The 103,584-nt window shown below is 71.8% G+C and carries 163 protein-coding genes and 3 pseudogenes (1 of these 166 only partly in view); 41 read left to right on the top strand and 125 right to left on the bottom strand.

All coding sequences use genetic code 11. The features are described 5' to 3' along the window. Positions 1-113: the final stretch of a hypothetical protein gene (locus tag WBK50_RS33550; RefSeq protein ID WP_341339772.1), read on the top strand. The gene continues 190 nt to the left of window position 1, outside the view; the window shows 113 of its 303 coding nt (coding positions 191-303); the start codon falls outside the window, past its left edge; its stop codon occupies positions 111-113. 158 nt (positions 114-271) lie between these two features. Here the strand turns inward: WBK50_RS33550 and WBK50_RS33545 are convergent, their stop codons facing one another. The 16 genes from WBK50_RS33545 to WBK50_RS33470 all read right to left on the bottom strand — a co-directional run bounded on the left by WBK50_RS33545 (position 272) and on the right by WBK50_RS33470 (position 9,733). Next, entirely contained in the window at positions 272-862 is a 591-nt protein-coding gene (locus WBK50_RS33545) for a hypothetical protein (RefSeq protein WP_341339771.1), read from the bottom strand. An 8-nt stretch (positions 863-870) separates the two neighbouring features. After that, positions 871-1,257 carry a hypothetical protein gene (locus tag WBK50_RS33540; RefSeq protein ID WP_341339770.1) on the bottom strand — a complete coding sequence of 129 codons (387 nt, stop codon included), beginning with the start codon at positions 1,255-1,257 and terminating at the stop codon, positions 871-873. Between the two features lie 8 nt (positions 1,258-1,265). Further along, positions 1,266-1,487, bottom strand: a complete 222-nt coding sequence (locus WBK50_RS33535) for a hypothetical protein (RefSeq protein WP_341339769.1) — start codon at positions 1,485-1,487, stop codon at positions 1,266-1,268. Continuing rightward, on the bottom strand, positions 1,484-1,774 hold the full coding sequence (locus WBK50_RS33530) for a hypothetical protein (protein WP_341339768.1): 291 nt from the start codon (positions 1,772-1,774) through the stop codon (positions 1,484-1,486). Before WBK50_RS33530 ends, WBK50_RS33535 begins: the two co-directional genes overlap by 4 nt. Next, positions 1,771-1,980, bottom strand: a complete 210-nt coding sequence (locus WBK50_RS33525; protein ID WP_341339767.1) for a hypothetical protein — start codon at positions 1,978-1,980, stop codon at positions 1,771-1,773. Before WBK50_RS33525 ends, WBK50_RS33530 begins: the two co-directional genes overlap by 4 nt. Then, on the bottom strand, positions 1,977-2,486 hold the full coding sequence (locus tag WBK50_RS33520; protein WP_341339766.1) for a hypothetical protein: 510 nt from the start codon (positions 2,484-2,486) through the stop codon (positions 1,977-1,979). The genes WBK50_RS33525 and WBK50_RS33520 overlap by 4 nt, the downstream gene beginning before the upstream one ends. Beyond that, positions 2,483-3,220: a hypothetical protein gene (locus tag WBK50_RS33515; RefSeq protein WP_341339765.1), complete on the bottom strand. Its 738-nt coding sequence runs from the start codon at positions 3,218-3,220 to the stop codon at positions 2,483-2,485. Before WBK50_RS33515 ends, WBK50_RS33520 begins: the two co-directional genes overlap by 4 nt. Then, the gene (locus tag WBK50_RS33510; RefSeq protein WP_341339764.1) at positions 3,217-4,044 is read right to left on the bottom strand and encodes a hypothetical protein; all 828 of its coding nucleotides are present in this window, start codon (positions 4,042-4,044) and stop codon (positions 3,217-3,219) included. Before WBK50_RS33510 ends, WBK50_RS33515 begins: the two co-directional genes overlap by 4 nt. Then, positions 4,041-4,538 (bottom strand): hypothetical protein, encoded by a 498-nt coding sequence (locus tag WBK50_RS33505; RefSeq protein ID WP_341339763.1) that lies wholly within the window; start codon positions 4,536-4,538, stop codon positions 4,041-4,043. Before WBK50_RS33505 ends, WBK50_RS33510 begins: the two co-directional genes overlap by 4 nt. Then, positions 4,531-4,794, bottom strand: a complete 264-nt coding sequence (locus WBK50_RS33500) for a hypothetical protein (RefSeq protein ID WP_341339762.1) — start codon at positions 4,792-4,794, stop codon at positions 4,531-4,533. The genes WBK50_RS33505 and WBK50_RS33500 overlap by 8 nt, the downstream gene beginning before the upstream one ends. Positions 4,795-4,870: 76 nt before the next feature. Further along, positions 4,871-5,758, bottom strand: coding sequence for a helix-turn-helix domain-containing protein (locus tag WBK50_RS33495; RefSeq protein WP_341339761.1), 888 nt, complete (start codon positions 5,756-5,758; stop codon positions 4,871-4,873). A 133-nt stretch (positions 5,759-5,891) separates the two neighbouring features. Continuing rightward, positions 5,892-6,185: a response regulator transcription factor gene (locus WBK50_RS33490; RefSeq protein WP_341339760.1), complete on the bottom strand. Its 294-nt coding sequence runs from the start codon at positions 6,183-6,185 to the stop codon at positions 5,892-5,894. Between the two features lie 93 nt (positions 6,186-6,278). Further along, positions 6,279-6,602 (bottom strand): hypothetical protein, encoded by a 324-nt coding sequence (locus tag WBK50_RS33485; protein ID WP_341339759.1) that lies wholly within the window; start codon positions 6,600-6,602, stop codon positions 6,279-6,281. A gap of 54 nt (positions 6,603-6,656) precedes the next feature. After that, complete coding sequence (locus WBK50_RS33480) at positions 6,657-7,073, bottom strand: hypothetical protein (protein WP_341339758.1); 417 nt, start codon at positions 7,071-7,073, stop codon at positions 6,657-6,659. Between the two features lie 420 nt (positions 7,074-7,493). Then, positions 7,494-8,618 (bottom strand): hypothetical protein, encoded by a 1,125-nt coding sequence (locus WBK50_RS33475; protein ID WP_341339757.1) that lies wholly within the window; start codon positions 8,616-8,618, stop codon positions 7,494-7,496. A gap of 824 nt (positions 8,619-9,442) precedes the next feature. Further along, on the bottom strand, positions 9,443-9,733 hold the full coding sequence (locus WBK50_RS33470; RefSeq protein WP_341339756.1) for a winged helix-turn-helix transcriptional regulator: 291 nt from the start codon (positions 9,731-9,733) through the stop codon (positions 9,443-9,445). Positions 9,734-9,961: 228 nt separating this feature from the next. Between WBK50_RS33470 and WBK50_RS33465 the strand changes: the two genes are divergently transcribed. The 24 genes and pseudogenes from WBK50_RS33465 to WBK50_RS33350 all read left to right on the top strand — a co-directional run bounded on the left by WBK50_RS33465 (position 9,962) and on the right by WBK50_RS33350 (position 24,883). Continuing rightward, positions 9,962-10,387 (top strand): hypothetical protein, encoded by a 426-nt coding sequence (locus WBK50_RS33465; protein ID WP_341339755.1) that lies wholly within the window; start codon positions 9,962-9,964, stop codon positions 10,385-10,387. A 208-nt stretch (positions 10,388-10,595) separates the two neighbouring features. Beyond that, positions 10,596-10,931 (top strand): hypothetical protein, encoded by a 336-nt coding sequence (locus tag WBK50_RS33460; RefSeq protein ID WP_341339754.1) that lies wholly within the window; start codon positions 10,596-10,598, stop codon positions 10,929-10,931. Positions 10,932-10,942: 11 nt separating this feature from the next. Then, positions 10,943-11,962 (top strand): hypothetical protein, encoded by a 1,020-nt coding sequence (locus WBK50_RS33455; RefSeq protein WP_341339753.1) that lies wholly within the window; start codon positions 10,943-10,945, stop codon positions 11,960-11,962. After that, the gene (locus tag WBK50_RS33450) at positions 11,959-12,225 is read left to right on the top strand and encodes a hypothetical protein (RefSeq protein WP_341339752.1); all 267 of its coding nucleotides are present in this window, start codon (positions 11,959-11,961) and stop codon (positions 12,223-12,225) included. Before WBK50_RS33455 ends, WBK50_RS33450 begins: the two co-directional genes overlap by 4 nt. 86 nt (positions 12,226-12,311) lie before the next feature. Continuing rightward, positions 12,312-12,557, top strand: a pseudogene (locus tag WBK50_RS33445) (WhiB family transcriptional regulator); the annotation flags it as partial. 185 nt (positions 12,558-12,742) lie between these two features. Further along, on the top strand, positions 12,743-13,129 hold the full coding sequence (locus WBK50_RS33440) for a hypothetical protein (RefSeq protein WP_341339751.1): 387 nt from the start codon (positions 12,743-12,745) through the stop codon (positions 13,127-13,129). Continuing rightward, positions 13,129-14,859 carry a DEAD/DEAH box helicase gene (locus WBK50_RS33435; protein WP_341339750.1) on the top strand — a complete coding sequence of 577 codons (1,731 nt, stop codon included), beginning with the start codon at positions 13,129-13,131 and terminating at the stop codon, positions 14,857-14,859. Before WBK50_RS33440 ends, WBK50_RS33435 begins: the two co-directional genes overlap by 1 nt. Positions 14,860-15,009: 150 nt before the next feature. Continuing rightward, positions 15,010-15,411, top strand: coding sequence for a hypothetical protein (locus WBK50_RS33430; protein WP_341339749.1), 402 nt, complete (start codon positions 15,010-15,012; stop codon positions 15,409-15,411). A 68-nt stretch (positions 15,412-15,479) separates the two neighbouring features. After that, positions 15,480-15,779, top strand: coding sequence for a hypothetical protein (locus tag WBK50_RS33425; RefSeq protein ID WP_341339748.1), 300 nt, complete (start codon positions 15,480-15,482; stop codon positions 15,777-15,779). Positions 15,780-15,858: 79 nt separating this feature from the next. Continuing rightward, positions 15,859-16,176 (top strand): hypothetical protein, encoded by a 318-nt coding sequence (locus WBK50_RS33420; RefSeq protein ID WP_341339747.1) that lies wholly within the window; start codon positions 15,859-15,861, stop codon positions 16,174-16,176. Positions 16,177-16,179: 3 nt separating this feature from the next. Beyond that, on the top strand, positions 16,180-17,919 hold the full coding sequence (locus WBK50_RS33415; protein ID WP_341339746.1) for a UvrD-helicase domain-containing protein: 1,740 nt from the start codon (positions 16,180-16,182) through the stop codon (positions 17,917-17,919). A gap of 117 nt (positions 17,920-18,036) precedes the next feature. Further along, on the top strand, positions 18,037-18,255 hold the full coding sequence (locus WBK50_RS33410) for a hypothetical protein (RefSeq protein ID WP_341339745.1): 219 nt from the start codon (positions 18,037-18,039) through the stop codon (positions 18,253-18,255). Between the two features lie 5 nt (positions 18,256-18,260). Next, positions 18,261-19,121 (top strand): deazapurine DNA modification protein DpdA family protein, encoded by an 861-nt coding sequence (locus WBK50_RS33405; protein WP_341339744.1) that lies wholly within the window; start codon positions 18,261-18,263, stop codon positions 19,119-19,121. A 53-nt stretch (positions 19,122-19,174) separates the two neighbouring features. Continuing rightward, positions 19,175-19,477, top strand: coding sequence for a hypothetical protein (locus WBK50_RS33400; protein WP_341339743.1), 303 nt, complete (start codon positions 19,175-19,177; stop codon positions 19,475-19,477). A gap of 68 nt (positions 19,478-19,545) precedes the next feature. Further along, complete coding sequence (locus tag WBK50_RS33395; protein WP_341339742.1) at positions 19,546-20,031, top strand: hypothetical protein; 486 nt, start codon at positions 19,546-19,548, stop codon at positions 20,029-20,031. Between the two features lie 61 nt (positions 20,032-20,092). Beyond that, complete coding sequence (locus tag WBK50_RS33390; RefSeq protein WP_341339741.1) at positions 20,093-21,304, top strand: DUF3560 domain-containing protein; 1,212 nt, start codon at positions 20,093-20,095, stop codon at positions 21,302-21,304. Between the two features lie 97 nt (positions 21,305-21,401). After that, entirely contained in the window at positions 21,402-21,767 is a 366-nt protein-coding gene (locus WBK50_RS33385; protein WP_341339740.1) for a hypothetical protein, read from the top strand. A gap of 97 nt (positions 21,768-21,864) precedes the next feature. Then, positions 21,865-22,530 carry a hypothetical protein gene (locus WBK50_RS33380; protein WP_341339739.1) on the top strand — a complete coding sequence of 222 codons (666 nt, stop codon included), beginning with the start codon at positions 21,865-21,867 and terminating at the stop codon, positions 22,528-22,530. Between the two features lie 20 nt (positions 22,531-22,550). Beyond that, positions 22,551-22,970, top strand: a complete 420-nt coding sequence (locus WBK50_RS33375; RefSeq protein ID WP_341339738.1) for a hypothetical protein — start codon at positions 22,551-22,553, stop codon at positions 22,968-22,970. A gap of 95 nt (positions 22,971-23,065) precedes the next feature. Further along, positions 23,066-23,392 (top strand): hypothetical protein, encoded by a 327-nt coding sequence (locus WBK50_RS33370; RefSeq protein ID WP_341339737.1) that lies wholly within the window; start codon positions 23,066-23,068, stop codon positions 23,390-23,392. A gap of 58 nt (positions 23,393-23,450) precedes the next feature. Continuing rightward, entirely contained in the window at positions 23,451-23,888 is a 438-nt protein-coding gene (locus WBK50_RS33365; protein ID WP_341339736.1) for a hypothetical protein, read from the top strand. 94 nt (positions 23,889-23,982) lie between these two features. Continuing rightward, positions 23,983-24,366: a hypothetical protein gene (locus WBK50_RS33360; RefSeq protein WP_341339735.1), complete on the top strand. Its 384-nt coding sequence runs from the start codon at positions 23,983-23,985 to the stop codon at positions 24,364-24,366. Beyond that, positions 24,363-24,596: a hypothetical protein gene (locus WBK50_RS33355; RefSeq protein WP_341339734.1), complete on the top strand. Its 234-nt coding sequence runs from the start codon at positions 24,363-24,365 to the stop codon at positions 24,594-24,596. Before WBK50_RS33360 ends, WBK50_RS33355 begins: the two co-directional genes overlap by 4 nt. 2 nt (positions 24,597-24,598) lie before the next feature. Then, positions 24,599-24,883 carry a hypothetical protein gene (locus tag WBK50_RS33350; RefSeq protein ID WP_341339733.1) on the top strand — a complete coding sequence of 95 codons (285 nt, stop codon included), beginning with the start codon at positions 24,599-24,601 and terminating at the stop codon, positions 24,881-24,883. Between the two features lie 65 nt (positions 24,884-24,948). Here WBK50_RS33350 and WBK50_RS33345 read toward each other — a convergent pair whose 3' ends face one another. The 9 genes and pseudogenes from WBK50_RS33345 to WBK50_RS33305 form a co-directional block, all read right to left on the bottom strand. After that, positions 24,949-25,569: a hypothetical protein gene (locus tag WBK50_RS33345; protein WP_341339732.1), complete on the bottom strand. Its 621-nt coding sequence runs from the start codon at positions 25,567-25,569 to the stop codon at positions 24,949-24,951. 94 nt (positions 25,570-25,663) lie between these two features. Continuing rightward, a pseudogene (locus WBK50_RS35545) lies at positions 25,664-26,047 on the bottom strand (hypothetical protein); the annotation flags it as partial. Positions 26,048-26,645: 598 nt separating this feature from the next. Continuing rightward, complete coding sequence (locus WBK50_RS33335) at positions 26,646-27,041, bottom strand: hypothetical protein (protein WP_341339730.1); 396 nt, start codon at positions 27,039-27,041, stop codon at positions 26,646-26,648. A gap of 93 nt (positions 27,042-27,134) precedes the next feature. Then, on the bottom strand, positions 27,135-27,848 hold the full coding sequence (locus WBK50_RS33330; RefSeq protein WP_341339729.1) for a hypothetical protein: 714 nt from the start codon (positions 27,846-27,848) through the stop codon (positions 27,135-27,137). 383 nt (positions 27,849-28,231) lie between these two features. Continuing rightward, positions 28,232-28,633: a hypothetical protein gene (locus WBK50_RS33325; RefSeq protein ID WP_341339728.1), complete on the bottom strand. Its 402-nt coding sequence runs from the start codon at positions 28,631-28,633 to the stop codon at positions 28,232-28,234. Beyond that, the gene (locus WBK50_RS33320; RefSeq protein WP_341339727.1) at positions 28,633-29,187 is read right to left on the bottom strand and encodes a hypothetical protein; all 555 of its coding nucleotides are present in this window, start codon (positions 29,185-29,187) and stop codon (positions 28,633-28,635) included. Before WBK50_RS33320 ends, WBK50_RS33325 begins: the two co-directional genes overlap by 1 nt. Further along, a complete protein-coding gene (locus tag WBK50_RS33315) occupies positions 29,184-29,435 on the bottom strand; it encodes a hypothetical protein (RefSeq protein ID WP_341339726.1) in 252 nt (83 codons plus the stop codon). The genes WBK50_RS33320 and WBK50_RS33315 overlap by 4 nt, the downstream gene beginning before the upstream one ends. Positions 29,436-29,450: 15 nt before the next feature. After that, positions 29,451-29,681, bottom strand: coding sequence for a hypothetical protein (locus WBK50_RS33310; protein WP_341339725.1), 231 nt, complete (start codon positions 29,679-29,681; stop codon positions 29,451-29,453). Further along, a complete protein-coding gene (locus WBK50_RS33305; RefSeq protein ID WP_341339724.1) occupies positions 29,678-30,646 on the bottom strand; it encodes a DUF2637 domain-containing protein in 969 nt (322 codons plus the stop codon). The genes WBK50_RS33310 and WBK50_RS33305 overlap by 4 nt, the downstream gene beginning before the upstream one ends. 280 nt (positions 30,647-30,926) lie before the next feature. Here WBK50_RS33305 and WBK50_RS33300 point away from each other — a divergent pair, with 280 nt between their 5' ends. The 5 genes from WBK50_RS33300 to WBK50_RS33280 all read left to right on the top strand — a co-directional run bounded on the left by WBK50_RS33300 (position 30,927) and on the right by WBK50_RS33280 (position 34,625). Next, a complete protein-coding gene (locus WBK50_RS33300; protein ID WP_341339723.1) occupies positions 30,927-31,649 on the top strand; it encodes a DUF6879 family protein in 723 nt (240 codons plus the stop codon). 7 nt (positions 31,650-31,656) lie between these two features. After that, a complete protein-coding gene (locus tag WBK50_RS33295; RefSeq protein WP_341339722.1) occupies positions 31,657-32,469 on the top strand; it encodes a helix-turn-helix domain-containing protein in 813 nt (270 codons plus the stop codon). A gap of 84 nt (positions 32,470-32,553) precedes the next feature. Then, on the top strand, positions 32,554-32,901 hold the full coding sequence (locus tag WBK50_RS33290) for a hypothetical protein (protein ID WP_341339721.1): 348 nt from the start codon (positions 32,554-32,556) through the stop codon (positions 32,899-32,901). A 393-nt stretch (positions 32,902-33,294) separates the two neighbouring features. Further along, positions 33,295-34,113, top strand: a complete 819-nt coding sequence (locus WBK50_RS33285) for a ParA family protein (RefSeq protein WP_341339720.1) — start codon at positions 33,295-33,297, stop codon at positions 34,111-34,113. Then, the gene (locus WBK50_RS33280) at positions 34,110-34,625 is read left to right on the top strand and encodes a hypothetical protein (RefSeq protein ID WP_341339719.1); all 516 of its coding nucleotides are present in this window, start codon (positions 34,110-34,112) and stop codon (positions 34,623-34,625) included. The genes WBK50_RS33285 and WBK50_RS33280 overlap by 4 nt, the downstream gene beginning before the upstream one ends. Positions 34,626-34,713: 88 nt before the next feature. On the opposite strand, the gene WBK50_RS33275 is transcribed toward WBK50_RS33280, so the two are convergent. The 20 genes and pseudogenes from WBK50_RS33275 to WBK50_RS33185 all read right to left on the bottom strand — a co-directional run bounded on the left by WBK50_RS33275 (position 34,714) and on the right by WBK50_RS33185 (position 52,344). Next, positions 34,714-36,186 (bottom strand): hypothetical protein, encoded by a 1,473-nt coding sequence (locus WBK50_RS33275; RefSeq protein ID WP_341339718.1) that lies wholly within the window; start codon positions 36,184-36,186, stop codon positions 34,714-34,716. Then, the gene (locus WBK50_RS33270) at positions 36,171-37,094 is read right to left on the bottom strand and encodes a hypothetical protein (protein ID WP_341339717.1); all 924 of its coding nucleotides are present in this window, start codon (positions 37,092-37,094) and stop codon (positions 36,171-36,173) included. Before WBK50_RS33270 ends, WBK50_RS33275 begins: the two co-directional genes overlap by 16 nt. Further along, positions 37,094-37,324 carry a hypothetical protein gene (locus WBK50_RS33265; RefSeq protein WP_341339716.1) on the bottom strand — a complete coding sequence of 77 codons (231 nt, stop codon included), beginning with the start codon at positions 37,322-37,324 and terminating at the stop codon, positions 37,094-37,096. The genes WBK50_RS33270 and WBK50_RS33265 overlap by 1 nt, the downstream gene beginning before the upstream one ends. A 362-nt stretch (positions 37,325-37,686) precedes the next feature. Further along, positions 37,687-38,193: pseudogene (locus tag WBK50_RS35540) on the bottom strand (glycoside hydrolase domain-containing protein); the annotation flags it as partial. Next, entirely contained in the window at positions 38,190-38,561 is a 372-nt protein-coding gene (locus tag WBK50_RS33260; RefSeq protein ID WP_341339715.1) for a hypothetical protein, read from the bottom strand. The gene WBK50_RS33260 and the pseudogene WBK50_RS35540, both read right to left, overlap by 4 nt. A 53-nt stretch (positions 38,562-38,614) precedes the next feature. Beyond that, positions 38,615-39,043 (bottom strand): hypothetical protein, encoded by a 429-nt coding sequence (locus WBK50_RS33255; protein WP_341339714.1) that lies wholly within the window; start codon positions 39,041-39,043, stop codon positions 38,615-38,617. After that, on the bottom strand, positions 39,040-39,465 hold the full coding sequence (locus WBK50_RS33250; protein ID WP_341339713.1) for a hypothetical protein: 426 nt from the start codon (positions 39,463-39,465) through the stop codon (positions 39,040-39,042). Before WBK50_RS33250 ends, WBK50_RS33255 begins: the two co-directional genes overlap by 4 nt. Then, on the bottom strand, positions 39,462-39,932 hold the full coding sequence (locus WBK50_RS33245; protein WP_341339712.1) for a hypothetical protein: 471 nt from the start codon (positions 39,930-39,932) through the stop codon (positions 39,462-39,464). Before WBK50_RS33245 ends, WBK50_RS33250 begins: the two co-directional genes overlap by 4 nt. Continuing rightward, positions 39,929-40,411: a hypothetical protein gene (locus tag WBK50_RS33240; protein WP_341339711.1), complete on the bottom strand. Its 483-nt coding sequence runs from the start codon at positions 40,409-40,411 to the stop codon at positions 39,929-39,931. Before WBK50_RS33240 ends, WBK50_RS33245 begins: the two co-directional genes overlap by 4 nt. A 19-nt stretch (positions 40,412-40,430) precedes the next feature. Then, complete coding sequence (locus WBK50_RS33235; protein WP_341339710.1) at positions 40,431-40,997, bottom strand: hypothetical protein; 567 nt, start codon at positions 40,995-40,997, stop codon at positions 40,431-40,433. 15 nt (positions 40,998-41,012) lie between these two features. Beyond that, a complete protein-coding gene (locus WBK50_RS33230; protein ID WP_341339709.1) occupies positions 41,013-41,597 on the bottom strand; it encodes a hypothetical protein in 585 nt (194 codons plus the stop codon). Positions 41,598-41,610: 13 nt separating this feature from the next. After that, complete coding sequence (locus tag WBK50_RS33225; RefSeq protein ID WP_341339708.1) at positions 41,611-42,162, bottom strand: hypothetical protein; 552 nt, start codon at positions 42,160-42,162, stop codon at positions 41,611-41,613. A gap of 30 nt (positions 42,163-42,192) precedes the next feature. Next, on the bottom strand, positions 42,193-43,236 hold the full coding sequence (locus WBK50_RS33220) for a hypothetical protein (protein WP_341339707.1): 1,044 nt from the start codon (positions 43,234-43,236) through the stop codon (positions 42,193-42,195). After that, positions 43,146-45,812 (bottom strand): hypothetical protein, encoded by a 2,667-nt coding sequence (locus WBK50_RS33215; protein ID WP_341339706.1) that lies wholly within the window; start codon positions 45,810-45,812, stop codon positions 43,146-43,148. Before WBK50_RS33215 ends, WBK50_RS33220 begins: the two co-directional genes overlap by 91 nt. Before the next feature lie 27 nt (positions 45,813-45,839). Further along, positions 45,840-46,457 (bottom strand): hypothetical protein, encoded by a 618-nt coding sequence (locus WBK50_RS33210; RefSeq protein WP_341339705.1) that lies wholly within the window; start codon positions 46,455-46,457, stop codon positions 45,840-45,842. Between the two features lie 4 nt (positions 46,458-46,461). Next, the gene (locus tag WBK50_RS33205; RefSeq protein WP_341339704.1) at positions 46,462-46,755 is read right to left on the bottom strand and encodes a hypothetical protein; all 294 of its coding nucleotides are present in this window, start codon (positions 46,753-46,755) and stop codon (positions 46,462-46,464) included. Between the two features lie 75 nt (positions 46,756-46,830). Then, complete coding sequence (locus WBK50_RS33200) at positions 46,831-47,298, bottom strand: hypothetical protein (RefSeq protein WP_341339703.1); 468 nt, start codon at positions 47,296-47,298, stop codon at positions 46,831-46,833. 16 nt (positions 47,299-47,314) lie between these two features. After that, complete coding sequence (locus WBK50_RS33195; RefSeq protein WP_341339702.1) at positions 47,315-48,019, bottom strand: hypothetical protein; 705 nt, start codon at positions 48,017-48,019, stop codon at positions 47,315-47,317. 15 nt (positions 48,020-48,034) lie between these two features. After that, positions 48,035-48,742, bottom strand: coding sequence for a hypothetical protein (locus WBK50_RS33190; RefSeq protein ID WP_341339701.1), 708 nt, complete (start codon positions 48,740-48,742; stop codon positions 48,035-48,037). 38 nt (positions 48,743-48,780) lie between these two features. Beyond that, positions 48,781-52,344, bottom strand: a complete 3,564-nt coding sequence (locus WBK50_RS33185; RefSeq protein ID WP_341339700.1) for a phage tail tape measure protein — start codon at positions 52,342-52,344, stop codon at positions 48,781-48,783. 40 nt (positions 52,345-52,384) lie between these two features. Here WBK50_RS33185 and WBK50_RS33180 point away from each other — a divergent pair, with 40 nt between their 5' ends. Next, positions 52,385-52,813 carry a hypothetical protein gene (locus tag WBK50_RS33180; protein WP_341339699.1) on the top strand — a complete coding sequence of 143 codons (429 nt, stop codon included), beginning with the start codon at positions 52,385-52,387 and terminating at the stop codon, positions 52,811-52,813. A gap of 106 nt (positions 52,814-52,919) precedes the next feature. Then, a complete protein-coding gene (locus WBK50_RS33175; RefSeq protein ID WP_341339698.1) occupies positions 52,920-53,393 on the top strand; it encodes a DUF4429 domain-containing protein in 474 nt (157 codons plus the stop codon). On the opposite strand, the gene WBK50_RS33170 is transcribed toward WBK50_RS33175, so the two are convergent. From WBK50_RS33170 to WBK50_RS33085, 18 genes are all read right to left on the bottom strand, one after another. Then, a complete protein-coding gene (locus WBK50_RS33170) occupies positions 53,390-53,860 on the bottom strand; it encodes a hypothetical protein (RefSeq protein ID WP_341339697.1) in 471 nt (156 codons plus the stop codon). The genes WBK50_RS33175 and WBK50_RS33170 overlap by 4 nt on opposite strands. Beyond that, complete coding sequence (locus WBK50_RS33165; protein ID WP_341339696.1) at positions 53,853-53,999, bottom strand: hypothetical protein; 147 nt, start codon at positions 53,997-53,999, stop codon at positions 53,853-53,855. The genes WBK50_RS33170 and WBK50_RS33165 overlap by 8 nt, the downstream gene beginning before the upstream one ends. 107 nt (positions 54,000-54,106) lie before the next feature. After that, entirely contained in the window at positions 54,107-54,502 is a 396-nt protein-coding gene (locus WBK50_RS33160; RefSeq protein WP_341339695.1) for a hypothetical protein, read from the bottom strand. A gap of 177 nt (positions 54,503-54,679) precedes the next feature. Further along, positions 54,680-55,837 carry a hypothetical protein gene (locus tag WBK50_RS33155; protein ID WP_341339694.1) on the bottom strand — a complete coding sequence of 386 codons (1,158 nt, stop codon included), beginning with the start codon at positions 55,835-55,837 and terminating at the stop codon, positions 54,680-54,682. After that, entirely contained in the window at positions 55,834-56,145 is a 312-nt protein-coding gene (locus WBK50_RS33150; protein WP_341339693.1) for a hypothetical protein, read from the bottom strand. Before WBK50_RS33150 ends, WBK50_RS33155 begins: the two co-directional genes overlap by 4 nt. 25 nt (positions 56,146-56,170) lie before the next feature. Beyond that, complete coding sequence (locus WBK50_RS33145) at positions 56,171-56,668, bottom strand: hypothetical protein (RefSeq protein ID WP_341339692.1); 498 nt, start codon at positions 56,666-56,668, stop codon at positions 56,171-56,173. 3 nt (positions 56,669-56,671) lie between these two features. Further along, complete coding sequence (locus tag WBK50_RS33140) at positions 56,672-57,223, bottom strand: NUMOD3 domain-containing DNA-binding protein (protein ID WP_341339691.1); 552 nt, start codon at positions 57,221-57,223, stop codon at positions 56,672-56,674. Between the two features lie 3 nt (positions 57,224-57,226). Further along, positions 57,227-57,892, bottom strand: coding sequence for a hypothetical protein (locus tag WBK50_RS33135; RefSeq protein ID WP_341339690.1), 666 nt, complete (start codon positions 57,890-57,892; stop codon positions 57,227-57,229). 6 nt (positions 57,893-57,898) lie between these two features. Continuing rightward, a complete protein-coding gene (locus WBK50_RS33130) occupies positions 57,899-58,255 on the bottom strand; it encodes a hypothetical protein (protein WP_341339689.1) in 357 nt (118 codons plus the stop codon). An 89-nt stretch (positions 58,256-58,344) separates the two neighbouring features. Then, positions 58,345-59,727, bottom strand: coding sequence for an SU10 major capsid protein (locus WBK50_RS33125; RefSeq protein WP_341339688.1), 1,383 nt, complete (start codon positions 59,725-59,727; stop codon positions 58,345-58,347). Between the two features lie 173 nt (positions 59,728-59,900). Then, the gene (locus WBK50_RS33120) at positions 59,901-61,694 is read right to left on the bottom strand and encodes a hypothetical protein (protein WP_341339687.1); all 1,794 of its coding nucleotides are present in this window, start codon (positions 61,692-61,694) and stop codon (positions 59,901-59,903) included. Between the two features lie 19 nt (positions 61,695-61,713). Next, on the bottom strand, positions 61,714-61,947 hold the full coding sequence (locus WBK50_RS33115) for a hypothetical protein (protein ID WP_341339686.1): 234 nt from the start codon (positions 61,945-61,947) through the stop codon (positions 61,714-61,716). Next, positions 61,944-63,518 (bottom strand): hypothetical protein, encoded by a 1,575-nt coding sequence (locus WBK50_RS33110; protein ID WP_341339685.1) that lies wholly within the window; start codon positions 63,516-63,518, stop codon positions 61,944-61,946. Before WBK50_RS33110 ends, WBK50_RS33115 begins: the two co-directional genes overlap by 4 nt. 191 nt (positions 63,519-63,709) lie before the next feature. After that, the gene (locus WBK50_RS33105; protein WP_341339684.1) at positions 63,710-63,901 is read right to left on the bottom strand and encodes a hypothetical protein; all 192 of its coding nucleotides are present in this window, start codon (positions 63,899-63,901) and stop codon (positions 63,710-63,712) included. 92 nt (positions 63,902-63,993) lie between these two features. Beyond that, positions 63,994-65,661 carry a phage portal protein gene (locus WBK50_RS33100; RefSeq protein WP_341339683.1) on the bottom strand — a complete coding sequence of 556 codons (1,668 nt, stop codon included), beginning with the start codon at positions 65,659-65,661 and terminating at the stop codon, positions 63,994-63,996. After that, positions 65,645-67,234, bottom strand: coding sequence for a terminase large subunit domain-containing protein (locus tag WBK50_RS33095; RefSeq protein ID WP_341339682.1), 1,590 nt, complete (start codon positions 67,232-67,234; stop codon positions 65,645-65,647). The genes WBK50_RS33100 and WBK50_RS33095 overlap by 17 nt, the downstream gene beginning before the upstream one ends. 18 nt (positions 67,235-67,252) lie before the next feature. After that, the gene (locus WBK50_RS33090) at positions 67,253-67,669 is read right to left on the bottom strand and encodes a hypothetical protein (protein ID WP_341339681.1); all 417 of its coding nucleotides are present in this window, start codon (positions 67,667-67,669) and stop codon (positions 67,253-67,255) included. A 40-nt stretch (positions 67,670-67,709) separates the two neighbouring features. Further along, entirely contained in the window at positions 67,710-68,138 is a 429-nt protein-coding gene (locus WBK50_RS33085; protein WP_341339680.1) for a hypothetical protein, read from the bottom strand. A gap of 155 nt (positions 68,139-68,293) precedes the next feature. On the opposite strand from WBK50_RS33085, the gene WBK50_RS33080 reads away from it, so the two are divergent. From WBK50_RS33080 to WBK50_RS33070, 3 genes are all read left to right on the top strand, one after another. Then, positions 68,294-68,527 carry a hypothetical protein gene (locus WBK50_RS33080; protein ID WP_341339679.1) on the top strand — a complete coding sequence of 78 codons (234 nt, stop codon included), beginning with the start codon at positions 68,294-68,296 and terminating at the stop codon, positions 68,525-68,527. A 170-nt stretch (positions 68,528-68,697) separates the two neighbouring features. Beyond that, positions 68,698-68,919: a hypothetical protein gene (locus WBK50_RS33075; protein ID WP_341339678.1), complete on the top strand. Its 222-nt coding sequence runs from the start codon at positions 68,698-68,700 to the stop codon at positions 68,917-68,919. A 226-nt stretch (positions 68,920-69,145) separates the two neighbouring features. Further along, entirely contained in the window at positions 69,146-69,544 is a 399-nt protein-coding gene (locus WBK50_RS33070) for a hypothetical protein (protein ID WP_341339677.1), read from the top strand. 51 nt (positions 69,545-69,595) lie between these two features. Here WBK50_RS33070 and WBK50_RS33065 read toward each other — a convergent pair whose 3' ends face one another. The 6 genes from WBK50_RS33065 to WBK50_RS33040 all read right to left on the bottom strand — a co-directional run bounded on the left by WBK50_RS33065 (position 69,596) and on the right by WBK50_RS33040 (position 73,532). Further along, a complete protein-coding gene (locus WBK50_RS33065) occupies positions 69,596-70,201 on the bottom strand; it encodes a hypothetical protein (protein ID WP_341339676.1) in 606 nt (201 codons plus the stop codon). Then, positions 70,198-70,749, bottom strand: a complete 552-nt coding sequence (locus WBK50_RS33060; RefSeq protein WP_341339675.1) for a ParB N-terminal domain-containing protein — start codon at positions 70,747-70,749, stop codon at positions 70,198-70,200. Before WBK50_RS33060 ends, WBK50_RS33065 begins: the two co-directional genes overlap by 4 nt. Then, a complete protein-coding gene (locus WBK50_RS33055) occupies positions 70,721-71,836 on the bottom strand; it encodes a phosphoadenosine phosphosulfate reductase domain-containing protein (protein WP_341339674.1) in 1,116 nt (371 codons plus the stop codon). Before WBK50_RS33055 ends, WBK50_RS33060 begins: the two co-directional genes overlap by 29 nt. Then, complete coding sequence (locus tag WBK50_RS33050; protein ID WP_341339673.1) at positions 71,833-72,456, bottom strand: ParB/RepB/Spo0J family partition protein; 624 nt, start codon at positions 72,454-72,456, stop codon at positions 71,833-71,835. The genes WBK50_RS33055 and WBK50_RS33050 overlap by 4 nt, the downstream gene beginning before the upstream one ends. 57 nt (positions 72,457-72,513) lie before the next feature. Next, complete coding sequence (locus WBK50_RS33045; RefSeq protein WP_341339672.1) at positions 72,514-72,735, bottom strand: DUF3310 domain-containing protein; 222 nt, start codon at positions 72,733-72,735, stop codon at positions 72,514-72,516. Between the two features lie 116 nt (positions 72,736-72,851). Beyond that, entirely contained in the window at positions 72,852-73,532 is a 681-nt protein-coding gene (locus WBK50_RS33040) for a hypothetical protein (RefSeq protein ID WP_341339671.1), read from the bottom strand. A 291-nt stretch (positions 73,533-73,823) separates the two neighbouring features. On the opposite strand from WBK50_RS33040, the gene WBK50_RS33035 reads away from it, so the two are divergent. Then, complete coding sequence (locus tag WBK50_RS33035; protein ID WP_341339670.1) at positions 73,824-74,099, top strand: hypothetical protein; 276 nt, start codon at positions 73,824-73,826, stop codon at positions 74,097-74,099. 96 nt (positions 74,100-74,195) lie between these two features. On the opposite strand, the gene WBK50_RS33030 is transcribed toward WBK50_RS33035, so the two are convergent. From WBK50_RS33030 to WBK50_RS33000, 7 genes are all read right to left on the bottom strand, one after another. Continuing rightward, positions 74,196-75,257, bottom strand: coding sequence for a matrixin family metalloprotease (locus WBK50_RS33030; protein ID WP_341339669.1), 1,062 nt, complete (start codon positions 75,255-75,257; stop codon positions 74,196-74,198). 325 nt (positions 75,258-75,582) lie between these two features. After that, the gene (locus WBK50_RS33025) at positions 75,583-75,843 is read right to left on the bottom strand and encodes a hypothetical protein (protein ID WP_341339668.1); all 261 of its coding nucleotides are present in this window, start codon (positions 75,841-75,843) and stop codon (positions 75,583-75,585) included. Continuing rightward, positions 75,840-76,028, bottom strand: a complete 189-nt coding sequence (locus WBK50_RS33020; RefSeq protein ID WP_341339667.1) for a hypothetical protein — start codon at positions 76,026-76,028, stop codon at positions 75,840-75,842. Before WBK50_RS33020 ends, WBK50_RS33025 begins: the two co-directional genes overlap by 4 nt. Next, the gene (locus tag WBK50_RS33015; protein WP_341339666.1) at positions 76,025-76,201 is read right to left on the bottom strand and encodes a hypothetical protein; all 177 of its coding nucleotides are present in this window, start codon (positions 76,199-76,201) and stop codon (positions 76,025-76,027) included. Before WBK50_RS33015 ends, WBK50_RS33020 begins: the two co-directional genes overlap by 4 nt. Further along, the gene (locus tag WBK50_RS33010; protein WP_341339665.1) at positions 76,198-76,509 is read right to left on the bottom strand and encodes a hypothetical protein; all 312 of its coding nucleotides are present in this window, start codon (positions 76,507-76,509) and stop codon (positions 76,198-76,200) included. The genes WBK50_RS33015 and WBK50_RS33010 overlap by 4 nt, the downstream gene beginning before the upstream one ends. Positions 76,510-76,535: 26 nt before the next feature. Further along, positions 76,536-77,606, bottom strand: coding sequence for a tyrosine-type recombinase/integrase (locus WBK50_RS33005; RefSeq protein ID WP_341339664.1), 1,071 nt, complete (start codon positions 77,604-77,606; stop codon positions 76,536-76,538). A 356-nt stretch (positions 77,607-77,962) separates the two neighbouring features. Further along, on the bottom strand, positions 77,963-78,358 hold the full coding sequence (locus WBK50_RS33000) for a thermonuclease family protein (protein WP_341339663.1): 396 nt from the start codon (positions 78,356-78,358) through the stop codon (positions 77,963-77,965). Between the two features lie 127 nt (positions 78,359-78,485). Here WBK50_RS33000 and WBK50_RS32995 point away from each other — a divergent pair, with 127 nt between their 5' ends. Next, entirely contained in the window at positions 78,486-78,869 is a 384-nt protein-coding gene (locus WBK50_RS32995; protein ID WP_341339662.1) for a hypothetical protein, read from the top strand. On the opposite strand, the gene WBK50_RS32990 is transcribed toward WBK50_RS32995, so the two are convergent. The 41 genes from WBK50_RS32990 to WBK50_RS32790 all read right to left on the bottom strand — a co-directional run bounded on the left by WBK50_RS32990 (position 78,862) and on the right by WBK50_RS32790 (position 98,577). Further along, positions 78,862-79,101: a hypothetical protein gene (locus tag WBK50_RS32990; protein ID WP_341339661.1), complete on the bottom strand. Its 240-nt coding sequence runs from the start codon at positions 79,099-79,101 to the stop codon at positions 78,862-78,864. The genes WBK50_RS32995 and WBK50_RS32990 overlap by 8 nt on opposite strands. After that, positions 79,098-79,655 (bottom strand): dCTP deaminase, encoded by a 558-nt coding sequence (gene dcd, locus WBK50_RS32985; RefSeq protein ID WP_341339660.1) that lies wholly within the window; start codon positions 79,653-79,655, stop codon positions 79,098-79,100. The genes WBK50_RS32990 and dcd overlap by 4 nt, the downstream gene beginning before the upstream one ends. 108 nt (positions 79,656-79,763) lie before the next feature. Further along, positions 79,764-79,985: a hypothetical protein gene (locus WBK50_RS32980; protein WP_341339659.1), complete on the bottom strand. Its 222-nt coding sequence runs from the start codon at positions 79,983-79,985 to the stop codon at positions 79,764-79,766. Next, a complete protein-coding gene (locus WBK50_RS32975; protein ID WP_341339658.1) occupies positions 79,982-80,491 on the bottom strand; it encodes a DUF1353 domain-containing protein in 510 nt (169 codons plus the stop codon). The genes WBK50_RS32980 and WBK50_RS32975 overlap by 4 nt, the downstream gene beginning before the upstream one ends. Before the next feature lie 555 nt (positions 80,492-81,046). Beyond that, positions 81,047-81,289 carry a hypothetical protein gene (locus WBK50_RS32970; protein ID WP_341339657.1) on the bottom strand — a complete coding sequence of 81 codons (243 nt, stop codon included), beginning with the start codon at positions 81,287-81,289 and terminating at the stop codon, positions 81,047-81,049. A gap of 287 nt (positions 81,290-81,576) precedes the next feature. Continuing rightward, positions 81,577-81,765 (bottom strand): hypothetical protein, encoded by a 189-nt coding sequence (locus tag WBK50_RS32965; protein WP_341339656.1) that lies wholly within the window; start codon positions 81,763-81,765, stop codon positions 81,577-81,579. 29 nt (positions 81,766-81,794) lie between these two features. Next, the gene (locus WBK50_RS32960; protein ID WP_341339655.1) at positions 81,795-81,932 is read right to left on the bottom strand and encodes a hypothetical protein; all 138 of its coding nucleotides are present in this window, start codon (positions 81,930-81,932) and stop codon (positions 81,795-81,797) included. Continuing rightward, positions 81,933-82,166 (bottom strand): hypothetical protein, encoded by a 234-nt coding sequence (locus tag WBK50_RS32955; RefSeq protein WP_341339654.1) that lies wholly within the window; start codon positions 82,164-82,166, stop codon positions 81,933-81,935. A 141-nt stretch (positions 82,167-82,307) separates the two neighbouring features. Beyond that, on the bottom strand, positions 82,308-82,631 hold the full coding sequence (locus WBK50_RS32950) for a hypothetical protein (RefSeq protein WP_341339653.1): 324 nt from the start codon (positions 82,629-82,631) through the stop codon (positions 82,308-82,310). Then, entirely contained in the window at positions 82,628-82,816 is a 189-nt protein-coding gene (locus WBK50_RS32945) for a hypothetical protein (protein ID WP_341339652.1), read from the bottom strand. Before WBK50_RS32945 ends, WBK50_RS32950 begins: the two co-directional genes overlap by 4 nt. Next, the gene (locus tag WBK50_RS32940) at positions 82,813-83,223 is read right to left on the bottom strand and encodes a hypothetical protein (protein ID WP_341339651.1); all 411 of its coding nucleotides are present in this window, start codon (positions 83,221-83,223) and stop codon (positions 82,813-82,815) included. Before WBK50_RS32940 ends, WBK50_RS32945 begins: the two co-directional genes overlap by 4 nt. Next, positions 83,217-83,999, bottom strand: a complete 783-nt coding sequence (locus tag WBK50_RS32935; RefSeq protein ID WP_341339650.1) for a hypothetical protein — start codon at positions 83,997-83,999, stop codon at positions 83,217-83,219. Before WBK50_RS32935 ends, WBK50_RS32940 begins: the two co-directional genes overlap by 7 nt. Then, positions 83,999-84,196 carry a hypothetical protein gene (locus WBK50_RS32930; protein WP_341339649.1) on the bottom strand — a complete coding sequence of 66 codons (198 nt, stop codon included), beginning with the start codon at positions 84,194-84,196 and terminating at the stop codon, positions 83,999-84,001. The genes WBK50_RS32935 and WBK50_RS32930 overlap by 1 nt, the downstream gene beginning before the upstream one ends. Before the next feature lie 188 nt (positions 84,197-84,384). Further along, positions 84,385-84,750: a hypothetical protein gene (locus WBK50_RS32925; protein ID WP_341339648.1), complete on the bottom strand. Its 366-nt coding sequence runs from the start codon at positions 84,748-84,750 to the stop codon at positions 84,385-84,387. Continuing rightward, positions 84,747-84,959 carry a hypothetical protein gene (locus tag WBK50_RS32920; RefSeq protein ID WP_341339647.1) on the bottom strand — a complete coding sequence of 71 codons (213 nt, stop codon included), beginning with the start codon at positions 84,957-84,959 and terminating at the stop codon, positions 84,747-84,749. The genes WBK50_RS32925 and WBK50_RS32920 overlap by 4 nt, the downstream gene beginning before the upstream one ends. Positions 84,960-85,146: 187 nt before the next feature. Next, the gene (locus WBK50_RS32915) at positions 85,147-85,944 is read right to left on the bottom strand and encodes a class I SAM-dependent methyltransferase (RefSeq protein ID WP_341339646.1); all 798 of its coding nucleotides are present in this window, start codon (positions 85,942-85,944) and stop codon (positions 85,147-85,149) included. Positions 85,945-86,044: 100 nt separating this feature from the next. Next, the gene (locus WBK50_RS32910; RefSeq protein WP_341339645.1) at positions 86,045-87,832 is read right to left on the bottom strand and encodes a ParB/RepB/Spo0J family partition protein; all 1,788 of its coding nucleotides are present in this window, start codon (positions 87,830-87,832) and stop codon (positions 86,045-86,047) included. A 313-nt stretch (positions 87,833-88,145) separates the two neighbouring features. Continuing rightward, positions 88,146-88,310, bottom strand: a complete 165-nt coding sequence (locus WBK50_RS32905) for a hypothetical protein (RefSeq protein WP_341339644.1) — start codon at positions 88,308-88,310, stop codon at positions 88,146-88,148. After that, complete coding sequence (locus WBK50_RS32900; protein ID WP_341339643.1) at positions 88,307-88,543, bottom strand: hypothetical protein; 237 nt, start codon at positions 88,541-88,543, stop codon at positions 88,307-88,309. Before WBK50_RS32900 ends, WBK50_RS32905 begins: the two co-directional genes overlap by 4 nt. Positions 88,544-88,546: 3 nt before the next feature. Then, positions 88,547-88,930, bottom strand: coding sequence for a hypothetical protein (locus WBK50_RS32895; RefSeq protein WP_341339642.1), 384 nt, complete (start codon positions 88,928-88,930; stop codon positions 88,547-88,549). Positions 88,931-88,966: 36 nt separating this feature from the next. After that, on the bottom strand, positions 88,967-89,395 hold the full coding sequence (locus WBK50_RS32890) for a hypothetical protein (protein ID WP_341339641.1): 429 nt from the start codon (positions 89,393-89,395) through the stop codon (positions 88,967-88,969). Positions 89,396-89,426: 31 nt separating this feature from the next. Continuing rightward, positions 89,427-89,651, bottom strand: coding sequence for a hypothetical protein (locus tag WBK50_RS32885; protein WP_341339640.1), 225 nt, complete (start codon positions 89,649-89,651; stop codon positions 89,427-89,429). A gap of 14 nt (positions 89,652-89,665) precedes the next feature. Continuing rightward, entirely contained in the window at positions 89,666-89,932 is a 267-nt protein-coding gene (locus WBK50_RS32880; protein WP_341339639.1) for a hypothetical protein, read from the bottom strand. A 118-nt stretch (positions 89,933-90,050) separates the two neighbouring features. Next, positions 90,051-90,239 carry a hypothetical protein gene (locus WBK50_RS32875; RefSeq protein WP_341339638.1) on the bottom strand — a complete coding sequence of 63 codons (189 nt, stop codon included), beginning with the start codon at positions 90,237-90,239 and terminating at the stop codon, positions 90,051-90,053. A gap of 72 nt (positions 90,240-90,311) precedes the next feature. Continuing rightward, complete coding sequence (locus tag WBK50_RS32870) at positions 90,312-90,707, bottom strand: DUF3761 domain-containing protein (protein ID WP_341339637.1); 396 nt, start codon at positions 90,705-90,707, stop codon at positions 90,312-90,314. 60 nt (positions 90,708-90,767) lie between these two features. After that, entirely contained in the window at positions 90,768-91,202 is a 435-nt protein-coding gene (locus WBK50_RS32865) for a hypothetical protein (protein ID WP_341339636.1), read from the bottom strand. 150 nt (positions 91,203-91,352) lie between these two features. Next, a complete protein-coding gene (locus tag WBK50_RS32860) occupies positions 91,353-91,991 on the bottom strand; it encodes a hypothetical protein (RefSeq protein ID WP_341339635.1) in 639 nt (212 codons plus the stop codon). After that, positions 91,988-92,302: a hypothetical protein gene (locus WBK50_RS32855; protein ID WP_341339634.1), complete on the bottom strand. Its 315-nt coding sequence runs from the start codon at positions 92,300-92,302 to the stop codon at positions 91,988-91,990. Before WBK50_RS32855 ends, WBK50_RS32860 begins: the two co-directional genes overlap by 4 nt. Then, positions 92,299-92,430, bottom strand: a complete 132-nt coding sequence (locus WBK50_RS32850; protein ID WP_341339633.1) for a hypothetical protein — start codon at positions 92,428-92,430, stop codon at positions 92,299-92,301. The genes WBK50_RS32855 and WBK50_RS32850 overlap by 4 nt, the downstream gene beginning before the upstream one ends. Next, positions 92,423-92,707, bottom strand: coding sequence for a hypothetical protein (locus tag WBK50_RS32845; RefSeq protein WP_341339632.1), 285 nt, complete (start codon positions 92,705-92,707; stop codon positions 92,423-92,425). Before WBK50_RS32845 ends, WBK50_RS32850 begins: the two co-directional genes overlap by 8 nt. 478 nt (positions 92,708-93,185) lie before the next feature. Continuing rightward, positions 93,186-93,497 (bottom strand): hypothetical protein, encoded by a 312-nt coding sequence (locus WBK50_RS32840; protein ID WP_341339631.1) that lies wholly within the window; start codon positions 93,495-93,497, stop codon positions 93,186-93,188. Beyond that, the gene (locus tag WBK50_RS32835) at positions 93,494-93,763 is read right to left on the bottom strand and encodes a hypothetical protein (protein WP_341339630.1); all 270 of its coding nucleotides are present in this window, start codon (positions 93,761-93,763) and stop codon (positions 93,494-93,496) included. Before WBK50_RS32835 ends, WBK50_RS32840 begins: the two co-directional genes overlap by 4 nt. Before the next feature lie 55 nt (positions 93,764-93,818). Then, positions 93,819-94,523, bottom strand: coding sequence for a hypothetical protein (locus WBK50_RS32830; RefSeq protein ID WP_341339629.1), 705 nt, complete (start codon positions 94,521-94,523; stop codon positions 93,819-93,821). Between the two features lie 108 nt (positions 94,524-94,631). Continuing rightward, on the bottom strand, positions 94,632-95,192 hold the full coding sequence (locus WBK50_RS32825) for a hypothetical protein (protein WP_341339628.1): 561 nt from the start codon (positions 95,190-95,192) through the stop codon (positions 94,632-94,634). 112 nt (positions 95,193-95,304) lie between these two features. After that, positions 95,305-95,748 carry a hypothetical protein gene (locus WBK50_RS32820; RefSeq protein WP_341339627.1) on the bottom strand — a complete coding sequence of 148 codons (444 nt, stop codon included), beginning with the start codon at positions 95,746-95,748 and terminating at the stop codon, positions 95,305-95,307. 154 nt (positions 95,749-95,902) lie between these two features. Next, positions 95,903-96,040, bottom strand: a complete 138-nt coding sequence (locus tag WBK50_RS32815; protein ID WP_341339626.1) for a hypothetical protein — start codon at positions 96,038-96,040, stop codon at positions 95,903-95,905. Between the two features lie 147 nt (positions 96,041-96,187). Then, positions 96,188-96,472 carry a hypothetical protein gene (locus WBK50_RS32810; protein ID WP_341339625.1) on the bottom strand — a complete coding sequence of 95 codons (285 nt, stop codon included), beginning with the start codon at positions 96,470-96,472 and terminating at the stop codon, positions 96,188-96,190. A gap of 268 nt (positions 96,473-96,740) precedes the next feature. Then, the gene (locus WBK50_RS32805; RefSeq protein ID WP_341339624.1) at positions 96,741-97,007 is read right to left on the bottom strand and encodes a hypothetical protein; all 267 of its coding nucleotides are present in this window, start codon (positions 97,005-97,007) and stop codon (positions 96,741-96,743) included. Between the two features lie 160 nt (positions 97,008-97,167). Then, the gene (locus WBK50_RS32800) at positions 97,168-97,404 is read right to left on the bottom strand and encodes a hypothetical protein (protein WP_341339623.1); all 237 of its coding nucleotides are present in this window, start codon (positions 97,402-97,404) and stop codon (positions 97,168-97,170) included. A 286-nt stretch (positions 97,405-97,690) separates the two neighbouring features. Beyond that, positions 97,691-98,041 (bottom strand): hypothetical protein, encoded by a 351-nt coding sequence (locus WBK50_RS32795; protein ID WP_341339622.1) that lies wholly within the window; start codon positions 98,039-98,041, stop codon positions 97,691-97,693. 167 nt (positions 98,042-98,208) lie between these two features. Next, entirely contained in the window at positions 98,209-98,577 is a 369-nt protein-coding gene (locus tag WBK50_RS32790) for a hypothetical protein (protein ID WP_341339621.1), read from the bottom strand. A gap of 240 nt (positions 98,578-98,817) precedes the next feature. On the opposite strand from WBK50_RS32790, the gene WBK50_RS32785 reads away from it, so the two are divergent. Next, positions 98,818-99,033, top strand: coding sequence for a hypothetical protein (locus WBK50_RS32785; protein WP_341339620.1), 216 nt, complete (start codon positions 98,818-98,820; stop codon positions 99,031-99,033). 164 nt (positions 99,034-99,197) lie between these two features. Here the strand turns inward: WBK50_RS32785 and WBK50_RS32780 are convergent, their stop codons facing one another. The 7 genes from WBK50_RS32780 to WBK50_RS32750 all read right to left on the bottom strand — a co-directional run bounded on the left by WBK50_RS32780 (position 99,198) and on the right by WBK50_RS32750 (position 101,905). Further along, a complete protein-coding gene (locus tag WBK50_RS32780; protein ID WP_341339619.1) occupies positions 99,198-99,677 on the bottom strand; it encodes a hypothetical protein in 480 nt (159 codons plus the stop codon). Between the two features lie 116 nt (positions 99,678-99,793). Next, entirely contained in the window at positions 99,794-100,012 is a 219-nt protein-coding gene (locus tag WBK50_RS32775) for a hypothetical protein (protein ID WP_341339618.1), read from the bottom strand. Between the two features lie 36 nt (positions 100,013-100,048). Next, positions 100,049-100,564, bottom strand: coding sequence for a hypothetical protein (locus tag WBK50_RS32770; protein ID WP_341339617.1), 516 nt, complete (start codon positions 100,562-100,564; stop codon positions 100,049-100,051). 159 nt (positions 100,565-100,723) lie between these two features. Next, entirely contained in the window at positions 100,724-101,023 is a 300-nt protein-coding gene (locus WBK50_RS32765) for a hypothetical protein (protein WP_341339616.1), read from the bottom strand. A gap of 52 nt (positions 101,024-101,075) precedes the next feature. Further along, positions 101,076-101,249 (bottom strand): hypothetical protein, encoded by a 174-nt coding sequence (locus tag WBK50_RS32760; RefSeq protein WP_341339615.1) that lies wholly within the window; start codon positions 101,247-101,249, stop codon positions 101,076-101,078. A gap of 168 nt (positions 101,250-101,417) precedes the next feature. After that, positions 101,418-101,615: a hypothetical protein gene (locus WBK50_RS32755; RefSeq protein WP_341339614.1), complete on the bottom strand. Its 198-nt coding sequence runs from the start codon at positions 101,613-101,615 to the stop codon at positions 101,418-101,420. 47 nt (positions 101,616-101,662) lie between these two features. Continuing rightward, the gene (locus WBK50_RS32750; protein WP_341339613.1) at positions 101,663-101,905 is read right to left on the bottom strand and encodes a hypothetical protein; all 243 of its coding nucleotides are present in this window, start codon (positions 101,903-101,905) and stop codon (positions 101,663-101,665) included. A gap of 417 nt (positions 101,906-102,322) precedes the next feature. On the opposite strand from WBK50_RS32750, the gene WBK50_RS32745 reads away from it, so the two are divergent. After that, entirely contained in the window at positions 102,323-102,529 is a 207-nt protein-coding gene (locus tag WBK50_RS32745; protein WP_341339612.1) for a hypothetical protein, read from the top strand. Between the two features lie 87 nt (positions 102,530-102,616). Here WBK50_RS32745 and WBK50_RS32740 read toward each other — a convergent pair whose 3' ends face one another. Next, entirely contained in the window at positions 102,617-102,970 is a 354-nt protein-coding gene (locus tag WBK50_RS32740; RefSeq protein WP_341339611.1) for a hypothetical protein, read from the bottom strand. Positions 102,971-102,979: 9 nt separating this feature from the next. On the opposite strand from WBK50_RS32740, the gene WBK50_RS32735 reads away from it, so the two are divergent. Both WBK50_RS32735 and WBK50_RS32730 read left to right on the top strand, forming a co-directional pair. Next, complete coding sequence (locus tag WBK50_RS32735; protein WP_341339610.1) at positions 102,980-103,222, top strand: hypothetical protein; 243 nt, start codon at positions 102,980-102,982, stop codon at positions 103,220-103,222. 39 nt (positions 103,223-103,261) lie between these two features. Then, a complete protein-coding gene (locus WBK50_RS32730; protein ID WP_341339609.1) occupies positions 103,262-103,567 on the top strand; it encodes a hypothetical protein in 306 nt (101 codons plus the stop codon). The last annotated feature ends 17 nt before the right edge of the window (positions 103,568-103,584 follow it).

The following is a 103,584-nucleotide window of genomic DNA, read 5'->3' as shown; positions in this document are numbered from 1 at the left end:
TCCAGGCCGTGCTGGCCGCGCTCGCCGCCCTCGGGGTGCCGGCCGAGATGCGCCACGCCGAGGTCAGCCCCGAGGAGGAGGCCCAGACCGGCACCGTCGGGGGCGGCCGCTAACCTCGCACTCGGACGTCCTGGGAGGGACGGGCAGCCCCCGCGGGCCAACGGCTGGCAGGCCGCCGCGGGGGCCGTTTCATGCCCAGACACAGGAGAGGCCCGGACACCCACCACCTGGTGTGTCCGGGCCTCTTCCGTGTCCAGCTACACGGCGACCTTCACTTCTGCGCCGCGGTGAACGCGAACGTGGCCGGCCCGGTCGCCTTGATCGAGTGCGTGGCGGTGTCCCACACGGCGGGCTCGAACTCGGTCTCGACGTAGCCCTCCCAGTAGGTGGCGACAGGCTTCCCCGAGCCGTCGACGCACATCACGTACGTCCCCGACGAGCTCTGCGGGGCGTACACGCCGTTCGGGTCCATCTGCCCCACCGTGACCGTGCCCGACGAGCCGCCGTACGGGGAGATGGCCTGCTCCGGGTTCGACAGGCTCGCCGTGTTCGGGATCGGCACCCCGATCGACGAGCACGTCCGGATCGGGTCCGGCACGCCCTGGTTGAAGAAGAACGTCGTCGTCAGCACGCCCTTCGCCTGGGCGGTCTCGATCTCGATGAGGTTCTGCCGGACCTGCGAGTAGCCGATGTTCGGGATCGGCTGGTTCGTGACGAGCTGGCCGGTGATGCCGGCCTGCTGGCCGTTCTCCGCCTTCTGCCCGGAGGACGTGCCGTCGCACGACGCCGCCCCGGTGAGCACGGACACGACGATGACGGCACCGGCGAGGAGCAGGGTGCGGGAACGCTTGGTGGTCTGCACGGGGGGCCTCAGTTCGCGTAGGAGGAAGACGGGTCGGCGGCACCGGCCGAGCAGTTCGCCTGCACGAACTGGGCCTGCTGGGCGGGGAGCGGGTCGGTGATCTCGGAGGCGGTCCGGCACACCTGGCCGAGCACGGCGAACCGTTGGGCGCGGAGCGCGCTGCCCTGCTGCCCGTCCGCGGCCGACGCGATCTGCGCGCTCGCCGTGTACACGGCGCCGATCTCGCTGGTCAGTTCGTCGCGGTGGGCCTGCTGGAAGCCGTACGACGAGCGGTTCAGCTCGCCCTGGCGCTGCGTGGAGTCCGCGCGGAGCCACCAGCCGCCCTCGTAGCCGCCGAAGATCACGGCGGCGGCGACGCCGAGGACCGCGAGGCCCGCGCCGGCCAGGCGGAGCATCGAGCCGATCATCGGGACATCACCCGCTCGGCGCGCTCCCAGCCCCACGCGGCGGGCCACAGGACCGCCTGCAGGACGAGCACGAAGATGGCGGGCGCGGCGCCGCGGCGGATCGGCCGGTGCTGCTGCAGCGTCGACACGACGAGCACCAGGCCGCCGGCGAGACCACCCGCGTACACCAGGGCGAGCAGCCCGAGGATGACGTCGGCGAGGACGTCGACGGTGCTCACGACGCCACCGCGCGGACGTTGGCGCGGAGCACGTTCATCGCGACCAGCAGCTCCAGGGTGTGCGGCATGACGTCCAGGCGGACGTCCAGCCACCGCGCCACCGACGGCGAGTGCAGGCAGAAGCCGCACAGCGCGAACGGTGCCGGGGCCTCCCCGTCGCGATCCCAGGTCGGCAGGTCGTGGGCGGCGACCCAGCCGTCCGAGGCAGTCCAGGAGCAGACGGCGCACGTCAGGCTTCCCGGGTCGTCGTGGTCGTCGAGGGCGGGCAGAGAGGGAAGCTCGGTCATTCGTACTCCGGGGGCATGTGGAGGGTGGCGAACTTCAGCATTCGGCGGAGGTAGGCGGAGACGTCTCCGCCGGAGTGGAGGCGGGCGCGGGCGAGGACGAACCGGAACCCTGACCAGGTCAAACGCACGGTGGTGTGGCGGCGGCCGCCTCTCGACCACATGGCGTCGACGGTGGCCTCGTCGAGGTCCCGGCCGTCCGCGCTCACCGCGGCCTGCCGGAGGTGGAGCGTCGCCGGTACGTGACACGGTCTGAGCTGCGGCGTTGTGCGGGTACGTCACCGGCGGGTAAGCCGTCCTGCGCGATCTTCGCGGCGTACGCGAGCCCGGTCTCCGAGGCGGCGTCGCCGGTGGGCTGCGGGAACGGGTCGCCTTCCGGGACGACCACGGTGACCAGTACGAACGCCTCGGTGTGCCGCTCCGCTGCGTGGAGGGCGGCCAGGGCCGGCTGGTAGCGGTCCGCGAGGAACACCAGCAGCATGTCCGGCGGGTCGTCCCGCATCTGCACGATCGCCGACGGGACCCTGGTGGCCTTCCGGCCGCCCGCAGCGAGCCACTGGCGGGCGAACTCGACCTCCAGCACCCCGGCGGTGTGCAGGACCTCGGAGTCGCCCCAGCGCTTCACCAGCTCCTTCGCGGTGCGTGAGACCGCGCCAGCGTCGGTGAAGTTCTTCTTCGGCCACGTCGGGGAGCCGACGACGAGGATGCGGGTCACGCCGCGGCCGCCAGAATCGCGTAGCCGTAGCCGGGCAGCCACCGGCCCGGGGCTGCCGCCGCCCGCTCGAGGAGGTCGGTGATCGTGTCCTGCCGGACCGCGCGCGCCGTGGCCAGGTCGGCGCCGGCCGGGGTGACGTCGTCGACCAGGTGGCCGTGCCCGTCGTACACCCGCACCCAGTACCGGCCGTCGAGGTAGTAGCCGACGACGTGGCGGTCGTGGTCGCGCCGCTCCAGCACCGTCCGGAGGCCGCCCCGGTGCCCCTCGTGTTCGGAGCCGGGGTCGTGGCGGATCGGGCCGTCCACGGTGAACGCGCGCAGCACCTGCGTGTACCGGACCTGGGTGGCGTCCCTGGGTGGTCCTCCGACGGTGATGGTCACCGGGGGCCCCTCGGGAGCCGCCGGGGGCCGCCCGCGGGGAAGCTCGGCGGGCGGGACCGGGCGCAGCGCCCGCGGCGTCTCCCCCTCGGTGAGAGCGGGGAGCAGGTTCACGTTGATCAGCGGGAACGACCCGCTGTCCGGGTTCGGCTCGTCGGGCTGCCGCTTCGGGAGCGGCGCGAACAGGGTCTTCCGGCACACCCACAGCGCGAGCGCGAGGCACACGAAGCCCAGGCTCATGCCGATCCACTGCCCGGTCAGGGGCGGGAAGTAGTGGCAGACGACGGCCATCACGACGGAGCCGGAGCCGTACGAGAGGAGGACGGCGAACACCGTGCCCTGGTGCTTACTGATCATCGTCGATCGCCTTCCAGGTCGAGGGGGGTGGCCGCGGACCGGGCCAGGCGGGTGTTCGCGTCGTCGAGCTGCTGCTGCAGGGCCCGGCACTGCTGCCCGCACTGGCGGAGCGCGGCCAGGGCGAGCCGGCGGGGCCGCTCGACCTCGTCCTGCCGGAACGCGTCCAGCTCCCGCAGCGCCTCGTCGAGGTGGAGCCGCTCCACCACCACGTCGATCAGGTAGCTGTAGAACTCGCGGGAGGGGACCGCGGCGACCTCGCCGTGCCCGAGGAGTGCCGAGCAGACCGCGGTGAGCGCGTCCCAGTGGTGCGTGGGCGGCACCAGGTCGTGCCAGGACCGGGAGGAGGGCGTGGCGGGGGACCCCGGTTTACCCGTCGGCCTCGGCACAGCCGTACTGGTCAGCCCCCGTCCCGCGGTGTCCCCGTGGCGTCCGGTCCGCTCTCCGCCCTCCCCCCGGAGCTCGAGGGCGGCCAGGCGCAGGACCTGGTCGACGATGGCGGCCGGCTCGCCGCCGGGCTGGCACGTCGGCGACCAGTCGATGCTGGCGGCGATCGTCGTCCGGTCCATGCGGTCGAGCGGGGCGCCCGGGTCGTCGATGAGGTCCGCGGCGACGGCCGGCCGGATCAGCGTCAGCTCCGCGCCGGCGTTGAGGTCGCACACCCAGCGGCCGACGAGGGGCTGCCCGTACTGGCCGGGCAGCCGGGGCGGCGAGAACCGGGTCGCGGCATCGTTCACCGGGCACTCGAACAGCTGGGGGCGGCACGCGAGCGGGTGCCGCAGCGTGTACCCGTGGGTCTGCAGGTCGATGACGTGGACGTCGCTCACCGGGTCCCGCCGATCGCGGCCGCGGAGCCCTCGACGGGGAGGTGCACGGCGGCCTCGGTCCAGCCGTCGGCGTGGACGATCTCGTCGCGGTCGCTGTGGTACTTGAAGGGGCCGCCGGTGCCGTCGACGTTCGCGGTGAAGATCCACCAGCCGCGCCGGTCCGGGAGCTGCAGCGCGAGCTTCCACCAGCCGCGGTCAGTGCCCCACAGTGGCTGCCGGTTCGTCCGCAGCCGCACCGGGCCGACCTCGGCGAGAGTGGGAGACCTGCGGGTGCGGGGCGGGCGTGCGGCGGCGCTGGGGCGCTCGAGCAGCCGGTCGACGGCGCGGACGTGCCACGGCTTCGAGCCGAGCCCGATCTCCCCGGCGAGGACCCGCAGGGCGTTCGCGATCAGCCGGTACCCGGCGGCGTCGCAGATGTTCGCGACGTCGTCGAGCTGGACGGCGGCCAGGTCCGCGCGGGACCGGGCGGCGCGCTCGGCGAGGTGCTCAGACACCGGACACCGCCAGGGCGTCGAACCGGGTGGGGTTCAGCTGCTGCCAGAACCAGCCGCGGGCGGTGGTGAGGGCGTCGAGGTGGTCGGCGACCCGGCCGCCCCAGAATGTCGATTCGAGCAGCTCCCGCAGCTCGCCGGGCAGGTCGGCCCAGCAGGTGGGGCAGCAGAACGCGGACGCCGCGACCTTGATGGTGCGGCACCCCAGGCACGGCCACAGCGGCAGCTGGGTGCGGACAGGGGTGGACGGCTTGGGCACGGGATGTGCTCCTCGGGTGCAGGCCGCGGGGGTGGTCGCGGCAGGACAGGCGGTGCAGGAGGTGAAACGGGTGGAGCTACCCGGTCGGCCGGATCCGGCCGGCCCGGATGTTGGAGACGGTGGAGCGCGGCATGCCCAGCTCGCGGGCGATCTGCTCGCTGGACTGGTCGGCGGGCCTGGACCTGATGTCGGCGAGGACCTCGGGCGGGTACTTCGCCCGTGTCTCGCTGGCGCGCCGGTTCCACTCGACGCGGCGGGCCCGGAGGATGTCGTCGGGCGTGCAGTTCAGGCGGGCGCAGATACCGGCCTCGTCGAGGCCCTGCTCGGCGAGCTCGGCGACGTCGGCGAGGTCGACGACCGTCTCCGTGGAGCGCTGGTACTCGAGGGGCCCGGCGTCCGGGTCGTCGATGGTCTCCGGTTCCCACGCCATCGGCCCGACCCAGCCGTTCTTACCGGCCCAGGTGCGGGCCCGCTTCGACGGCCCGGGGACGTGTTCGAGCTGCTCGTAGAGGGCGAAGATGGCGCGCTGGTACTCGGCGCGCAGGGTCGCCTTCTCGACCATCGTCCGCAGGTTGTGGATGTTGTAGACGCCGACCGGTTCGACGATCGAGCCGAGGGGGTGCCCGTTCGCCGCGAGCGCCTGCACGCGGCGGCGGGACCCGACGGCCAGCACGAACTCCTGCGCCGGGTGCGGCATGTAGCTGACGGTGAGGAGCGCGGCCGCGTAGTGCCGGAAGATCGTCGGCTGCAGGCGGTGGATGTGGTTGTCGACCATCACCCGGGAGACGTTCGCGGCGTCCGCGATGGACTTCGACGTCAGCCCCCAGCCGACGAGCTTCGCCAGGTGATCCTGCACCGGCCCGGCCGGGATGAGGGGCGACGGTAGGCCGCGGGCGACTCGGAGCGCGTGGCGCTTGTGGGAGTTGCCGGGCAGCGGCACGGCGATCCTGCGGGGCGCGGTCATAGCCAGCTCCGGACCGCACCGGTCACGGAGGCGACGCCGACGATGAGGGCGCCCAGCGCGAACAGCGGGAGGCCGGCCATCGTGAACGCGCCGAACGCGGTGCCGGCGCAGAACCCGACCCAGACGCGGCCGCTCAGTCCTGGAGTTGCAGGTCCGGCAGCAACCGCCGGTGCACGGCCAGGGCGGCGGCGTTCGTGCGGTCCTTCGCCTCCAAGGCGGCGATGATCCTGCGGACGTGCGTCTTCACCGTGTCCTCGGAGAGGAACAGGCGGCCGCCGATCTCCTTGTTCGTCAGGCCCTGCACGACGAGGGTCAGGACCTCCCGTTCGCGCTTCGACAGGGCTCGGCGGCCAGGTCGGACGCGGCGCCAGGACGGCTGTGCCGGGGCCGGCGGCGGCGGGGAGGACTGCGGTGCTGCGGGGGTCATGGTTGCTCCGGGTGTCGAGGTCAGGCATGGGTGCGGGGTCGAGCCGCATCGTGACGGGCTCGAACGGCTGCACCATCGCGGCAGCCGGGGTGCTCATCGCGCGGCGCGAGCTGCGGGGGCGTCGGCGCGGTGGCGGCCGGAGCCCTGGGCGCGGTGTCCGCCGGGCTGCCCGGTGGGGAGGCCGAGGGGGTAGCGGATCGCGCCTGGGCGTTCGCGGTGCGCGGGGAGCGCGGCCTGCTGGGTGGGGATCGCGGCGGTCAGCTCGACGTCGGACGGCGGCGGCACGAGGCGCCGCTGGGTCGGGATCAGCATCGTCGGGTGGCCGGCCGGGTCGAACTGCTCGGCCTGGGCCGAGGCGGGGTCGGGGGCGGTGAGGCCGAAGTACGCGCAGAAGGCGCGCAGCAGAGCGGTGAACATCGGGTGCTCCTCGGGTGGCGGTCCCGCCGGGGGTGGTCGGCGGGCTGGGTGGCGCTACTTGCGTGCTCTGGTGGCGGCGAGCCCGACGGGCTTGCAGCCGGGCTTCCCGCTGGGTTCTCGGGGGCCGTTCGGGTTGTCGCTCAGCAGTCGGGGGACGTCGGCCAGGTCGAGGCAGTTGCAGCTGTAGTTGGTGTATCCGGCCTCGGTGCCGTGCTTGCAGCGCTTGTCGAGGGAGGTCAGCTCGCCGGTGACGGGGTCGGGGACTCGGGCGGCGCGGAGGCGTGCGCGCTGCGCCGCCCGGGCGGCGTTCTTGCGGCGGCGTCGGGCGGCGAGGAGTGAGCAGCCAGCCTCGTCGAGCCCGGTCAAGTCCTCGGCGTCGGGGTCGGGCACGGCACGGGCAGCGCGGCGACGGCGGGGGAAGGCGAGCAGGGCATCGGTCTCACTGGTGCTCCCGGATCGGGTGGCGATCACCTGGCTCCGGGGGTGGACGGGGCTTCGGTGATCGGGACTTTCACCAAGATACACCACACCATCGGTGATGTCTACGCGGAGGCGCCCGGGGTTTCCTCGCCCCGCGAGTCGTGAAGCAACCCGGAGACCGACCCCGACCGGCCTCTTCGGCACCACAGCCCCGGACCCGCCCCGCACTGACGGCACCCAGACGAGAGCCGCCGCGACGACCGCGACCGTGGCCACCCGGCCGAGGCGCGAGTGCGCTCGATGACCCGCTCGGACGCCGGCGGGCCGGACGGCTCGTCCCGCTCCCGCAGCCACCGAGCCCGCGCCTCGGCCGCCCGCGCCTCCGCGTCCACCTGGTCCTCCTCGGACGGCAAACGCGGAAGCCCCAGGTCCGTGGGGTCCCGCTCGACGCTCATACCTCACCGAATACACCTACCAGCCGACACTTTCGTGGACCGGAGACGGCACGTCGCCATTTTTCAGTGTTTTCCAGCCGGTGCGCAGGTGTGCGCGGATGTCGGGCGACGCAACCGGCCCCGACGGAACCGGCCCCGTCTGGGCCGGTTCGTGCTCCTCCTCAGCCGCACGGACCTCCGCGACGATGAGCTCGGGCTCCCGGTCGTGCTCGCACCGGACCGGCGGCTGCAGGCGCATCCCCGGCCGCTCGAGGACGTAGCCGTCCCGGTCGCACCAGCCGCGGGCCCGGCAGTCCGCAGCGACCTGCTCGGCCGCGCGCGCCGCAGCCGCCTCCGCCTCGGCTCGGGCGGCCAGCTTCTTCAGGGCCACGCGGCGGACCCCGCCGCACGGGCCGCACGGCGGCCGGTACGCGCCGGGGGGCGTCGGGTTGGCCGCGCACTTCTGGCACAGCCAGGTGTCCGGGTCGTCGAGGTCGAAGGAGATGCGAGGAGGAGGAGGCTCGGTCGGCTCAGCCGTCTCGCGAACAGGCGGCCGCGTGCTCGGCTCGCCTCCTCCTCCTTCCTGGTCTTCTCTCTTGCTCTTCTCTTCCTTACTAAGGACGTCCACCTGTCCGGGGACCGGAGAGCCAGCGCCCGGAGAGCCAGCGCCCGGAGAGTCGGGCGCTGGGTCTGACCTGCGGGTTTCCGACGGCCCTTCCGGCTCGGATTCACCAGCGACCGGAGAGTCGGGCGCTGGGGCTGACCTGCGGGTTTCCTCGTCGGCGGCCTTCGGGAAGGCGCGCTTCTTCGCCGTCGACTCGACGAACGTCCGCTGCTCGGGCGGGACCGGCCGCGGGTGGAGCCGGTAGACCATGCCGATGATCCGGCCGGTCTCAGGGTCGTGCGCCTTGTGCCTGGTGAGCCAGCCGTGCTGCTCGCACTTCCGGATGCTCTCCCGGGCGTGGTTGCGGCCCTTCGGGCCGGCCGCGGCGAGGTCGTCGGCCTTGAACCTGAACTTCGAGCTGTGTGAGGACAGCCAGGAGAACGCCCACTTCCCGTCGGGGTCGAGGAGCGCGTCGCGGATGAGGGCGTTCGGGACCGACGTCCAGCCGTCGATGTCCCAGTCGTCGGCCTTCTCGACGGTGATCGTGGCGGCGGTCATCGGGCCGCCTCGTTCCGGGCAGGGGGTTCAGGCGCGCGATCAGACTCATCGCGCGCACGTGACTCAGTCACGGGCGTGCTCCTCGGGTGCTCGGCCGATGGTCCGGATGGGGTGGTGTCCGGGCCAACGGGGTGGGACTGCTGACACGTTGGGGTGTGAGGTGAGTGTTGCCGATGGGGCCCCGTTCCGTCGAGTGGGGGTGTTCTCCCGCGCCTGACCACTACTGGAGGAGAAACCCCTGCAGGGTCTCCACCAGTGCTTCTCGCATCCGGATGTGACGGGAGTGATGGTTGGTCAGAGCGGCCCGGAGGGCGACAGTCGCGGGCAGTCGTGTCATGATTGGCAGCGCCACCCCGAGAACCGATGAAGTTTCCCTCAGCCAGCCTGAGGGGCCAGTCTTCCCGTACCAGCCGGACCCAGGCATCAGGGGTGGTGCCCCGGAGGGCGGGAAGCGAGGCTCGGCCAGCCCGGTGACGTTCGCGTCGCCGGCGTAGCTCCGAGTCCTTGAAGCGCGTCGGTCGGGTGATGGACACATATCGGGTGCTCTCATCCGACCGACGCGCCCCAAATTGAGGCTGACGACCGCGTGTCCCTTGCGGGTCGCCGTGTTCGCACCTCGGTCGTGCAACTCCTGGCCAGGGGTGCCGCGGCCTGGCCAGAGGGTGTGAGTCCGGTCGGTCCCTCAGTGCAGTCACTTTTTATCACCACTCTGCGTTTAAGGCGTAACCGCCTGGGGTAAACGGTCGTTAGATACCGCTCATCCCGGGATTTGCAAGAATTGCGTATAAAATGGTTAATGCGCCTGTTTGGGCGGTATGGACCGATTACTCGACAGTAAGCAGCGGCAAAGGGCGCAGGGCGTATCCGCTCGCTGCGCCGCGCCGTTCCTCCACCCGGATGAACCCGGCCTCCGCGAGCGCAGTCGTCGCCCGCTGCACCGTCCGCTCGGACAGTCCGACGCGGGTCGCCAGTTCGCCCACCGTCACCGTGATTGCGGCCTCGTCGCCGCGCAGGCGTGCCAGCTCGCGGAACACCGGCACGGCGGCCGTCCGGCCGAGGCGCCCGGGGAGCGGCGTGTCTGCTTGAGGGCGCACGTCATCGCCAGCTATGGTCATCGCCAACGCCTTTCGTCGCGTACGTCTCTCCCAACCCCGCCAAGAGTTAGTGGGGAGACGTCTGTCCCCAGCCGAGGGACAGGTCCGTTGTGAACGTCGCGGAACCTACCGGCAAACCGGACCCGATCGGGGGAGGCTCGCCCGGACGGCGTGTCACCCCTGACTCGTCCGGAGGAACTTCGCCGGTCAGTAGCCCTTATGCCACACCTATGGTCTACCTTCCTGATCGTGCCTGAGACCCGGAAGCATCGCCCGCTGCTGCGGCTGCCTGCCGTTCTGCTGCAGGAGTGCGCCGAGGGAGCCGACGACCCGGAGACCGGGTTCGTCCTCACGGACTTCATCCACTCCGCGATCATCACCGCGACCAAGGCGGCCGAGGCCGGCCAGGGCGAGCTACTCCCGCGCCGGCAACCGCGGAACCGTCCAGCGCCAGCTGGCGGCGTGACGCCGTCCCGGTACACGGCATCGAGGGCGGAGGCTGCGCGGTGCGCGGCCGCGCTCGCGGCCGTGGGGTCCTCCGTGCGCGTGGTCGTGATCGCGGCGCTGGAGGCGCTGCGGGCTGCCCGGTTCGTGTGGCTCGACGCGACTTTGCCTGGTGAGGCCGGGTGGGCGCCGCCCGAGGGCTTCGAGCGTGCGGGGCGTCTCGCCGCCTGACGAGTTTCCTTGACGTAAATCAAGGGTTTCCGTTGACTGCACCAATGGTGCACGGGTAATCTCTTCGGTGTGCCCAGGAACTGACGTCCCTGGCATGTAGAACCACACCGACGACGAGACCCGAGCACCACCCCTTCAGCTGGGCCTCGCCGTCGGACCGTCCCGCTCGACCACCCCCGAGCGGACCGCACCCGAGAGGCGATACCGCATGTCCACCTACGCCCCGCCGCGCCGCAACATCGCGCCGAAGAACCACGAGCCGTCCGGCAAGCCGCCGTGGACCCGGCTCCTCCTGTCCGGCCCCGCCGGCTCCCGCAAGTCCGGGACCGCCGCCCTCTTCTCCACCGACACCCGCCTCGGCGGCATGTTCTGGATGGAGATCGGCGTCGGCGAGCGCACCGCCGAGGAGTACGGCGTCATCCCCGGGGCCAACTACAAGATCATCGACCACGACGGCACGTTCCTCGACATCCACGACCAGCTCGAAACGCACTGGTGGCTGGCGAAGGACGCCGAGGACGCAGGTCTCCCCCGATCGCCCTGACGATCGACTCGATGGGTGGCCTCAACGAGATGCTCATGGACTTCGGCGACGCCCGAGCCCGGGCGAAGAAGTCCGACGCCGCGAAGAAGTACGACAAGGACCTCGCCAAGGCCGCGACCTTCTGGTCCGCCGACTACGACGCGACGATCAGCTACGAACTGCGCGGCCTGATCAAGAAGCGGCACACGCAGATCATGAAGCTGGTCCTGTCCTGGCCCGGCCCGGTCATCCTCCTCTCCCCCGAGCGCATGGCCTCCGTGTGGGAGAACGGCGCACCCACCGACCGGCAGGACTGGTCCCTCGAGTGCCGGAAGGACCTGCCGAAGGACGTCGACGCGCACGTCCGCCTGCAGCCCGGCGGCAAGGCCGACGTGATCAAGCTGCGGTCCGGGAAGGAGATGGTCACCGAGAACCCCCGGATCTGCCCGTGGCCCGCGAAGGACTTCACCGTCGCGAAGCTGGTGTTCGACTGGATCGGCTGCGAGGCCGGGGCGTCCCGCGCCCCCGTCGTCCGCGAGTACGACGCCGACCAGGACATGCGCGACGAGATCACCCCGGACAACGTCGCGATGCGCGCCCAGGAGCAGCAGGAGCAGCAGGAGGCCCGCCAGCGCGAGCAGGTCGCCGAGCGGGCCCGCGAGCTGATCCGCTGGACCCTCGCCCCCGCCGACGTCGACACGGCGGCGACCCGCGCGACGAAGCTGCAGAGCCACATCGCCCGGAACTCGAACGCGATCCCGTTCCTCACCGACGACCAGAAGGAACGCCTCGGCATCAACCCCGAGGACACCGTGCTGCAGATGGTGGACCTCGGCGCCCTGGTCGTCGACTACGTCAGCCGGCACAAGCGGTCCCCGCTGGCCGCGCTCGACACCGTCCCCGCCCAGGAGGAGTCCCCGGCCCGCCGCGCGCTGAACGAGCACGCCGACGAGATGCTCACCGCCCACAACGGCGACCAGGCCACCCGTGGCGAGCTGGAGCAGCTGGCGAAGGAATTCGACCCGCGGCGCATGGCCCAGGACGCCGGGTGAGCGCCGGGAGGGTCCGGGGCGCCTGCCTCGCCTACCCGCCGTCGAAGATGCGCTTCCGGTCCCGCGTGCAGGCCCGCGCCGGGCTGTCCCGCGCCCGCGGGCGCCTCACCGCGCAGGGCGTCCCCGAGGCGCTGATGCCCGTGCACATCGAACGGTGCCGCACCTGCAACGGCTGGCACCACCACCAGGACCGCGCCGCGGTCGCCGCCTACCTCGAGGAGATGACCCCGACCCGCCAGCTGCTCGACCTGATCGCCGCCTGACGACCGCACCCCCGGGGCGCGCGAGCAACCACCCCTGCTCGCGCGCCCCGGCCGGTCGTCCTCCACCTCAGCCTGAGGAGCACCCGATGATGCAAGAGCTTGGCCTCGCCCTGTTCGGCGATGGCGACACACCTGATTGGACTGGCGCGCTGTGCGCCCAGGTAGATGGCGACCTGTGGTTCCCGGAGAAGGGCGGGTCGACCCGCGAAGCGAAGCGCATCTGCGCTGACTGCGACCTGCGGGTGGCCTGCCTCGAGTACGCGCTGAAGCGGGACGAGCGCTTCGGCGTCTGGGGCGGCCTGGCCGAGCGGGAGCGCCGCCGTCTCCGCCGCGGCGAGAAGCAGACGACCGACGCGACCCCGCCGCCGCCGAACCGCACGGTCCTCGCGCGCCGGGCCGAGATCGCCCGCCTCACCGGGCTCGGGCTGACGGCGGAGGAGATCGCCGCGACCATGAACCTCCACGTCCGCACGGTTCACCGGAACCGGTCCGCGATGGTCGCGAGCGAGGCCGCCGCGTGAGCCTCACCCCGTACGCCGCGGCCGCCGAGCTCGCGGAGGTCATCCGGGCCGGCCGGTACCGGTACTCGAACGAGCGGGACCTGCAGGACGGCATCGCGCAGGCTCTCGCGCACCACGCCACGCACCAGGTGCGCGCCGAGGTGGCGCTCACCCCGGCGGACCGCATCGACTTCCTCGTCGACGTCGACGGCCGTCACGTCGGCATCGAGGTGAAGGTCGACCGCAAGTACGCGGCGGACCGGGTCCTCGCGCAGCTCCGCCGGTACGCGGCGTCGGACGAGGTGGACGCCCTCCTGCTGATCACCACGGTCCCGCAGCACATCTCGGTGCCCGCGCTGGTCGGCGGGAAGCCGCTGTACGCGCACCTCCTGCGGGGCATCTGATGGCGACGTACGGCACGCTGCAGCACCGGCGGCCGCAGGTGGAGGCGCAGTCACGCCGCGGCGGGGACCGGGCCTCCTGGTGGATCTCTGCCGCCCCCCACGTGATGATCAAGGTGAAGCGGCTGCTGCCCCGGGTCTCGACCGACCGCAGCGGCGCCGTGTCCATCGTCGACACCCCGGAGACGGCCCGGGACGTCGCCTGGATCTGCGAGCGCTGGCCCCTCGAGATGGACCCGCGCACCCGCGCCCAGCTCGACGCCCGCGTGTCCGAGCACCGCGCCCGACAGGAGGCCATCGACGACGTCCTCGCCGGCGGATCCGGTGCGCTCACCCTCGGCATGGAGCCGTCGCGGCCGCCGCGGGAGTACCAGTCGGTCGCCGCCCGCATGATGCGGACGTCCGGGCGGATGATCCTCGGGGATGACCTCGGTCTGGGAAAGTCGGCCAGCGCGCTCTACCTGCTCGACCAGCCCGACGCGCTCCCCGCGCTCATCGTCACCCTGACGCACCTGCCCGAGCAGTGGCTCCGCGAGCTGCACCTGACGTGGCCGATGCTGATCGGTCACGCCGCGAAGAAGGGGACGGCGTACCCGCTGGACCAGATCCGCGGGCACCGCGGCCACCCGCCGGACGTCATCGTCATGGGGTACTCGAAGCTGGCCGGCTGGGCTGACGCCCTGGCCGGGCAGGTCAACACGGTCATCTTCGACGAGGTGCAGGAGCTACGCGGCGGGATCGCCACGGCGAAGGGAACCGCGGCCGCGCAGATCGCGGACCAGGCCCGGTTCGTCGTCGGCCTGTCCGCGACGCCGGTCTACAACTACGGCGGCGAGATCCACTCCATCTACTCGATCCTCGCCCCGGACGCCCTCGGCACCCGAGCCGAGTTCCTGAAGGAGTGGACGGGCGGGGACTCCGACAGCGCGAAGCCGGTCGTGAAGGACCCGGCCGCGCTCGGCACGTTCCTCCGCGATGAGGGCCTGTTCCTGCGCCGCACCCGGAAGGACGTCGGCCGGGAACTGCCCGACCCGGTCCGGATCCGGCAGGAGGTCGACTCGGATCCGGCCGCCCTGGACGCGCTGTCCACGGACAGCCTCGCGATGGCCCGCCTCATCCTCGACCAGGACGCCAGCCACCAGAAGCAGTTCACCGCCCGCGGTGACCTCGACTGGAAGATGCGGCAGGCCACCGGGATCGGGAAGGCGCCGTACGTCGCCGAGTTCGTCCGCATGCTCCTCGAGTCCGAGGAGAAGGTGCTGCTGTTCGGCTGGCACCGCCAGGTCTACTCGATCTGGGAGGAGCGGCTCCGCGACCTGGGCGTCGTCAACTACACCGGGTCGGAGTCTCCGCTGCAGAAGCGGGACGCGGCGGCCCAGTTCATCGACGGCGACGCCCGCGTGATGATGATGTCCCTGCGGGCCGGCGCCGGGCTCGACGGCCTGCAGAAGCGCTGCAGCGTCGCCGTGTTCGGCGAGCTGGACTGGTCCCCTGGCGTGCACGACCAGGCGATCGGCCGCCTCACGCGCGACGGCCAGGAGGCCGCGGTCCTCGCCTACTTCATGGTGTCGAACTCCGGGTCCGATCCGGTGATCGACGAGGTCCTGCAGCTGAAGCGCATGCAGGGCGAGGCGATCCGCGATCCGGACGCGCCGCTCTTCCAGCCGTCCGCGCCGTCCGTCGACCGGGTGCGGCTGCTGGCGCAGTCCATCGTCGACCGCGCGGCCCGATGAAGAGGTCCGGCGAGCCCCGCCGGACCCCGATGCCCCCGCGCCGGGCCCCTCTCTCCCGGGGAGAAGGGGCTCGCGCGGGGCAGCGGGCTGTCCCGCAGCAGCGAGCTCGGCCGCGGTGCCGGGCCGAAGCGGACCGCTCCGCTGCGGTCGGTGTCGCCGACGGTGAAGGCCAAGGTGTCGCCGACGCCGGCGAAGGCGGCGCGGGCGGCGGCGGAGCGGGCCGCGGAGGAGGAGGCCAAGGAGATCGTTCGGGAGCGCAGCGGCGGTGTCTGTGAGGGCTGCGGGTCTGCGAGGGCGACGAACTGGGCGCACCGGGTGGCGAAGGGTCACGGCGGTCCGTGGGACGCCGCGAACGGGCTGCACCTGTGCGGCATGGGCAATGCCTCGGGCTGCCACGGGTTCAGCCATCAGAAGCCCCTGGAGGCGCAGGCCCTCGGCTGGATCGTCGAGAGCCACGACGTCGACCGGATCCGGGAGATCCCGGTCCAGCACGCATGGCTCGGCCGGGTGCTGCTGACCAGCGACGGGAGGGTGATCCCGGTCCCCGATTAATTTTCAGTGTTGACCAGTCCTGTCCTGCGCGGTACGGTTTACCGGTACCCACTCACTAGGAGGACAACATGCCCGCTCCCGCCGCCGCCCTGCTCCCGCTGGCCACGCTCGCCGCCTGGTACCGCGCTATCGGCGCCGTCACCATGACCGGCCCGCACCAGCTGGTCGTGATCGACGGGGTCGGCGTCCTCTCCTCCGCCGAGATCCGCGCCGGGATGCGCGCCGCCCGCGGCGCCTACGCCGAGGGCGACCGGTACGCCGCCGTGTGCGCCATGGAGCGCGTCATCACCCACACCGACCACGCGCTGACCAGCACCAGCTGGGCATGGGCCGAGAAGGTGCTCGCCCACGTCGAGAACGCCGCCTGAGCCCGCCGCTCCCGGGCCGGGCACACCCCACCGGCCCGGGAGCCCCCGCCCCCCACTCGACACCCCTGAGGAGCACCCGATGACCACCACGCACGCCGAGACCTCCGGCACCCGCGAGCTGCTGGACAAGGTCGCCGCCATCCGCCGCGCCGAGGCCGAGGCCGCGCACGCCGCCTACCCGCAGTACCTCGGCCACTGGACCGACTGGACGCTCGTGGAGATCACCGAGCACGTCCGCACGAAGAGCGGCATCGCCTTCGAGCCGGGCGACCTGGTCCTCGCCAACCCGAAGCGCTGGGACTCGATGTTCGTGACCTGCTACTCGTACCGCAACGGCGTCGACACCTCCGTCCCCTCGTCCTTCGTCCGCGCCATCCGCGTGATCGAGGAGGGCTGACCGATGGCCGACTTCGCCCTGACCCCGGAGCAGCAGGACTTCCTCGACGCCACCGACGACGGCGGGCCCGGCATCGTGTGCCAGGCCGGCGCCGGGGCCGGGAAGACGACCGTGATGCGCAAGGCTGGCGAGAAGCTCGCCGTCCGCGGCAAGCGGGGGATCTACACCGCGTTCAACAAGGCGATCGTCGAGTCCGCCTCCGGCACGTTCCCCCGGAACGTCACTCCGCAGACGACCTACTCCATCGCCTACCAGGCTGGCGGCCACCACTACAAGCGGACGCTGGACATCACCAGCCAGACGCTGCAGGACGTCGCCCGCATCCTCCGGATCAACGAGCCCCTGTACCTGGGGAAGGACGTCACTCCGCTCGCCCCGAACAAGGTCGCCCGCCTGGCCATCGGCACCGTCGACCAGTTCTGCGCATCCGCCGACGACGTGCTGGGCGCCGCGCACGTCCCGGACGTCCCCGGCGCGGAGGACGCCCGCCAGCACATCATCGACACGGTCCTCCCGCTCGCCGTCCGCGCGTGGGAGGACATGGCCGACCCGTCGGGGAAGCACGGCGGCGGGAAGCTCCGCAGCAAGCCCGGCCTGTACTTCAAGCGGTGGGCGCTGACGCACCCGCAGATCCGGGCCGACTTCCTGATGGTCGACGAAGTCCAGGACACCGACCCCGTTCTGGCGGGGGTCCTCCGGGAGCAGCAGCTCCCGATGTACCTGATCGGCGATGACGCCCAGATGATCTACGGGTGGCGGGGCTGCGTCTCCGTCATGGGCGACTTCCCGGCGCTGCACCAGCTCTCGCTGACCAAGTCGTTCCGCTTCGGGACCGCAGTCGCCGACGAGGCGAACAAGTGGCTGGACCTGCTGGACGCGAAGATCCGGATCACCGGCAACGACGCGGTGAACTCCGTCGTCGGCCCGCTCACCCACCCGGACGCCGTCCTGACCCGGTCGAACGCCGAGGCCGTCATCGAGGCCATCGAGGCCCACAAGCAGGGCGTGAAGGTCCACCTGAAGGGCGCCGGGGACGCCGTCCGCGCGCTCGCTGAGGGCGCCGCCCAGCTGCAGCAGGGCCGCACCGCGTGGCACCCCGAGCTCGCCGCGTTCCGCACCTGGGGGGCGGTCATCCAGTACGTCGAGGACGGGCAGGCGTCGACGGAGCTGGAGAACACGGTCCGCCTGCTCGACACGCACGGCATCGACGTCGTCGAGGAGGCGCTGTCCAAGACGGTCGCCGAGCCGTACGCGGAGCGCGTCGTCACGACGACCCACAAGGTCAAGGGCCTCGAATGGAGCGCGGTCCGGATCGGGAACGACTGGCACCCGCCGCGCGGCGACCAGGACCCGTCCCCGGAGACGGCGATGCTCGCCTACGTCGCGGTGACCAGGGCGAAGGAGCAGCTCGACCGGGGCGGCCTGGACTGGGTCGATGACTACGCCGGTGACGCCGTGCCGTTCGCGGCCGCCGACGCCGCGGTCGCGCCGGCGCCCGCACCTGAGCCGGTCCGGGAGCGGGTCGAGCTGCCCGCTGCGGCCCCGGTGGAGGAGCCCGAGGTGGTTGTGCCCCGGACCGGGGTCGGGCGCGGTGTGGCCGTGCTGAGGGACTGGCTGGACAGCGACGAGGGGGACCCGCTGTCAGAGGAGGTGCTCGAGGACGTGGTGCGGCGAGTGGTGGCCGCGTACCTGGACAGCAGGGTGGGGGCTGGGGAGCGGCACCTGCGGGCGGTCGGGGACTGAGTTGCTGCAGGTAGAGCGGCCGGGGCGACACGCCCGGCCGCTCTTTTCAGTGTTGATCAGCCCTCCGTCGGACGGTACGGTTTACCGGTACCACCCCACCGCCCCCGAGGAGCCCCGATGACGTTCCCCGACCCGCCCACCCCGCTCCCCCACGAGCCCGCCCCCGACACCCTCGGCGTGAGCCTCACCTACGGCCCCGAGGGCGCCGCCTCCTCGACCTGGGTGACCTGCCTGCACTGCGCCGCCCGCTACCCCGCCCACCAGCCCGGGAGCTGCGGCACCCGCACCGCCGACGCCACCCGGGCCTGGCGCGACGCGATCCTGCGGGCCGGCTGACCGCGATGACCTTCTACCTCGGCTGCCCTGAGCCCAGCTGGCTGCGCCGCACCAGCGTCCCCCTGTTCATCTCCCGCACCCGGCTCTCCCGCGTCATCGCGCTCCCCGAGGCCCGCGGCCCCTGGGCGCTCGACTCCGGGGGCTTCTCCGAGCTGCGCGAGTCGGGCCGCTGGACGATCTCCCCGCAGCGCTACGCAGACGAGGTACGCGGCTACATCGCCCAGCTCGGCGAACCCGACTTCGCCGCCCCGCAGGACTGGATGTGCGAGGACGACCAGCTCGCCCGCACCGGCCTCACCCTGCAGGAGCACCAGGTCCGGACGGTCCTGAACTACGCCGTGCTGCGCCAGCTCGCCCCCGAGGTGCCCTGGCTGCCCGTCCTGCAGGGCGTGACCGTCGCGTCCTACCTGCGGTGCGCCGCGATGTACGAGGCGATCGGCGTGCACCTGGCCGACGAGCCGCGCGTCGGCGTCGGCTCCGTGTGCCGGCGCCAGGCCACCGTCGGCGCCGCCGTCCTGTTCGACCGCCTCGTCGGCGAGCTGGGGCTGCGGAACCTGCACGGGTTCGGGCTGAAGGCCGACGGCCTCGACCTGTTCGGGGAGCAGCTGGCGTCCGCCGACTCGATGGCCTGGTCGTACGGGGCCAGGAGGGACGCAGACGACCCGGACCGGGCGCCGTGCCCGGATGGTCGGACCGACTGCCGGAACTGCCTGCACGAGGCGCTGGCCTGGCGGGAGCGCGTGCTGGCGTCGTGGGCGGGGGCCCGGGGCCGGGCGGACGTGCCGCCGGTCGTGGCGCCTCGGCTGCGGCCGCGCCGGGAACCTGCCCAGACCAGTCTTTTTTCAGTGTTGACCAGTGCTGGGTGAGGGGGTACGGTTTAGAGGTACCCAAGAGCGAGACCCCCACCGAGGAGAACACCATGAGCGCCCCGACCGCCGACACCGCCGCCCTGATCGCCGCCTTCCGCTTCGCCGTCGACTTCGCCGTCGCCGCCATCGAGGAGAACGACGACGAGGCCGCCGAGCTCGCCGCCAAGGACCGCCACCGCATCGCCTACGCCCTCACCGAGCACGGCCAGGGCTGGGTCTCCAAGCTCCTCGCCGCCGAGGGCCGCGCCCGCGTCGCGATCGCCACCACCCCGGCCGCCGACCGCGCCCGCTACGCCACCGCCCAGGCCGCCCGCACCGAGGCCGTGGACGCCGTCCTCGCCCGCTGCGCCTGACCGTCCGCCCCCGGGGCGCGCGGCGACCACCCCGCCGCGCGCCCCACCCCGCCCCGAAGGAGCACCCGATGAGCGCCGCCGCCCGCACCTGCCGCTACTCCCTGAACCAGGCCGTCGAGGTCCTCCACGCAGACTTCGAGACGCCCGACTTCCCCGACACCTGGTTCGCCGGCGTCGTCGAGAAGATCGAGGTGGCGGACGAGGCCCGCGGCCTCTGGACGGTCACGGTCCGCCGCGGGGAGCGGGCCTGGTCCCTGCAGATCGTCGGCCCCCGCGGCGGGAACAAGCGCATCCGGCCCGCGGAGAACGGCGCCGTCGTCCCGCTCGACGCCCAGGGCTTCCACGGCAACCAGTGCGCCGCGAAGGCGTACCAGCGGTTCTACTTCGACGCCGACCCCCAGGGCGCCCGCTACTGGGTCGACATGGGCGAGCGCATCGACCCCGACCAGGCGCCCCGCTGGGCGAAGCTCCGCGAGACCTACGGCGGCCCGTGCGACCCGGCCGCCCCGGAGGCTGCCCCCGCACGCGACGACCGCCGCGGCGTTGAAGTCTGACCCACCCCCCGGGCCGCGCGGCACCCGCCGCGCGGCCCCTCCCGTTGAGAGAGAGCACCCGATGAGCGAGACCACCGACTACCGCCACCTGGGCCACGAGGGCTACGCCCGCCTCGGCTACACCGACACCCCGCCGTCGGACCCGCCCGAGGTCCGGTACGCGATCATGGACCTTCCGCTCCAGCAGCGCGCCGCCGCCGCTCCCGCGATCCGGCAGGGCTTCCTTGAGGGCTGGCGCGAGGCCGTCGAGGCGGCAAAGCCGAAGCCCGACCCGGACGAGGCCCCGAAGCCCGCCGTCCTGCTGACGCTGACCTACAGCGCGGCGGAGGGCACCCTCCTCGACGGCACCAGCAAGGGCGACGGCTCCGCCGAGGTGCTGCACGCGAGCCCCCAGCTTTGGCGCTGGTCGCGGAACCTGGGCACGTGGTTCGTCCGCTACTCCCGCGACCGGCCGCCGCGCCTGGGAGCGATTGACGCCGACCGCAAGGCGCTCGAGGCGGCCGGGTTCGAGGTGACCGTGGAGATCGACGGGAAGCCCCGCATGTACGAGGAGGCCGAGGCGGACCGTGCGCAGCACATGGACGAGCGCGCCGACCACCTCGCCGCCAAGGCCGAGCGGAAGGGTGCGGAGTCCGACGCGCGGTTCGCCGCCGCGGACCGGACGTCCGACATGATCCCGATGGGTCAGCCGGTGCTCGTGGGTCATTACAGCCAGCGCCGCCACGAGCGCCACCTCGAACAGATCCACCGCGACACCCGGAAGGGCCTGGACGCCCTCGCCGAGAGCCGTCAGGCCGCGCAGCGGGCCGAGTCCGCCGCCTCCCACATGCGCCACCGCGAGGACCCGTACGCGATGGCGCGCCGGCTGAAGACGAGGCAGGCCGACCGGGACAAGGTCCAGCGCGACCTGGACGGCCACGTCCGGAACTTCCGGAACGGCGCCGGGGTCGTGGTGTCGCAGGACGTCACCAAGCCCGCCTCCGGGAGCTGGCGGGAGCAGCTGCTCGTCCGGGCCGAGTTCCTCGACGAGGAGATCCGCGGCCTGCGGGACGCGCTGGCCGTCGCGAAGGAGGAGGGCCGCTGGCTGGACCTGCAGAAGGGCGACGTGAAGCCGGGCCAGGAGGTGCGCATCGACGGCCGCTGGTACGCGGTGGTGAAGGTGAACCGGACGACGGTGGCCGTGACGACGCTCGTCGGCGCGCTGAAGTACCCGCTGGATCAGATCCGCGGCGTGCGGGACGGCCTCCCCGCTGCGGTGGAGACCGACGCCTAAGTTTTCAGTATTGACACCCGCACCGCCCGCGCGGTACGGTTTGCAGGTACCCGAGAGCGACCACCCCCGCTCTCCCCACCTCCCCGAGGAGCACCCGATGACCCACACGATCCTGCTCGTAGGCACCGACCGCGACGTCCGCGCCACCCTCGCCTTCCTCGACACCGACATCGAGCGCGTCGACACGATCGCCGAGGCCGAGGAGCACCTCGACAACCGCGACCACGACAACTACGTCCTCGTCCTCACCGGCGACACCGTCCAGGGCAACTACGACCGCGTCCTCCACGGCTGGCCGTTCCTGATCGCCTTCGCCGAGACCACCGCCGCCGGCCCGGTCATCCCCAACTGGGCGTGGACCGCCGCCGCCTGCACCGGCGCCAGCACGATCCTCGAGCTGCCGAAGGCGCTCCCCTGGCTCGCCGACCTGGGCCGCAACGGCTGGCCCGCGTACGCCGCCTGATCCACCTGGGGCCCCTGCCGCCACGGCAGGGGCCCCGCCTCAGCTCACCCACCCGCACCGGCCGACCACCCCCGGCCCACCTGATCCGGAGCACCCGATGACCGCCCTGCCCGTCGACGTCTGGGGGCCGCCGCCACCCGGCGACGACGACCTCCCCGACCCCCGCCCCCGACCCCACGAGATCCGCGTGACCTGCACGCACCGCGACTGCAACAGCCTCGTCGGCTGGATCCGCCGCGCCGACGTGCACCAGGACCTCGACGCCGTCCTCTCCCCGTGGCGCGCCGAGTCCCCGGAGCACCTGCCGTGGCACGTCGAGCCGTTCCGCCGGCCCGACGCCGCGGCCCGCTGGGTGCTCTCCCAGCACGACCTGGACGAGCACAACGACACCCGGCACCTCGACGCCCACCGCACCCGCCTGGACGCCGACGTGGCCGCCGTGGAGCGCCTCTCCCTCGGCATCCTCGTCCCGCTGCTCGGCACCGGGTCCTGCCTGAACTGCTCGTGCCAGCTGGTGATGCGCGACGGCGTCTGGTCCGACGAGCTCGGCGGGTCGACCTGCCCGGGCGACCACGAGCTGTGCCCGAACCTGTGCCGGCCGAACCGCGACACGATCGGCCGGGCGACGTCCTGCCCGTTCTGCGCCGGTCGCGGACACATCATCGACACCCACCACCCGATTCCGGACATTGAGGAGCTAGTCACCATGTACACCGACGCAGCCGAGGCGACAGTCGCCGTGCAGGATGGTGCGGTCCGATGACCGCCGCCGTGGAGACGACGATGCCTGAGACCGACAAGCCCAGCACCCCGCGCCGTCGAGGACGGCCGCGCGTCGGCGAAGGCGAGGGTGGCCCGCACGAGGGCAGCAAGCAGGCCACGACCACCCCGGGCATCGACCACGAGGTCCGGCTCGGCCGGCTCGCGGAGAAGCTGGCGGCGTCGAAGAACGAGCTGCGGCGCATCGCGCTGGACCGGCTACTCGCCGACTACAGGGCCGGGGCGCTGGACCTGTCGAAGCTGGAGAAGGTCAAGGGCGCCCCGAAGCAGACGCAGTGGATCCCGGGCCCCGGGCACGTGGAGGAGCTGCGGACGATCCGGCAGGCGACCGGCTGGGCCGGGGCCGACGTGCTGCGGCGCGCGGTGGAGGACCTGCTGCAGGCGGAGGGCATCGGCCCGGTGGGGCCCCCGAAAGAATCCTAGTTTTCAGTATTGACTCACGCATGGTTCACGCGGTACGGTTTACAGGTACCGCAAGGGCGACCACCCCCGCCCACCGAACCACTGAGGAGCACCCGATGACCGCCCCCGCCACCCCCCGCACCACGACCACCATCCACTACTGGGTCGCCACCTACCGCGCCGCCGACCTCCGCGTGAAGGCCGCCGTGAACACCGGCAACCGCCACGAGGAGCAGCGGAACCTCACCCACCGCCGCGACGCCGCCGAGAGCCTCCGCTTCCTCGGACGCCGCGACCTCGCCCACCTCCTGCACGCCGAGCAGGAAGCCCTGATGTCCCTCCGCTACGCGCTGGAGGCCACCGAGGACGGCCAGAACCTCGACGAGTGCCTCGCCTCCGCCGCCAACATCCGCGCCAAGATCGCCGCCGCCCTCACCGCCTGACCCCCCGGCCGCCCCGCACCCCGCGGGGCGGCCGTTCCCCTTCCCCGAGGAGCCCCCGATGACCGACCAGACCGATCCGCCCGCCCGCCTCGCCCTCGCCAGCGCCTACCAGGCCGAATGTCTCGCCATGTGCAACCGCCTGAGGCGCGAAGGCCCCTACTCGCCGAACTACGCCTACAGGGCCCTCGCCTCCCGCATCCCCCTCGAGGCCGTGGCGTACATCGCCCAGACCATCACCAAGGGCAGCGAAGGACTCCGCCGCCTCGCCGAGACCAACCAGATCGGCGACTCCTTCGAGGCGTCCGTCCTGCACCCGCGGTGGGCGACCCTCTTCGACGAGGACCTCCGCGTGATCGCCCGCAACCGGCTCCGCGAGGTCGCCACCGCCTTCCCGGCCGTCGCCCCCGAGGTCGCGCTCCTCCTCGCCACCGAGCGCATCCAGTTCGACCAGCAGCTCGCCTACGAGCTGGCCGGGATGCCCGACTTCCTGGCCTGACCCCCCCGGCCGCCCCGCACCCCGCGGGGCGGCCGGCTCTGCAACACCCCTTCGGCCCGACCACCCCCGGGCCCATCCCATCGAGGAGCACCCGATGCCCCGTCAGCACATCACCTGGGAGGAGCCGACCGTCCGCGTCGCCGTGATGCCCCCGGGCTCACCCGACGCGAAGGGCCGCCGCTCCGTCGGCTGGACGCTCGCCCTGAACGGCAGCAGCGTCACCGCGATCGACGCCGGGGACCGCGGCCGCGGAGCCCTCTTCACCCTCGTCGAGCGCATGCACCGCGAACTGATCGCCGCCTGCATCGCCGAGCACCAGAACGGCCTGCACCAGGCCGGCCCGGAGATCGGCTGCCCGCGCTGCGCCGACGCCGAATCCGACGAGCCCGCGGAGGTCGTCGCCCGCCTCACCTACAGCGAGCGCGCCGCGCGCCGCCACGCGGTCGGCCTGCCCGCGCCCGCCCCGCAGGAGGCGTGACCGTGGACCTGTTCATGATCCTCCGGTTCCTGGCGTGCGGCGTCATGGTCGCCGCCTGGACGGCCGCCTACCTCGTGCAGCAGGGGCCCCTGTGGAGCTTCCAGCCGCCCACCGGGTGGCGCGCCGCCCTGCTCGCCCTCGGCGTCACCGCGACCTGGCCGGGCGTCCTCGCGTTCCTGCTGCTCGTGCACCTCGACGACGTGCGCCTCGACTACCCCGGGAAGGACTGACCATGCCGCTCGCGAAGACCTCGACCGGACACGTGATCACCTGCGACGGCTGCCGCGCCCCCCTCGAGCACATCAACGAGGAGACGATGGTGTTCGACCTCCCCCCGGAGGCCCGCGCCCTCTACGACGTCCCCGACGAGGGACGCCTCGTGTACATCGTGTGCGAGGCGCTGCCCGGCCGGACCAGCTGCCTCGACCGGGCCCGCGCGAAGGACACCAACCCGCCGCCGCCCGGCCGGACCTGCGACTGCGACGCCTGCCTCCGCGCCCACCCGGACGGCCGCTGACAGCCCCAGCAACGCAGAGAGCCCCCACACCTCACCGGAGGCGTGGGGGGCTCTCTGCGTTGCGCTCAGGCCGCGCGACGCGGCACCGGCATGTACGGGGTCTGCTTCCCTCCCGGCTGCAGGAGGATGCCCTCCTCGACCATCGCGCGCAGCTCGTTGCCGATCGTCTTCGACGACGCCGGGATGTCGTCCGGCCACCGCGCGGACGCCGCCATGATGTCCGCCGTCGACGCCGGGCCCTCCCCGATCGCCGCGAGGATCAGCGCCCGCCGCTGATCCTGGACGGTGCCGCCGGCAACGTGGAGCATCCCGGCGATGACCTCCTCCCCGGTCATGCCGGCGAGCGGCGACTTCTCCGGCTCGGGGTCGTCGTCGGACACCAGCTTCAGGACCCGGTCCCGGGCGACCCGCAGGTCGTAGCCGCCCGCCTCCTCGTCCGACGGGTGCAGGTCGCCCTCCGGGGCGTCCATCGCCCAGCCGTACGGGTCGTCGCAGACCCAGGTCCGGTGCATCGTGGTCCGGTTGTCCGGGCCCATCACGTAGGACATGCCCTGCAGCGGCGTGACGCCGTCCGGCATCGTCGTGGGCAGCTCCGTCGGGTCCACCCCGGCCATGCCGCCGGCGAACGCCATCCCGCCCTGCGTCCTCGACTTCGTCTGGAAGCAGATGACGTTCCCGGCGACCATCTGCCGGAAGCTCGGTGGAGCCGAACTCCTCCATGCTGATGCCCTGGCCGGTGAGGACGAGCCGCACCCCGAGGGACCGGCCGCCCTGCGCGATCTCCAACGCCAGCTTGATCGCCTCGGCCCGGTCCTTCGCCGAGCAGCGCTTCAGGAACTTCGCCCACTCGTCGACGACGACCTGCAGGTACCCGCGGTTGGCCAGGACCGGGTCGAAGTGGGCGATGCCCTCCCGCTCCCGGCCCTTGTCGTCGGTCCACTGGATCGCCGACAGGTCCCGCTCGCGCTGGTGCAGGATCCGCACGGCGGCGCGGAGCATCCGCATGATGTTCCGCGGGTCCGGCGCGAACCACCGCACGTGCGGGGACCGCTTCCAGGTCGGCAGCGAGTTGCCGCCCTTGCCGTCGCCGAGGAACGTCGCGAACAGGCTGCGCTCGACACCGTCGGAGCCGACGAACCGCGGCTGCGACGTCTCGATCAGCATCGTCTCCAGGAACGCGGACTTGCCGCGACCCATCGCGCCGGCGATCAGCCAGTTCACCGCGCCGGACCCGGGCTCGAAGCAGCGCACGTGCGCGGCGTCGTCGTCGATGTACCGGCCGGACTGGTACAGCCCGGTCGTGATGTCCAGGGTCGGGCCCGGCCACGACACCGAGGAGTGGAGCGGGTTCGCGCGGGTCACCGTCAGCCGGGCCCTCGACAGGTTCCGGTCCGACGTCCAGCCGATCTCCACCTCGCACTTGTCCGTCGCCGAGAACGCGGCCTGCACGTTCCGCGCGACCTGCCGCGCCGTCGACGTGGTCTGGCGGCCGCCGGGGGCCAGGACGATCACGGCCTCCCACCGGGACGCGAGCCCGCCGTCGTCGCCGTCGGTGGCGATCTCGTGCACATCGGTCAGGTACGCGCCGGGCAGCAGCCCGCCGTCCCGGGAGACGTGCTCCGCCCACAGCTCCTCGACCCACGAGCGCGCGAAGTAGTCCTCGACGTCTTCCGCGAGGATCGGGTCGGGCTCGCCGAGCTCGTTCCGTCGCCAGTACCGCCACGACGCCGCCGCCAGGCCGAGGACGCACAGGGTGTCCGGATCAAGCACCGCAAGCCACCACCAGCATGTAGAGGATCGCGATGGCGGCGAACATCGCCGCCTCGCCGGGGTGCCGGTCCAGGCGCCGGGCCCGCAGGTACAGGGCCGCGCCGAGGATCGTGCCGAGCCCGAAGATCGCCCACGGAGACACGATGTCGCCGTACCGGGCGAGGCGCTCCCCGGTCACGAACGCGATGACCGTGGCGATCCCGGCGAGCGGGGCGAGCATCCGGCGGCCCCGGTAGACCCGGGACCGGGCCCGACCCCACGCCGTCGTCGGCTTGACCGGAGCCTCGTACGGCAGGCCGGCCAGGACCAGGGCGGCCCTCCGCCGGTCCTCGAGCGTGGGCACGGCAGGACTGGTCTCGACCTTCTGCCAGGGCTTCAGCATGTCCACGGTTGCGTCCTCCGTTCTTGCAGGTGGCCCGGCCCGCCAGAGCTGGCGGGCCGGGCCGGTGGGGTGGTGCCTCTTCAGTGGGTCCTGCGGGGGCTAGTCCTCGGTGTAGGCGTTCGTGTCCGCCGGGTGCTCGGTGTCGTCCACGGCCTCCTGCATCCGGTCGTGGCGGCTGTGGATGTTCTCGCTGACGCTCGCCATGTGCTCCCGCAGCTCGTCCAGGTTCGCCAGCGACGCCGGGTCCATGTTTCGCGCGGTCAGACCCTCAGCGAGCGCTTCGAGCTGCTGGCTGCAGTGCGCCAGGACGGCGTAGCACTGGCGGACCTTCGCCTCGTCGACGTCGATCACGGGTGCGGTCATGTCTCCTCCAGAGGTTCCGGCCGGGAGGGCCGGGTTGGCGTTGCTCGGTACTTCGATCGGCTGGTCGGCTCCGTCGCTCCCCTGCGGGCGGAGGTCTTCGACGGAGCCCTCGACGACGGTGTGACCCGTGTTGTCGATCCGTCCGGCGGGGACCGGCTCGTCCAGGTCGACGGGCTCCGGGCCGGGCGTGGGAGGCGGCTCGGGCGGCCGGCGCGGCGCCGGGTTGAGCGCCATGCACGCGCACTCCTGGCACGAGCACCCGTCGGCCGCGTACGAGTTCCGGGCGTCCGGGGTGTGCCCGCACGCCGGGCACGTGTTCCGGCGATCGCGCCGCCGCTGCAGCCGCGAGCGGTCGTCGTTCGGGTGGTTCCGGCTGTCCCAGTCGGCGCGGTCCTGGTCGATCTTCCGGCGGCGCCGAGCCTCCTTCGCGGCCTCGTCGCGGAAGGCCACCCAGTCGTCGATGCGGTCCGCGCCCCAGTCGCCGAGGCCGTCGAGCCAGCCGCCAGCGCGGTCGACGCCAGCGCCAGTCGACTTCCCCCAGCCGCGGAGCTGGTCGCGCCAGGGCGTGGCGCCAGCGCCGCCAGCGCCAGTCCGCCAGGTGCTCCTGGTGCCCGCGCCAGCGCCGCCGCCAGCCGACCCGCCAGCCCCGCTGGCGCGGCTGGCGCCAGCCCCGCTGGCACGGCTGGCGCCAGCCCCGCCAGCCGACCCGCCAGCGTGGCCGCCAGCGCCGCTGGTGCCCCGCCCGGGAATGAGGCCGCCAGGGGTGAACAGCGGCGCCAGCCGGTCGGTGGCGCGCATCCACCAGTAGGCGATGAAGACCGCCATCGCCAGCATCAGAAGATCCAGGCGACGGCAGCGCCACCGGCGTTGTTGACCGCGTGGCCGAGGGCGAGGAGGAACTCGGGGAGCTTGCCCCCGAGCATCGACGCGAGCGGGCAGAGGAACAGCGCCGAGTAGGCGGTGGCTCGGGTCGCCGCGCCCTTGTGCTTCGGGTGCAGGTCGTGGCCGAGGTTCAGGGTCAGCCACACGACGCCGACGGCGAGAACGACGATCGCGCCGCCCAGGAACTTGCCGCCGAATGTGGCCGCCCAACCGACTCCGGTGTTGAACCAATCGAGGATTGCGCCGGTCACGCCTGCGCCCGCGCCGAGCCACAGGACCGGCACCGTGCGGGCGAGCTTCTTCTTCCGCAGAAAGAACAGGCCGACAGCGAAGAGGACGACGGCGACAAGCATCAGCCCACCGCCCCGGACGCCGCGGAAATGACCTGGCCGATCCACTGAGCGAAGAGCGCGAATGCGATTACCGCCAGCACGATCCCGGTCCGGTGCTTCTTCTGTACGACCCATTCGATGCCGTGCAGGACGGTCGTCAGCGGGATGGACAGCAGGTACCCGAACACGAAGTCGAGCGCGCCCTCCCAGCGCCGGCCGTTGCCCCAGGAGTCGGCCACGGCGCCGCGGTGGTAGGCGACGACGTCGACCATGCTGGCCGGCCCCTCGGTCCAGAACCCGCCGGGCAGGTCGTACTCCGGGGCGGGGGTCTCCTCCGCCGGGTCGAGGCTGTCGTAGTGCTCCCTGCGGGCCTCCCGGGAGGAGCGCCAGCGGTCGGCAACGGCTCGGGCCAGATCGGGGCCGCTCGCGCGCGCCCCTACGCGCGCGGGCGCGCGCGCCCCCGCGTTGGACCCCTCTCCGGCGGGGGCGGCTGCGTTGCCGTTGCCGTTGCCGTTGCCCCTCTCCTGGTCCGGGTAGGCGGGCTGCCAGGTGGACTCTTCCTGTGTCGTGGTCATGCGGGGATTCCCAGCCTCTCGATGTCGGCGATGAGCGCGGTGATCGCGGTGAGGGCCTGCTCGGCGGCGAGAGGAGCGAGCCCGGGTGGTGCGTGCCGGATGACGGCGGCGAGGTGTTCGCCGCGGACCCGGACCTGTGCGTCCGGGGTTGCCGCCCGGGCGCACTCGGCGTCGAAGTGCGCGGCCCGGCGGGCAGCGCGGGCGATGGGCCCGAGCGCCTTTCCTGCGAGCTTTCGCTTGCCTGGCATGGTCGCCGCCTTTCCTTAATCCGGAATTACGTAGGTAGTGGTGATTTCGCCAAAACGGTCAAACACATCTAATTCGTATTCACTAAGGAGGGATCTGCCATCTCGCTCGGCTGCCTTTCTGAGAACGCTTTTCAATATCTGCTCGGTATCGCCGTCTTCGAGATCCACATGCACGGAAAGATCACCGCGCTCGATCGGGTAGCCCGACCGCCGGACCCGACACTTGACCAGCTCGACGGCCATCACGCGCCCCGCTTCTTCGCGAGCCCGCGCCGGTCGATCTCCTTCAGCAGCTTCTTCGCCACGTGGTCCTTCACGCCGAGCTCGCGCATGAGCGTCGGGCGGCCGGCACCCTCAGCGACCAGACGTGCCGCCCGGTGGAGGAGGAAGTCGTCGCTAGCCGGCTCGGCCGGCGGCTCCTCGTCGTCCTGGCGCTCGTCGTCCTCGTCGGCAGGCTGGTCCTCCTGGTCCTCCTGGCGCTCGTCCTCCTGGTCCTCCTGGCGCCAGTCGCCAGCGCCAGGCGCGCCAGCGCCAGCACCAGCCGGGGCACCAGCCCCCGCGCCAGCCGCCAGCTGGTCCTCGCCAGCCGCGCCAGCGCCAGCCGCGCCAGCGGCGCCAGCACCAGCGCCAGCGGGCACCAGGTCCTCCGCGCCAGCGGGCACCAGCTCGTCCGCGCCAGCGGGCGCCAGGTCCTCCGCGCCAGCCGTCGCCAGCTCGCCAGCGCCAGCCGCCGCCAGCTCGCCAGCGCCAGCCTTGGCGCCAGCCGCCAGCCGCGGGCGAGGCGACGTCGCCAGGTGGAGCATCGCCGCCAGGATCGGCGGCGCCAGGAGGGACAGCAGGATCGTCGCCACCACCCAGCCGAACGCGACCTGACGCTCGATCCCCTCGGCTCCGTGCTCGACGCCGTTCGCGATCATCGAGACGCCGAGGAGGACGAGCGCGAGCTTCCGGCCGAACTCGACGCGCTCCGGGTCGAGCCGGCGGGACCGCCACGCGACCGTCCCGCCGAACGCTCCGACGTCGATGAGGACCGGGACCCGCCACGCCGTGGCCGGGTTCATGCCGCACCGGACCGCGAGCGCCGCGATCGCGTCGAACGACATCCACGCGGCGACCCCGGCGACGGCGACCAGCGACACCACGAGCGGCGTGCTGTCGACGACCCAGCACCACGCAGCGCGGATAGCGGTGCGGACCTTCGACCAGCTCACTGGCGGTCTCTCCTTCGGGTTGACGTGCGCGGACCCGTGCGCGCGCCGGTGCGCGCACGCGAGGACGGGATCCGGCCGCCCCACCAGGGACCCGAAGGGGGACCTCGGTCCGGCCGGTGGGGCGACCGCTGAGTCCGAGTATGCACACTCAATCTGCATCGAGCGCAAGCCAGGAGGAGCGCTGCCACCCGCATGGCGTAATGCACGTTGAGATTGACTAGACCGGCCCGGACCCCCGACACTGGGCAGCGATCACCCGTCAGCCTGGGAGGGGACCCCCATGACGTACACGCTCCGCGACCAGTGCGGTACGGGCTTCAACTGTCCGCGCATCGAGCCGACCGAGGGAGGGTTCCTGTTGACCGGCGACGCCGTGACCGACCCGGCCGTCCCCGACGGCGAGGCGAAGATCTTCCTCGACGGCGCGATGCTCCCCGAGCTCGCGGACCTCTCCGTCCCGGACCTCGGCGCGTGGGTCGGAGCCCGGCACACCCGGGACCTCCTGCACGTCGAGACGCTGGACCGGTACGCGGCCGACGTCGAGGCCGAGGACTACCCGCGCTGGCGGGACGGCCACGACGACCACTGGACCGCCGACCAGCTCGCCTGGGCCGACCACGTCCGGGGCGACGTCGCCGACGGCCGCGCATGGCGGCGCCTCCACGTGCTCCGGACCCCGCTGACCGAGGCCCTGCAGTACGAGCTGGACCGCCCGTACCGGCTGTGCGCCGGCGCAGGCGAGCAGATCCGGATTCTCGACCTCGTCGAGCACCCGGAGGTCGAGGGCATGCTCCGCCTCGGCGACTTCTGGGCCGTCGACGGCATCCACGTCGCCCGCTCGCACTACGACGCGGACGGCCGACTGCTCGGCGTCACCGCGGCGGCCGCCGAGACGGCTGCCGCCTACGTCGTGCTCGCCGAGTCGGCGTGGCAGATGGGCACGGACCTGCACGAATGGTGGGCTGCGCACCCGCAGTACCGCCGAGGCGCCAGAGCAGCCTGAGGGGAACATGCCACCCGCACGACCAAGCCGGGAAGACCTCGGCGGAGCCCTGCGGCGTCATCGCGACGCCGCAGGGCTCTCTACTTCGGAGGCCGGCAAGCGCGCCAGGTTCTCCCAGTCGAAGGTGTCCCGGATGGAGACCGGCCGGAACGTCCCGACCCTGGCCGACGTCGAGGCCCTGGCCGACGTCTACGAGCTGGCCGGTCCGGAGCGCGACGAGCTGCTGGCGATGGTGACCGGAGTGCGCGAGCTGAACCGGCGCCTCGTCATCAACCGGGACCCGGCGGCCGTGCAGGACCGGGTCGCGAAGCTCGAGCGCGACTCGGGGCACGTCGCCGGGTTCCAACCGGCCGCCGTCCCCGGGCTGCTGCAGGCCCCGGGGTACGCGCGGGCCATCTTCGAGTCCGGCGGATTCCCGCCCGAGCAGGTGGAGCTCGGCGTCCTCGGTCGAGCGCGGCGGCAGGAGGAAGCCCGGCAGGGCACGACGCAGCACACGGTGCTCCTCGCCGCGGGCGCGTTCGACTGGCAGATCGGTGGCGCCGCCACGATGGCCGAGCAGATCAACCGGGTCCACGACGCTTTGACCTGGCCGAACTTCCGCATCGGGTACATCCCGGCGGACCGCGGCGTGGACGTCCTCCCGCTGCACGGCTTCGACATCTACGACTCGCCGCCATCGGTCATGGTCGGGCTGTGGACGGCCACGGCGATGTTCGAGGAGCCGGGCGACGTCGAGGAGTATCGGGCCCTGTTCGAGCGGCTCTCCGCGTTCGCGGACTGGGGCGAGGACGCCCGCGCCACCCTTCCGCGTCGGATCTGATCGGCGCGCCCCTCTGGCCAGCGGGCATGCGCTGAGTTACGCTGTACCAGTAAACCGGACCCACCACCTCGGAAGGACACCGTCATGGCCAAGCCCCTGCCGCTGCCGAAGCACGAGCCGGACAGCCGGGCTCGCGAGATCATGGCGATGATCGACGACTACGCGCGGGCCGGCGACACCGAGGACACCACGCAGGAGGCCCGCCTCCTCCGCCTGTCCAGCGCCCAGCACCTGTGGATCGCCGCCGAGGCCGCGTGGGAGCGCACCCTCGCCGAGGCGAAGAACCAGGAGAACCAGGGCTGGCTGGGCTGGAAGCGGCTCATGGCGGCGACCGGGATGGCGCTCGCGACGATGCAGACCCGCATCACCGAGCGGCCCGCCGCCCGGCGCGCCTTCCAGGCCGGGCACAACCCGAGCCAGAAGGCCGCGTAGCTCCTCCCCTCTGCAGCGCCCGGACGCCCGGTCAGACCTCGGTCTGGCCGGGCGTTTCTGTGTTCGGAGACCCGAGATACCCGACACTCCCGAGACAGGTGCCATGCCCGGCACGCCCGAGACAGGTGCCACGTGTGGGACACCCGAGAGGCCCGAGATACCTGGCACACCCGAGACGTGAGCGAGGTGTTACCAGCGTCAATGACGAGAGAGGCGTCTCTCATAAGACGGATCAGAGACGCCCGAGACCCGTCGGTCGCCCGACACGCCCCCCACACCCGATATGCGTAGCTCACTTCAGACGCCCCGCTATGGTGCGTCGCTAACCACGCGTGCCAGGCGAGGCTTACTGCCCACGCCTCGGATACCTCTCGCGCATCGGAAGGCAGAGACATGAGCGCACCAGCAGCCGTCGTGCTGTCAGGAAAGGGCGGCACGGCGAAGACGCTGTGGCAGATGACCATGGCAGGGGAGGCGTCCCGCGCTGGCCTGCACACCCTGCTCGTCGACGTCGACCCGGAGCGGAACCTGTCGAACCGCTTCGGCGTCCCGCAGCACTCGACCGGTCTCGGCTCCGTGTTCGAGGACGCCGGGGTCACCGCAGGCGAGGGAGACGCCGAGAAGGGAGCCAAGCGCGTCGCAGGGGAGATCGTCAGCACCCCGTGGGACGGCGTGGACCTCTTGCCGGCCGGGGCGAGCCTGACGGGCATCAGCCAAGTCTCGATCCCGGACACCTGGCTCCTGCGGGACATCCTCACCGCCGCGAAGCTCTACGACCAGTACGACCTGGTCCTGTTCGACACCGGCGGCCGGACGGGTTCCCTCGTGACGCTGGCGATGTACGCGGCTGACGTGTCGTACGCGCCGATCGCGCCGACCACCGACGCCGTCCGGAAGGCGCTCGAAGCCCGGACCCGCGTGGAGCGCATCCAGCGCGCGCACCCGCTCCGGTGGGCCGGCGTCGTGCTGTCGGGGTTCGACCTCCGGTCCGGCATCGAGGAGGCCATCCACGGGAAGGTCTATGAGGAGTTCGGCGACCAGGTCCGCGCCGAGGTCCCGCGCCGGACCGCGGTGAACGAAGCCTTCCAGCTGCTCGACCGGCTCGGCGACCGCCGCGACGTCGCGTCCGCCGGCCTGGCCCGCATCTTCCGGGCGTTCCTCGAGCGGGATCTCATGCAGCGCGGCGACCACGGCGACGGGGTGCTGCGTTGAGCGGGAAGGGTCGCGCCCTGCAGAACCGCCTCGTCATCAACCCGGACGAGCAGCCGCCGCCCGCACCCCGCGCGGAACCGCCAGCCGCACCCGCCGCGGTGGAGCCCGAGCCTGCCGAGGAGGCGCCTGCCGCCGACGAGGCGCCAGGGGAGGACGAGGCCCCCGAACCGGCCGCAGAGCCCGCCAGCGCGCCGCCGAGGCCGCGCGCGCGGGCACGGAAGCCGAGGGCCGCGACACCACCGGTGGTGCTGGCGACGGAGGACCCGAACTACCCGCAGGAGAGCAACGACTACCGCAGCTTCTACCTGGCGAACGAGGTATACGCCCGGTACCGGGCGGCGATCTTCTGGGCATCCCGGAACCCGGAGGCGATGGGCCTAGTCCCGGAGAACATGTCGCAGGGCGTCCAGCAGCTGATGCTGGAGGCAGCCGAGGACCTGGAGCAGCGCTACAACGACGGGCAGGTGTTCCGGATGCCTCCACCGCCCAAGCGACGCAAGAGACGCGACTGACGCGTCTCTAATAAGAGTCGACCCCCGGAACGACGAAAGAGCCCCGGCCCGCCACGAAGGCGAGCCGGGGCTCAGTCGTTCAGTCCTACTAGAGCCACTCCACGGGGAGGCGGTAGAACTCCTGGCCGCCCGCCCTCAGCAGGTAGAGCCATTCGACGCCGCTCGCGGACTTCACGTACCGGGCGCGGTGGCCGTCGTATCCGGCCGGGGACGCGTACGGCATGAATCCGGCGCCGTCGAGCGCCCCGGTGACGAGGTCCAGGATGTAGCAGCGCGGGCTGCCCTCCTTCTGGATGAACATCTTCCGGCGCCCGGGCATGAGGGCGCTGGACGCGCCGGTCGTGAACGTCTCGCTCGCCGCGAGGACCGTCGGGGTCGACCACGAGTTGTTCCCGGGGTCGTAGAAGTAGATGTTGGCGGTGCCGTTTCCGCGGAGCGCGACCAGCCGGAACGGGGCCGAGCTCGCCGGGTGCATGAAGTTCGCCCCGCCGTTGGCTGTGCCGGGGAGCGCGGCGACCGCCGTCCACGCCAAGGTCGTGGCCATCACGTCGATCTTCCAGACTGCGGTGCTGTTGTTGCCGACTAGGAAGTACAGGAAGTCCGACGACGGCACGATCTGATAGGTCGACGTCGCGTCCGGCGTGGTCGTCCACGCCCCGGTCCGCGGGTTCCCGGCGACTGCGCCGGCGAGGGTGAGCGTGGTGGCGTCGTGCGACCCGATCCGGCGGCGCTGCCCGGAACCGGTTCCGCCGGTGATCACGACGTCGGCGTTCGCGAAGACACCGGCCGGGAGGCCGCCGGTGGTGACGAGCGTCGTCGTGGTCGAGCCCGCGGCCGCCGTGTCGGACGGCACCTCGATCACCCACGTGTCGGCGGCTGCGGGTGCCCCGCCGAACGCGCGGGTCACGCCGAGGACCGTCGGCGAGGTGACCGAGGTGATGATCCGCTTCTGCCCGGCCAGCGCCCCGGAGGTGAACCGGATCTGCAGGCCCACGATCGACGCCAGGAAGGTGCCCGGCGCGTTGGCCGACACGATGGACGTCGTCGTCGAGCCCGCCGCGGCTGCCCCCGAGTCGAACGTCGACACGAGTTCCAGGTCGTTGATCAGGGCGAGGGAGGCGCCCACCGTGGCCGTCGCCGGGAGCACCGTGGCGATCGCCGACGACAGCGTGAACGCGCCGGTCGTGAGCCCACACAGGGTCAGCGACGTCGAGTTCAGGTTGAAGTAGCGCCACTCGGTGAGGGCGGCGCCGATCGTCAGCCAGACAACGTTCCGGACTGGGTCGAACTCCAGGTCGATGCCCTGGTTGCCGGCGGTCAGGCCGGCGAGGAACTGCCAGCCGTTCGTCCAGGTGCAGTACCGCCACAGCTGGGTCGTGCTCGCCGTGCCCGCGGTGGTCGTGCCGTACTGGACCGCCCAGTAGATGTACCGGTTGCCGTCATAGACGTTGCTGGTCCCGGGGTTGCTGGCGCCGGCCGGGAACTCGGAGAGCCAGTGCCACGACGGCAGGTCGACGCCCTGGGCGAAGCGGTAGTTGACGGCCATCAGCTGATCACCCATCGGTCGGTGCGGACAGAGTTGAAGGTCTGCTGGGACAGCTCACGGAGCTGCGTGCGGGCGTCGATAGCCTGCGGGGAGCCGGTGCCGTGCCAGGTGGCGTAGCCGCCGGGGACGGCGCTGCTCGCCTGCGTCGAGTTGCCCCACGTCAGCACCGACGTCACGGTCGGCTGGTTCGCGATGATCGTCAGCGGGCGGTCCTGGTTGTCCCGCGCGTACTGCAGCGCCCGCGGCGGGAACATCTGCCCCTGCCGCATCACGACGTTCGCCGCCGCGTCCACGGCCGCCTCGGTGGCCGCCGCGGTGAGCTCGGCGAGGATCAGCCCGAGCGTCGAGTCCTTCGCCAGCCCCGTTTCCGGGGCGGCCGTCGGGTTGTCGACGTGCACCGTCCCGCCGACGGACAGCGTCCCGGCGAGCGCGGCGAGGACAGCGGCGAGCGTCGCGTCCAGGGCGAGCGGCCCGGACCCGGCGACCTGCACCGGGGCCGCGCGAAGTTCGTCGTCGGTGAGCGGACCCTTCACCGGCACCGGGGACACGAGCCCGACCGTGCCGCCGATCGCGCCGGCCGCACCGGACGGCTGCAGCAGCGCCGGGTCGATCAGCGCCTGAGCCACCCCGATCACGTCCGTGGAGACGTCGACCTCGAGGTAGTGGAGCTGCGGCCCGGCCGGGGACACCACCCGCAGCTGGTAGTAGGTGCCGGTCGGGGTGATCTCGGACTGCGGGGTCAGCTGCAGCGTCCAGTACCCGTCCGCTCCGGAGCGGGTCGTCGACGACGTCGTGATCTCCGACGTGGAGTCCACCGTCAGGAACGCGCCGGTCGGGGCGACCAGCCGCGCCGACACCTGCACGTCCGGGATCGGCTGCTGGCCGGGGTCGACGACGCGGCCCCGGATCGTGGTCAGCGACATCAGCGCTCCCACTCGATGCCGAGGTACAGGCCACCGGGCGCCGCGTAGCGGGCCACGAGGAACGTGCACCAGCCGGGGAGCCCGACCTGCGGCAGCGACAGGTTCCCGACCATCGGGGTGTTGACGACGAGGTTGGTGACGATCGGGGTTCGGTAGCTGAGGTCGGTCCACGAGAAGACCCGCAGGTACTCGATGAACCCGGACGGCTTGACCCGCCCGGACCCGTCCACGGCGTCCTGGCCGCCCGCCCACCCGCAGGTGATCGAGGAGACGGAGCCGCGGCCGCGCCACCCGCCACCGCCCGGGACCGCCGGGACCAGCGCGGTGTGGACCTCCCCGGAGCGGGGCCACGCCGACGGCGCGACGTCCTGCCAGCGGCCCCCCGGGGGTCCTCCGGCCAGGGGGTCGGATCGAAGCTGATGAGCGTCACGGCGTCCTCCGAGCTGCAGGCCACCGAGGCGGCCAGGGTGGTGACGTTGGGGGCGGGTGCGGGTGCGGGAGCGGGCGGGGGAGCGGGCGCCGGGTACTGGCCGTAGTCGGCGGCGCGGATCTGGTCGATGTCGACCGGCACGCCGGCGACGTTCCCCGTCCCGACCTGCTGGTACAGGTGCGAGCGGTCGTCGATGTGCCCGTACTGCCAGCCCGCCGCGGCCCAGCCGTAGCTGGCCCAGCCGCGGTCGAGGGCGTCGGAGATGACGGACCGGCCGCCGTACACGCCGACCCGGTCGACGCCGAGGACCGAGCCTGCGCCGGCGCCGTACTCGCGGGCCACCGGGAGCTGCTTCGCGGTCACATCGCTGTCGAACGCCAGGTAGATGCAGCCGATCCGCGCCGGGTCGAGCCCGAGGGCCTCCACGTGCTCGAGCGCTGCGGTCGCGTCGGCCGCGCCGCGAGCTCGGCCGCCTTCCCACGATCCGATGGTGTCCTCGTAGACGAGGATCAGCTCCAGGCCGTGCGCGAGGTAGTCGGCGACCTGCGCGGCGCTGGGCGCCTTCCGCCGCCCCGGGGTGCCCACGTATAGAGCGATCGCTTGGTAGCCGGCGTCTCGGACCTGGGCGCCGGTCGGGTGGCCGACGCAGTCGATGGCGAGACCGATCACGGCGTGCCTCCGCTGTTCAGGTCCGGGGCGACCGGGGCGACGGTCAGCTTCGGGCAGTAGTAGACGTCTATCGGGGTGGCGGTGCAGTCGCCGACGCGGTCCCCGGAGTGCACGGTCACCTGCTTCGGCGGCACCTCGATCACCACCGGTGGCGGCGCGGGCAGCGGCGCCGGGGCCGCGGTGAGGATCGGGACGGACACCGGAACGGCGGACCGGATCGGGGTGCCCGACCACAGGCCGTACTGCCCGCCGAGGACTGCGACGGTGACGACGCCCAGGAGCAGGGCCCCAGCGACGGCACCAGCGATCAGATGAGGCGGCCGGGTCGCCGAGGAGGCGGGTTCCGGGCGCGCGTGCCTGTGGGCCACTGGGGCGCCTTTCTCGACGTGTTGGGGCCGCCGGGCCTGAGCCCCTCTCCAACTCAGACCCGGCGGCGTTCAGGGGGCCGCGCGCTACGGCGCGGCGGACGCAGCGGAGAGCTGCGCGATCTCCTCGGCCGACCACCCGGAGGCAGGCACGGCAGGCAGGGGGAGGTCGCCTCGACCGCCGCGACCTTTCGGGCCGCGGCGGGGGTGACGTCGGCGGGCGGCTCCACGGCGTGCGGCTCCACGGGCGGCGCGGGCGGCGCGGCCTGCGCGGCGGCCGCGCGGGCACCCGTCGCGGCGAGCTGCACGCCGGCGACCTTCAGCAGGCACAGCAGCGCGGCGACGCCGCCACCAGCCAGCGCGGCCCGCACGTCGAACTGGCCCAGCTCGACGGCGGTGCCCCCGGCGGTGATGGATGCGGCGACGGCCTGCACGAAGGTCCAGCCGACACGCTCGGCGACGTCGATCCACGGTCGTGTGTTCACGGGGCGGGGTCCTTCCTGCGCGGTGCCCGCCGCCGCGGCGGCGGAGGCGGTTCGGGGTCGGGCATCGGCGCGTCGAACCCGAGTCCGGGGACGGGGACAGCGCGGGGCGGGGGGACGTCGACACCGGCCGCGCGGAGCGCGTCGACGAGGTCCCCGATGTACTCGCGGAGCCACCCGACCTCGCCGCGCATCGCCCGGTCCCGGCGGCTCGCAGCCTCCCGCTCGTCGGCAAGCTCCTGCTTCAGGAACTCGATCGACTCCTTGAAGGGGGCGAGGAGGCCGACGGCGGTGTCCACGGCGACCTTGTCGGTCTTCGTCTTCGTGGCCCGCCGGTCGACGCCGATCTTCATCATGGAGCCGAGCCCGGCGACCCCTCCGACGGCGGCGAGCCACGAGGCGGCCTGGTCGACGACCCCGGTCATGGCGAGTCCCGCGCCTTGGGGACGGCGACGACGACGCCCGGCACGAGTTGGCGGCGGTACTCGACGGCCTGCGAGACGTGTTGGACCGCGATGATGGCGTACACGACCGGGCCGGTCAGTCCGGCGTGACGATCCCAGTAGGCGGACTCGGCGAGGGAGATCGCCCACAGCAGGTACACGCTGGCGCCGCCCATCAGGGCCAGCCTCAACAGCCGTCGGGACACGCCGCGGGCGACGACGAGCGCGGCCGCGAGCGCAGCGAACACGCCGCCCCACAGCAGCATCCCGCCCGTCTCCCGGACCGCGGTGAACGATGCCCCGCCGATGCGGTCCGAGTCGCCTCCGAGGATGACGATGGCCATCCCGGTCGCCAAGGCCAGCGCGGCGCCGTAGCTGCGTCGCAGCAGGTCCGACAGGTCCCACAGGTCGTCGACGTCGGGGGCCGGGTACAGCCAGGTCGCGGTCACGACGCGACGACCGGCACGGGCTGCGACACCGCCCGGGGCCTCGGGGCGACGACCGCGACCTGCCAGTCGATATCGCCGGCGCACGCCCCCGTCTCCGGGTTGCGGCCCGGATACGACGTCGCGGTGACGGTGTAGTGCTGGCCGGCGATCTCGACCTCTTGGGTCTCCCGCAGCGGAGCCGCGTACGAGGACTCGGCGAGCACCGTCCCGGCCTCGTCGACGGCCCGGACCCACGCGGCCGGGGTCGAGGTGACGACCCGCAGCGAGGCGTCGAGGGACAGCGCGACGTTGGGCGCCGAATGGACGGTGAACTCGGCGCTGCCGCCGTCTTCGGCCACGACGGCGTCGATCAGGGTGTGGGTCCACGTCGGGTCGAGGCCCGGGATGTGGACGACGGTCTGCAAGAGCGCCTCGAACGACCCGGGGGCGAACCCGCCGGGGGTGTCGCACCTGACGAGGAGGCGCAGCTGGAAGGTCACGGCGAGGGAGCCCTTCGGGCTAGTAGGGAGCGTCGTAGGCGACAGACATCCACACGCTGCCGCTGGTGGTGAGGGTGGAGAGGGAGCCGCCGGTGTCCTGGTAGTAGGCGCCGCGGAGCACCGTCCCGGCCGCGAAGTGGTCGTACAGGTGGGCCTGGACCTTCACGGAGCCCGTTTGGCCCATCAGCTCGTCCTTCTCGGCGGCCACGTTCGCTGGGTTCGCGGTGCCGTTGACGAAGATGATCGCGGTGCGCTGACCTAGCGATCCGTTGGCCCACACGGTTTGCAGGTGCACGTCGTACCAGCCGGCCGTCTGAATCGTGATGATCGACGAGTTGCCGGGGGTCCACATGTTGTCGGTGTCGACGAGCTCGGCGTCCCAGGGGATGACCGCGACCGTCGCGTTCGCCACCGAGCGGGTCGCCGTCTGCCACACCTTGCAGACCGGCTTCGACGACACCCCGGTCGACGGGAGCTTCCCCGTGACCTGCTGACACAGAGCGTTGATGTTGGTCGAGAGGGCCGTCAGCGCGGGCGCGTCGACGAGGACCTCGGTGAACTGGGGGAGCGCACTCAGCGCCGCCATCGGGCCTCCTCGCAGCTAGTAGGGCGCTGCCCACGCCGCGGTGAGGTAGGTGCCCCACGCGCCGTTCGTGAGCAGGTTGAGGGTCGCTCCGGAGCTCTGAAAGACGCCGCAGTAGATGGACGCACCGGCGGCGAGGTGCTCGAGCGCGACGACCTGGTGGCGGAACGAGCCGCCCCCGTAGCCGAGGTTCGCGGAGGTCGTCGCGACAACGTTCAGAGGGTCAGCGACACCGTTGATCAGGATCTGCACGACCCGCTCCGTCGCCCCAGCGCTCCCCCACGACGCCTGCGCGCGGATCCGGTACCAGCCCGGGGTGTTGATCGTCATGTGATCGGGGAAGCTCGACGACCACATGCCGTCGGTGTCGGCGATCTCGGTGCCCCACGTGACGATCTGGTTGGTTCCACCGACGCCCGACGGGATGCCCTGGGACCCGGACAGGATGACCTTGGCGACGGGCTTCGTCGACCGCGCGGCGGCCGCCGGGTAGCCGGTGGTGAGCTGCGCGAGCTGGTCGATGTTGTACGGGATCAGGTTCAGCGGGGGCTGGTGGACGAGTTGCCCGTCGACGAACGTCGGCAGGCTGGTCAGGGCGGGCACGAGGCACCTCCAGTCAGTAGGGCGCTTCCCAGGCGATGGACAGCCACGTCCCCCAGTTGGCCGCCGTCGTCAGGTTGAGATCGCCTCCGGAGTTCTGAAACGCGGTCATGTAGATGTGCGACCCGGCCGCGAGGTGCTCGAACGCGACGACCTGCTGACGCAGGTTGTTGTTCGCGGCGGAGAACGTGTTCGACGCGGCGACGTAGTTCGAGGCCGCGGTCCCGTTGATCGCGATGTAGATCGCCCGCTGGCTGGCGGGGCCGGGTTGCCACGCGGCTTGCCCCTCGATCCGGTACCAGCCCGCCTGGTGCACGGTCAGCTCGGTGTCTCTGAGCAGGTAGAGCATGTTGTCGGTGTCCACGGCCGTGCCGCCCCACCTGACGACCGTGTCGGTCGCGTCGGGGATCGGCGTGTCCGTGAGGACGAGCGACTTCGACATCGCCGGTGCCGACGGCTTGTAGGCGGCGGCGAGCCCGACCGATATCTGAGCGAGCGAGTCGATGCCCGTCGTCAGCTGCGCGAACGTCGCCGCAGTGGGCACCGACCCGGTGGTGAATGTCGGCATGGCTGCCATCGACGGCACAGCCGGCCCTCCTTAGTAGATCGGGGTTGTGGTGCTGCCGAGGACGCCGCGCGTCGCATCGCCGAGGACCCACGCGGACGGGACCCACACGGGGGAGAGCTGCAGGGACACGGTCCAGGTCCCTGCCGCGGCGTCGACCTTGTGGTCGATCTTTTCGATGTAGTACTCGGCCGACGTGGACAGTCCGATCGAGCGGCGCTTCACCCGGACCCGCTGGCTGATCTCCAACCCGAGGACGACCGGCCACAGGGCCGGGTTCGCCGACGGCACCAGCGTGAGCGTCGTGATGCGCGTCTTCGGGCTCGAGTACCGGGACAGGTAGAACACCCCGGCCTGGGTGACGTCGAAGTCCGTCGTCGCCTGCAGGGTCTGCGTCAAGATCCGCTGCCCGTAGGTCGCTTCAGCCGCCGCGTTGACCATCGGCGCGATGTCGCTGTTGTCCGGCCGCGACAGGTTGGCCTGGGTGAACACGTACGTCGGGTCGTGGTCGGTGGCGTAGTCGGCGTACGGGTACTCGTCGCCCTGCGAAGACAGGTAAAGCCGGGCCTCGTCGATGTAGAGCACCGCCGAGGTGGAGGGTGTCCCGAACATCGCCACTGCGATGCGCGCGTACGCCGCATTGGCCGGGGACGTGCCGGCGGCCCTCATCAGAGCCCAATGGCTGACCGGCACAGCGCCGTTGGTGCTCGGGCTGGTGCCGATCTGCGTCTGGGTGGAGTCGAACCAGTCGATGATGACGCTCGCGCTGGACCACCCAGCCGACGAGAAGAGCCAGGCGTCGCCGGTGTAGGAGGTGTTCGGCGACACCGGCACCAGCGCGCTGCGGACCAGCGGGGTCGCGGCTACCCCGTTCGGGGTGAGCTGGCCCGCCGCCGCCCCCTGGTGGTGGTACGCCGCCGTCTGCGTGAACGTGCACCCGTTCGCGGTCCACCCGGAGGTGTCGACCTCGAAGTACGGGTTCGAGTTCAGCGGGACGGCCGGGGCCGGGTTCTCCCCGAACGTCCACGTCGACGTCTGGGTGGCGTACCGGGAGGACCGGTCCTCCGAGGTGAGCATCCCGGCCCGGTCCACGTAGACAAGGCCGCGCTCGGACTCGTGGATCTCCTGCAGGACGTCGAGGACCGTGCGGCCGTCATAGGAGTGATCCGCGGCGAGCGCGAGGAGCCCCGGGCGACCTGCCAGCTCCCCTGCCAGTACTCGCCGAGGATCCGGACCACCCGGGCCCCGGGCAGCTCCCCGACGTAGCCGACGCCCCGCTGGTAGTGGGCCATGCGCCGGTCCGCGCCGATGTCGGCGTTGTAGAACGCCCACCGCCCGAAGGAGAACTGGGCCTGCGGGTAGCCGAACCCGACCGACGCCGAGAGCGTGTTGATGATCGTCCAGCCGATCCGGGCGGGCAGCGGCGAGAGCGCATGGTTCGGACCCTGCAGGCCGTCGTAGAAGTTGAACTGGTTGCCGGCCGCGTCGAAGGTCATCGCGTAGTAGTGCCACTGCCCGTCGGGCCACACGTCGAACACCGGCGGGGTCTGAGTCGGCATGCCGTACTGGTAGCTCGCGCCCCCTGAGGTGGGGATGAACCGGAACCGGACCGAGTCCTGGATGCGGACACCCATCTGTGCGTCCGTGTAGTCCGTGGGGAAGTTCGCGGTGTCGGCCGCCACGTAGAGGAACCCGAGCTCCATCGCGCCGACGACCGGGCGAGCCCAGAACTCCACGGTCGACCCGACCGTCGCCATGGACAGCCGTCCCCCGGTCGGCGTCATGACCGTGTCGTTGCCGGCACCGGACTTCGACGGCGGCGTCGCCGCGTTCTGCTCGGTGAACGTCACGGCCGAGGTCCCGTCAGGGTGCGCGTCGCCTCCCCACTGGATCGAGCTTGACTGCGGGATCAGGTAGTTCGGGGCCGCGTTCGAGCCGTAGCCGAGCTGCGCCGCGGTGGCCGGCGCGCTCTTGTTGGTCAGCGGCATGTACGCGGCCGGGGAGTCCTGCGCGATCTCCAGCTCGTAGGACTGGCGGATCGTGGTGCGGGACAGGATCGCGAGCGCGTCGACGGCCTGCAGAGGCCGCTGCGCCCGCGTCCCGGACATGTCGTACGTGGTGGGGTAGCGCTCGACGTACCCGACGAAGATCGGCTGCAGGGCGGGCCCGTTGGCCTGCCAGTCCGTGAGGTGTGACCCGAACTCGAGCTGCTGCTCGTCGACGAAGAACACCGGGTTCGCGACCCCTGCACCGAAGATCGTCACGGTTTCGAGGGTGTCGACCGGGTCCCACGCCACCCAGAGGCGCGTCCACGTGTTCTGCGCGCTCGCGGTGTTCGACGTGTGGATGCCACCCGCAGCATCGGTGATCGACACGGTCACGTTCGCCCCGCCGGTCGGGTAGACCCAGACGCTGAAGGTGTAGGTGACGTCGGGGGCGACCCGGAAGGAGTTCCACACACCGAAGTTGATCCCGGTGCCGCCCTGTGGGACCCGCATCGACGTCGTCCCGGCGCCGTGGTGCTGCAGTGTGGACAGCGCGGGGACCGTCGCCGGGTTCACGCCCTCCCAGAGCGACAGGCCCGTCTCGAAGGACGGGTCGTAGTCCAGGCTGACCGTCGGGTTGAGGATGTTCCCGGAGCCCGGCTGGTTGGGCCACATCGCCCAGATCCACGTGGCCCGGTACGGGGTGATGTCGCCGCCCGAGTTGAACGGCGATGCCGTGTTGTCCGGGTTCAGAAGCTCGAGCGGGTCGGGCAGGTCCAGGGCCGCGGTTCCGGCCTGCACCTGGTCCAGCTCGTACTGGCGGCCGCGGCTCGTCGACCAGCGCCGCACGAAGAGGCGCCGGTAGACGGCGTTGATCGACCGACGGGAGCCGCCGGGCAGGTTCGGCGGCCCGCTGGTGAAGTCGATCTCGAAGCCGACCAGCGGCCAGTTCGGGTTCGCGGTCGTCTGCGGAGCACCAGAGCCGACGACGACACCGCCGACCGAGTCGACGGCCGGCGCCGAGTTGGTGATCGTGCGCGCCATGAACAGCGCGCCCCGCGCCAGCGAGTCCGTCGCCGGGGCCGAGTCGGACACGGTCCGGGGAGTCCGGAGGACCCGCACCGTGATCGTGTCGACCGCGGCCGCGGTGTCGGAGATCGACCGCGCGTACTGCATCGTCCGGACGGTGATCGTGTCGACGCCCGGCGCCGACTCGGCCAGGGTCCGGGCGAACCGCAGAGCTCCACGGGTCAGGGCGTCCACCGCGGGCGCCGAGTCCACCGCGCCCCGCAGGTACCGCCAGGTGACGGTGTCGAGCGCTGGCGCGGACTCGACGACCGTGCGGGGCATCCGCAGCGCGCCCCGGGTCAGCGTGTCGACGGCCGGGGCCGAGTCGCTGACGACCTTGCCGACAGCCGTCGCCCCGAGGGAGTCGACAGCGGGCGCCGTCTCGGTGAGCCCCCGGGCCATGACGAGGACACCCTGCGTGAGGGTGTCCGTCGCCGGGGCGGACTCCGCGACCGACCGCGCGAGGAGCAGGACACCCCTCGTGAGCGTGTCGACGGCAGGCGCGGAATCGGTGGTCGTCGCCAGCCCAGTGCTCGGCCCTGTCGGCAGGACCCGGCTGGTGATCGGATGGCTCGGATACCCGCGCCCGAACCGAGCCATGAGTTACCCCCTCAGCTTGCTGACCTGCTAGTTCGACACGCTGGACGTCAACGTCAGCTGGTCGCCGGACGCCGCGAACGTCGCCGTGCTGGACAGTGAGGTCTCGAACCCGAGGCCACCCGCGCCGGGAACCATCGAGTTGAAGACCCCGACCTTCGCCACGATCACGGGCAGCGCGTCGGAGCCGTTCGCCGTGTAGGTGCCGGTCAGGGTGTAGCCCGCGACACCGGTCGTGTGGGCGTAGACGCCGAGCTGCCGGACCAGGCCGCCACCGGCGGTGGTGATCTCGGCGGCCAGGGCGGTGTCCGTCGCCGCCGGGGCGGTCGCGTTGGCCGTGAGCGCCATGAACGCCAGCGGCGCGTTCCCGGGGACGATCACGAACGTGCCCGCGCCGGGGGTCGACGCGGCCGCGCCGCCCGGGTTGGCCGGGGTGTACCACCTGTCGACGGTGACGGTGGTCGTGGTGTTGGCGGTGATCACGCCGTACACGGAGCCGAGGATGACCTGCTGCCCGATGTAGGCGCTGGCGGTGAGGCCGGACGCGGTGAAGCCCGTCGCCGTCGGCGAGGTCGCGGACCCGGTGAACCCGGCCCCATTGCCGCCCATCATCCGTGCCTGCGCGTCGTGTCCGCTGTTGACCTTCATCGGGTCAGCCCTCCGGGGTCTCGTCGGTGGCCGGCTGCCCGACCGGGCAGCCGTAGTGCGCCGCCAGCCGGACGGCCAGCTCCTCGCTGTCCGACCACACCCAGTCGGGGGCCTCAGCGGCGCTGTGCGCGGCCCAGACGCCGAAGTGCACGTCTCCCACGTGGGTGACGGCGCTGATCGCCTGGGCGAGCGTGTGGGTGTCCGGGATGTGGACCTCGGTGACCTGGCCGTCCGGGGTGATCGGGGCCCCGGTGGCGTGGTTGATCGGCTGCGAGTTGCCGAGCCTGACTACGGGCATGAAAAGACTCCTGACATGACGAAGCCCCGCCGACCGGTGGCCGCGGGGCTGAGGGAGAGGGGGAGGGCGGGGTGGTTACTCCTCGATGGCGAACCACGACCGGACGTTCGGGGTGACGGCGCCCGGGGTGGTGACGCGCAGCCCGAGGCGCTGCGTGGTCGTGCCGGTCATCTGCGGTTCCCGGCCGAGCGGGAACTGCAGGACGACGAGGCCGCCGAAGGGCTGCACGAAGAACGACCGGATGACCTCGACGGCCGTCGGCTCCGCGGACAGGTTGACGAGGCTCGACGCGGTGGCGTTGCTCGAGGACGAGTCGGCGTTCGCGTTCTCCTTCACGAACGTGGCCGTGGTGCCGGCCGGGGCGCCGAGGGTCGTGGTCCGGTACAGGTCGACGGTGACGGCCGCCGAGCTCGCCGACGAGTCGAACGAGATCCCGACCTCGGTGACGCAGAACGTGATCGTCGGGTTGAGCAGGATGAGGGACTTCGTCGCGCTCGCCGACAGGGCGATCGAGCCGGAGTTGACGGTGTAGGTACGGCCCATCACGGACCCCTTTCAGCTAGCGGAGGGAGGCCCGCATCTGGGCCTGGCGGGTGAAGGTCGGGGACTCCGGGGGGCCGCTCGGGGCGGCGGCGGCCTTGAAGGTCGCGGCGATGCACGCCCACGCGTCGGAGATCGACGCGGTGAACGCGGCGGTTTGCGCCGTCGTCGCCGAGACGATCTTGTCTTCCATCGCGGTGTCGTAGGTGCCTGCGCCGATCTGGGCCTGCACGAGGTTCCCGAACCCGGACCCCGCGGTGTACGTCTCGCCGCCGTCGACGGTGCCGCCGAAACCGATGACCAGCTCGTCGGCCTGGGAGAGCGTGGCCGTCGCCCCCGAGGACAGCGCCGTGCCCGTGCCCTTCGCGGAGACGAACTTGTCCAGGGGGGTCGCGGCGAGCCCCGAGTACTCCCGCACCCATACGTTGCAGTAGTGGCTACCGGTGATCGTCAGGGTGATCGTGTCCGACCCGCCGGCGGTGACCGGGGCGGTCCACAGCTCGCAGTCGATCGTCCCGGCGGTCGCGTCGTTCACCGAGGCCACGCGGGTGAACGTGTTCGCCTTGGTGTCGGCGATCGAGGCGATGGAGTTCAGGGTGCCGCCGGACACGGAGACGCCGAGGATGAGGAAGTTCCCCGCCGTCGGCGTCACCGCGGCCGCGAGCGTCGTGCCCGTGGTGGCCGACTTCGTGGCCTGAGTGGTGTTCTGCAGGACGATCGGCATCCACGCTCTCCAGCTCTACCTGAGGGCGCCCCGCGCCAGCGCCTGCCGGGCGAGGGCGGGGTGTGGGGGAGACGCGGGCGCGGTCGCGGCCAGCAGGATCGCCGAACCGGCGGACGGCCCCGAGGCTGAGACGGTGATCGTCGGGGTCGCGGCGCCGAGGAGCGCCGGGTTGTAGGCGATGGGCCCCGCGGAGGCGTTGACGGTGGGGAAGGTGAACGAGGCCGGCGCGCCACCGGACAGCGTCCCCGCGGTGTAGAGGCACTTTCCCCAGTACAGCTCGCCCGCACCGGCCCCGGGCGCGGTCATGGTGGGGAACGTGATCGTCGTCGACGCCCCGTTCTCGGCGATCCCGAGGGCTCCGTCGAGGGCCCACGTGGTGCCGGGCCCGTACGCGGTGAACTCCTGGGCGTCGAGCTCCACGGTGACGCTGGGCAGCGCGGCCCCCCACGTCACCGTGACCGTCGCCGGTGCGGTTCCCGTCGGGATGCCGATCCAGTGCTCGAGCGTGGGCGTGGAGAACGTGGTGGGCTGCCGGGTCGAGAGCCGAGACCACGTCGCGTTCGAGCTGGCCACGCTCGACACGGCCGTGGTCCGGGTGGAGTAGACGATCGACAGCAGGAAGGCGTTCCCCATCGTCGTCGGGTCGGCTGTGAAGGTCGCCGTCTGGGCGGTGACGCCGGTGTTCCTGCTGGTGATGAGCTGGCCTACGCCGGAGATCCCCACGGCCGCCCCCTTCCTTCGTTGGTCGGGGCGGCCGCGGATCAGGCCCCGAAGCCGACGTAGTTGGTGCCGTTGCCGGTGTTCCGGATGCCGTGCCGCAGCAGCTCCTGCTGCAGCTCCGTGACGAGGTCCTGCGTGGTCCAGACGTTGCCCTGGATCGTCGGGTTGAGGTGCACGACGGTCACGTTCTGCTGGCCGGCCCCGACGCCGGTGAGGACGCCGGGGCTGGTCGGCACGGCAGGGCGGGTGAAGCCGGCCGCACCAAAGCTGAGGCTCGCGCCGTCGCCGCCGAGGGTGGCGGCGGTGAGGCCGAGCCCGGTGAGGCTCTGGTTGGTCGACTTCGTGGCGGTGACGACCCGGTCGGCGACCGCCTGGGCTGCCTGCACGGCGACGTGGCCGTGCTCGTCGATGCCGTTGGCGAGGCCCTTCATCAGCCACATTCCGGACTCGTGGGCGATGGTCGACGGGCTGGCGATGCCGAGGGCGGACTTGACGCCGCCCCAGAGCGAGGAGGCCCAGCCGGTCAGCTTGTCCCAGACCCAGGACGTCATCGACGCGATGCCGTTCCACAGGCCGACGAGGAGGTTGTGACCTGCGGAAACGAGCCAGGAGCCCGCGTTCGCGAAGAGGTTGATCGCCTGCGACGGCAACCGTCCGAGGAAGCCCACGACGGTGGTCCACATAGTCGTCAGGCCGTTGAGTAGGCCGGTCAGGATCTGAATTCCGAAATCGTGGAAAATCGTTGACGGCGACGCGATGCCGAAGCCCCGCTTAAATCCGTCGATGAAGCCCTTAATGAAATCGGAAATGGCGTTGTAAACCTTGGAGGCGAATCCGGTGATCCCGTCGATCAAGCCCTGCAAGATCATCTTGCCGTGCTCGACCAGCCAATGCGGAGCGTCCGTGAAAAAAGCGTGGATCTTGTTCGGAAGGTCGTGGAACCAGGCGACCGTGTTGTTCCAGGCGGGGACTACTCCGTCATCCCAGAAGCCGTGCCAGAGGTCCTTTCCCTTCTGTGTCAGCCACGACGCCGCATCCCCGAGCGCCGTCTGAATGCGCCCCGGCAGCGCCTTGAACCACGCAATCGTGTTGTTGTAGGCCGGGACTACGCCGTCGTCCCAGAAGCCGTGCCAGAGGTCCTTTCCCTTCTGATTCAACCACGTATTCGCCGCGCCGATCCCGTCGACGATCCGGCCGGGCAGAGCCTTGAACCAGGCGAGCGTGTTGCTCCAGGCCGGGACCACGCCGTCGTCCCAGAAGCCGTGCCAGAGGTCCTTCCCCTTCTGCTTCAGCCACGTGTTCGCCGCGCCGATCGCGTCGACGATCCGCCCAGGTAGAGCCTTGAACCAGGCCAGCGTGTTGTTCCAGGCGGGGACCACGCCGTCATCCCAGAAGCCGTGCCAGAGCGCCTTGCCCTTGTCGACGAGCGTCCGCGCGAGCTGGCCGAGCGCCTGGCCGATGATCTGCCCCCACTCGCCGGGGCTCTTCGAGAACAGCAGCTTGACGAAAGCGAACGCCGCCCGGAAAGGCGCGGTAATGAAATCGAGCACGTGAGAAAAGGATGTCTTCAGGGATTCTCCGACTTTAGAGAGACCCTCTCCGATCTTATCCGGCAAGGAGGTGAAGAAATCGACTACATCGGAAAGCTTCTGCTTGATCCAATCCTTCGCAGAAGTGAGTCCGTCCTTTACTTTCCCCCACATTCGGGAAAAGAAATCAGCGAGATCGGATAGCTTATCGCCTACCCAGCTGACCGCGGAACTGAAAATGTCCTTTACATCGGACCAAAGGCCGGAAAAGAAATCCGCTATCCCCTGCCAGTGCTGGACTATCTCGACTACCGCGAAGACGAGCAGCCCGATCGCGGCAACGATCGCCGCGACGATCCACACGACCGGGTTGGCGAGCAGCGCGGCCGTGAAGCTCCACGCCGCCACCGCAGCGGCCGAGAAGGCGACGACCACCACCCCGCCGATGACGATCGCCAGCGCGGTCGCCGCCACCTGGTTCTGGGTGATCCACGTGGTGAAGTCCGCGATCGCGCCGACGATCGGCGTGACCACCGGGAGCAGCTTCTCGCCGATGGAGATGGCCAGGGCGCCGATCCCGTCCTTGGCCTGGGAGACCTTCGTGTTGAACTCGCCCTGGATCTCGCTCCAACCCTTGACGTGGTTGCCCGCCTCGGTGGTCGTCCCGGAGATCCCCTTGATGGCGTTGTTCGTGTAGTCGGCGTTCTCGCCGGTCGTCATCAGGGCGACCTTCAGGCCGGTGGCGTCGCCCATGGCCTTCTGCATGGCGCCGCCGTAGGTCTGCATCACCTCCTCGCCGGTCTTCGACTCCGACCCGAGCTGGTGGGTCGTGCCGGCGAGGGTGGCGAAGCTGGCGGCCTGCTTGGCGGAGATCGGGTCGAGGTCCTTCGCCGCCTTGCTGAAGTCCTTCATCGAGATCGAGCCGTCCATGACCTTCTGGGCCAGGTCCTGCACGGCGGGGGACGCGGACGCGACCGCGTTCTTCATGTCGAGGAAGACCTTCTCCGAGCCTGGCGGCATCGACTTCGATATGGCCTGCTGGAGGAGCTGCATGGTCCCGGAGAGACCCCGCTCGCCCAGGTGCGCGGCGACGTCGTCGGCACTGATGCCGAGCAGGTTCATCTCGTTCCGCATGGTCCCGGTGGGGGCCTGCAGGTGGCGGATCGCGTCCGCCATGTTCTGGGTCGCCTGCTGGGCCGAGATGCCGTGCGACGTCATCGAGGCGAGGACGCCGAGCATGTCGTCGAGGGAGATGTTCGCGGCGGAGGCGATCGGCGCGACCGAGCTGAAAGAGCCGGCCAGCTCCTCGAACGTCATCTTGCCGCTGGCGGTGGCCTGCACCATCTTGCTGGTGACGGTGGCGGCGTCGTCGGCGTGCAGGTGGTAGTCGATGAGGGCGGTCGTGACGGCGTCCGCGACGACCGTGAGGTCCGCGTTCTCCGTCTTCGCGCCCTCAGCGGCGGCCTGCAGCACCTTCAGGCCGTCCGCGCCGTGCTGGCCGCCGGACTCGACCTTGTACATGGCCTTGGCCAGCTCGTCCGACGAGTAGCCCACGGTCCCGGCCATCGCGAGGATGCCGTCCCGGACCATGCCGAGGTTCGACTCCGTCTCGTTCGCCGAGGTGACGAGCCGCGTGGTGGCCATGTCGAAGTCGCCGGCCATCTTGACCGCGACCCCGCCGACGGCGGCGGCCGCGAGCCCGGCCAGGCCGAGCTGCCCGCTCGTCAGCCCGACCTTCGCCGCGACGTTCCCGAAGCTCGCCGACGCGGCCGCGGACGCCGTGCTGAGGGTGCCCATCCCGGCCGCGGTCCCGGCCATCGTCGTGCCGACGGCCACGTTCGCGGTGGCAGCCTCCGCCTCGGCGACCTTGACCGCCGCCAGGTCGGCGACGACCTTGTCGCTCATCGCGGCGTAGGCGGCGGCCGTCTTGCTGGCCGCCATCTCCGCCGCGGTGGCGCCCTCGCCGTAGGACAGCGCCAGGGCCTTCTGCGCGGCGGCGATCTCCTCCGCGCTGGCGGTGACCTGCGCGGCCTCCGTCTGGGCGCCTGAGGCCACCGCCCGCTGGTCGGCGAGCATCTTCTCCGCCGCGGCCTGGGCCTCGGCGGCGGTCGCGGCGGTGGCCGTGGCCATCTCGATGCCGGACTCGGTGATCACCGCGGCGGTCGCGGTGAACGTCTCGCCCATCGCCGTCACCGCGACGTCGACGTCGGCCGTGGCCGCGCCGACCTCGGACAGTGAGGCCGTCATCTCGGTGGCGGCCGCGGTGGTCTTCGCGGCGGCCGCCTCGACGGACGTCGCGACCTGCGCCGTCTCGGTGCTGACCCGCGCCGTCGCGACGGCCATCTCGGAGGTAGCGGCCGTCCACTGGGCCGCGAGACGGTCGACGGACGTGGCCAGCAGGTTGTTGGTCTCCGCGACGCGGCCGATCTCCGTAGCGATCGCCTGCAGGGAGGCGTCGATGCGGGTGGCCATCGCCTCGCCGGCCGTGCCGCTCTCGGCGAATCCGGCAGTCAGCGGGGCGCTCTCGGCGCGGAGCGTGACGTAGAGATCGGCGACCTCATCGGACACCGGCGGCACCCCCTCAGTTCAGGAATCCGGGGTGCGTTGGCACGAACAGGTGTTCGGAGAGGGAGGCCGAGCACCATGAGCAGATGGAGCTGGAAGCCCAAGGCAGGCTGGGTGCGTCGGTGAGGTTCGACGGCCACACCGTGACCCTGACCAGGACGAACCGGTCATTGCCGGGCTATGGGGAACGATCAGTGCACGTCTCGCAGCTCGCGGGCGTGCGGTGGCAACCCCCGGGCCTGCTGACCCGGGAGGGGTTCATCGGGTTCACCGTGGCCGGGACCGTCGCCCCGCGAGCCCGGATCGGGTCGCAGGCGACCGCGGCCCGCCTCGACGAGTGGCACGTCCCGTTCTGGCGGAGAGAACTCCCCGCGTTCGAGGCGCTGAGGGCCGCTGTGGAGACGGCCCGTCGGTCACCCCACGGTCCGGCCGCTGGTGCGCCCACGGCCACGCTGGACGGCACTGGCGGGCCGCTGGTCGAGCTGGCCCGGATGCTCCGCGAGGGATTGCTGACCCGCGAGGAGTTCGAGCAGGAGAAGGCGCGGCTCCTGCGCGGCTAGAGCGTCCGCCAGCCGGCCCCGTACAGCTCCGCGAAGATCGTGTAGACCGACACCCTGGCGACCATGTGGAACGCCGGCTCGAGGAACGGGAACCTGCGCCGGTTCTTCCCGACGCCCGTCACCTCGAGGTAGTAGGCGTACAGCGAGCTCGGGGTGGCGCGGTTGTAGTACGGGTACAGGCCCGGCGCCATCCCGACCTTCACCTCCCAGCCCAGCGCGGTCCGGTGGACCGGGGTGTGAGTGATCGCGCGGACCAGCGACCCGGAGATCCGTGCGGGACCTGCCGGGTCGCCGGACGACGGCGTGGGCGTGCGAGGAGGGTGCTCACCGTTCGAGGCGTTGAGCTTCGCCTGCCGCTCGACGGCGAGCGCCACAGCGGTGAGCGCGGGCGGCACGGCCGCCTCGCTCCGCGCCGCGAGCTCGGTGAACAGGCGGGACATCGTTCCGAGCACCAGGGGCTCAGGCACCTGTGTTCATCTCCTGTCGCGCGCGCTCGCTGGCGTCGTTCTCGGCCTGGCGGCGGAGCTGGATGAAATCCCAGGTGAACCGCCGGACGTACGTCGGCGTGGCCTGCAGGTCCGTCCACGACCAGCCCATCTCACGCATCAGCTCGAAGTCGACGAACTCCTGCGGGGGAGCCCCGGACGACCAGGTGCCCTCGTAGATCGACTCGACGGTGAGGTAGACGTCCTCGAAGTAGGGCTCGCCAGGCCCTACTGAGGGTTTACGCGCTGGCTCATCTGCCGCGAGATCTCGTTGATGATCTCCATCGGCAGGCACTTCACCAGCTCGGGAGTGGCCGGGTGCGAGTGGTCGACCTTCGGCAGCAGCGGCTGGTCGAGCGCCTCGCCGGTCTCGTAGTCCACCGAGGCCGCCGTGGCGTCGTAGACGTGCCACGCCACGACGAGACCGGCGATGATCTCGTACGACGCCTCCATCGCGAGGTTCTGGTCCAGCGGCCGGCCGTTCTCGTCGGTCGGGATCTCCCGCGGCCGCAGCTTGTCCGGCGGCTGCTGCGACGGGTTCAGGATCGACACCCACACCGTGTCGCCTTCCTCGGACAGGTCCGGGAACGGGATGTGGAGGATCCGGTTGGCGTAGCCAGCCATGGCTCTGCGCTCCTTGCGTGAGAGGGGCCCGCGCGGGAAGCCCGGCGCGGGTCGATCGAGAGGGGCTGCTGTGGCCGCGAGCGCGACCAGCAGCAGAGGCACGACGGAGTGCGCGCCCCCGGCCACCAGCAGGACTGCCAGGGCCGAGAGCGCGGCGAGGGGGAACGCTGGCACCGCTCAGAAAGCGGTGGTCCTGAAGTTCTTCAGCACCGCGGAGACCGAGCCGCCGTCGACCGTGTTGTAGATGCCGGACAGCGAGAACGACGCCTGCACGTAGGCGCCGCCCCACTCGCGCTTGCCCTTGACCCAGCCGGACTTCGACATGGTCAGGGCCAGGCTCGCGCCGCCACCGACGGTCGGCTGCTGCAGCAGCGCCGTCGCGGGCTGCTGGCTGTAGCTGTTGTAGAGCGCCAGGTCGGTCTGGTTCTCGAAGATCGCCTTGTACGAGCCGTCGGCGGTCAGGGCGCCCTGGAAGATCTCCCGGGGGCCCTGGGTGCCGTCGCTCGAGTGGACCGGGTCGACGGTCCGCTTCAGGTTCAGGTCGAAGGACAGGCCGCGCGTCGAGGCCGCGCCGGCGTTCGTCATGGTCCACTGCCAGCCGAGGAGCGGCGGGAGCTGCGTGAACGTCGGCGTCAACGCGGTCTGCGCGACGCCCGGCATGCTCGTGAACTTCGACGTCAGGGAGACCGACGCCTTCGGGTCGATCTTGATGGACAGGTCCGACAGCGCCGCATACGAGTACCCCAGCGTCGTCAGGGTGTCGTACACCGAGATCGACAGCGTCGGGTTCTGCACGTTCGCGACCTGCTTGAACGTGTGCGTCGTCTGCGCGATCACCGGCGCGGCCGAGGTGTGCGCCTTTGTCAGGCCGACCGCGCCGGTGTCCGACGTCGTCACCGTCAGCGTGTACGGGCCAGCCCCGGACACCGCCGTGACCTTCGCGAACTCCACGTTCGCGGCGGTGTCGATCTGGATGACCGTCTGCGCCGGGATGCTCACGGCCGTGGAGATCGTCGTCGCGTTCACCGCCGACGACGCGCTCAGCGTCGTCGACACCCCGGCCGCCACCGAGTCCGGCCCGATCATGGAGGCCAGGAAGTGCCCCAGGACGTCCGGGTACGCCAGCAGGTCCAGCGACCACGACCCGGTGACCGGGCCCTGGTAGGCGCCCTGCAGGACGGAGTCGTTCGCGCGGATCGACTCGTCCTTGATCTCCGCGTAGTTGTCCTCGAAGTCGGCCTTGGTGAACGGCACGTACGTCGTCGGCACCACGTAGGTGCCCGCGGTCGCCTCCTTCGCGAGGCCGACGATCGCAAGGCGAGAAAGCTGCGTCATCGAGACGCCCCCTTCCGGGTCGCCGACGCACGCGCGCCGGACTTGGATGTGGTGGTCACCGAGGCCGCCGCGACGGCGGCCGCGTCGACTGCCCCGTCACCGGGGGCCGGCTCGGAGCCGTCGGGCACGTGCACGTCGCCGGTCGTCTCACGGTCGTCGGGCTCCTGGTCCTGCTCGTCGGGCTCGCCGACGGGCTCGAACCCGGCCAGGAGCGTGTCGTGGTCGATCGCGCCGCCCTGCCCCACCGACACCGGCGGGTCGAGGGTCGGCATGTCCAGCGGCGAGCCGCTGACGTTGCGCTGCAGCATTGGTCGGGGTCCTCCCGGTCGGGCCTCAGCCCGCGAAGTCGCGGTCGTCGGCCTGGTAGGTGATGTCGGCCCTGAGGGCGGCCGGAGAGGAGCCTTGGCCCTGCTCGGGATCGGCGAACTGGACGGTGATGCGGCCCCCGTCGGGGGCCTCGGCGACCGCGAGGAACCGGCCGCCGTGCGTGTGGTCGAGGGCGTGCCCGCGGACCCTGTCGACGAGGAGGTCGACGGCCGCGTCGAAGGCGCGCTGCTCGTCCTCCCACAGCCCGGACTGCACGGTGGTGGCCCCGATCGGCCACCACAGCTTGCCGCGGAACTGGTGGGTCTGGATCTTCCGCTGGTTCGTGAACCGGGACTCGACCACCGCGGGCCGCACCAGGTAGATCCCGGTCTTCATGCGCGCCGTGGTGCGCCCCCAGTAGCCCTGGATGACGTCCCAGGGGCCGCCAGCGGACTTCAGGAGGGCGGGTAGGCCGTCCCCGGACGCCGACAGCCACGCGGCCTCACGGTCGATTGCTGAGCTCACGGGCTACCTCCTGCGGGGACGGACGCGGTGGGCGCGCCGGGTGCGGACGAACCGAGCCTTCGACGACCTCGCCTTGCGGGCCTTCCGGAGCCGCCCCACGTAGGAGTGGTGGTATCCGGCGCCCGTCGAGATCAGCGAGAACGACGACTTGTGGACCTTGTGGCCGTGGCTCCCGGTCTTCATCCGGCCGCCGCCGGGCGCCAGGACCGACGTGTTCCCGCCGCGCCGCAGCCCGGACCCGCGGCCGGTCGGCGGCGTCGAGCGCGGGGCGCGCGCCGACTTCGGGGCGCTGGACCGCTTCGGGCCGGTGCCGGACTTCCCGCGCGCCGTCGTCGCCGCGTGCCGGGCCCGCAGCGCGGCCGCGATCTTCGCCCTCGTCTCCGAGGAGATCGCATGCCCGCGGTGCGGGTGGTTTCGGCCCTTCAGCGCGGCCGAGATCTTCGCCCGCGCATCCGACGACATCGGGTGCCCGCGGTGCGGATGCTTCTTCCCCTTCAGTGCCGCGGAGATCTTCGCCCGCGCAGCCGCCGACACCGGGTGCCCTGCACGGGCCACGGGTCACAGCCCCCGGTACGGCTCTAGCCAGGACACGGCCAGCGCCTCGAGCGACCCGGCGTCGTGGTTCGAGGAGCGCTCCGGGTCCAGCTCCCGGCAGAAGATGGCGGCGGCCATGTACTTCGCGGCGCGCCGCAGGTCCGCCGGGATCGTCTGGTAGCCGCCGCTGTAGGTGACCTGCACGAGCGACCCGATCGGGCAGAACGTGCCGACGTTGAACCACAGCAGCCCGGTGTCGTTCGTCGGGCCGGCCATCGGGGCGACCGTCTGGGCGCCACCGAAGGACAGCGTGACCGTGCAGGTCACGTCGCTGTAGGCCCACATCTCGGGGAAATGCGTGGCGTGCTGGCGGAGCCACACCTTCCGGACCAGGGCCCCGATCCCGCTGCCGAGCGCGGCCGCGTAGGACGCCCCGAGGGAGCCCTGCAGGTCGAGCTGCAGCCCGGACCCGATGGCGCCGAGCTCGTCGGGGTCGATGCCCTCCGCGCGGTGGGTCTCGGTGAGCGTGAACGGGACGAGCCTGCGGCCAACCTCGGTTTCGCAGGCGCGTGTGGCCTCGATGAGGATCTCGTCGATGGCGTCCTCGGAGAAGTTCCGCGTCAGGTCCTCGAACGCACTGCCCTTGAATGACGCCGCACTGGTGAGCGGCGTCGGCTCGTCCACGTTCACCGCGGGTCAGCTCTTCGCGGAGCCGCGGCGGCGCGGAACCTTCGCCAGCTCGGGCAGGTCGGCCACCTCCTCGAGGGGTGCGGCCGGCTCCTCGGTGGCGTCCGGCTCCTCGGTGGCGTCCGGCTCCTCGGTGGCGTCCGGCTCCTCGGTGGCGTCGTGGCCGTCGGCCGGCTGCTCGTCGCCGGGCTCGCCGTCCTGCTCCTCCTCGACGGGCAGCTCCGAGGGGACTTCGGTGATCCCGGCGTCCTGCTGCTTCAGCAGCTCGACGGCCTGCTCCTCGGGCACGTCGATGACGGCGCCGTCCTCGGGCCAGACGTTGCCGAAGCTGTCCATCCCGGCCAGCGCCTTGCGCAGTGCAACCACGGGTATCTCTCCGATCAGGGGGTTGAGGCTGGGACGAGCCGCGGCCCGCACCTCACGAGGAGGTGCGGGCCGCAGCAGTCAGGCCCGGATCACGCGACGGGCGTGCCGTTGGTGAGGTGGGTGTCGATGTTGAAGAGGCCGCCGATGAACTTCGGCGCCCGCAGAGCGAGCGTGGTGTCGGTCTGCATCGCGAACGGCAGCGTGTCCGGCGCCGCGACCGTGGTCGCGACCTGCAGCCGCTCGGCCTCCCGGACGTACGGGCGGCAGAGGTAGTCCTCGTCCCGGGGGACCAGGAAGATGTTCTCGCAGCCGGCGGCCGGGGGCTTCTTCGCGGCGTTGGTGCCCGCGTAGAGGCCGGACAGCACCGCGGGCTGCGTCGCAGCGTTCTTCGGGATCAGCTGGGTGCCGGTGTCCACGATCGACGTGGTCGGGACCGGCGTGATGCCGTCCGCGGCCAGGCCCACCGTGGCGTCGACGACCCCGAGCAGGGTCTCGCCGTTGCTCGCCGAGCCGCGGTAGACCTTGTAGAGGATCGGGCCGAGCCCGTCCCGGCCGGTCGGCGACGGCAGCGTCAGGGTCACCGTCGAGGTCGCACCGGTCGTGACCTGCGAGACCTCCGCGGAGGGCAGGATCTCGCCCTGGCGGGCGATGATCGCGGACACCTTGTAGTAGAAGGTGCCCGCGGGCAGGGTGCCGCCGGTCGTGGCGGTCGCGACGGTGACCGCGCCGGTGCTGTAGGAGCGCGGCGCGAGGAACGAGGTCTTGACCAGCGGGATGCCCCGGTACGTCGGGACCATCAGGCCAGCGGCGACCTCGACCTGGTTCACGAAGCGCTGGTTGTTGACCAGCAGCTGCGACACCCGCGACCAGGCGGTGTTGGACAGGGTGAACATCCACGAGGAGTTGAAGACGTCCATCGCGGCGTTGGTCTCGACCATGTCGGCGAGCTGGTCGAGGTAGTTCAGGGTGAAGCTCGCGGCGTTGCCGTCGATGGCGTTCTGCGAGCTGCCCGAGTAGTTCGACACGAGGGAGTCGAAGCCGTCGAACATCGGGGCGGCGCCGTTCACGGTGGAGGCGCGGTTGCCCCACATGGCGGCGGTCTCCAGGTCCCAGTAGTGACCCCGGAGCGCGCCGTCGACCTCCTTGCCCAGGAGGTCACCGATCTGGCCGGACGTGACGGCCTGGGCGTAGCCGGTGACGCCACCGATGATCTGGGTGTGCGCCATCGGGAAGCCGTTCTGGCTGTACGACGAGTTCGACATCACCCGAGCGCCGCCGTCGACCACGAACCCGCCGTTCGGGTTCGAGTCGCGCTGCGAGAAGAAGTAGACGTCGCTCTCCCACTTGAAGGACGGGATCGCGGCGATGACCGGCGCGTAGCGGCGCTGGTACTCGAGGAGCGCGCGGGAGATGACCTTGGGGACGAGCGCGGTGGCGCCGGTGGCGGTGAGCGCCTCGCGGATCTGCGACACGGTGGTGCCTTTCTGGGCAGCAGAAAGGCCCGCAGCGGGACGCTGCGGGCCTGAGGGGTTGGCGACCATCGCTGCCAAGCGGCACCAGCCCCGGAGGACTGGCGGTCGTGACGGGGCGTGCAGGAACTACCTGACCGGTCCGCGGTACGTCGCGGCCCGGCCAGGGAGGGCGATCAGAGCTGGATGCCGGCGATCTCGGCGGCGGCCTGGTTGCGGACCTTCCGCCACTCGGCGTCGCCCAGCTCGTGGAACGGCTTGTCCTCGACGCCCTCGGGGAGGACGGTGCCGTCGGCGGACTCGGTCACCCCGCCCGCGGGGGAGGTGACGACGTGGCCCTTCCGGCCGCCGAGCACGCCGGCCTCGGCCGCGGACTGGACGGTCTCGCGGACCTGCGTCTCGACGAGGCGGGCGATGCGCTGCTCGGCGGTCTCCTCGACCGGCACGGTGATGCCGGCCTTCGCCAGCTGCTCCGCGACGAGGCGGGCGACGAGGGTGCTCTCCGACTCGGCGACCGGGGCGGCCGGGGTCGCGGACTCGACGGGCGCGCCAGCGCCGACGAGCTCGGGGGCGGGAGCAGCCGCCGCGGCGGGCGCCTGGGCCGCCAGCCACTGCGCGAACTGCTCGTCGGACAGGGTGAACCCAGCCGGGACGGCGGGGGCAGCGGCCGGGGTCGTGGCCGGGGTGGTGCTGGTGGGCTCGGACACGCCGGGCTCCTCCTCTTCCTGGGTTGTGCCCGGCTCCACGGTCGCGGAGTCGGGGGAGGGCTCAGTGGCCGCCTGGGCGGCCAGTTCACCGTCCGGGCCCTCGTGGGCCTCGTCCGGCTGCTGGGCGGACTCGGCGACGCTGGGGGCCGCCGCGGCGGTCTCCGACGGGCCAGCACCCGCATCGGCGTCGCCGTCCATGTCGGGGTCGAGCAGCTCCAGCGCCGCAGCGGCGCCTTCCATCGCTGCCCGCCCGACGCGGGTGAGGTCGTGGGGGTCCATCGACCACGACGAGATGTAGATCGACACCACGCCGTTGTCGAGGCGCACCGAGAACGAGCCGTCCGGCTCCGGGGGGCATCCGACCGCGACCGGCAGGCAGTCGAAGCACTCGGCGACCTCGGCCGGTGTCGGGGCGGCCCGCTCCATCAGCCAGCCGTTCGGCAGGGGCTCCACACCGGAGTCCTTCAGCGCGCGCTGGGTGCGCTCCCGGACCCGCTTCAGCTGCGCCGCCGTGTACGTCTCGGCGACCGCGGGGGTGCGGAGCTGGTGCCACGCCGCGCGGGCCTGGGCGACGCTGTCGAGCGGGAGCCGCGGCTCGGCGTGGTAGCTGGGGTCCGCCCAGCGGGTCGGGGCGGCCTGTGCGGGCGCCTCCTCGGTCACGGGCGTGGACACCAGGGCCTCCTGGACGGATTCGTAGATCGGGGTCCGCGCGAGCGCGGTCTCCTCGGTGGTGGTCGCGGCGCCGACGCGCTCGACCTTGTCCACGACGGCGCCGGTCACGCCGGGCCGCGCGGTGTAGTCCAAGCCGTCGAGGTCCAGGTCGTCGGCGACCTCGACGAGGACGCCGTCGACGAGCTGCTTGCGGACCTCGCCGAGCCACGCGCCGCGGATCGAGACGCCCCGCAGGAACGCCGGGCCGTCGGAGTTGTCGATCAAGTCGACGATCTTGCGGCCCTCTTCGGTGTCGACGATGTCCGACGCGAACTTCGCCGCCCCGGACTCGGTGACGGACAGCTCGGTGAGCCGGCCGACGATCCGCGTGGAGTCGTCCTCCGCGGCGTGGTGCGTCCGCTGGGTGAGCGGGTGCAGGTCCGCGCCGGGGACGGTGTCGGTCTCCTCGGTGAGGAGCAGGTTCCCGGCGTCGAGCCGGGGCTGGGCACGCGCGACGGCGCGCTCGATCAGCTCCCGCGTGTACAGGCGACCGTTCCGGGAGATCCCCGGCACCATCGCTGTCCCGTAGACGCGGGCGATCACCTTCGGCACGGCAGCCCTCCTGTCGGGCTCACGGCGCCCCCTTCCTGGTCGGTGTGCGGACTGGTCCGCGCCCGGGAGGGGACGGGCGCCTCACGGCCACTGGGGGCGCCATGCGCCCGGCCAGGGACCGCGCGATTGCGACCTGCACCTCGTCGAGGTCCAGGGCGTCGAGGAGGGCGAGGACGAACTCGACGTCGGCGCGCTCGGCGGCCTCGCGGTCCTGCCGGGCGGCGACGTCGCGGAGGAGCCGGGACCGGATCACGAGGCGTCCCCGGCACTGTCCGGCGTGGTGGAGTCGTCGACCTCGGCGTCGTCGGTGTACCGGGACAGCCGCATCCCGCGGATCACCTCCAGCGGGTCCGCTGGGACGAGGACGCACCGGCAGAACGGGTGGAGCCCGGGCTGCGGCACCGTGCCGACGGGCCACGGGTTCTCCGACTCGACGTCGAGGCAGAGCGGGCAGACGCGCGCGCCGCCGGCGGTCACGTAGTCGACTGTGGAGACACCCTCCCGCTGGTACAGCGTCTTCGCGCCGCGGGAGAAGGACTGCGACATGGCCAGGTCGATGATCGTGTCGACGGCGCGGATCTCCGTGCCGGACAGGACCTCCTCGGCGGCGGCCTGCATCTCCTCGAACGTGCCGCCGTCGCGGGCGACCCCGGCGAGCGCGTTCCCGAGGTCCGCGGCCTGCCCGTCGAGGACCCGCCCGAGCCAGCCGGTCGCGGAACCCCAGTAGCTGTCGAGGTCGCCGAGGGCGTCGTAGGCGTCGTGGAACGCCAGGTCGAACGCCACGCTGGTGTGGCCGCCCTGCTCGGCGGCGATCGCGACGGCCCCCGCCGAGCCCTCCGCCTCGGAGTCCTTCAGCGACGCGGCGATGGCGTGCACCGCGGCCTGGTACTCGGGGGAGGACGGGTAGATCACCGGGTGCATGGCGTTCTCGGCGCCGGCGCGGGCCTCGGCGGCGTGGTCGTGCTGGTCCGGGGTGTCCCCGGGCGCCGCCTCGAGCACGAGGCTGCGGCGGAGCTTCCGGATCATCGTGTCGACGTCGACGTTCGCCATCAGGGCCCGCCACGCCGCCGTGATCGCCTCGACGTGCTGGGCGGTGAGCTGCTCGCGGCGGTCGAACACGTTTGCCCAGGTGCCTTCGAGGGTGCCGAGCTGGATGGTCGCGGCGAGCGCCTCGTCGGGGTCGTCGGACTCGTGGACCATCGCGATCGCGACCCGGCAGGCGGCGCGGACGCGGTCGGTCATCGGGCCGCCGGTGAGCGCCCAGCCGTGCGCGAACGCTTCCCGCGCGGCGGTGGTGAGCGCGTCGACGAGGGGGATCACGGTGGAGACCCCGGCGAGCTTGACGAGGATCCGGTCGAACACGAGCGGGCCGGCGTAGCTCAGGTCCGCCGCGGTCAGCCCGTACGCCCCGGTGACGTGCGGCAGCCAGGGGGCGTGCTGCGGCTGCAGGTCGTCGCCGAGGAGCTCAGCGACGCGCCGCGCGATGTCCTCGTGCAGCGGCGCCAGCTCCGTCGTGTTCCCGACGAGGTACACCGCGCACGGCTGCTGCTCGCCGGTCGGCCCGCCGCCCGGGTTGAACGTGGCGTGCCCGGCGACGTGCGCCTCGATCGGGCCGTCGACCTCCGCCGCGGCCGCGCGCGCGGCGACGACGACACCCTCGCGGCGGTGCGCGTCCCATTCGGTGACGTCGGAGCCGAGGAACAGCAGCGTGAGGTGCATCTGCTTGGCGGTCTCGGCGCCCTCGGCGGCGACGACCAGGACGTCTGGATCGGCGGGGAGCAGGGCGACCATGCCGCCGCGGTTCTCAGTGTCGGACTCGGCCATGCGTCACCTCCTCCGCAGCAGTCGTCGCAGCTGAGGGCGGCCGGGCCTCTGCGGGGACGAATCCCGGGCAGAGGACCCGGCCGCAGGCGCCGCAGTCGGCGCCTGAACGGAGGTGCTCGTGAGCTTCGCGGGGGTGCCCGCATCGGGGACGGGCGCAAAGCTCCACGATCACCTCCGGGTCAGGGGGCGGCTCACTCGACGCGGAGGGCGGCGACGATGGCGCGCAGCTCGTCGCGGTCGCCCACCTCGCCGTCGTCGGGGGCGGCGGGCGGTGCCAGGAACGCCGGGAAGAGGGCGCCCGCGGCGTGGGTGTCGCGGGCGTCGCGGCGGCCGGTAGCGAGCGCGCCAGGGCGGCGGCGCTCAGCGGCGGCGGTGTCGGGCACCGTCGACCTCCTTCGGGATCAGGGGGAACACGTCAGCGGCCCGGAGCGGGTGCCCCGGCCCCTCCTCGGGGGCCGGGACGTCCTCCTCCGGGTCAAGCGGCGCGGTCATGGCCGGTGGGCAGCTCGTTCATCGCCTCGCGGACCCGCTGCCGGTAGGTGGGCCAGGACTCGCGGACGGGGCGGCGGGGCCGACCGGTCTCCTTCGCCGCCTTCCCGGGCGGCGGGGTCTTCCCCTTCGCCGGGAGCTTCCCGGTGGCCGCGGTGTCGTCCTGAGCTGCGCCGGGAGGCACCGGGCCGGCCGGGTCGGCGCCGGCGAACCCGGCGAGGGCCGCCGGGACGGGCTGCGGCTCGGGCTTCAGGATCTTCAGCGGCGTCTTCTCGTCGCCCGGGTCGTCCGGTTCGAGGGCGGTGCCCTGCAGGACCTTCGCGATGTTCGCCTTGTTGTAGACGTCCATGTCGCGCCAGGCCACGATCCCGGAGCGGTCCACGATGATCGCCTGGTCGCCGCCGTCGACGGCGGGCTCCCCGATGTCCGCGCGGGCCTTGTTCAGCGTCCACAGACCCGACCGGATCCGCATGTCGCGGATCTTCTCCACCTTCTCCGAGTCGCGCATGTCGACCTCGTCGAAGCGCAGCTCCCACCCCTCGATGCCGAACGCGGAGAGGAGCACGAAGTTCAGCTTCTCCAGGACCAGCGACGCGATCGGCTGGCAGGTGTTGACCAGGAAGGACTTCCGCTGGGACTCGCCGGTGCCGCCGCCCAGGTTGCCGGACTCGATGATCCCGACCTCGGCGGGCGGCACCCCGTAGGCGGAGATGATGACGTCGCGCTGCTGGTCGAGGGTGTGGAGCAGTTCGTCCACTCGGGACGACTGCAACTCCGTGACCTGGCCGCCGCCCTTCGTCACGACCGGGCGCCCGATGTTCTTCGGCCCGACGTTGCGGGTCATGTACTGGTCGATCCACTTGGCCTGGTCGGTCGGGGAGATCGACGCCGGGTGGTCGACGTGCAGGTTGACCGGGTTCCCCTTGCGGAAGATCTCCTGCAGGGTCGCCATCGTGAACAGCCACACCTTCATCGGCAGCAGGGCCGCGAAGGTGGGGGCGACACCGAAGATCCCGGAGCGGGGCGCGTCGAGGCTGATGTGGATGACCTCGTGCGGCTCGAAGCGGGCCTTCTGCCCGTTCGGGGTCTGCTGCACGTAGCCGGTGATGTTGCCGTGGGTGTCCGCGAGCGGCGTCGTCGACGGGCAGTCCAGGGAGTACAGGCCGATCGGGATGCCGGCCGCCCACACGATCTCGATGAAGCTGTCACCGAAGACGAGCAGGTCGGCGATGACGGAGCGGAGGAGCTGGATCATGTCCTCGCGCGGGTTGCACCACTTCAGCAGGCGCTCGCACTGCAGGACCTGGATGGGCTTGTCCGGGGCCTCCTGGTCGCCTGCGCCGTCGGTGTTCGACCAGCCGAACTTCAGCCCGCCACCGGTGATCGTCTTCGAGATCGCGCCGACCGCCGCCCACGACCACGGGCACGCCAGGTAGGCGTCGTAGCAGTCGGTCATCAGGCTGGCGCGGTCGTCGCCGCCGGAGGAGTCCGCGAGCGCGTTGTTCTCGGTGAGCCCCTGCGTCGGGATGCCGACCTCGTAGCCGCGGCGCGCCACCTGGGCCGGCGGGCCGGGCATCGCGGTCGTCACCTTCGCCTCGGTGATCTCGGTGCGCTCGATCAGCGCGGCCAGCGCCCAGTTAGTAAGCCTGCTCATCGACGATGACCACCTTTCCGCGGAGGCCCGCGGTCGGCATGACGAGTGGGGTGTTGCCGTCGGCGTCGGGGAGCGCGACGATGCGGCCGCCGGGGAGCGGCTGGCCGAGGTGCTCGGGCATGCCGATCAGGGGTGGCGGCAGCGACGGGTCGCGCTCGGGCTCGAGGTAGAACTCGGCGCGGCCGCCGATCGCCATCAGCATGTAGCGGAGGGCGTCGTATTCATGGTCCTCAGCGCCGGTGTCGACGTCCTCCGGGTGGCGGGGGTCGTACGGCAGGTTCGGCAGGGTCCGGACGAGCTCGGGGGCGGTGCCCTGCAGGACGTGCAGCATCGGGCAGGACTCCCAGCCGAGGCTGCGGTGGTAGCGGCAGGCGCCGCCGGCGGCCAGGTAGGAGTGGACGCGCTGCTTGCCGGTGAGCCGGTCGTTCCCGGCCGGTTCGAGGACGACGCCCTCGGCGGCGTACTGGTCGGCGACGGAGAGGGCCTCACCGGAGCGCTGCCACATCGCGGGGTCGGCGGCGCGGGCGCCGACGATCTCGTCCTCCGCCTCGGCGGCGAGGATCATGCGGGCCTGGTCGCGTTCGGTGACCTTCGTCTTGGCGATCTCGCGGTACACCCAGACTCGGCCGTCCTCGTCGACCGCGCCCCACAGGACGGCCCACGGCGCGGACCAGCCGTAGTCGATGCCGTTGTAGCGGCGCCACGATGGCGGGACAGCGAATCTGGGGACGATGTGCCGGTCCACGTTCCACTCCTCGAAGACCTGACCGGAGAACGCGGTCCAGGAGCCGTCGCGGAACGCCGCGCGCATGGCCTCAGGGAGGGCGTCGAGGTCGTTGGCGTACTCGGCGTTGATGTGCGGGTTGTCGGACAGCTTCGACGGGATGAACCTGACGGTCCGCTTCCGCTTGTCGACGATGACTTTCTCGCCGCCGTCGGTGGCGTCGACGTAGCGGCGCTTCACGTCGCCGTGCCCGATGCCGCCGGGGTTGGTGCCGGACCGGATCCCGAGGACGGGGATCTCCGCCCGGCCGGACCGCAGCCGGGACTCCAGGAAGTTGCACACGTCGGGGGGCGTGAGCGTCCTCTCATCAAACAGGAGGAGCTGGTACTGGCCGCCTTGCCGGCGGGACGCGTCGACCAGGGTCTCGGCGTACCGGAACATGATCCGGGAGCCGTTGGCGAACGTCAGGTTGTACTTCGAGCCGTGCCAGTGCGCGCCGAGGGCCTTCGCGAACCCGAAGTTCGACAGCTCGGCGAGCATGGACTCTTCCAGCTCCGAGTAGGTGCGCCGGAACGCGCCGACGCGGATCCCGGGGTACCGGACGCAGGCCCGGATGCCCTCCATGACCAGCGCGACCGTCTTGCCGCCACCGGCTGCGCCGCCGTAGAGGACGTCGAACTCGGTGGCCTCGTGGAACAGCTTCTGCCGCTCGGTCGGCACGTACTCGAGCTCGGCGAACACGTCGAGCTGGGACAGCTTGACCTGGGCGCGGCGCTGCTGTTCGAGCTGCAGCGCTTTGAGCTGGCGGAGCCGCTGCAGCTTGATCGCGTCGAGAGTGGAGACGGCCACGGCGCCACCACCCCCGGCTCAGTCGTCGGAGGCCAGCTCGTCGGTGAGCTGGCGGATCTGGGCGTCGAGGGCGTCGAGGGTGAGCAGCTCGTGGCGCTGCGGCGCGGACAGCCCCATGATCTTGCAGATGTCCACGACGGTCTTCCGGACGACCTCGGCGGAGGTGGTGTCGCCGCGGATGGCCTGGGGCCACATGGCGGCGATGACGCGCTCGAGGCGGGCGAGCTGGATGCTGCGGAACACCTCGACGGCGGCGCCCTCGGCGGCGATGTTCTTCTCCATCGCGCGGGTGACGTCCGTGCAGGCGGCGCCTCGGGAGGCGTAGCCGAGCTGGTCGGCGATGGCCTGCCAGTCCATCCCGGCGATCTTCAGGGTGATCGCTCGGGTGCGGCGCTCGGCGGTCTTCGCGCGCTGTGCCTTGCTGGCACCTGTCATCGGCCCTCCCGGGGTCGTGCTGCCCGGGAGGGCCGCGGGGTCAGCCCGCGGGGACGCGGGTCATGGACAGGGTGTCGAGGTAGGTGCGGTTGGTCGTCTCGGGGCGCCAGAGGCCGTCGGGCCAGAGCCCGGCGAGGATGCCGGCGCGGATCCGGCCGAACGCTTCCCGCTGGTTGAGCGGGGGCGGCTGCCAGCCTTCGGCGATGCGGCGCTGGTATTCGGCCCAGATGGCGCGGTGCCGGAAGCGGCAGTGCAGGACGAGGTGGCAGGTGATGCAGAGCGGGACGTAGGTCTCGGGGCGGTCGTAGTTCTCCAGGTGGCCGTGGATGGCGCCCTGGGTCTGGGCGCAGGCGGCGCAGAGGGAAGGTCGCGGCCAGGCCGGATCTCCTGAGGCCCATTGCTGGTTGAGGTATCGCTGGACCGCTTCCCGCTGGGCGGGGGAGTGGCCGTTGTACCAGGACAGGCCCACGTTCGTAGCCTCCTTACGTAGCAGTACCGGTAAACCGTACCACTCGTGAAGGGGCTGGTCGGGGAGCGACACGCCCGGCAATTTTCAGTATTGACTTCCCGTGGTGCAGGGGGTACGTTTTAGAGGTACCAACCGAACGAAGCAAGGAGCCCCCCATGAGCCCCATCGCCCTCCCCTCCAAGAAGGAGGGGCGCGCCATCGCCGCCGAGATCCGCGCTGCCGTCCCTGGATTGGACCCGTGCAGGGGGAAGGGGAGCAACAAGCTGTACGGCCCCGCCGAGCTGGCCGACCAGGTCCGCGCGGAACTGCAGGCCCGTCCTGGCCTCATCTACATCTACTTCGTGGACCCGAGGTGCGAGAAGCTCAACGCAACGATCGTCACCCGCTGACCCGCACGACCCAACGGCCACCCCAGCACCCGCTGAGGTGGCCGTCAGCGCGTCAGGCTGCGTCAGGAGACCCAGGCATCCCCCGCTGGACCTTCGATTTTCAGTATTGACTTCCCGTGGTGCAGGGGGTACGTTTTAGAGGTACCACCCCACCAACGAAGGAGCACCCGATGACCACCCCCTCCACCACCTTCACCCTCGCCGAGCTCGCCGCACGCCTTCGCTGCTCCGTCGAGGTCGCCGAGGCCGAGATCCGTGGCGCCATCGCCGTGGGCACCATCCTGGCCCCCCACAAGCGCCCCATCGCCACCATCGTGGGCACGGGCGCTGACGCGCTCGTGAAGATGGACGACGGCGCGGCCGCCGCGTTCCGCGCCGCCCGCGGCCTCTAACCCGCGCGACCCGGCGACCCCCTCAGCGCCGCTGAGGGGGTCGCCGGCGCGTCAGGCCCGCTGCACGTGGGGGGAGACCCCGCGGTCGGGCTGACCCGTCAGAGGCCCCGAGATCGCCGAAACTAATACTGAAAAAGTATTGACTCCCCGTGGTGCACGGGGTATGTTTTAGAGGTACCCGGGAGCGACCACCCCCGCTCCCACCACCTCCACAAAGGAGCACCCGATGATCCCCATGCCCGCACGCACCGGCCACCCCAACGGAGAGATCCTCCACAAGGGATGCCGCTTCCGCACGAACTCCCACAGCTCGCTCGCGAAGCACATCGCCAACGAGCCTTGCCGCGCACGCAAGGCTGGACCGCTGACCGTGCCCGCTGAGCTGCCGCGCGAGCAGTTCGACGCGTTCCTGGCGTTCCTGCCGCACGTGTTCCGTGCCATCGACATCGACACGGGATGCCAGCTCGACACTGCGATCTTCCACTTCGTCCGCCCGACCGCTGAGCAGGTCGATGTGCTCGCGGAGTTCGACCCGAGCCACGAGTGGAGCGTCGAGAAGATCCAGGGCTGCCTCGCGCTCTACCTTCACGAGGGGCTGGGACAGGAGCTGGTGTTCACCGCCTGACCCGCGCGACCTGACGGCCCCCTCAGCACCGCTGGGGGGGCCGTCAGCGCGTCAGGCCCGCGGCACGAGGTGGTAGAGAGGGCCCCGCCAGCACAGCACCCGCCAGGACTCCGCCAGCGCGTTCGCCTCCGCGATCGCCTCACCCAGCGGGTGCGTCGTCCGCGACGAGTGCGCACGCCCTTCGAGGAGCACGTTCCGCACCCCGCACTCAGCGAGGAGACGCCCGAGCGCCGAGAACCCCTCAGCGCCCCCCAGGCTGTCCCACAGCTCCGGGAACGCCCGCCGAGCCACCACCGTGCGGATCGGGTCGTGGCCCGGCATCACGGTGGCCCTCAGCCAGTCCCCGAGGTCCTCCAGGGTGTCGCGCTCGATCCTCAGCGACATCACCGGCACGTACTCGTAGACGCCGTTGCTGCGACCCAGCTGCAGCGCCGGCCCGGGCAGCTCCACCGCGCGCACCGTGTAGCCGGCGGCCGCGAGCCGCCTACCCAGGAGGCCGGTGGACGAGCACAGGTCGAGGACCGGGCCCTCCCGCGGGTCGACGTTCTCCCGGACCCACGCCGTCATCGCCGTGTGGATCTTCGGGAACTCGCCGCGTTCCCGCCACGCCGTCACCAGGTCCTCGGCGTCGAACCGGCCCGTCTTCGGCACGCTCACCGCGCCGGCCTCTTCCCGTCCTCCGCCGGGTACCAGGCGGGCGAGTACGCCCAATCCTTGATGCCCTTCGCGGCGAACACGCCGTCCTGCGCGAGGAGCTGGACCTCGTCGAGGGTCGCGCCGATCTCCTGCGCGATCTCCTGCGGGTCCAGGCCGTGGACCTCGACCAGCTCCCGCACGATCGCCGACATGTGCACGGCGACGTGCGTGCCCTTCGCGCGGTTGATGCGGATCGTCATCAGCATCGCGGCCGGTCGGTCGAGGTTGAGCACGGCGACCGGGACGTGCCCGTCCCAGCGCTCCCGGATCGCCTTGGAGTCCTGCGCGAGGCGCCACCGGTGGAAGCCGTCGATGACGAGGCCCTCCGGGTTGGCCAGGATCGGCTGCAGCCAGCCCGTGCCCAGGATCGAATGCTCGAGGAGCCGCAGCTCCATCTTGTGCACGCGGTTTGGATTCCACGAGTTGCTGGTCAGGACGCCCGCGGGCACCCACTGGACGTGGTCGATCGGGTCCGCGCCCTCAGGCGTCGGCTGCAGCGTCTCTGGCACGGTCCATCGCCTCCTGCATGCTCTTCGTGCGCTTCGACTTCGGGAACGCGGTGATCCGCCGCTTGTAGGCGCCGGTGATGAACTGCTGCAGCACGAACTCGACGGGGTAGCCCTCGGGGTCGACCTTCGTCGCGGTCCGGACGCCGGCGAGACGGGACAGCGCCAGCTCCAGCTGGTGCGGGTCGTCGATGTTCTCCTCGATCCACCGCTGCACGCCGTCGAGGTCCTGGGCGTACTGGGCGCGCTGACCCTTGATGTCCAGCTCGCCCCAGTAGCGTTCCTGCACCAGCATCTCGGGGAACAGGGCCATGACCTGGTCGTAGAACTGCGGGGACGTCTCGCGGAGCTTCCCGATCTGCTTCGCGTTCTCCGCGTGCACCGGCGTCGACACCCGCAGGGCCTGACCTGCCCAGACCTGCGCGTCGTAGTGCGGGCAGTAGCGGATCCCCCGGTCGTAGAAGTACCGGAAGATGTCGTTTTCCTGCCAGTCGAAGATCGGCTTGACGAGGCTGGCCTTCTTCGTCTTCGTCGAGTTGATGTAGTTCTCGTTCAGCTTCACAGTGGACGCCTGCCACCGGACGATCGACTCGGCGGCCCGGATGCCGTTGAGGATCGCGACGCGTCCCTTGAAGACGGACGCGGTGACCTCGTCCATCTCGTACTGCGACAGCACCGTGTGCTCAGGCAGCCCGAGATCCTTCAGGGTGATCGCGTGGTCGGGCTTCGGCCGGATCCACTCGCGCGCGGGGTCCCACTGCAGGTAGTGGTAGCTCTTCCCGAGGATGAACTTGTTCGACGCCAGCGGCACCGCGAACCACCGCATGCGGATCCAGTCGAGCTGCCGGTACTCGTCGACGAAGTCCAGGACGGCGTCGGGGATCAGCTCCTCGTCCCGGAAGATCACGTTCACGGGCTTCGTGATCCCCAGCTCCTCCTGCACCTCCTTCACCAGGTGCAGGACCGCGAGGGAGTCCTTCCCGCCGGAGAAGGCGACGACGACCTGATCGAACAGGTCGTAGATGTGCCGGATCCGGTTCTTCGCCTCGGTGAGGACGTCGGTGTCGATGAACCTCTTGACCCGCGTCATCCCAGGTCCAGCGCGCCGAGGTAGGCGTGGAGGCGCTCGCCGATGGTCTCCATGTCCGGGTACTCCCGGCGCAGCCACCGCATGAACTCGTACCAGCGGGACTGCTGCACCTCGTTGTCGAACACGATGTTGTAGGCGACGACGGCCTCACCGAGACCGCGGGAGCCGCCCGGGTTGTCGTCCTCCGGGGGCGGCATCGGGGGCTCCAGCATCCGCTGGACGTCCGCGTCGCTGTATCCGACGCCCTCGTAGTCACCCTCGAAGTAGGACAGCAGCTCGACGAGCGCGTCCTGGTCGTTGTGCCCGAGCTCGCCCTGCCGGTTATCCGCGACGTTGACGCGGCGGGCCAGGTCGTCGTCCATGCGGTGCACCTCGCACCGCACCTCCGTCCGCCCCTCCGCCTCGAGCGCCTGGAAGGTGTGGTTGCCGGCCAGCACGCGGAACCCGTCGGGCCCGCGGTCCTGCACGATGATCGCCCGGTACTGGCCGTGCCGCTTCAGGCTCTTCCGGAGCTCGGCGACGTTCCCGCGGCGGGCGTTCCCCGGGAACTGGTGCAGCTCCCCGATCGGGATCGACCGGGTCTCGACGTAGGTGTCGAGGTCTTCCGTGGTGCTCGCCACGGGCGCCTCCTTAACTCCGATGTACAGGCCCGAGCCGTTGCGCAGCAACGACATCGGTCAGGTCCCGCCTTCGAGGCGCTGGATCTCGCGGTCCAGGCACCAGCGGGCCTTCTTCAGGTCCTCGACCTCGGCGCCCTTGTGCGCGGCGCGGAGGATGTACTTGACCGCGCTGCCCCTGCAGAAGTTGAGGTGTTCGACGACGTCGATGACCTCCACGCCGCTGGGGGAGGCGTTGTAGTGGGCCGGGTGGTTGACCATGTCCGGGGCCGGCTCAGTCATCGCGGTCCTCCACCCACCAGGGCCCGTGCAGCAGGAGACCGGTCCAGCGCGCCGCGGCGGCGTTGCAGTGCCGCCACGGCGTGAGGCACCAGGCGAGGAGTCGCTCGCACACCGGCTCAGACGACGGTGTAGGCGGTGACGTCGCCGCCCTGGGAGAGCAGCCAGGCGAAGTCGGTGTAGCTGAGGAAGCCCCAGCCGTCCTTGCCCCACCCGGCGCCCCAGGAGTTGGCGAACCGGACGCGCCGGACCCCCGGGTCGATGCCGTCGAAGCAGATCTGGTGGCCGCCCGCGACCCCGGACCGGTGCAGCACCGGGACGACGCCGTCCTTCGCGGGCTCGAACATCGAGTTGAGCCACGGGATGCCGACGGTGATCGGACGGAGCGCGAGCTCGGCGAGGGCCGCGGTCACCGTGAAGCCGTGCCGGTACCCGGAGATGAGGCCGCGCGCCTTCAGCGCCTTCGCCGAGTAGATCCCGGCCGAGCCGGTGTCGTCCGGCGGGTAGTGCCCCGGGATCTCCCGGTCGTCGATCAGGGTCTCCTCGTGGTACAGCTCGACGGCGTCGGCCTCGGTGTAGACCTTGCCGCGCCAGTTCGGGCCGGTCACGAGCATGCCGATCCCGGCGTTCCCGGTGCACGACCCGACCTGGCCCTGATCGAAGATCGGGACGTGCCGGGTGTGCATCACGGGCTGCACCGGCAGGGCGGTGCTCGTCAGGCTGAAGGCACGCGACGCGGGGTCGTGCACCTGGTGGCGGCCGAGCCGCGGGTCGGTGCGATCGAAGACGTGGACGTCCACGGTGGATCTCCTCGGGGGGTCGGGGGACCGGGCCGGCTTCCCTTCCCCGGAAGCCGGACCGGCTGTCAGGGCCGCTCGGGCAGCGGCGGCGGGGGAGCGGGGCGCGGGTACTTGGACCGCAGCTCGTCGAGGGTCTGCACGGGCAACCTCACTCGGCCGGCGCGGCGGGCGCGGTGACGCGCGCGAGCGCCTGGCCGAGGAGCACGCCGACGAAGACGCTCACGAACGTCCACACGGCGAGCAGGATGAGCAGCCACATGCCGGGCGCCTCCGTTCCGCTACCGTGCCGAGATGCGTTCCCGGGGTGTCCTCGTTGCCGCTGTGCTCGCCGTCGGAGTCCTCGGCGGGTGCGGGGCACCAGCGGTGGTCGCGGCCGCGCCAGCGGCCCCTGCAGCGGCCCCGACGGGCGGCACGGTCGACGACCCGGTGATCGGCGTCGCCTATCCGTTCGAGCTGCTCACGCACTGCGGGATCCGGGCCGCGAACTTCGCCGGGCACTGGTGGCGGGCCACCGCCCCGACCGATCAGCCGCATCCCGGGGGAAGGGCTACACGGCCGGGACGATGACGCTGGTCAGCCCGCAGGACGCCCGGTTCGACTATCCGGGCGGGTCCGCTGAGTTCGCCCCGGCGGAGCGGGAACCGATGCGCTGCGCGTGATCGGTCAGTGGACGACGGAGTACAGGTTCGCCAGCAGCGCGTACTCGTCGGAGCTGGGGAACAGCGGCGGGTGGTCCGCCCCACCGAACGACGGGTTCATCACGTCGTTCTGACCGGACCCGTGACCCAGACCCAGGACGTGCCCGAGCTCGTGCACGGCGACGTGCTGGTGGCCCTGCGAGGTGTTCGAGTAGTAGTCGTTCAGCTGGACGTAGTTGCCCTGCTCGGAGAACACGCCGGACCCGTACGGGGGCGTGGTCCCCGTCGGGGTCGTGTGGGAGCCGTTGGGCCAGTTCAGGTAGGCGAAGCCGTCCCAGCCGGTGTTGCCGTAGTCCCCGGAGTAGACGTCCACGCAGCGGGCGCCGGCCTTGAAGGGGCAGGAGTCCCACAGGTACGTGGAGTCGATGCCCTGAGCCTGGTTCGCGTAGTAGACCGCGGTGTTGACGGGCCACACGGAGCTGGTGTGGTCGTTGAAGCGGACGTTGGGGTGGTTGAGCCCGTTGTTCGCCCAGTAGGACACGGCGCAGGTCAGGGTGACCGCGGTGCCCAGCTGGCAGTTCTGCCAGGTCGCGGCGCTCATCGGCTGCACCAGCTGCGTCTGCGCGGCGGACGTCTGAACCGGGGTCCCGACTGCCTTCGCGGCCGCGACGTCCGGCGTGTCGGTCGTCGCGACGGCGGTGACGTCACCGGCGGCCCGCAGGTTCGACGCGAGCTGCTCCGGGGTGACGCCCGGGTGCGGCTCGTAGAGGCCGATCCCGACCGAGCCGTCCGCCTTCTTCTTGAAGGTCATGACCTCGGCGACCTTGGGGGCCGCAGCCGCAGCCGCGGACTGGGCGGCGGACGGCCGGACGACCGGCAGCTTCGGGAACTTGGCCAGGTTGGTCTCCGGCGCGGTCTTCTTCGCACCCCCGTCGGGGGCGTTGGGCATCGAGCCGTCCGCGTTGAGGACCGGGGGAGCGGTCGGGATGACGGGCGACGCGGCAGCGGCGCTGGCGGTGCCAGGACCGAGCAGGAGGGCGGCGGCGGCGACGGCGCCGATCGCCGCGAGTGCGCGGGTTCGCTTCAAGGGGGAGCGTCCTATCTCTGGGGGGGAACTGGGCACACGGGAACGGCCCGCCCCCGGGCGTGGGGACGGGCCGTGTCTGGTGTGCGGAGGGGCTAGCCGGGGAAGAGGTCGCGGAACTGCGCCGCGACGCGCTCAGCGAGGTGTACAGCGAGGCCGGTGACGCCGATGAGGATGAGGACTGCGTCGAGCATGTCGATCTCCATCCAGGGTTGGGTTCCGTGCGGCCCGCGCCACGTCCCGCTCACCTTGCCTCGGGCCCCTTCGACCCCCGCCGCAGCGGGGACCATCGACTGTCAGGCCGCACGGAAGTCATTGCAGGACAGCGCTATTCGCCGCGCTCGATCAGGTCGAACGTGGAGCAAGGCCAGGCCGCGTCCTCGTCTGCGTAGCCGGCGCTCGGATCGCAGCCAGCGCAGTGCCGCCCGAGGCCGGAGTCGACCGGGCCGTGGTGGGCGACGACCTTCCGGAGCAGCCCGGTCGTGCGGTCGACGACGGCCTGGTGTCGAGCCTTCGCGGCGGCCCGCTCCTGGCGCTCCACCGCGGCCACGCGCTCCGCGTACGCCGGGTCGCTCCACGGATGCTTCACCTCGACGTCCAGGTGATCCAGTAGACGCCGTCCTGCTCGATCGTCAGGGACCCGTCGGGGTGCTCGGTGGCGGCCGCGATGATCTCCTCCGGTAGCCCCGGGTGCGGCCGCACCTTGAACTCGTCGAACAGGCGCGGCCGTCGCGGGTCGACGCCGGGGGCGTACCGCCACTGCCGCGGCGTCACGTCCACACCTGCGTTGCGGCCCACCGCTCGGCGGCCGCGATCTCGCCGCCGCGTCCGGCGTCAATCGTCTCCTGCGCGGACTGGCAGCACTCGAAATAGCAGTCGTTCCACGACTCGCAGCCGCGAAACTGCGCGAGCTGCCCTGCCGTCAGCGTGGGCGGGTCGGTGCTCAAGGCTCCACCTTCCGCGTCTGGTGGGGCAGCACGTACGTGACCACCGGGCCGTCGCCGTTCGTGCCGACGGACTCGTCGAGCTCGATCTCGAGCAACGGGACCCGGCCGTCGATGCGCTGGACCACCTTCCCCGTGACGACGATCTGCACGGTGTCCCCGACCTGGGGTTCCGACGCGGCGCCCGGGGGCCGGGAGGGTCCGTAGTCGAACCGGAACCGGCGGCAGCCGTCCGGTGGGGATGGCATGCCGATGCACACGGTGCAGCCGAGGTCGTGGTGCTGGTGGCGGTAGTCGCCGCACTTGCACACGTCGAGAGGGTGATCGGCGACGTCGCTCACAGGACACCGCGCATCGCGTTGTCGCGGAACAGGTCCGCGGTCCGCGCGTACTCGTTGATGACCGGGCTGGTCTTCGACCATCGGCCGTGCTCGGCGACGATGCCCGCGGGCACGCCCTTCCGGAGGGACGCCGTGGCCGCTCCGGCGCGGAGGCTGTGCGCGCTGTAGAGGCCCGGGTCGGGGAGCCGGGCGGCGACGGCCAGGGCCTTGACGACGTCGTCGACCAGGCGCTCGGGGATGCCGGACCGGCGCGGGGTGCCCCACTTCGTGGCTGAGCGGAGGAGCGGCGTCTCGGGGTCGAGCTGGCCGGGGATTATGACAAGCTCGGCGAGCTTGGCCCTGTAGAGGCGGTGGGTCCGGACCGGGCACACGGACACATGCGAGCCTGGCGGGACGCCCCTGACCTGGCCCTCGGACTCCTTGTCGGTCTTCGAGGTCCGGATCTGCACCTCCAGGCCGTCCGCGACCTCGATGACGTCCGCGATGCGGAGCGCGGCGAGCTCGGAGCGCCGCGCCATCAGCCCGTAGCCGAGGGTCAGGATCAGCTGGTCCCGGAGGCCGGCGAAGGTCGTCGGGTCGAGGGTCTCGACCATGCGCTCGATGTCCTCGGGGGAGAGCGGCTTGGCCTGCTTCTTCCCGCGGCCGTCCGCGGCGCGCTGGCGTTTGTGGCCGCGGAGGAGCTGGAGGGCGCGCTCGGTGTCGGGCTGACCCTTGAAGCCGGCGACCGCGTGCAGCTTCCGGAGGGCGCCGATGGTGGTGCTGATCCGGGAGGGGGCGGCGTCCTCGGCGATCAGGTGCGAGACGTACTCAGTGAGGGTCGCCTCGGTCGCGGGGAGCGCCGCACGGTTCTCCTTGCGGCACCAGTTCTCGAAGTCGCGTCCGATTCGGGTGTATGTGCGCCGGGTGTTCTCGGGGACCGATTCGGCGAGTCGGGCGACCGTTTCGTCGCTGATTCGCCAGTCGGCCTCTGTGTACGGCAGGACCGTTGCGTGTCGGTTCGGGTGCTCCGACGCCGGAACGATGACTATGTCCGTTCCGGGGGGTTCCGTCGATCGTAAGGGGGTCACCCCTGAAACCTACCGCATCAACCTTCGATAACCTGCCTTATCGGAGGTTGACACGCGGGGGTAATTACCGCGAAACCGTACCGGGAGTACCGGCAAACCGGAGATACCTACTCGCCGTACCGCCCGCCCGGTCTAGGCGCTTTTGAGCAGTTCGCCTGTGATGCCCGGTTGGCGGGTCGAGCGGAACCCGAACCGACCGTGCTCGTCCAGATGGGCGAGCCCGTCGGCGAGCGCGTCCGGGTGGCGGCCGCGCCACTCCGACCGCGAGCACATCGGCCGCCGACACATCCACCGCCACGTGCTCCCGGAGCGGTACACGGCGAGCGGGCGCATCGGCTGCGGTCGGACGTCCCGCTCTAGGCGGGCGCGGGGATCGGCCACGGCGGGACCGGCTTCGACCCGGTGCCGTTCCAGGCGGCCGCGTAGCCGTCGACGACCATCTGCGCGGCGACGTCGACATCGGCCGGGGTGACGAGCTGGCCGAGGATCCGGCCGCCGTACTTGTCGGGCCGGATGATGTTGAGGGTGGCGGCGGCGGGGAGCGGGCCGACGAGGCCGGCCAGGTGGGCGGTGGCCTCGGGTCCGCCGGGGAGGTTGTGCTCCTGCGCGTTGATCCCGTTCAGCCGCACTTCGAGCTCCACGGTGATCGAGGGGAACGGCAGGATCTGCGCCTCCACGTGGACGGTGTCCCCGTCGACCACCCGCGTGACGGTGGCCGGGAGGGAATGCGTCGGCTTCGGGGCGCGGGACATCGAGCCTCCTGCGGGGGCGTTGCCGGGAAAAGGTCGCTGTGACGCAGCCCGCGGGGCGTGCCGTTCACCCGCAAGGGGCTCTACCGTCGGCGGTACACCCCAACTCCCCGATGAAATTGGTCGATTCATGACTAAAAGCAATCCTCGTCGTGTTCGTGACATTTCGGAACTCGACGAGCACGCCCTGCGCTGCACCCTCTACCGCAGGCACTCGTTCCCGCTGCCCGTGTTCGTCCCGACCTGGCTCGACGAGCACCAGGCCCTCCGCGCCGACCTGAAATGCGACTGCGGCACGAGGAGGGTCGTGTACATCAGCCCGCGCACGTTCGAGGAGTGGTCGAGCTACTACGTGCACCCCGACGACTACCTCGTCGAGGGCGGACGGCCCGGCCACGACGACGCCTGGAAGGAAGCCAAGCGCCGCCAGACCGCGGCCCAGACGAAGGCGGCCGCCCGCGAGCAGCGCGACTACGACCGCGCCGCGCAACGCCAGCTCCGCGCCGTCAGCTAGCGAGCGTGCACGCCAGGTGCGACCGGCCGGTCACGACGGCCGCCATGAACCGGTGGCGGCCGTTCCGGATCTCCCACAGGTCGTCCCCGAGGGGGGCCACCTCGAGCGGCCGGTCGTCCTGGCGTGACCCGTCCACGAGGGACAGCACGCCGGGCAGGTGAAGCCCCGGCGGATGGTCGGGGCCGATGACGAGGCGATGCACCGCGACGTCGAACCGGGCTCCCGGGGTCACGCTGGGCGTCCCTGCCGGGGCGCCGTCGGACCTCGCTGCCCCTGGTACTTCGAGCCGAGCACCGCGGACCCGTACGGGGTGCGGCACGGCGAGGTGAGCAGCTGGAAGGCGAGCTGGCCGATCGGGTCGCCCGGGGTCAGGACCAGGTCCAGCGGGCCGACGTTGCGCAGCTCCAGGGTGATCTGCCCCTGGTAGCCGGGGTCGATGTAGCCGGCCGTGACGTGCGTCAGGAGCCCGAGCCGGCCGATCGTGGAGCGGCCCTCGAACTTCGCGACGAGGTCCGGCGGGATGCCGACCGTCTCCAGCGTCGAGCCCAGCGCGAACTCCCCGGGGGCCAGCGTGAACCCGGCGGAGCCGTCCACCTCGACCGTGAGGTCGTCGGGGATGCGCCCGAGCTCCACGGTCCGCCGGGACGCGCCGCACGCGAAGACGCGGAACGTGGAGGCGAGCCGGACGTCGAGGCTCGCGGGCTGCAGCAGCCGCGGCTCGTACGGTTCGACGACGAGGGAGCTGTCGCTGAGGCGGGCCTCGATCTCGTGGTCGGGCAGGTACACCGGGTACCTCCCTCCTCGAGCTACGGCGGGCGGCCGGTCCGGGACAGCTGACTCCCCATCACCCGGACCGGCCTACGGTCCCGGGTTTCCACTCCCCGGACCGGGCTTCTACGGGAGCCGCCAGTAGGCGTGGTACTCGCGCCACAGGTCGCAGCCGGGTTCCGCGTCGCCCTTGCTCCACGACTTCCAGCGATTGCCGTCGCATGCCGGGCACTGCCAGAGGTGGTGCCCGGGGACGACCGCGAACTCGTCGTCCTTCACGACCGGCCGGTGCGTCTCGCCGAGCCGGCGGAGCAGGTCGAGCGGGTCCCGCAGCAGGTCGCCGCTCATCGCAGGCCCAGCATCCGGGCGAGGTCGCCGACGATCCCGAACAGGCCGAGGGTCGCGAGGACCAGGAGGACGGCGGGGAGCAGCAGCGGCAGCACGAGGAGGGTCGCCGGGAGGACGGTGGGCGCGGTGGACCACCAGCCGGGCCGCCGGGCCGGGTTGCCGGCGGCGCCCCAGCGGACGCCGAGCCAGATGAGCCAGCGGAGCAGCCAGGAGACGCCTTCCTCGGCGGCGACGCGGCGGAGGATGCCGTCGGCGTCGACCGGGGAGACCACGCCGGTGTCGATCCCGACGGTGCACAGCCAGTCGTGCAGGATCGCGGCCTCGGTGTACTTCCCGGTGATCGGGACGAGCCAGGTGACGAATCGAGGGACCGACGCGAAGTCCGTCAAGAAAGATGCAGGGACCACGAAAGTATCTTCGGCGCCCTTGTAGATGATCGGCTTATTGAGCCGCCAATACCGATCATTGGCGCGGTCGACGCTGACGTCAGTGCTCAGGAATGACATCGGCCTCCTTCCGTTGAGATCGCCAGCGGCGGAGGCATCAGGAGGCCCACCAGAGCGACCAGAGGAACGGGATGGCCCAGAGGAGGAGGCGGAGGTCTTCGTAGCGTCTGCGCACACCTCACCTCCCCTGCGTGCTGGGAGGGGTGAGGTGTGCAGGGACGGCGCCCGGCGTGGCGGCTGGGTGCGCCGCGCCAGGGGACGTAGCGAGGAGCGCATCTCCTGATGGAGGTGCTGGGCGCCGTCCCTGCGTGGCCCTGCCGTCGGGTGCGCGGCGGGGACATTCGATGTGCACCTTTAGCGGCGCATTCAATTATTCGGCTTGGATCGAGCTTTCGTAACCGGCGAACCGGTAGCTCTTAGCTTGACGTATGTCACTCTCAGTTTGCGGGACGAGGGTGTATAGCTCCCGCGTCTGCCCACTAATGGGCGATTCGTGCACATTTGAATCGCGCCGATTCAGGACAGGCGACACAATCCGCAACGATTCGCCCACCTGATCGGGGACCTCCACCACCTCGACCCGGGCCCGCGGACCGCCCAGCAGCTCGACGCGCATCAGCCCACCACCGGCGCCGGCGTGAGCTCGGCGACGTCGACGACGAACCCGCGCGCCTTCGCCTCCGCCCACAGCTGGCACTCCACCAGCGGCCTCCCCGGCGACCACTGCCGCCACACGAAGCCATCGCAGGCCACGCAGCGCACGTTGTAGACCCGCTGACCGTCCCCCCGCAGCGGCGTCACCTCCGGCCGGTGCGCCTCCGCCAGCTTCGACACGAACTCGATCAGGTGCGTCGGCACTACTCCCCCGTTCCTGTCGGTGCCCGCCGATACGCTGGGCAGGCTCGCGCGAGAAGGGGTTCCGCGCGTTGGGGTAGATCGAGAAGGGCCCGGCCAACCGGCCGGGCCCTTCCCTGTTCCCCCGAGAACCAGTCGGGACGCAGCACCAGCCCAGCGGCCCGGACCGGACGCCACCGGCGGTGATCACAACGGGTACCGGCGACCCCCCGAGCAAGGGCGGACCCATCACCTGCGGTTGCGGGCGTCAACGGTCAGCCACCCGGTAGGGGGCGCGTCCCGACTGGCGTTCATGGCACCCGATGCAGCAGCACCAGGTGGGCGTTCGCCGGGTCCAGGCCGGAGAGCCGGTACCGGACGCCCGGCGCGATGCGCAGCAGCTGCCGGTTGTCCGGGTCCCGCTCGAGGTCGAACAGCAGCTCCACCGAGCAGCGCGCCATCTCGGGGGCTTCGAGGACCTCCACCCCGGACGGCGTCACCCGGCACACGATGTCGCCGGGCTCGGCCGCTAGGGGGCGAGACGGCGCCGCAGGAGCCACCTCACCAGGGCGATCAGGAGCAGCCACAGCACCGACATCGTTGCGTCCTCGGCCCAGGAGACGGCGAGCCCACTGCCCAGGGCGGCGACGTAGAACAGCGGCGGCACTCAGGGTTTCCTCCGAGGTAGGCGGCCCGGTCGCAGGCGGCGAGCCCGGCCCGAGCGGTTCAGGGTGAACGAGCGGGCGATCTCGGCCTCGACCTCGACCAGGACGGCGAGGTGGTGGTCGATGGCGTGGTCGATCGCCGCGTACCAGTGCCGGCCGACGGTGGTGAGGATCAGGCCGTCGTCGGGGGTGATGCACAGGTGGCAGGTCAGGACGACGGGGTCGTGCTCGTCCACAGCGGCCTCCCTGAGTCGTGCGGGGAGGGGCTGGAATGCACTACGGCCCGCCGGGCGGCTCCCGCTCGTGCGGGGCGCCCTGGCGGGCCGTAGGGACACGTGTGGCTGGCGTCCGAGTAAACGGGAAACCGTGACGCTCTGTCAACTGCCCGCGTCGGGCGCCCCCCGATGGAACATCACCGGGCGGGTCGTCGTGGCGAGGAGCTGGACCCGTTCCTCCCGGAGCGCGCGCCGCCGGTCCGCCGCCACCGGGTCCTCCACCGACCCGTACATGGCCATGCGCAGCACCCGGTCCCGCGTCTCGGCCGGCACCCCTTCGTCGTCCATCGCGATGTCGACCATCGACAGGATCCGGAACAGGAGTTTCGTCGTCATCGCGAACTCGGCGTCCTCGTGGTTCGCCTGGCGCGCCCCGGGGTAGCGGCGCAGGTAGCCGTCGACGATCTCCTTCACGCGCTGGCTCATCGGGGGGTTCCTTCCGTAGGCGCTGCCGGGGTCTCGGAGCCCGGACAGCGGGTCGTGATCAGGACGCTCGTGCGGAGCACGCCGTACCGGTTGTGCACCCACACGCGGCCGTCGTCGTGGAGGCGTTTGAGCTCGCCGCAGACGGGGCAGCGGCCGTACTGGGTGCGCGGGATAACGCTGGTCATGTCATCGCCTCTGCGGGCTGGACAGCGCCGTCTCGGACCTGCAGGAACGCGGTCACGTCGTCCGGGTCGTACTCGCCGGGGCGGCGCGGCACCAGCCGGTACCGCTGCCCGCCGCGGCGGATACCTCGGGACGCCCACATCGTGACCGCGGCCGGCTCGACGTTCGCGAGCTCGGCGACCTGCTGCCGGGTCATCGGCTGCCCGGGCGCTGCGGTGTCGGGTGGAGGGTTGATCAGGTGTTCGTCCCCGAAGTGCGCGGCGAAGCGGCGGATCCGGTCGGCCTCCACCGGGTCGAGCTTCGCCAGGGAGTCCCAGCACATGCGGGCGTACACGGCGAGCCGGTCCGCGCGGGTGTCGTTCCCCCACGGCCACGGGGCCCGCTCCGGTGACCGGCGGGACTTCAGCACGACGCGATGAGGCCATCGACGAGGTCGCGCTCGTGCTGCTCGTAGGCCCGGTCGGACATGGAGTCGTTGCAGTTACTGCAGGTGATGAGGTTGCGGGTGTAGTCGCGGTTCAGGGTGCGGCGCTTGCAGTGCCGGCACAGCGTCGTCAGCCGGGTCGTGGCGATCGCGCCGGTGATCTCCTTGCACGCCCGGTGCAGGTCGATGAGGCGGATACCGGCGGCCGGGCCGTCCAGGACGCACCACCAGTCGGAGGCGTCGCGTCGGGTGGTGCGCGGGTCGTGCCCGGTCCACGGGTTCTCCCCGAGGCTGCGGGCCCGGTACTCGCGGTCCCCGATCGCGAGGAAGTCGTCGAGGTGCCGCGCGAGGAGCGTGCACGCCTTGCTGATGCGGTCGCCCGGCCGGGACATCTCCGCCCACTTCGACGACCAGGGGAGCCGGATGTACTCGGCGACGAACTCGGCCCACGCGGACAGCTCGTGGTCGATGAGCCTGGTCACGGCGTCGAAGTGGGTGTTGATCGGGATGGGCGGGTGGATGTTCCCGCCGCCGTTGCAGTCGTCGGTGCGGTACACGATCTCCAGCGTCGGGATCTGCTCGAGCGACACGGCCTCGACGGCGGCGGGCAGTTCCGCGAGGGAGCAGGCCAGGGTGCGGCGGCAGCCCCCGCACAGCGGCGCGAAGGTGAGCGCCGGTGTCCAGCTGGTCCGCTCCCCCGTCGAGCTGTACACGGGGGTGCGCTCGGCGCAGTCCTTGCCGCGGCGGCACTCCTGCCCCATCACTGGGCGGTCCTGCGGCGGGTGAGGTAGCCGTTGACGGCGGCGACGGCGGCCGCGGTGAACAGGCTGACGGCGAGGTACTGCCAGTTCAGCCACCACACGGTGGCGGCTCCGCCAGCGCAGACCACGACGAGGGCGAGCGCGCCGAGGAGGCTGACGCCGGGCGCCGGCTGGGGCTTGCTGTAGCCGGGGTTCACGACGCCTGCCCGGCGGCCGCGGGGACGAGGACGAGGACGGACAGGACGGCGCTCAAAGCACGCACGGGGTCTCCCAGGGGAACGCAGGGGGGCCGACCCGCCGTCGCGGGTCGGCCCCGTGGGGAGCGGGGAAAAGGTTGGTGCGCGCCGACCCCGGGGAGGTCGCGGTCCCCCGGGGCCGGCGCGGGCTACACGGCCAGCTGGTACTGGTCGGGCTCCGGTAGCGGGGCGACGTCCGGGTCCGGGGCGGGCGGCTGCAGCGCGATCAGCCCGGAGAGCTGCAGCTTCCGGGGGTCGGTGACGCCGTCGGCCGCCGCGATGAGGCGGTCCAGGATCGCCACCATCCACGCCCGGTCGGTGTCCACGCGGCCGTTCGGGGAGACCATGCGGATGACCTGGTCGCGGTAGTAGGCGGCCCACTCCCGGGTGCAGGCCACGCGGGCTACGGCCTGGTTGGCGGCGTCAGCGGCTGAGCGCGCGTCGTCGAGGGCGTCGAGGGCGTCGAGGAACGTGTCGATCGACGGGACGGCGCGCGCGTGGATGGTCGCGGTCACCGGGTGCGCCGCGCGGCGCGACGGGCCTTGCGCTGGGCGCGGCCGCGGGCGCGGGCGTCACGGCGCGCCTGCTCCTGCTCGCCGGTGACCCAGTGCTCGCCGAGGTATCCGGCGGCGAACCGTGCGAGGAGCTGGGCTTCCTCTTTGGTCTGTGGGGTGGTGGCCTCGTCGTCGTCGACGTGGTCGGGGACAGCGGTCATCGCGGTCATCGGGTGCTCCGTTCCGGTACTGCCGGTCGGGTCTTCCCGGTCGTCCTGCCCCGCCGGAGCGGGTGGGGTGTGCAGGGGTCCCGGGAAGGTCATTCTGCCTTGCGGTGCTTCACGATCTGATCGGTAGGACGTGCGGGTTGCGTTACAGGTTGCTCTCGATCCGTTTCGGGTTCCCGCGGGGTGGCCATCAGGACGGCTTGGTGGTGGCGACGAGGAGCGTGGACACCCGCGTCCCGGACTCGAGGAACGCGTCTTCGGGGAGCGCGGTCCAGTCGCCGTTCGCGGTGACCCGGTCCCGCAGCTCCCGGATCGCCTTCGTGGTCCGGTAGCCGAGGGCGGCGGGGACGATCGCGACGATGCGGCCGCCCGGCCTCACCAGCGTCCAGGCCAGTTCGAGGTGCTCCACCCACAGCGTGGGGTGCCCGTCGGCGGAGAACGGCGGGTTCAGCAGGGCGGCGTCGTAGAAGCCGGGGTCGGTGACCGCGGCGTACTCCTCGAACCGGCAGCAGTACGACTCGGACGCCCCGGCTGCGGTGAGCTGGGAGGCGCGCGTCTCCTCCGTCTCGACGGCGTCGATCCACACCGCGGGGTGCCGCTCCCGGAGGGCACGCACGAGCTGCCCATCTCCCGCTGACGGCTCCAGCACGGAGGCCCGGGGCGGGAGGTACCCGAGGCGCGTCACGGCGCGCTGGGCGATCTCGTCGGGGGTGCGGAACCAGCCGAGGGCCTGCTTCGCGGACTTCGGGATCACGACCTCGCCGGCGCCCAGGAGGGCGGCGAGCTCGGCGCGCGGGTCGCGGGGGAACTCGTGGACGGCCTTGCCGCGCTTCCAGGTCCCTCCCCCACCGATCGCGGCCAGGACCTTGTTGACCTCGGTGTAGGTCTTCCGGTCGAGCTGGGTGGTCAGGCGGACGGTGGTGTCGTCGGCGATCGCGGACTGCAGCGCGGACCGGGCGGACGGGGACAGGACAGCGGTACGGGACATCGGGTGCTCCTCGGGGGTGAGCGAGGGTGGAGGGGGTGCCGGTGGGCGCCCACCGCTCCCGCCCAGAGCGCGCTGGGCGGGACGGAGAGCGACCACCGGGTCAGGCGATGTCGTCCATGGGGTCGCCGTCCGCGGTGAGGTCGTGGTGCTCCACGCGGGCCACGAGGACGCCACCGATCACGATGGCGCCCACCTCGTCGGGCTGGTCGCTCTGCTCCTCGAGGGGGGCGGGCGCGGGCTCCTCCGCTGCGGTCACGGCCTCCGGCTCGGGCTCGGGGGTGAACCCGTCGAGGCCCTCGTACGCGGCCGGCTCGTCGTCGTCGTGGCCGTTCGGGTACTCCACCTCCTCCATCTCGCCGTCGGCGTTCTCCTCGGTGACGACCGAGGCGGGGCGGGCTTCGTTGGCGGAGTCCCGCTGGTCCTGCTCGTAGTCGGCGAGCTTCTGCAGCGACTCCACCGCGGCGGCGGCGTCGCGGTCGCAGGCGGCGAGGGTCTCCTCCTCGATCGTGGACAGCGGGTAGCCCCACTTCTCGTACTGGCGGAGCATGCGGCCGTCGGTGGCGGTCGGGCCGCGCCAGGTCTGTCCCTCGGCCTTGTCCTCCCAGGCGGCGAGGATCAGGCACGCGGTCAGGGTGAGGACGCGCTTCGTGGTGAGCTGGTGCTCGGCGATGTCGCGGAGCGCGGCGAGCTGGGTCCCCATCGTCTGCTGGGCGCCGGGGTTCCACCGGTCCTGGTGGCGCTCGGTTTCCTGGCCCATCAGGTCGCGGAACATGCGGTGCCCGACGTACCCGTCGAGGGCGGTGGCGAGCTGGTGCGGGGTGTGGAGCATCTCGGTGAACACGAACAGTTCGGCGCCGGTCGGGGTGTTCTTCCGCTGCATCAGGTCCTGCCTGAGCCATGCGCGGCGCATCTCGGTGGCGGCGGCCCACGCCTTGTTGTTCGCGATGACCAGCTTCCGCTCAGCGGCCTTCTCGGCCTTCTCCTCGTCGGACAGCTCCGACGTCGGGGCGGAGGAGGAGCCGCCTCCGGAGTACAGCTCGGTGTGGCCGTTGCCCTGCCAGTCCGCGCAGTACGGGGACTCGGAGAGGGTCCTGACGCGCTCTGCGCCGTCCCAGTGGAAGCCCATGTGCAGGTGGATCAGGTGGCCGGGGCATTCGGTGTGGTCGCCCTTGACCTTCAGGCTGTTCAGGTGGCGGGCCCCGCCGGCGTAGGCGGGCTGTTCGAGGACGACGGAGATGCCCTGCTCGCGGAGCTCGGCGGCGCGGGTGGCGATCTGCTGCCGCTCGTCGCGGTCGTCCCGGGCGGCCTGCAGGACGTGGTCGAACTTCCCGGTGGGGGCGGCCTCGGTCAGCTTCGCCACCGTGTCGGGCTCGTCGGCGAACTCGTCGAGGGCGCCGAGCTGGTCGAGGGTGAACTCGTAGGCGGCGGCGGCCTGCTTCGCGACGTCGGACTTCGAGACGCGGAGCGCGGTGGCGACGGCGTCCTTCCCGATGTGCAGGCGCTTCTGGATCTGGGCGGCGGACACGCCCAGGAGGGAGAGCTGCTCGACGGCGGCGACCTCGTCGGTGGTGGTCATCGCCTTGCGGTGGAAGTTCTCGGTGACCTGGTCGGTGATGCGGTCGATCTCGTCGGGGTCGGCGACGACGATCACGCGGACGGCGGGGAGCTTCGCCTTGCAGGCGGCGCGGGTGCGGCGCTGGCCGCGGAGGACGACCAGCTCGCCGTTGTCGTCGCGGCGGACGGTGATCGGTTCGAGGACGCCGCGGTCCTTGATGGAGGCGACGAACTCGGCGTCGAGGTCGGCGTCGGTGCGGACGTTCGTGCCGACGAGCAGGGTCATCGGGTCGACGGTGAGCAGTTCGTCGGTGCGGGTCTCGGTGGTGGTCATGACTCGGGTGCTCTTCTCTCTGGTTGGGCGGCCGGGGGTGGTCGGCGCGTCTAGTGGTGGAACGGTGCCAGCACGCTTTCGGTCATCGTCGCCAGGGTTTCGGCCAGCTCCATCGCGAGGAGGTAGGCGTGGGTGCGGAGGTGGACGTGGAGGGTCAGCGTGCGGGTCATGGGGTGCTCCTCGGGGGGTGGCGCCTCGGTGGGCGCCTCTCGGGGGGTACCTCTAAACCGTACCTCCCTCCCGAGGGCTGATCAACACTGAGAAACAGGTCGGGCGTGTCGCCCCGCTGACCAGCCCCGACGCGCTGACCAGGTCAAACAGGTCTCCCCGCCGGGTCCTGCTGGCGCTCCCGGGCCCGCTTCTCCGCGGCCTTCCGCTCCCGCTCCCGATCCCGGATCCCGACCGCGCGGAGCACTGCCCGCCGGGAGTACGTGCCAGGGCTGGCCAGGACCATCTCGGCCCACACCGTGCCCTTCATCGGGCTGCCCTCCTCCGGCAGGCGCGGTACGCGGCGGCGAGCTGGCGGCCGCACCAGGCCAGGCCCCGCCAGACCCAGACGCAGACCCACCAGGAGAACCTGACCGTCCACCAGCACAGGAAGAGCGGCCAGAGCCCCAGCAGGAAGAGGCCCTTCATCGCGTTCCCAGCGTCGGAGGCGCGGACCCGGCCCCCGATCCGGACGGGGCCGAGGCCCACGCTGAGCCACGGCATCGCTCAGCCCTCCCCGGTGATGCCGGCCGGGAGACCCCAGCGGGCTGCCTTGCTGATGTGGACCATGTAGGCGGTGAGCCCGGCCTCGTAGGCGGCGCGGCTGGCGGCAGCGCTGGACGGGTAGACGGTGCGGTCCAGCTCGTGCCGCTCGATCACCGTCCCGCCGGCCTGGGAGCGCATCGAGATGATCCGCGCGTTCAGCGTGGTCTCGGGGCCGCCGTCGACGATGTCGAAGGAGACCAGCCAGCGGGTGTGGGAGACCCGCGCCGGGCCTTCCGGGTGCTCGGGGACGGCGCCGAACGGCAGGACGTCGGCGGTGTAGAGCCGGTAGCGGCCGTCGATCACCGGCGGCAGCTTCGCGTCGGCGGGCAGGATCTTGCTGGGCATCGGGTGCTCCCTTGGGGTGGTGAGGGGTCGGGTCGGTCAGAGGGTGAGGCTGCGGACCTTCGCGGCGTGCCGGGCGGCGCTCTCGGCGGCCTCGACGGCGCCGCGGTCGCGGGCCTCCTGGTCGGCGGCGCCCGACCCGGTGGGCGTGCTGAGGGAGAGCTGCCAGCCGTACCCCCAGTCGACGAGGACGGCCAGGTAGCCGCCCTCGTCCTGGATCCGGATGTCGGGCCGCCCCGTGAGGGCGGCACGCAGGTACTCCGTAGCGGGGTCGGTCAGGGTGTGGTCGCCGCTGGTGACGCCGTCCTCGTCCCGGTAGGTGCGGTCCACGAAGCCGCCGCGGTTCGGGTCGTCGGCGAAGACGCGCGCCGCGCCGCGGGCGGGCAGCAGCTCGGCGAACACGATGCGGGCGACGGCGGCCGGCTCGACGTGGAGCTCGGCGGCGAGGGAGCAGATCGTGGTGTCCATCGGGGTTCCTCTCGAGCTGGTGGTGGGTGGGTCAGGCGGGCCAGGTGACGAGGACGTGGTCGCTGACGGGTCGGGCGTCGAGGCCGTAGCGGCGCAGGACGCGGAGGACGTCGGCCTGGTCGGCCCAGCGGACGAGGACGCGGTGCGCGGCGAGGACGGTGACGCTGTCGCCTCGGATGGGGACGCAGGCGCCGGTGAGGATGCTGCGGACCAGCATCTTGCGGTCGGCGGGGCGGGGGCGGCGGGGGCGGCTCATCGGGGGGCTCCTGCTCAGGCGACGGGACGGAGGTGGGCGAAGTCGGGGGCGGCGAGGATGTGGTCGGCGCAGAATCCGTGGTCGGTGGTGGGGTCGACGGCCGCGCTGGGCTTCCCGCAGGGGCAGGTCTTGCAGTCGTCGCAGCACTGGTGGGAGCGGCGGCGGGCCATGGCGTCGAGGACGGCTTCGCGGTCGGCGACGGTGCCGAGGGGCTCGGTGTAGGCGGGGCGGTCGTCGTGGTTGGCCAGGCGGGCGGTGAGGGCGGCGAGCAGGGCGGTCATCGGGGGGCTCCTTCGTTCTTGGATACCTGTAAACCGTACCCTGCTGCGCGGCGCTGGTCAATACTGAAAACCGGCGGGGGAAGGGAGCGGGGGGTGCTGGTGCACCCCCCGCTGGGGATCAGGCGGGAGCGTTGAGCTCGTCGCAGCAGTCCTGGGCTTCCTGCTGGGACAGGAAGGCCGGGAAGAGGCCGTAGGCGCCGATCACCGTGTCCCACACCATGAAGGGCTCCGGCACGTCCGCCGGGCTCTCCGCCGGGATCCACCGGGGGGTGTTGGTGGTGGTGGGGGTGTTGGTGGTGGTGGGCATGTGGTCCTCCTCGTTGGTGGGTACCGGTAAACCGTACCGCGCTACCCAGCACTGGTCAATACTGAAAACCGGTCACACCCAGCGCGCCACCCCGTGGTGGTGCGAGCAGGCGCCCCGGTGATGCAGCGGGTGAGTGACCGTGCCGTCGTTGCAGACGGCGGTGTCACCGGGCACGACGTCGGGCGCGTGGTCCGGGGCCGGCACGTACGGGTCCGGGGCGGGCACGTACGGCGCGTCGTCGGAGACGGCCACCTCCGTGGTCGTCGGGGCCGCCGGCTCGGTCGTCGGGAACGCGGGCGCGAGCTGCGCAGGGCTCCACGGCGCCGCGGTGGTGGTGACGGGCGGCCTGTAGGCCGGGAGAGTGCTGTGCGGGGCCGGGCCGGAACAGGCGTGGCTGATGCCTCCGATCACGAGCGCCACGAGGACCAGGCAGCCGCAGCCCGCGCCGCCGTTGTTCTTCTTCGCCATTGGTGGGCCTCCAGAGGGGAGCAGGCCCGCCCCGGGCGGGGCGGGCCAGGATGGATCAGCTCAGAGCGCGGCGAGCGCGGCAAGCGCCTCGGCGGGCGTGACCTCCCTCAGGCACCGGCGCGGCGCCGTCCAGAAGCGGTTGCCGTCTCCGCCGAGGCGGACGATCTTCACGTCGCCGTTCGGCTTGGTCCCGAGGACCACGTACGGCGGCTCGGCGGGGATCTTGTGGCCAGCCTCGGCGAAGACCGTCGCGCCCAGCGTGAGCGGCGGCAGCAGCTCCGCTGCGGCGGGAACGGGGCCGCTGTGCGCTTCGAGGTAGGCGGCGCCGGGGACCTTGACGCGGCCGGAGGACGCAACGTCCTCGATGAGGTAGCTCGTGCGGCGGCCGCCGGGGACGTCGATGACGCGGTACACGGCGGTGGCGGGGAGCTTGCCGCGGAACTGGGGGCGGATCGTGACCAGGTCCTGCGGGAAGAAGAAGGCGGTGTCGTTCATCGGGTGCTCCTCGGTGGAAGGGAGAGCGGGGGTGGTCGCTCTTGGGTACCTACAAACCGTACCGTCCCCCGGACACTGGTCAACACTGAAAAAGGGGCCGGGCGTGTCACGCCCTGAACAGGCGAAACACACCCGGCCCCTGCCACTCGCTCACCCGCGGGCAAGCACCTCCCCGAGATCCACCGTCACCGTCACCCTCACCCTGCCCCGCAGCGCATCCAGGACCTCCTGCGCGCGCCCCGGATCCTGACGCGCCAGGAGCTTCACCAGCCCCGGGATCACGGCGAACTCCCGCTCCCCCACCGCCCGCTCGACCCCGGCGACGATCTCGTCCGGAGTGAAGAGGTGCCCCCGGTCAGCACCAGCTCGGCCCGCCGGCTCGGCGCCCTCGTCGCACGGGCAGCCGGGCCTGCACAGCTGGTCCTCGGCTGCACCGCAGTGCCGGCACGAGCCCTGGCATGCCGGGTCCGGCTCGCGGGCCTGCCCGAGGTCCCCCGACGGCTCGGCGTCGGGCGAAGCGGTGGATCGCGAGCACGGGTGGCAGAGCCCCTGGCGGACGAAGAACACGACCGGCGCCGCCATGTCCCGATCCGAGTCGGCCGATGACCGGCCGCACCGGTCGCAACGCAGCTCGACGCGGGCCTGTCCGATGTCTGCGACCGCGCCGATCTCGTAGGTCCGCTGACTCGTCGGACAGAGGAGCGTGGTCCCGCTCATCGGGTACACGAGCGTCAGGCCGCAGTGCGGGCAGGAATGACCCCGGCGGAGCCGCCGCGGCGGCACGGTCATCGGGTCTCCTCCGGGGTGTCGGCACCCAGCAGGGACGGCGTGTAGAAGGCGTCCAGGAACGCCTGACCAGTCGGCATCTCCTTGGCCCGGCCGGTGTCCGGGACCGCCCCGGAGCGCTCGTCGTCCTCGGCGTCCGCCGTCCACTCGTCGTGGATCTCCTGCGAGACCGGGTAGGCGAGCACCCCGTCGTCGAGGGGCATCGGATCCAGCGGGCCGAGGTGGAACCGTTCGACCGGGTCCGGCCCGACCTTCGCAGCGAAGCGCAGGCCGCCGATTACGGCGATGTACCAGCGCGTCTCCAAGGCGGTCACGCCGGCACCTCCGCGCGGCCGTCGCCTTCCCGGCACGGGTTCTGGTCGATGACGTCCGGGCCGATGAACAGGGCGGCCAGGGCGGCGCTGAGGGCGAGCACGGCAGCTGCGATGAGGCGCTTAGGCATGACGGGTCTCCAGGTGGTCGATGGCGGCGTTCACCGCGGCTACGTGCTGGCGGGCGTCCTCGAGGTGCTCCACGTCGAGGGTTCGGCCCGGGATCTTCAGGAGCGGGCCGAGGACCTCCACGCCGCCCTCCCACACGGCGATGCCCGACGGCAGGACCGTCGGGCTGGGAGCTGGCGGCTGGGTGGCGCGCACCAGGAGGCGCCGCGCCACAGTGAGGACGACGTCACCGGCCTTGGTGAGGACGGCTTCGGCGGCGTGCACGGCGAGGCCGGGCACACCTGGCAGGGCTCGTTGCATCGGGTGCTCTCTGGTCGGGCCTGGGGGCGGTCAGGCGTCGGGGTGGCCGGCGAGGTACTGCAGGGCGCGGAGCGCGGCGTCGATCGTGCCGTCGCGGAGCGCTGCGGGGGCGTGGTCGAAGCCGTCGTGGGCGGCGACCCGGTCCGGGTCGGACTCCCACGCGGCGCGCGCGAGCCGGCGCGCGTCCGGCCTGGTCGCGGTGAACGCGGCGACGACCCGCTCCCCCGCCCGCCTGGTGCCTGCAGGGCGGGCGGGCGGGGCGCGGGAATCGGGCCCGGCATGTTCGCCGGCATATTCGGCGCCGGTTCCGCGGCCGCTCGGGCGGTGAGCTCGGCGTCGCGGAGGTCGGCGAGGAGCAGCAGCAGGTCGTCGCGGCGCACCACGAGGCGAGGCCCGCCCTCGGCCTCGGCCTCGTGGCGCAGCCGCCGCCGGTAGTCGGCGGCGTCGTGGACGGCCGTCATGACCGGGCCTGCCGGGCTTCGCGGCGTTCGGTGGACTCCCGGGCCCGGGTCACGCGGCCCAGCCAGCGGCCGTACGCGTCGGGGAACGGCCGGTCCGGGACGTCGGCGGCGAGGATCCAGTCCAGGTCGCTCTGCAGGGCGTCCAGGGCCGCCCGCGGGACGGTCCTGGGGCACAGCACCCGGGAGTGATCCGGCACGGCCAGGAGGACCGTCAGGAGCTTCCGATGCCCGGGCCGGGCGGCGACCTTCTCGATGAGCTCGGCCCGGTAGGCGCTCTGCCGGGCCTTGCCCTCCACCGCGGCGGTCACCGGTGCGTCCCGGGCAGGCGGAGGGTGCCGGTGCGGACACCGAGACCGGTCGACCCCCGGGCCGGGGCGCGGCCGGTGGCGCGCCCGTCGCCGGCGGCCTTGCGCTCGTCGTACAGGCTCTCCCACGCCTTCACGGTGAGGCCGATCCGGGCGGCGAACTGCTCGAAGGTGTAGAAGTCGCGCAGGCTGACCCACTCGTCGAGGATCTTGTCGTCCCGGCTGGCGTTCATGGTGATCGTCTTCTGACCGGCGGGGATCCGGGGCATCACTCGCCTCCCTGGGACCGGACGGTGGAGTGGCCGGTCGGGCGTCCCATCGCGTTCAGCCCTTCTCGACGCCGTGGTACGCCGCGACGATCGCGCGGACGGCGTTGCCGCGGGCACGGCCGACCATCGCCGAGCCGTACCCGCCGGGTCCGGCGGTGAGGCCGACCAGGCGGTCCTCCAGCACCTTCTGGGCGGCGAGGACGTCACCGAGGCCGACGGTGGAGGTGCAGTCGCAGTCCTGGGTGATCGCGCCGCCGTGCAGCTCGCACGTCCGCCAGTCGCCGTCGATCAGGAGGGCCGGGTCCAGCTCGACGTCGTGTCCGGGGTCGCCGCCGATGGAGCGGAGGAGGTCCCCGGAGAGGAGCTGGACGATGAGGTTCGCGGCGTAGGCGGGCTGGGTGTGAGCGCGCTCGCCGAGGCGGCGGAGGCAGAACTCGACGAGGGCGCGGTCGCCGTCGTCGTCCGGCAGCGGGATCGCAGGCGCGGGCGGCGGGTTGGCCGGCGCCCCGGGGAGCGGGGTGACGAGCGTCCAGCGGGTGGCGAGGCGGAAGAGCAGGCTCGAGCTGCAGCCGTCGGCGCGGCCGGTGACGGTCCAGGGGTCGACGTTCGCGCCGCTGCGGTAGGCGACGAGGTCGAGGGGGGTGTCGCCGAAGCTGAGGACGAGGGGGCCGCAGTTGAGGGGCCGGATGACGGTGCCTACGGGGAGGGCGTCGAGCTGGTGCCGCTCGGTGATCTCGGGCAGGGCAGGGCTGACTGACATCGGGTGCTCCTAACGGGGGTGCGGTGCCCGGGGGTGGTCGGGCGGTGCTCGTGCAGTGTGCCGGGTCACGCCAGGCCGCCCGTGGCAGGGGCGGCCTGGCGTGTCGGGTCAGGAGGCGGGGGCGATCTGGTGGCAGGTCGGGCAGCCGGCGGCGGTGATGCCGGGGACCCAGCCCTGCTGCGCCCAGCGGCGGGCCCCGAAGTGCTGGCCGCAGATCGGGCGCAGCGTGTCGGCGTCGGCGAGGTGGGAGCGCGCGCCGTCGGCCTCCGGGGTCATCAGGGCGTAGGTGAAGCCGCCCTCGGGGACCCGGTAGAGCTGGGGGTCGTGGAACGGCCTGTCGTCGCGGATCTGGAAGACCTCGCCGCGGATCTCGATCAGGTCGCCGAGCTGGACGTCGATGAACGGTGCCTGCGGCATCGGCGTGGAGGTGATCATGGTGCCCTGGGCGATGAGGTCGGCGCGGACGCCCCGGGTGATCGGGCCGTCCTGGACCTCGCGGCCGGCGCCGTCCGGGCCGCGGAACAGGACGGTGAAGCGGGTCTGGTGGCCCTGGTGGCGGCTGTAGGTGCGGAGCTGGGTGCCGAGGTGCGGGGTGCGCCAGAAGTCGGGGCCGTAGTCGACGGGCTCGACGTCCAGGTGGATCGGGGTGCGGGTGGCGGTGCTGGTCATCGGGTGCTCCTGTGCTCGGTGGGCGGGGGTGTCGCCCTCGTTGGTACCTGTAAACCGTACCGCGCTTGGCGGCGCTGGTCTACACTTTTTCAGTATTTCTTTTCAGTGCCGGTCAGACCTCCTGCGCCCGGTGCAGCTCCTCGATGAGGTGCCGCAGGTTCAGCTCCTGGTGCTCCCAGAACGTCCCCGGCTGCGGCCGGGTCTCGTACCGGGCGGCGCCGGCCGCGCGGAAACGCTCGAGGCGCTCCTCGGCCTTGATGACCCGCTGCCGGTGGCCCTCCTCCGTCAGCGCCATCTCGTGCAGCCAGTCCGTCGACCACGGCAGCGGCGAGCTGGACGTGAGCGGCTGGTGGCACTCCCCTGCGGCCGCCGCGGCGTCGTTCCACCCCTGCCGGTACAGGGCGCGCTCCGCCGGGTTCATCGCGTCGGTGGCGAGGCGGCGACGCTCGGCGTCGGGGCTGCGGTAGGTCTCGGCGACCTCCGCCAGGCGGGCCTGGTGGCGCTCGTCGCGCAGGCGGCGCAGGGTGCTGATGATCGGGTCGTCCAGAACGGTCATGTCGGGCTCCTCACTCTTGGGTACCTGCAAAGCGTACCGCGCTCATCCAGTCTGGTCTACGCATTTTCAGTATTATTTTCGGCCCTCAGATGGCCACCGAGCGACCAGCGCCAGCGTGGGAGCCCAGCACGCCCGGGCCCCCACGCTGGTGCGGTCAGAGCCGTTCCACGGCGATGGCGATCTCCCACGGGATCACCGCGAGGCCCAGCCGCTGGTTCGGGACGTCGCCGAGACGCACCAGGTGCTCGCCGGTCTCGACGACCCAGCCCACGTCCGCCACCCAGCCGGTCACGTGGCGGAACGTGCTGGTCTTCGCCGCCGGGGGAGGACGACGCGGATGCGGGTGGCGGGGGTCGGCAGGTCGAGCATGGGGGCTCCTCAGCTGGTGGTGGCGGGGACGGGGGTCGGGCGCCGACCCCGGAGGGCCGGCGCCCGTCGGTCACAGCTCGTCGTCGCTGAGCTCGTCCAGGTTGACCTCACGGTCGTTGGCGACCGGGGCGTCCCAGGGGCGGTTGCGGTAGGGGGCGAGGGCGCGGTTCGGGTTGTAGGCGGTGGCCTTGAACATCAGGGCGGGGTACTCGGCGGCGCACTCAGCGGCGCGGGCCTCCACGAAGTCCTTGGGGCCAGCGCCGGAGTCGGCGCACAGCCAGCTCTTGTCGGTGGCCGACTTCACGACCAGCATCCAGCGGGTGGGGGTCTCGGCGGTCTTGGCGGTGGCGGCCATGTCGGGCTCCTCGGTGTGTGTGTTGCTCTTGGGTACCTCTAAAACATACCCACACCCGACCACCTGGTCTACACTTTTTCAGTATTAATTTTCGCGACTTCTCAGGGCCCTGACGGCGTCGAGCCGCACGGCGGGGCCTCTCCCCCACCGAGCCGGCGCTGACTCGTCAGCGGTCGATCTGGGCGACGGCAGCCGAGAATCGAGACCGACCAGGCCGGGCACCAGCTGCAGGAAGGCCCCGCCGGTGGGCGGGGCCTCCTGGCCTGGGCTACGCCAGGGCGAGGCGCACGAGCGCCTCCATCGCCTCCAGCGGGGCGTCGCCGAGCAGCTCCGCCTTCCAGCCCTTCCGGTCCGGCTCCTCCGTCACGAGGACGTCCAGCTGGGTGCCCCACGGGGCGCGGCGGCGGACCACCCGGGCCCGGAAGGACGGGTGGGTGTACTCCACGCTCACCGCGTGGGGGTCCTCCGGCTCGGAGAACTCGAGGGCGGCCAGCGCCTCCATCACGGCGATCGGGTCCTCAATCGTGCGGCTCATCGGGTGCTCCTTCTGTCGGGGGCGGGGGTGTCGCCCCTCTCGGGTACCTCTAAAACATACCGTGGCTAGGTCGCCTGGTCTACACTTTTTCAGTATTGATTTCGGCGATCTCGGGGCCGCCGGAGCTGGCCCCCGGTGGTCGGGGGCCAGCTCCTGGGCGTCAGGCCCGGTCGCGGCGGGCGGCGTCGATCTCGGCCCACTCAGCGGCGCACTGCTCCTCGTAGCTCGGAGCCTGCTCCTGCTTCCGGTACTCCAGGGCGGCGGCGAGCACGTCGCAGCGAGCCTCCAGCCGGGCCCGGCGGGTCGGGTCCTCCTCGCTGCGGGCGGCCATCGCCAGGTCGAAGAGGCGGGTGTCGATCGCGCTGGTGATCTCGGCGGTCAGGGTCGGGTTGCTCATCGGGGGCTCCGTTCTGTCGGGGGGCGGGGCGCCCCCTCTCGGGTACCTCTAAACCATACCCAGCCCCGACCAGCTGGTCTACACTTTTTCAGTATTATTTTTGGCGATCTCGGGGCCTCTGACGGGTCAGCCCGACCGCGGGGCCTCTCCCCCACGAGCCGCCAGCCGACCCCGCAGCGGCCGGCTGAGCTCCACCTCGGCTGCCATTCGAGACGTCAGCCGGCCCGGCGGGTCCAGCTGCACGCCGAACGCCCCGCTGGTCTCCCAGCGGGGCGTCTGGCCTACCTCAGGACCCGCACGCCAGGTCGGTCCACCCGTTCGGGCAGAACGTCCAGGTCTGGGTCTCCTGGTTCCAGCTCGCGACGCCCTCCTTCAGGCGCACCTTGTCGCCGGGCTGCTCCGTGCCGTGCACGGGGAACAGCGGGACGGCGGGAGCGTCCACGGTCGCCGCGGCGCTGGTCGCAGTGGTCGCGACCGCGCCCTGCAGGGGGCGGGTCACCTCCTGCGGGTCGGGCCCGGCGGTGGCGACGGAGGCGACCACGAGGACCAGGACCAGGAAGGCCATGGAGATCGCGATCGCGGGGCCGGTGCCGATCCGGCGGGTGTCCTCGTCGGGGAGGACGGGGAGGTGCTTCATCGGGTGCTCCTTCGTGGAGGTGGTGGGAGCGGGGGTGGTCGCTCCCGGGTACCTCTAAAACGTACCGTGCGGCGGTGCACTGATCAATACTTTTTCAGTATTAGTTTCAGGCTCCTCCGGGGAGCCCGACGGGGGTGGACGCCGGGCTCCACGACAGAGTGCCAGGCTCAGCGCGAGGCGTACGCGATCAGCCTGCGGCGCGCGTCCTCGACCGCGCGGGCGGGGCTGGTGAACGTCCCGTCGCCGACCTGTCGGCCGGCGTGCAGGAGCCGGTAGCAGCGCCAGCCGCCGGCCTCGGCCTCCACCTCGGCGATCCAGCTGGTGCCGAGGGCGACCAGGTGCAGGCCGCCGTCACCGGTGGGCCGCTCGGTGATCTGGATCGGGGGCTCCTCGGCGGGCGGGGTCCAGGCGAGGACGCCGCAGCCGGAGCAGGACTGCCAGAGGAGGCGGCCGTGGTCGCAGGTCTCGGTGGACTGGGCGGCGTAGGCGGCGGCCGCGGCGGCGGAGGCGGCGGGGTCGGTGTTCGGGTCAAACATCGGGGGCTCCTCGGGGGGCTCGTTCTTGGGTACCTGTAAACCGTACCGCCGACCAGGAGCCTGGTCTACACTTTTTCAGTATTACTTTTCCGGGCCTGAGATCGCCCCTGCCGCGAGCCGGCACGCGGCGGGCCCATTCCTTCGGGGCCGCCATTCGACACGGCCAGCACCAGCTGGGCCCCGTCCTTCCTGGACTGACCTCCCTCCACGTGCGACTGTCGCCCGTGGTACCGTTAAACCGTGACCGGGCAGCCCGTGCGGCAGGCGATCAGCCTCGCCGTGCTCGCTGCCCTCGCCCAGGGCGCGAGCATCGCCTCGAACTTCGCCTCGATCCCCTCCCCCGTGCAGATCGTCACCGGCTCCCTGGCTGTCGCCCTGGTCTGCCTCGGAGGCACCTGGGCCGCGCTGCGGCCCACCGGTCAGCAGTCCACCGGTCAGCCTCAAAAAAAACACTGAGAAATACCATTCGGCTCTCAAAGGGCTCTAATGATTGCGTGACACCGGCTGACCGCGGATAAGGCCGGTGACGTCGCCTCCGCCCCCTTCAGGGTCCAGCTCGACTCAGCCTGAGCGCTGAGATCGCGGCACCCCAGTGGATGCCGCGGTCTCAGCACTCAGGCTCAGGCCATGAACTCCGCGGCGAACGCGGCGGCCGCGGCGAACGCGGCGGGCACGGTGCCCAGCTCGAAGTCCTCACGCTCGTCGGTGACCGCCACGACCCAGCTCCCGACCAGGACCCCAGCGACCGACTCCTCGTCGGCGATCAGCACGTCCCCCTCGGCCACCTCGTCACGGTCCACGGCGGCCAGGGCCTGCGCGGTGGTGTCGAAGTAGTGGACGGCGTAGGTCGCGACGGGCAGGTCGGCGACCACGAGGGCGGGGGCCTCGACCACCGGGGCCGGCGCGGTCGCGGCGGTCGCGGCGGAGAAGTCCAGGGCGAGCGCCCAGTCGTCCGCCGGGACGACCACGTCGGTGACGGCGACGGGCGGGGCGGCGAAGAGCGCGCCCTCGGCGGCGAGGAGGAGCGGGTTGTCGGCGCGGAGGGGGAGACCGAAGAGGCCGGTGGGGGCGGTGCGGGCGGGGCGGGCGGTGGCGGTCATGTCGTTCTCCTCGTTTCGTGGTCCCCGTTGTTGGGGTACCTGTAAACCGTAACCTGCTCGGAGGGACTGGTGAAGCCCTGCAGCGAACTTTTTTCAGTATTTTTCGGATCCGCTGGTCAGAGCATCACCGTCGCCGCTGACACCCGGCGCGCGAACGCGCGCAGCTCCTCCGCCGTGCCCAGCACCGCCAGGCCAGCCTGGTTCGGCCCAGGGATCAGGAGGACGTGCCGGCCGTCCAGCCCCGCGGGGTCGAAGCCCAGCTCGACCTGCTCCGTCGTCGTGCAGACGAGGGGGGCGGAGTTGTCGGCGTCGAAGGTCTCGAAGCGCATGGTCATCTGATTGCTCCTCAGTTCGTTCGTGCGGGGTCAGGGTCAGCGAAGGATGTCGGCGGTACGGGCGGCGGCCTCGGCGGCCGCACGCTGGTCGCTGGGGCGACCCAGCATCTCCGCCTTGTACTCGATCCAGGTCTTGCGGCCGTTCTCGCGCCACCAGTCCACAAGCTCCTCCGAGGCGTAGCGGACGGCGTTGCGGGCAGGGCCGTGGAACAGGGTGTAGGGGTCGATGTGGGCGGCCTCGCCAGCGGCGTTCAGGAGGTGGCCACGGCAGGCGTCCTCGGCCTGCTCGTAGCGGTGGCGGGTGATGTCCCCGTACATGCGGTCCACCGTCTGGTCGAGGGACTCACCCTTGCGGCGCTCGGCGGCGACGAGGGCGCGGCGCTGCTCCTCCTCGGTGGGCTCGATCTCGGCGTACTCCACCGAGTCGCGCCGGTCGATCTCGGCGAGGACGGCGTCCAGCTCCTCGTCGGTGGCCGCGGTGGCGACCATCGAGACCAGCTCCTCGTCGGTGGCCTCGGTGAGGGCGGCGGGGGCGGTGGTCTCGGTGGTCATTTCATGTCCTCCTTGTTGGTGGGTACCGGTAAACCGTAACCCGTGGCGGACACCTGGTGAAGCCCCTGACCAAACTTTTTCAGTATTATTTTGCGCCACGGCCTGACCAGCGGAAACGCTCCGGCCGGTGAGGTTCGCCCACCGGCCGGAGACCTCCGGTCAGACCGTGAAGCCGAACGAGCTGGAGCAGGGCTCGGTGCCCCCGTCGACGACCGCCCAGACGGCCAGGACGCGCAGGGTGCCCGCGCTGATCGCCTCGCCGTGCCGGACCAGGAACTGGCCGTACGCGGCGACGGGGCTGGCGGCCTCGACCACGTCCGAGGTCCGCAGCCAGGGCCAGCGAGGCTCCTTGACGGCGAAGTCGATCTGGTAGGTGCCGGCGCCCAGGACGCGCTCGCGGAAGCGGGCGGTGGCGGCGGCGGCAAGGTCCTGCTCGGTGGCGGTGGCGGCGATGGTCATCGGGGGCTCCTCGAAGCTGGGGCAGGCTGGGGCGGGCTGGGGCGGGCCGGGTTCAGAACTCGGTGACGGCGAGGACCTGGTCGCCCTCGGCGAGGTCGGTCATCGCGACCACGTCGGTGCCGCGGCGGACGTTGACCCACTCCACGGCGTCCAGCTCGCCGGTGGCGGCGCGGAGGACCACGACGCGGACGTTGGTGCGGGCGGCGGTGGCGGTGGTGGCGGTCATGGTGTCCTCCTTGTTGGTGGGTACCGGTAAACCGTATCCTGCCGCCGACACCTGGTGAAGCCCCTGACCAAACTTTTTCAGTATTTCTTCGTGCCACGGCCTGACCAGCCGAAACACCGCAGCCGGTGCCGGTCCCCCACCGACGGGAGACCGGCACCCGACCCGCGGCTACTCCTCCGCGGCCCGGGCCGCGGCCGCCTCCGCTCGCGTCCGGTCGACACCCCAGGCCAGGTTGGTCGCGGTGCGCTCGTCCGTCGCGTACCAGCACTGGCCGGCGCTGGAGTACAGCGCAGTGGCCACGAGCCTGCCGTCAGCGGCGTAGAAGGCGGTGCCGGTGGCGCGGGTGGTGACGAGCGTGCTGGACATGGTTCCTCCTGGAACTGGGGTGGATCGGGGACGAGCTGGGATGAGGACTAGCGAGCGGTGAACTCGGCGATGGCGGTCGCCGGGATCTGCCAGTGGCCGTCGATCGTGACGGCCAGGCCGCGACGGTTCTCCAGCACGACGCGGCGGGGGGCGCCGGGGACGGCCTCGACGATGCGGAGGGTGGCGATCGCGACCTTGCCGGTGGTGAGGACGAAGCGGCCGTACATCCGGTGGGTGAGGGTCAGGCCGTTGTCCAGGGCGATCGGGGCGGGGGTGGCGGTGGCGGTCATGGTGTCCTCCTTGTTGGTGGGTACCGGTAAACCGTAACCCGTGCCCGACACCTGGTCTACACCCAGCGGAAGAATTTTCAGTATTTTCTGCGGCACGCTCTGACCAGCCGAAACGCCGCCACCAGTGCCCCACCGCCACCGGCCGGCGACCAGCTGCAACGCCGCAGGCCAGCGCTCGACGTTCGCCTGTAGGTGAGTTCGCACGAGCCCCGATGCGCGCGGCCGCCGCCACCTCCTCCTCTGCGTGCAGGGCTGTCCGTCCACTGTGGGCGTGCTCGTCCGTCCTCTGTGGCCAGACAGGAGGATTTTCAGTATTGCTACCCAGCTATCCGCATGGTACGGTTTACCGGTACCCACTAAGGGGTGCACCGAGAGAAAGAGGAGGTGAGGGCCCTGACACCGTTGGGAGAAGCTCTCGTGACCGCCGCCCGCCAGCAGGGCTGGACCGTCACCCTGACGGACGGCGCGGTGAGCTTCCTGTCGCCCGACAACCTGGGCTTCGTCGCGACGCGGGAGATCTTCGACTTCCCGTCGCAGGAGCCCACGTTGCGCGCGTGGATCCTCGCTTTGTCCGTCGCAGGGGGCCTCTGGTGGCCCTGGACGGACGAGAACGCCACCCGCTAGGGCGCTGAATGGGGTCGCCGCCCCGGGGACTGACCGGGGCGGCGACCTCCTCCCACGATGACACGCCGCCGCAATGCTTGACCACAGTCAAGGCTTCCGACACGCTGAGCCAGTGACACCACCCCTGAGCCTGACCATCGGCATCCAGCTCGACCAGCCGCTCCCCACCGCCCAGACCCCCGACCAGTCGTCGATCGCCCACGAGACCGGCAAGCACCTCGCCGGGTACTTCCCCCGCGCGACGAGGCCCGCCTCATCGGCACCAGCGAAGACCCCGACCACCGGCGCATCAGCTGGACCGTCGCCATCGACCCCGGCACCGACCCCGAGCTCGGCAACCGCCTCTCCGCGCTCGAGCACTTCGCCGGCGCCGCCATCGCCTGGGCCGGCGAGACCTACCTCGGCGACGAGGACCTCAGCTACCGCGTCGTCGAGCTGCACGCCCTCACCATGGACGAGATCGACCGGCGCCTCGCCCGGCCCAGCACCCCCGACGTCATCGGCCTGGACGACTTCCTCGAGCTCCTCGGCACCGGCGGGAAGCCCCTCAGCCGACAGCGACTCCACCAGCTCCGCGAGACCGACCCCGCCTTCCCGAAGGCCGTCGCCCGCGGCGTCTGGCTGCGCACCCCAGCGGAGCGGTACGCCGCCGCCCGCAACACCCGGACCGGACGGCCTCCCAAGACGAGCTGACCGCCGGTCCCCACCCGCCACGAGAACGGACCACCTGAAATGCAGCGCTGGGCAAAGATCACCCTCGGAGTCTTCGTCGGCTCCTTCGTCTTCGGCGGCATCGCCACCGCAGTCGACGCGGTCCGGCCGGCCCCGGCCGCGACCGTCGCCGCGGCCGCCACCACGACCACCGACGCTCCGCCGCCGCCCGCCCCGACGACGACCCCGGCCCCGGCCCCGGCCCCCGTGGTCGAGGCACCCGCGCCGGCGCCGGTCGCCGCAGCCCCCGCCGTCCAGACCGAGCAGCCCCCGCCCCCGCCGTCGACGTCCGCAACGATCCCGCCGTGGTCGACGCCGTCTACCTGATGGCCCTCGACCAGCGC

Source organism: Pseudonocardia sp. T1-2H (assembly GCF_038039215.1).
Lineage (GTDB): Bacteria > Actinomycetota > Actinomycetes > Mycobacteriales > Pseudonocardiaceae > Pseudonocardia.
The sequence above is the reverse complement of the archived record's forward strand: the minus strand, read 5'-3'. Positions and strand labels throughout refer to the sequence as shown.

Bases quoted from the DNA above. Each gene is read 5' to 3' on its own strand.
- WBK50_RS32760 (WP_341339615.1), bottom strand. From the start codon at position 101,249: ATGACCGCCACCACCGCCACCGCCGCCCGCACCAACGTCCGCGTCGTG.
- WBK50_RS33420 (WP_341339747.1), top strand. From the start codon at position 15,859: ATGACCACCACGCACGCCGAGACCTCCGGCACCCGCGAGCTGCTGGAC.
- WBK50_RS33515 (WP_341339765.1), bottom strand. From the start codon at position 3,220: ATGATCAGTAAGCACCAGGGCACGGTGTTCGCCGTCCTCCTCTCGTAC.
- WBK50_RS32795 (WP_341339622.1), bottom strand. From the start codon at position 98,041: ATGAAGCACCTCCCCGTCCTCCCCGACGAGGACACCCGCCGGATCGGC.
- WBK50_RS32790 (WP_341339621.1), bottom strand. From the start codon at position 98,577: ATGTTTGACCCGAACACCGACCCCGCCGCCTCCGCCGCCGCGGCCGCC.
- WBK50_RS33490 (WP_341339760.1), bottom strand. From the start codon at position 6,185: ATGACCCCCGCAGCACCGCAGTCCTCCCCGCCGCCGCCGGCCCCGGCA.
- WBK50_RS32905 (WP_341339644.1), bottom strand. From the start codon at position 88,310: ATGAAGGGCACGGTGTGGGCCGAGATGGTCCTGGCCAGCCCTGGCACG.
- WBK50_RS32895 (WP_341339642.1), bottom strand. From the start codon at position 88,930: ATGCCCAGCAAGATCCTGCCCGCCGACGCGAAGCTGCCGCCGGTGATC.
- WBK50_RS32950 (WP_341339653.1), bottom strand. From the start codon at position 82,631: ATGAGCCAGCGCGTGAAGGAGATCGTCGACGGCTACCTGCGCCGCTAC.
- WBK50_RS32755 (WP_341339614.1), bottom strand. From the start codon at position 101,615: ATGTCCAGCACGCTCGTCACCACCCGCGCCACCGGCACCGCCTTCTAC.
- WBK50_RS33080 (WP_341339679.1), top strand. From the start codon at position 68,294: ATGAGCCCCATCGCCCTCCCCTCCAAGAAGGAGGGGCGCGCCATCGCC.
- WBK50_RS32735 (WP_341339610.1), top strand. From the start codon at position 102,980: ATGGACGAGATCGACCGGCGCCTCGCCCGGCCCAGCACCCCCGACGTC.
- WBK50_RS32900 (WP_341339643.1), bottom strand. From the start codon at position 88,543: ATGCCGTGGCTCAGCGTGGGCCTCGGCCCCGTCCGGATCGGGGGCCGG.
- WBK50_RS32765 (WP_341339616.1), bottom strand. From the start codon at position 101,023: ATGACCATCGCCGCCACCGCCACCGAGCAGGACCTTGCCGCCGCCGCC.
- WBK50_RS32870 (WP_341339637.1), bottom strand. From the start codon at position 90,707: ATGGCGAAGAAGAACAACGGCGGCGCGGGCTGCGGCTGCCTGGTCCTC.
- WBK50_RS32875 (WP_341339638.1), bottom strand. From the start codon at position 90,239: ATGCCCACCACCACCAACACCCCCACCACCACCAACACCCCCCGGTGG.
- WBK50_RS33110 (WP_341339685.1), bottom strand. From the start codon at position 63,518: ATGGCCGAGTCCGACACTGAGAACCGCGGCGGCATGGTCGCCCTGCTC.
- WBK50_RS33150 (WP_341339693.1), bottom strand. From the start codon at position 56,145: ATGCTGCAGCGCAACGTCAGCGGCTCGCCGCTGGACATGCCGACCCTC.
- WBK50_RS33045 (WP_341339672.1), bottom strand. From the start codon at position 72,735: ATGACTGAGCCGGCCCCGGACATGGTCAACCACCCGGCCCACTACAAC.
- WBK50_RS33195 (WP_341339702.1), bottom strand. From the start codon at position 48,019: ATGCCGATCGTCCTGCAGAACACCACTCAGGCCACGAAGTCGGCCACC.
- WBK50_RS33210 (WP_341339705.1), bottom strand. From the start codon at position 46,457: ATGAAGGTCAACAGCGGACACGACGCGCAGGCACGGATGATGGGCGGC.
- WBK50_RS32830 (WP_341339629.1), bottom strand. From the start codon at position 94,523: ATGTCAGTCAGCCCTGCCCTGCCCGAGATCACCGAGCGGCACCAGCTC.
- WBK50_RS32995 (WP_341339662.1), top strand. From the start codon at position 78,486: ATGACTAAAAGCAATCCTCGTCGTGTTCGTGACATTTCGGAACTCGAC.
- WBK50_RS33290 (WP_341339721.1), top strand. From the start codon at position 32,554: ATGGCCAAGCCCCTGCCGCTGCCGAAGCACGAGCCGGACAGCCGGGCT.
- WBK50_RS33370 (WP_341339737.1), top strand. From the start codon at position 23,066: ATGACCGCCCCCGCCACCCCCCGCACCACGACCACCATCCACTACTGG.
- WBK50_RS33395 (WP_341339742.1), top strand. From the start codon at position 19,546: ATGAGCGCCGCCGCCCGCACCTGCCGCTACTCCCTGAACCAGGCCGTC.
- WBK50_RS32865 (WP_341339636.1), bottom strand. From the start codon at position 91,202: ATGAACGACACCGCCTTCTTCTTCCCGCAGGACCTGGTCACGATCCGC.
- WBK50_RS33220 (WP_341339707.1), bottom strand. From the start codon at position 43,236: ATGCTCACCTCGGAGGACCGGTCCTCCCGGTACGCCACCCAGACGTCG.
- WBK50_RS33075 (WP_341339678.1), top strand. From the start codon at position 68,698: ATGACCACCCCCTCCACCACCTTCACCCTCGCCGAGCTCGCCGCACGC.
- WBK50_RS32835 (WP_341339630.1), bottom strand. From the start codon at position 93,763: ATGCCCCGGATCCCCGCCGGTCAGAAGACGATCACCATGAACGCCAGC.
- WBK50_RS33250 (WP_341339713.1), bottom strand. From the start codon at position 39,465: ATGACCGGGGTCGTCGACCAGGCCGCCTCGTGGCTCGCCGCCGTCGGA.
- WBK50_RS33405 (WP_341339744.1), top strand. From the start codon at position 18,261: ATGACCTTCTACCTCGGCTGCCCTGAGCCCAGCTGGCTGCGCCGCACC.
- WBK50_RS33225 (WP_341339708.1), bottom strand. From the start codon at position 42,162: ATGCCGACATTCACCACCGGGTCGGTGCCCACTGCGGCGACGTTCGCG.
- WBK50_RS32780 (WP_341339619.1), bottom strand. From the start codon at position 99,677: ATGACCGCCACCGCCCGCCCCGCCCGCACCGCCCCCACCGGCCTCTTC.
- WBK50_RS33345 (WP_341339732.1), bottom strand. From the start codon at position 25,569: ATGGTCGCCGGGAACGTCATCTGCTTCCAGACGAAGTCGAGGACGCAG.
- WBK50_RS33455 (WP_341339753.1), top strand. From the start codon at position 10,943: ATGGGTGGCCTCAACGAGATGCTCATGGACTTCGGCGACGCCCGAGCC.
- WBK50_RS33100 (WP_341339683.1), bottom strand. From the start codon at position 65,661: ATGAGCAGGCTTACTAACTGGGCGCTGGCCGCGCTGATCGAGCGCACC.
- WBK50_RS33215 (WP_341339706.1), bottom strand. From the start codon at position 45,812: ATGGCTCGGTTCGGGCGCGGGTATCCGAGCCATCCGATCACCAGCCGG.
- WBK50_RS32800 (WP_341339623.1), bottom strand. From the start codon at position 97,404: ATGAGCAACCCGACCCTGACCGCCGAGATCACCAGCGCGATCGACACC.
- WBK50_RS32920 (WP_341339647.1), bottom strand. From the start codon at position 84,959: ATGACCGCGATGACCGCTGTCCCCGACCACGTCGACGACGACGAGGCC.
- WBK50_RS33375 (WP_341339738.1), top strand. From the start codon at position 22,551: ATGCCTGAGACCGACAAGCCCAGCACCCCGCGCCGTCGAGGACGGCCG.
- WBK50_RS33270 (WP_341339717.1), bottom strand. From the start codon at position 37,094: ATGTCGCTGACCACGATCCGGGGCCGCGTCGTCGACCCCGGCCAGCAG.
- WBK50_RS33165 (WP_341339696.1), bottom strand. From the start codon at position 53,999: ATGCGTGAGATGGGCTGGTCGTGGACGGACCTGCAGGCCACGCCGACG.
- WBK50_RS33360 (WP_341339735.1), top strand. From the start codon at position 23,983: ATGCCCCGTCAGCACATCACCTGGGAGGAGCCGACCGTCCGCGTCGCC.
- WBK50_RS33425 (WP_341339748.1), top strand. From the start codon at position 15,480: ATGCCCGCTCCCGCCGCCGCCCTGCTCCCGCTGGCCACGCTCGCCGCC.
- WBK50_RS33300 (WP_341339723.1), top strand. From the start codon at position 30,927: ATGACGTACACGCTCCGCGACCAGTGCGGTACGGGCTTCAACTGTCCG.
- WBK50_RS33055 (WP_341339674.1), bottom strand. From the start codon at position 71,836: ATGACGCGGGTCAAGAGGTTCATCGACACCGACGTCCTCACCGAGGCG.
- WBK50_RS32820 (WP_341339627.1), bottom strand. From the start codon at position 95,748: ATGACCGTTCTGGACGACCCGATCATCAGCACCCTGCGCCGCCTGCGC.
- WBK50_RS33160 (WP_341339695.1), bottom strand. From the start codon at position 54,502: ATGGCTGGCTACGCCAACCGGATCCTCCACATCCCGTTCCCGGACCTG.
- WBK50_RS33385 (WP_341339740.1), top strand. From the start codon at position 21,402: ATGACCCACACGATCCTGCTCGTAGGCACCGACCGCGACGTCCGCGCC.
- WBK50_RS33365 (WP_341339736.1), top strand. From the start codon at position 23,451: ATGACCGACCAGACCGATCCGCCCGCCCGCCTCGCCCTCGCCAGCGCC.
- WBK50_RS32915 (WP_341339646.1), bottom strand. From the start codon at position 85,944: ATGTCCCGTACCGCTGTCCTGTCCCCGTCCGCCCGGTCCGCGCTGCAG.
- WBK50_RS32975 (WP_341339658.1), bottom strand. From the start codon at position 80,491: ATGTCATTCCTGAGCACTGACGTCAGCGTCGACCGCGCCAATGATCGG.
- WBK50_RS33285 (WP_341339720.1), top strand. From the start codon at position 33,295: ATGAGCGCACCAGCAGCCGTCGTGCTGTCAGGAAAGGGCGGCACGGCG.
- WBK50_RS33410 (WP_341339745.1), top strand. From the start codon at position 18,037: ATGACGTTCCCCGACCCGCCCACCCCGCTCCCCCACGAGCCCGCCCCC.
- WBK50_RS33415 (WP_341339746.1), top strand. From the start codon at position 16,180: ATGGCCGACTTCGCCCTGACCCCGGAGCAGCAGGACTTCCTCGACGCC.
- WBK50_RS33320 (WP_341339727.1), bottom strand. From the start codon at position 29,187: ATGACCACGACACAGGAAGAGTCCACCTGGCAGCCCGCCTACCCGGAC.
- WBK50_RS32770 (WP_341339617.1), bottom strand. From the start codon at position 100,564: ATGACCACCGAGACCACCGCCCCCGCCGCCCTCACCGAGGCCACCGAC.
- WBK50_RS33090 (WP_341339681.1), bottom strand. From the start codon at position 67,669: ATGACAGGTGCCAGCAAGGCACAGCGCGCGAAGACCGCCGAGCGCCGC.
- WBK50_RS33070 (WP_341339677.1), top strand. From the start codon at position 69,146: ATGATCCCCATGCCCGCACGCACCGGCCACCCCAACGGAGAGATCCTC.
- WBK50_RS32860 (WP_341339635.1), bottom strand. From the start codon at position 91,991: ATGACCGTGCCGCCGCGGCGGCTCCGCCGGGGTCATTCCTGCCCGCAC.
- WBK50_RS33295 (WP_341339722.1), top strand. From the start codon at position 31,657: ATGCCACCCGCACGACCAAGCCGGGAAGACCTCGGCGGAGCCCTGCGG.
- WBK50_RS33205 (WP_341339704.1), bottom strand. From the start codon at position 46,755: ATGCCCGTAGTCAGGCTCGGCAACTCGCAGCCGATCAACCACGCCACC.
- WBK50_RS33315 (WP_341339726.1), bottom strand. From the start codon at position 29,435: ATGCCAGGCAAGCGAAAGCTCGCAGGAAAGGCGCTCGGGCCCATCGCC.
- WBK50_RS33495 (WP_341339761.1), bottom strand. From the start codon at position 5,758: ATGACCGCGCCCCGCAGGATCGCCGTGCCGCTGCCCGGCAACTCCCAC.
- WBK50_RS32980 (WP_341339659.1), bottom strand. From the start codon at position 79,985: ATGAGCGGCGACCTGCTGCGGGACCCGCTCGACCTGCTCCGCCGGCTC.
- WBK50_RS32945 (WP_341339652.1), bottom strand. From the start codon at position 82,816: ATGACCAGCGTTATCCCGCGCACCCAGTACGGCCGCTGCCCCGTCTGC.
- WBK50_RS32825 (WP_341339628.1), bottom strand. From the start codon at position 95,192: ATGACCAGCACCGCCACCCGCACCCCGATCCACCTGGACGTCGAGCCC.
- WBK50_RS33275 (WP_341339718.1), bottom strand. From the start codon at position 36,186: ATGGGTGATCAGCTGATGGCCGTCAACTACCGCTTCGCCCAGGGCGTC.
- WBK50_RS32810 (WP_341339625.1), bottom strand. From the start codon at position 96,472: ATGGCCGCCACCGCCAAGACCGCCGAGACCCCCACCCGCTGGATGCTG.
- WBK50_RS33350 (WP_341339733.1), top strand. From the start codon at position 24,599: ATGCCGCTCGCGAAGACCTCGACCGGACACGTGATCACCTGCGACGGC.
- WBK50_RS33235 (WP_341339710.1), bottom strand. From the start codon at position 40,997: ATGGCGGCGCTGAGTGCGCTCCCCCAGTTCACCGAGGTCCTCGTCGAC.
- WBK50_RS32775 (WP_341339618.1), bottom strand. From the start codon at position 100,012: ATGACCATGCGCTTCGAGACCTTCGACGCCGACAACTCCGCCCCCCTC.
- WBK50_RS32805 (WP_341339624.1), bottom strand. From the start codon at position 97,007: ATGAGCCGCACGATTGAGGACCCGATCGCCGTGATGGAGGCGCTGGCC.
- WBK50_RS33485 (WP_341339759.1), bottom strand. From the start codon at position 6,602: ATGTTCACCGCTCTGCTGCGCGCCTTCTGCGCGTACTTCGGCCTCACC.
- WBK50_RS33000 (WP_341339663.1), bottom strand. From the start codon at position 78,358: ATGTCCCGCGCCCCGAAGCCGACGCATTCCCTCCCGGCCACCGTCACG.
- WBK50_RS33435 (WP_341339750.1), top strand. From the start codon at position 13,129: ATGGCGACGTACGGCACGCTGCAGCACCGGCGGCCGCAGGTGGAGGCG.
- WBK50_RS33470 (WP_341339756.1), bottom strand. From the start codon at position 9,733: ATGACCATAGCTGGCGATGACGTGCGCCCTCAAGCAGACACGCCGCTC.
- WBK50_RS33460 (WP_341339754.1), top strand. From the start codon at position 10,596: ATGTCCACCTACGCCCCGCCGCGCCGCAACATCGCGCCGAAGAACCAC.
- WBK50_RS33185 (WP_341339700.1), bottom strand. From the start codon at position 52,344: ATGCTCGCCGACCAGCGGGCGGTGGCCTCAGGCGCCCAGACGGAGGCC.
- WBK50_RS33035 (WP_341339670.1), top strand. From the start codon at position 73,824: ATGCGTTCCCGGGGTGTCCTCGTTGCCGCTGTGCTCGCCGTCGGAGTC.
- WBK50_RS33325 (WP_341339728.1), bottom strand. From the start codon at position 28,633: ATGCTTGTCGCCGTCGTCCTCTTCGCTGTCGGCCTGTTCTTTCTGCGG.
- WBK50_RS33400 (WP_341339743.1), top strand. From the start codon at position 19,175: ATGAGCGCCCCGACCGCCGACACCGCCGCCCTGATCGCCGCCTTCCGC.
- WBK50_RS33175 (WP_341339698.1), top strand. From the start codon at position 52,920: ATGGAGCTGGAAGCCCAAGGCAGGCTGGGTGCGTCGGTGAGGTTCGAC.
- WBK50_RS32730 (WP_341339609.1), top strand. From the start codon at position 103,262: ATGCAGCGCTGGGCAAAGATCACCCTCGGAGTCTTCGTCGGCTCCTTC.
- WBK50_RS32910 (WP_341339645.1), bottom strand. From the start codon at position 87,832: ATGACCACCACCGAGACCCGCACCGACGAACTGCTCACCGTCGACCCG.
- WBK50_RS32890 (WP_341339641.1), bottom strand. From the start codon at position 89,395: ATGGACACCACGATCTGCTCCCTCGCCGCCGAGCTCCACGTCGAGCCG.
- WBK50_RS33380 (WP_341339739.1), top strand. From the start codon at position 21,865: ATGACCGCCCTGCCCGTCGACGTCTGGGGGCCGCCGCCACCCGGCGAC.
- WBK50_RS33155 (WP_341339694.1), bottom strand. From the start codon at position 55,837: ATGACGCAGCTTTCTCGCCTTGCGATCGTCGGCCTCGCGAAGGAGGCG.
- WBK50_RS33200 (WP_341339703.1), bottom strand. From the start codon at position 47,298: ATGGGCCGTACCTACACCGTCAACTCCGGCTCGATCGCCCTGTCGGCG.
- WBK50_RS32935 (WP_341339650.1), bottom strand. From the start codon at position 83,999: ATGGGGCAGGAGTGCCGCCGCGGCAAGGACTGCGCCGAGCGCACCCCC.
- WBK50_RS33540 (WP_341339770.1), bottom strand. From the start codon at position 1,257: ATGCTCCGCCTGGCCGGCGCGGGCCTCGCGGTCCTCGGCGTCGCCGCC.
- WBK50_RS32885 (WP_341339640.1), bottom strand. From the start codon at position 89,651: ATGAGCCGCCCCCGCCGCCCCCGCCCCGCCGACCGCAAGATGCTGGTC.
- WBK50_RS33530 (WP_341339768.1), bottom strand. From the start codon at position 1,774: ATGACCGAGCTTCCCTCTCTGCCCGCCCTCGACGACCACGACGACCCG.
- WBK50_RS32750 (WP_341339613.1), bottom strand. From the start codon at position 101,905: ATGACCGCCACCGCCACCCCCGCCCCGATCGCCCTGGACAACGGCCTG.
- WBK50_RS33390 (WP_341339741.1), top strand. From the start codon at position 20,093: ATGAGCGAGACCACCGACTACCGCCACCTGGGCCACGAGGGCTACGCC.
- WBK50_RS32850 (WP_341339633.1), bottom strand. From the start codon at position 92,430: ATGCCTAAGCGCCTCATCGCAGCTGCCGTGCTCGCCCTCAGCGCCGCC.
- WBK50_RS32880 (WP_341339639.1), bottom strand. From the start codon at position 89,932: ATGACCGCCCTGCTCGCCGCCCTCACCGCCCGCCTGGCCAACCACGAC.
- WBK50_RS33475 (WP_341339757.1), bottom strand. From the start codon at position 8,618: ATGACCGCCGCCACGATCACCGTCGAGAAGGCCGACGACTGGGACATC.